The organism is Microtetraspora sp. NBRC 16547 (genome assembly GCF_030268965.1).
Classification (GTDB): domain Bacteria; phylum Actinomycetota; class Actinomycetes; order Streptosporangiales; family Streptosporangiaceae; genus Microtetraspora.
Map to the genome: position 1 here is coordinate 1 of NZ_BSSE01000027.1, position 97,776 is coordinate 97,776.

General features: G+C 71.3%; 82 protein-coding genes and 2 pseudogenes. 47 read left to right on the forward strand and 37 right to left on the reverse strand.

Annotated elements, in window-relative coordinates; all coding sequences use genetic code 11:
• On the forward strand, window positions 1–278 hold a 278-nt coding region (gene tnpA / locus QSK17_RS28470; RefSeq protein ID WP_285708495.1), incomplete at its 5' end, for an IS200/IS605 family transposase.
• 112 nt (window positions 279–390) lie between these two features.
• Here tnpA and QSK17_RS28475 read toward each other — a convergent pair.
• On the reverse strand, window positions 391–1,245 hold the full coding sequence (locus QSK17_RS28475; protein ID WP_285708496.1) for a PP2C family protein-serine/threonine phosphatase: 855 nt from the start codon (window positions 1,243–1,245) through the stop codon (window positions 391–393).
• A 167-nt stretch (window positions 1,246–1,412) separates the two neighbouring features.
• On the opposite strand from QSK17_RS28475, the gene QSK17_RS28480 reads away from it, so the two are divergent.
• Window positions 1,413–2,528 (forward strand): aminopeptidase P family protein, encoded by a 1,116-nt coding sequence (locus QSK17_RS28480; protein ID WP_285708498.1) that lies wholly within the window; start codon window positions 1,413–1,415, stop codon window positions 2,526–2,528.
• A 44-nt stretch (window positions 2,529–2,572) separates the two neighbouring features.
• Complete coding sequence (locus QSK17_RS28485; protein WP_285708499.1) at window positions 2,573–3,259, forward strand: GNAT family N-acetyltransferase; 687 nt, start codon at window positions 2,573–2,575, stop codon at window positions 3,257–3,259.
• Window positions 3,260–3,317: 58 nt separating this feature from the next.
• On the opposite strand, the gene QSK17_RS28490 is transcribed toward QSK17_RS28485, so the two are convergent.
• Window positions 3,318–4,058, reverse strand: a complete 741-nt coding sequence (locus tag QSK17_RS28490; protein ID WP_352231858.1) for a DUF4291 domain-containing protein — start codon at window positions 4,056–4,058, stop codon at window positions 3,318–3,320.
• Between QSK17_RS28490 and QSK17_RS28495 the strand changes: the two genes are divergently transcribed.
• From QSK17_RS28495 to QSK17_RS28505, 3 genes are all read left to right on the forward strand, one after another.
• Complete coding sequence (locus QSK17_RS28495; RefSeq protein ID WP_285708500.1) at window positions 4,057–7,512, forward strand: serine/threonine-protein kinase; 3,456 nt, start codon at window positions 4,057–4,059, stop codon at window positions 7,510–7,512. The two genes, QSK17_RS28490 and QSK17_RS28495, sit on opposite strands and share 2 nt — an antisense overlap.
• Before the next feature lie 2 nt (window positions 7,513–7,514).
• Window positions 7,515–8,585, forward strand: coding sequence for a hypothetical protein (locus QSK17_RS28500; RefSeq protein ID WP_285708501.1), 1,071 nt, complete (start codon window positions 7,515–7,517; stop codon window positions 8,583–8,585).
• Window positions 8,586–8,651: 66 nt separating this feature from the next.
• A complete protein-coding gene (locus QSK17_RS28505; protein ID WP_285708502.1) occupies window positions 8,652–9,125 on the forward strand; it encodes an Lrp/AsnC family transcriptional regulator in 474 nt (157 codons plus the stop codon).
• A gap of 24 nt (window positions 9,126–9,149) precedes the next feature.
• Here QSK17_RS28505 and QSK17_RS28510 read toward each other — a convergent pair whose 3' ends face one another.
• The 6 genes from QSK17_RS28510 to QSK17_RS28535 are packed head-to-tail and all read right to left on the reverse strand — an operon-like array spanning window position 9,150 to window position 15,864.
• Entirely contained in the window at window positions 9,150–10,145 is a 996-nt protein-coding gene (locus QSK17_RS28510) for an N-acetylglucosamine kinase (protein WP_285708503.1), read from the reverse strand.
• Window positions 10,142–11,404: a 6-phospho-beta-glucosidase gene (locus tag QSK17_RS28515; protein WP_285708504.1), complete on the reverse strand. Its 1,263-nt coding sequence runs from the start codon at window positions 11,402–11,404 to the stop codon at window positions 10,142–10,144. The genes QSK17_RS28510 and QSK17_RS28515 overlap by 4 nt, the downstream gene beginning before the upstream one ends.
• Window positions 11,401–12,279: a carbohydrate ABC transporter permease gene (locus QSK17_RS28520; protein WP_285708505.1), complete on the reverse strand. Its 879-nt coding sequence runs from the start codon at window positions 12,277–12,279 to the stop codon at window positions 11,401–11,403. Before QSK17_RS28520 ends, QSK17_RS28515 begins: the two co-directional genes overlap by 4 nt.
• Window positions 12,276–13,196 (reverse strand): carbohydrate ABC transporter permease, encoded by a 921-nt coding sequence (locus tag QSK17_RS28525; protein ID WP_285708507.1) that lies wholly within the window; start codon window positions 13,194–13,196, stop codon window positions 12,276–12,278. The genes QSK17_RS28520 and QSK17_RS28525 overlap by 4 nt, the downstream gene beginning before the upstream one ends.
• Before the next feature lie 4 nt (window positions 13,197–13,200).
• Window positions 13,201–14,523: an extracellular solute-binding protein gene (locus QSK17_RS28530; RefSeq protein WP_285708510.1), complete on the reverse strand. Its 1,323-nt coding sequence runs from the start codon at window positions 14,521–14,523 to the stop codon at window positions 13,201–13,203.
• A gap of 9 nt (window positions 14,524–14,532) precedes the next feature.
• Window positions 14,533–15,864 carry an ROK family transcriptional regulator gene (locus tag QSK17_RS28535; RefSeq protein WP_285708512.1) on the reverse strand — a complete coding sequence of 444 codons (1,332 nt, stop codon included), beginning with the start codon at window positions 15,862–15,864 and terminating at the stop codon, window positions 14,533–14,535.
• 218 nt (window positions 15,865–16,082) lie between these two features.
• On the opposite strand from QSK17_RS28535, the gene QSK17_RS36480 reads away from it, so the two are divergent.
• From QSK17_RS36480 to QSK17_RS28565, 4 genes are all read left to right on the forward strand, one after another.
• Complete coding sequence (locus QSK17_RS36480; protein WP_502889319.1) at window positions 16,083–18,329, forward strand: HelD family protein; 2,247 nt, start codon at window positions 16,083–16,085, stop codon at window positions 18,327–18,329.
• A 686-nt stretch (window positions 18,330–19,015) separates the two neighbouring features.
• The gene (lnt, locus tag QSK17_RS28555) at window positions 19,016–20,656 is read left to right on the forward strand and encodes an apolipoprotein N-acyltransferase (RefSeq protein WP_285708513.1); all 1,641 of its coding nucleotides are present in this window, start codon (window positions 19,016–19,018) and stop codon (window positions 20,654–20,656) included.
• Window positions 20,653–21,429, forward strand: coding sequence for a polyprenol monophosphomannose synthase (locus QSK17_RS28560; protein ID WP_502889320.1), 777 nt, complete (start codon window positions 20,653–20,655; stop codon window positions 21,427–21,429). Before lnt ends, QSK17_RS28560 begins: the two co-directional genes overlap by 4 nt.
• A gap of 121 nt (window positions 21,430–21,550) precedes the next feature.
• Window positions 21,551–22,081 (forward strand): FxsA family protein, encoded by a 531-nt coding sequence (locus QSK17_RS28565; protein WP_285708515.1) that lies wholly within the window; start codon window positions 21,551–21,553, stop codon window positions 22,079–22,081.
• On the opposite strand, the pseudogene QSK17_RS28570 reads toward QSK17_RS28565, so the two are convergent.
• Window positions 22,029–22,418 (reverse strand): annotated as a pseudogene (locus QSK17_RS28570) (recombinase family protein); the annotation flags it as partial. The gene QSK17_RS28565 and the pseudogene QSK17_RS28570 overlap by 53 nt on opposite strands.
• A gap of 142 nt (window positions 22,419–22,560) precedes the next feature.
• Here QSK17_RS28570 and QSK17_RS28575 point away from each other — a divergent pair.
• From QSK17_RS28575 to QSK17_RS28600, 6 genes are all read left to right on the forward strand, one after another.
• Window positions 22,561–24,126 carry a serine hydrolase domain-containing protein gene (locus tag QSK17_RS28575; protein WP_285708516.1) on the forward strand — a complete coding sequence of 522 codons (1,566 nt, stop codon included), beginning with the start codon at window positions 22,561–22,563 and terminating at the stop codon, window positions 24,124–24,126.
• A gap of 165 nt (window positions 24,127–24,291) precedes the next feature.
• Complete coding sequence (locus tag QSK17_RS28580; RefSeq protein ID WP_285708517.1) at window positions 24,292–24,834, forward strand: MerR family transcriptional regulator; 543 nt, start codon at window positions 24,292–24,294, stop codon at window positions 24,832–24,834.
• 39 nt (window positions 24,835–24,873) lie between these two features.
• Window positions 24,874–25,074: a hypothetical protein gene (locus tag QSK17_RS28585; protein ID WP_285708518.1), complete on the forward strand. Its 201-nt coding sequence runs from the start codon at window positions 24,874–24,876 to the stop codon at window positions 25,072–25,074.
• 214 nt (window positions 25,075–25,288) lie between these two features.
• Window positions 25,289–26,095, forward strand: coding sequence for a hypothetical protein (locus QSK17_RS28590; RefSeq protein WP_285708519.1), 807 nt, complete (start codon window positions 25,289–25,291; stop codon window positions 26,093–26,095).
• Window positions 26,096–26,477: 382 nt separating this feature from the next.
• Complete coding sequence (locus tag QSK17_RS28595) at window positions 26,478–27,770, forward strand: YncE family protein (RefSeq protein ID WP_285708520.1); 1,293 nt, start codon at window positions 26,478–26,480, stop codon at window positions 27,768–27,770.
• A complete protein-coding gene (locus QSK17_RS28600; protein ID WP_285708521.1) occupies window positions 27,767–28,669 on the forward strand; it encodes a polysaccharide deacetylase family protein in 903 nt (300 codons plus the stop codon). The genes QSK17_RS28595 and QSK17_RS28600 overlap by 4 nt, the downstream gene beginning before the upstream one ends.
• Window positions 28,670–28,739: 70 nt before the next feature.
• On the opposite strand, the gene QSK17_RS28605 is transcribed toward QSK17_RS28600, so the two are convergent.
• Together QSK17_RS28605 and QSK17_RS28610 are read right to left on the reverse strand one after the other, a co-directional pair.
• Entirely contained in the window at window positions 28,740–29,768 is a 1,029-nt protein-coding gene (locus tag QSK17_RS28605) for an ROK family protein (protein ID WP_285708522.1), read from the reverse strand.
• Window positions 29,769–29,902: 134 nt separating this feature from the next.
• Window positions 29,903–30,655, reverse strand: coding sequence for an HAD family hydrolase (locus QSK17_RS28610; protein WP_285708523.1), 753 nt, complete (start codon window positions 30,653–30,655; stop codon window positions 29,903–29,905).
• A gap of 301 nt (window positions 30,656–30,956) precedes the next feature.
• Between QSK17_RS28610 and QSK17_RS28615 the strand changes: the two genes are divergently transcribed.
• Together QSK17_RS28615 and QSK17_RS28620 are read left to right on the forward strand one after the other, a co-directional pair.
• Window positions 30,957–33,242: a heavy metal translocating P-type ATPase gene (locus tag QSK17_RS28615; protein WP_285708524.1), complete on the forward strand. Its 2,286-nt coding sequence runs from the start codon at window positions 30,957–30,959 to the stop codon at window positions 33,240–33,242.
• A 92-nt stretch (window positions 33,243–33,334) separates the two neighbouring features.
• The gene (locus tag QSK17_RS28620) at window positions 33,335–33,688 is read left to right on the forward strand and encodes an STAS domain-containing protein (RefSeq protein ID WP_285708526.1); all 354 of its coding nucleotides are present in this window, start codon (window positions 33,335–33,337) and stop codon (window positions 33,686–33,688) included.
• Window positions 33,689–33,794: 106 nt separating this feature from the next.
• On the opposite strand, the gene QSK17_RS28625 is transcribed toward QSK17_RS28620, so the two are convergent.
• Entirely contained in the window at window positions 33,795–34,157 is a 363-nt protein-coding gene (locus tag QSK17_RS28625) for a DUF5335 family protein (protein WP_285708528.1), read from the reverse strand.
• Window positions 34,158–34,358: 201 nt separating this feature from the next.
• On the opposite strand from QSK17_RS28625, the gene QSK17_RS28630 reads away from it, so the two are divergent.
• Complete coding sequence (locus tag QSK17_RS28630; protein WP_285708529.1) at window positions 34,359–35,468, forward strand: MBL fold metallo-hydrolase; 1,110 nt, start codon at window positions 34,359–34,361, stop codon at window positions 35,466–35,468.
• Window positions 35,469–35,503: 35 nt separating this feature from the next.
• Here the strand turns inward: QSK17_RS28630 and map are convergent, their stop codons facing one another.
• The gene (gene map / locus QSK17_RS28635) at window positions 35,504–36,283 is read right to left on the reverse strand and encodes a type I methionyl aminopeptidase (RefSeq protein ID WP_285708530.1); all 780 of its coding nucleotides are present in this window, start codon (window positions 36,281–36,283) and stop codon (window positions 35,504–35,506) included.
• 63 nt (window positions 36,284–36,346) lie between these two features.
• On the opposite strand from map, the gene QSK17_RS28640 reads away from it, so the two are divergent.
• Window positions 36,347–36,601, forward strand: coding sequence for a helix-turn-helix domain-containing protein (locus tag QSK17_RS28640; RefSeq protein WP_285708532.1), 255 nt, complete (start codon window positions 36,347–36,349; stop codon window positions 36,599–36,601).
• A 155-nt stretch (window positions 36,602–36,756) separates the two neighbouring features.
• A complete protein-coding gene (locus QSK17_RS28645) occupies window positions 36,757–36,945 on the forward strand; it encodes a hypothetical protein (protein ID WP_285708533.1) in 189 nt (62 codons plus the stop codon).
• 66 nt (window positions 36,946–37,011) lie between these two features.
• Here the strand turns inward: QSK17_RS28645 and QSK17_RS28650 are convergent, their stop codons facing one another.
• The 3 genes from QSK17_RS28650 to QSK17_RS36270 form a co-directional block, all read right to left on the reverse strand.
• Window positions 37,012–39,369, reverse strand: a complete 2,358-nt coding sequence (locus tag QSK17_RS28650; RefSeq protein WP_285708534.1) for a Tex family protein — start codon at window positions 39,367–39,369, stop codon at window positions 37,012–37,014.
• Window positions 39,370–39,601: 232 nt separating this feature from the next.
• Window positions 39,602–41,869, reverse strand: a complete 2,268-nt coding sequence (locus QSK17_RS28655; protein WP_285708535.1) for a glycosyl hydrolase family 18 protein — start codon at window positions 41,867–41,869, stop codon at window positions 39,602–39,604.
• A gap of 310 nt (window positions 41,870–42,179) precedes the next feature.
• A complete protein-coding gene (locus tag QSK17_RS36270; protein ID WP_352231860.1) occupies window positions 42,180–43,826 on the reverse strand; it encodes an IclR family transcriptional regulator domain-containing protein in 1,647 nt (548 codons plus the stop codon).
• A gap of 85 nt (window positions 43,827–43,911) precedes the next feature.
• On the opposite strand from QSK17_RS36270, the gene QSK17_RS28670 reads away from it, so the two are divergent.
• From QSK17_RS28670 to QSK17_RS28725, 12 genes are all read left to right on the forward strand, one after another.
• Window positions 43,912–44,721 carry a CoA transferase subunit A gene (locus QSK17_RS28670; protein WP_285708536.1) on the forward strand — a complete coding sequence of 270 codons (810 nt, stop codon included), beginning with the start codon at window positions 43,912–43,914 and terminating at the stop codon, window positions 44,719–44,721.
• A 140-nt stretch (window positions 44,722–44,861) separates the two neighbouring features.
• Window positions 44,862–45,599, forward strand: a complete 738-nt coding sequence (locus QSK17_RS28675) for a CoA-transferase subunit beta (protein WP_285708601.1) — start codon at window positions 44,862–44,864, stop codon at window positions 45,597–45,599.
• Window positions 45,592–46,764 (forward strand): thiolase family protein, encoded by a 1,173-nt coding sequence (locus tag QSK17_RS28680; protein ID WP_285708537.1) that lies wholly within the window; start codon window positions 45,592–45,594, stop codon window positions 46,762–46,764. Before QSK17_RS28675 ends, QSK17_RS28680 begins: the two co-directional genes overlap by 8 nt.
• A 99-nt stretch (window positions 46,765–46,863) precedes the next feature.
• Window positions 46,864–47,592, forward strand: coding sequence for a protocatechuate 3,4-dioxygenase subunit beta (pcaH, locus tag QSK17_RS28685; protein WP_502889322.1), 729 nt, complete (start codon window positions 46,864–46,866; stop codon window positions 47,590–47,592).
• Window positions 47,589–48,155 (forward strand): protocatechuate 3,4-dioxygenase subunit alpha, encoded by a 567-nt coding sequence (pcaG, locus tag QSK17_RS28690; RefSeq protein WP_285708539.1) that lies wholly within the window; start codon window positions 47,589–47,591, stop codon window positions 48,153–48,155. The genes pcaH and pcaG overlap by 4 nt, the downstream gene beginning before the upstream one ends.
• Window positions 48,142–49,659: a lyase family protein gene (locus QSK17_RS28695; protein WP_285708540.1), complete on the forward strand. Its 1,518-nt coding sequence runs from the start codon at window positions 48,142–48,144 to the stop codon at window positions 49,657–49,659. Before pcaG ends, QSK17_RS28695 begins: the two co-directional genes overlap by 14 nt.
• A gap of 44 nt (window positions 49,660–49,703) precedes the next feature.
• Window positions 49,704–50,858 carry a bifunctional 3-oxoadipate enol-lactonase/4-carboxymuconolactone decarboxylase PcaDC gene (gene pcaDC / locus QSK17_RS28700; protein WP_285708603.1) on the forward strand — a complete coding sequence of 385 codons (1,155 nt, stop codon included), beginning with the start codon at window positions 49,704–49,706 and terminating at the stop codon, window positions 50,856–50,858.
• Window positions 50,855–52,042 (forward strand): 4-hydroxybenzoate 3-monooxygenase, encoded by a 1,188-nt coding sequence (locus QSK17_RS28705; RefSeq protein WP_285708542.1) that lies wholly within the window; start codon window positions 50,855–50,857, stop codon window positions 52,040–52,042. The genes pcaDC and QSK17_RS28705 overlap by 4 nt, the downstream gene beginning before the upstream one ends.
• Before the next feature lie 207 nt (window positions 52,043–52,249).
• Window positions 52,250–52,501 (forward strand): hypothetical protein, encoded by a 252-nt coding sequence (locus tag QSK17_RS28710; RefSeq protein WP_285708544.1) that lies wholly within the window; start codon window positions 52,250–52,252, stop codon window positions 52,499–52,501.
• A 207-nt stretch (window positions 52,502–52,708) separates the two neighbouring features.
• Window positions 52,709–53,176 (forward strand): DUF5709 domain-containing protein, encoded by a 468-nt coding sequence (locus QSK17_RS28715; protein WP_285708545.1) that lies wholly within the window; start codon window positions 52,709–52,711, stop codon window positions 53,174–53,176.
• Between the two features lie 185 nt (window positions 53,177–53,361).
• Entirely contained in the window at window positions 53,362–53,775 is a 414-nt protein-coding gene (locus tag QSK17_RS28720; RefSeq protein ID WP_285708546.1) for a PH domain-containing protein, read from the forward strand.
• Window positions 53,776–54,018: 243 nt separating this feature from the next.
• Window positions 54,019–55,461: a WS/DGAT/MGAT family O-acyltransferase gene (locus QSK17_RS28725; RefSeq protein WP_285708547.1), complete on the forward strand. Its 1,443-nt coding sequence runs from the start codon at window positions 54,019–54,021 to the stop codon at window positions 55,459–55,461.
• A 101-nt stretch (window positions 55,462–55,562) separates the two neighbouring features.
• Here the strand turns inward: QSK17_RS28725 and QSK17_RS28730 are convergent, their stop codons facing one another.
• From QSK17_RS28730 to QSK17_RS28745, 4 genes are all read right to left on the reverse strand, one after another.
• On the reverse strand, window positions 55,563–57,263 hold the full coding sequence (locus tag QSK17_RS28730; RefSeq protein ID WP_285708548.1) for a protein kinase domain-containing protein: 1,701 nt from the start codon (window positions 57,261–57,263) through the stop codon (window positions 55,563–55,565).
• Between the two features lie 379 nt (window positions 57,264–57,642).
• On the reverse strand, window positions 57,643–59,229 hold the full coding sequence (gene mctP, locus QSK17_RS28735) for a monocarboxylate uptake permease MctP (protein ID WP_285708549.1): 1,587 nt from the start codon (window positions 59,227–59,229) through the stop codon (window positions 57,643–57,645).
• Window positions 59,226–59,429 carry a DUF3311 domain-containing protein gene (locus tag QSK17_RS28740; protein WP_285708550.1) on the reverse strand — a complete coding sequence of 68 codons (204 nt, stop codon included), beginning with the start codon at window positions 59,427–59,429 and terminating at the stop codon, window positions 59,226–59,228. Before QSK17_RS28740 ends, mctP begins: the two co-directional genes overlap by 4 nt.
• A gap of 258 nt (window positions 59,430–59,687) precedes the next feature.
• Window positions 59,688–61,331, reverse strand: a complete 1,644-nt coding sequence (locus QSK17_RS28745) for a CocE/NonD family hydrolase (protein ID WP_285708552.1) — start codon at window positions 61,329–61,331, stop codon at window positions 59,688–59,690.
• 245 nt (window positions 61,332–61,576) lie between these two features.
• On the opposite strand from QSK17_RS28745, the gene QSK17_RS28750 reads away from it, so the two are divergent.
• The 3 genes from QSK17_RS28750 to QSK17_RS28760 all read left to right on the forward strand — a co-directional run bounded on the left by QSK17_RS28750 (window position 61,577) and on the right by QSK17_RS28760 (window position 66,000).
• Window positions 61,577–63,706 carry an anthranilate synthase component I gene (locus QSK17_RS28750; protein WP_285708554.1) on the forward strand — a complete coding sequence of 710 codons (2,130 nt, stop codon included), beginning with the start codon at window positions 61,577–61,579 and terminating at the stop codon, window positions 63,704–63,706.
• Window positions 63,707–64,330: 624 nt separating this feature from the next.
• Window positions 64,331–65,221, forward strand: coding sequence for an ABC transporter ATP-binding protein (locus QSK17_RS28755; protein ID WP_285708556.1), 891 nt, complete (start codon window positions 64,331–64,333; stop codon window positions 65,219–65,221).
• Window positions 65,218–66,000, forward strand: coding sequence for an ABC transporter permease (locus QSK17_RS28760; RefSeq protein ID WP_285708558.1), 783 nt, complete (start codon window positions 65,218–65,220; stop codon window positions 65,998–66,000). Before QSK17_RS28755 ends, QSK17_RS28760 begins: the two co-directional genes overlap by 4 nt.
• A gap of 124 nt (window positions 66,001–66,124) precedes the next feature.
• On the opposite strand, the gene QSK17_RS28765 is transcribed toward QSK17_RS28760, so the two are convergent.
• Together QSK17_RS28765 and QSK17_RS28770 are read right to left on the reverse strand one after the other, a co-directional pair.
• Window positions 66,125–68,569, reverse strand: a complete 2,445-nt coding sequence (locus QSK17_RS28765; protein WP_285708559.1) for a DUF222 domain-containing protein — start codon at window positions 68,567–68,569, stop codon at window positions 66,125–66,127.
• 793 nt (window positions 68,570–69,362) lie between these two features.
• Window positions 69,363–69,662 (reverse strand): TetR/AcrR family transcriptional regulator C-terminal domain-containing protein, encoded by a 300-nt coding sequence (locus tag QSK17_RS28770; RefSeq protein WP_285708561.1) that lies wholly within the window; start codon window positions 69,660–69,662, stop codon window positions 69,363–69,365.
• Window positions 69,663–69,913: 251 nt separating this feature from the next.
• Here QSK17_RS28770 and QSK17_RS28775 point away from each other — a divergent pair, with 251 nt between their 5' ends.
• On the forward strand, window positions 69,914–70,672 hold the full coding sequence (locus tag QSK17_RS28775; RefSeq protein WP_285708562.1) for a TNT domain-containing protein: 759 nt from the start codon (window positions 69,914–69,916) through the stop codon (window positions 70,670–70,672).
• Between the two features lie 128 nt (window positions 70,673–70,800).
• Here QSK17_RS28775 and QSK17_RS28780 read toward each other — a convergent pair whose 3' ends face one another.
• From QSK17_RS28780 to QSK17_RS28790, 3 genes are all read right to left on the reverse strand, one after another.
• Window positions 70,801–71,361, reverse strand: coding sequence for a P-loop nucleotide/nucleoside kinase family protein (locus QSK17_RS28780; protein WP_285708564.1), 561 nt, complete (start codon window positions 71,359–71,361; stop codon window positions 70,801–70,803).
• Window positions 71,362–71,384: 23 nt separating this feature from the next.
• Window positions 71,385–73,247 (reverse strand): LCP family protein, encoded by a 1,863-nt coding sequence (locus QSK17_RS28785; RefSeq protein WP_285708565.1) that lies wholly within the window; start codon window positions 73,245–73,247, stop codon window positions 71,385–71,387.
• Between the two features lie 110 nt (window positions 73,248–73,357).
• Window positions 73,358–74,584 carry a neutral zinc metallopeptidase gene (locus tag QSK17_RS28790; RefSeq protein WP_285708566.1) on the reverse strand — a complete coding sequence of 409 codons (1,227 nt, stop codon included), beginning with the start codon at window positions 74,582–74,584 and terminating at the stop codon, window positions 73,358–73,360.
• Window positions 74,585–74,985: 401 nt separating this feature from the next.
• Here QSK17_RS28790 and QSK17_RS28795 point away from each other — a divergent pair, with 401 nt between their 5' ends.
• Window positions 74,986–75,855 carry a LysR family transcriptional regulator gene (locus QSK17_RS28795; RefSeq protein WP_285708567.1) on the forward strand — a complete coding sequence of 290 codons (870 nt, stop codon included), beginning with the start codon at window positions 74,986–74,988 and terminating at the stop codon, window positions 75,853–75,855.
• A gap of 84 nt (window positions 75,856–75,939) precedes the next feature.
• Complete coding sequence (gene folP, locus QSK17_RS28800; protein WP_285708570.1) at window positions 75,940–76,773, forward strand: dihydropteroate synthase; 834 nt, start codon at window positions 75,940–75,942, stop codon at window positions 76,771–76,773.
• An 83-nt stretch (window positions 76,774–76,856) separates the two neighbouring features.
• On the opposite strand, the pseudogene QSK17_RS28805 reads toward folP, so the two are convergent.
• From QSK17_RS28805 to QSK17_RS28820, 4 genes and pseudogenes are all read right to left on the reverse strand, one after another.
• Window positions 76,857–78,348: pseudogene (locus tag QSK17_RS28805) on the reverse strand (pyridoxal phosphate-dependent decarboxylase family protein).
• Between the two features lie 103 nt (window positions 78,349–78,451).
• Entirely contained in the window at window positions 78,452–78,982 is a 531-nt protein-coding gene (locus QSK17_RS28810; RefSeq protein WP_285708572.1) for a copper chaperone PCu(A)C, read from the reverse strand.
• A gap of 152 nt (window positions 78,983–79,134) precedes the next feature.
• On the reverse strand, window positions 79,135–80,643 hold the full coding sequence (locus tag QSK17_RS28815; protein ID WP_285708575.1) for a sensor histidine kinase: 1,509 nt from the start codon (window positions 80,641–80,643) through the stop codon (window positions 79,135–79,137).
• On the reverse strand, window positions 80,633–81,307 hold the full coding sequence (locus QSK17_RS28820) for a response regulator transcription factor (protein WP_285708576.1): 675 nt from the start codon (window positions 81,305–81,307) through the stop codon (window positions 80,633–80,635). The genes QSK17_RS28815 and QSK17_RS28820 overlap by 11 nt, the downstream gene beginning before the upstream one ends.
• A gap of 177 nt (window positions 81,308–81,484) precedes the next feature.
• Between QSK17_RS28820 and QSK17_RS28825 the strand changes: the two genes are divergently transcribed.
• The 4 genes from QSK17_RS28825 (at window position 81,485) to QSK17_RS28840 (ending at window position 85,230) form a co-directional block, all read left to right on the forward strand.
• Window positions 81,485–82,621 (forward strand): LolA family protein, encoded by a 1,137-nt coding sequence (locus QSK17_RS28825; protein ID WP_285708577.1) that lies wholly within the window; start codon window positions 81,485–81,487, stop codon window positions 82,619–82,621.
• 100 nt (window positions 82,622–82,721) lie between these two features.
• Window positions 82,722–83,774, forward strand: coding sequence for an ABC transporter ATP-binding protein (locus QSK17_RS28830; protein WP_285708578.1), 1,053 nt, complete (start codon window positions 82,722–82,724; stop codon window positions 83,772–83,774).
• Window positions 83,761–84,654, forward strand: a complete 894-nt coding sequence (locus tag QSK17_RS28835) for an ABC transporter permease (RefSeq protein ID WP_285708580.1) — start codon at window positions 83,761–83,763, stop codon at window positions 84,652–84,654. The genes QSK17_RS28830 and QSK17_RS28835 overlap by 14 nt, the downstream gene beginning before the upstream one ends.
• A 108-nt stretch (window positions 84,655–84,762) precedes the next feature.
• Window positions 84,763–85,230 (forward strand): hypothetical protein, encoded by a 468-nt coding sequence (locus QSK17_RS28840; RefSeq protein ID WP_285708581.1) that lies wholly within the window; start codon window positions 84,763–84,765, stop codon window positions 85,228–85,230.
• On the opposite strand, the gene QSK17_RS28845 is transcribed toward QSK17_RS28840, so the two are convergent.
• The 3 genes from QSK17_RS28845 to QSK17_RS28855 are packed head-to-tail and all read right to left on the reverse strand — an operon-like array spanning window position 85,163 to window position 87,585.
• Window positions 85,163–85,960: an ABC transporter ATP-binding protein gene (locus QSK17_RS28845; RefSeq protein WP_285708582.1), complete on the reverse strand. Its 798-nt coding sequence runs from the start codon at window positions 85,958–85,960 to the stop codon at window positions 85,163–85,165. The genes QSK17_RS28840 and QSK17_RS28845 overlap by 68 nt on opposite strands.
• 5 nt (window positions 85,961–85,965) lie before the next feature.
• Complete coding sequence (locus QSK17_RS28850; protein WP_285708583.1) at window positions 85,966–86,751, reverse strand: ABC transporter permease; 786 nt, start codon at window positions 86,749–86,751, stop codon at window positions 85,966–85,968.
• A gap of 6 nt (window positions 86,752–86,757) precedes the next feature.
• On the reverse strand, window positions 86,758–87,585 hold the full coding sequence (locus QSK17_RS28855) for an ABC transporter permease (protein ID WP_285708584.1): 828 nt from the start codon (window positions 87,583–87,585) through the stop codon (window positions 86,758–86,760).
• A gap of 305 nt (window positions 87,586–87,890) precedes the next feature.
• Here QSK17_RS28855 and QSK17_RS28860 point away from each other — a divergent pair, with 305 nt between their 5' ends.
• Window positions 87,891–88,871, forward strand: a complete 981-nt coding sequence (locus QSK17_RS28860) for an alpha/beta hydrolase (protein WP_285708585.1) — start codon at window positions 87,891–87,893, stop codon at window positions 88,869–88,871.
• 96 nt (window positions 88,872–88,967) lie between these two features.
• Here QSK17_RS28860 and QSK17_RS28865 read toward each other — a convergent pair whose 3' ends face one another.
• From QSK17_RS28865 to aceA, 3 genes are all read right to left on the reverse strand, one after another.
• Window positions 88,968–90,287 (reverse strand): hypothetical protein, encoded by a 1,320-nt coding sequence (locus QSK17_RS28865; protein ID WP_285708586.1) that lies wholly within the window; start codon window positions 90,285–90,287, stop codon window positions 88,968–88,970.
• The gene (locus QSK17_RS28870; protein WP_285708587.1) at window positions 90,284–90,760 is read right to left on the reverse strand and encodes a SigE family RNA polymerase sigma factor; all 477 of its coding nucleotides are present in this window, start codon (window positions 90,758–90,760) and stop codon (window positions 90,284–90,286) included. The genes QSK17_RS28865 and QSK17_RS28870 overlap by 4 nt, the downstream gene beginning before the upstream one ends.
• Before the next feature lie 236 nt (window positions 90,761–90,996).
• Window positions 90,997–92,289, reverse strand: coding sequence for an isocitrate lyase (gene aceA, locus QSK17_RS28875; protein ID WP_285708588.1), 1,293 nt, complete (start codon window positions 92,287–92,289; stop codon window positions 90,997–90,999).
• Window positions 92,290–92,705: 416 nt separating this feature from the next.
• Here aceA and QSK17_RS28880 point away from each other — a divergent pair, with 416 nt between their 5' ends.
• The 3 genes from QSK17_RS28880 (at window position 92,706) to QSK17_RS28890 (ending at window position 96,545) form a co-directional block, all read left to right on the forward strand.
• Window positions 92,706–94,175 carry a helix-turn-helix domain-containing protein gene (locus QSK17_RS28880; protein ID WP_502889321.1) on the forward strand — a complete coding sequence of 490 codons (1,470 nt, stop codon included), beginning with the start codon at window positions 92,706–92,708 and terminating at the stop codon, window positions 94,173–94,175.
• Between the two features lie 69 nt (window positions 94,176–94,244).
• Window positions 94,245–95,198 (forward strand): glucosyl-3-phosphoglycerate synthase, encoded by a 954-nt coding sequence (locus tag QSK17_RS28885; RefSeq protein WP_285708589.1) that lies wholly within the window; start codon window positions 94,245–94,247, stop codon window positions 95,196–95,198.
• Window positions 95,199–95,324: 126 nt separating this feature from the next.
• Window positions 95,325–96,545, forward strand: coding sequence for an acyl-CoA dehydrogenase family protein (locus QSK17_RS28890; RefSeq protein WP_285708590.1), 1,221 nt, complete (start codon window positions 95,325–95,327; stop codon window positions 96,543–96,545).
• 152 nt (window positions 96,546–96,697) lie between these two features.
• Here QSK17_RS28890 and QSK17_RS28895 read toward each other — a convergent pair whose 3' ends face one another.
• Together QSK17_RS28895 and QSK17_RS28900 are read right to left on the reverse strand one after the other, a co-directional pair.
• A complete protein-coding gene (locus QSK17_RS28895) occupies window positions 96,698–97,399 on the reverse strand; it encodes a site-specific integrase (RefSeq protein ID WP_285708592.1) in 702 nt (233 codons plus the stop codon).
• A 54-nt stretch (window positions 97,400–97,453) separates the two neighbouring features.
• Window positions 97,454–97,612, reverse strand: coding sequence for a hypothetical protein (locus QSK17_RS28900; RefSeq protein ID WP_285708593.1), 159 nt, complete (start codon window positions 97,610–97,612; stop codon window positions 97,454–97,456).
• Window positions 97,613–97,776: the final 164 nt, after the last annotated feature.

Below are 97,776 nucleotides of genomic sequence, written 5' to 3' on the forward strand. Positions count from 1 at the left end.
TGTGCGCCGACTTCGAGGTCGAGCTGCGTGAGTTCAACGGCGAACATGACCACGTCCACCTACTGATCCACTACCCGCCGAAGGTCGCCCTGTCCAAACTGGTCAACAGTCTCAAGGGCGTTTCGGCACGGCTCCTGCGCAAGGAGTATGCCGCGCATGTCGGCAAGTATCTGTGGGGTGGACACTTCTGGTCCGGGTCCTACTTCGCCGGATCAGTCGGCGGCGCACCGCTCACGGCAGTCGAGCAGTACATCGAGCAGCAGCAACGCCCACTGTGACCTGTGGGTGAAGGCACGCTCGCGCCCTAGCGGGCACTCCCGCGCGGGCCTTCACCCCTGGCCTGAAGGCCGGAGCACTGGCCCGCATTTCGGTAGATCTTCCGGAGTTTTGTCAGTCGTCGAGGACGCCGACCGCGAGGAGGCAGGTGTCGTCCTCCGGGTTGGGGCCGCCGAGCGCGTCGAGCAGCCGGTCCAGGCCGGGGTCGAGGTCGTCGTGCCCGGATATCGTCTCGGCCGCCCCGAGGGTCAGGGCGAGGCCCTCGTCGATGTCGCGCGAGCGCCGCTCCACCAGGCCGTCGGTGAACATCAGCAGCAGGTCGTCGGGGTGGAGCAGGATCTCGGCCACGCTGTACCGCGGGCCGGGGGCCGCGCCGAGAACCACCCCCTGCGGCGGCTGGAGCTGGCGGGCCACGCCGTCCCGGACGAGGATGGGCGACAGGTGGCCCGCCTGGGCCCAGGTGAAGACGCGGGTGGCCGGGTCGAACCGGCCGACGATCACGGTCGCGGTGGTCTCGTCGAGGCGGCTGAGCACGAGCTCGTTGAGCCACGCCAGGAGCCGGTCGGGGGACTCGCCCGTCATGGTCAGTCCCACCAGGGCGTGCCGGAGCTGGGCCATCTGGGCGATGGCGGGGAGCCCGTGGCCGGAGACGTCGCCGATCGCGAGGAGCATCCGGCCGTCCGGAAGCTGGGCCGCCTCGTACCAGTCGCCGCCGAGGCTGGCCGCCTTCTCCGCCGGGACGTACCGGACCGCGACCCGCGCGTGCGGCAGGTCGATCGAGCCTCCGGGCTCGGGCAGGATCGCGTCCCGCAGCGCGAGCGTGATGGTGCGGTCCTCGGCGGCCTGCTCGCGCACTTCGAGGAGCTGCGTCCGCAGCCGGTCCACGATCTCCGCGGTCGTCGTGGGGACCACTGTGCGTTCGCCGGTGAAAGGAGGGCATGGCCCGGCGCCGCCAGCTACGGCGATCATGGTGAACAGCTCCTCGAGCAGGAAGGGATGAGAACGGAAAGTGATTGTTCCGACGCGCAGCGTAGCATCGCGAGAGTGTTTCACGAACCGCGGGGGTGGGGGTCCAACCGGGTCAGGGCGGGCACCTGGTGCGTACCGATCGCGCGGCCCTCGTTAGATTGGACCGCGTGACAACGACGTCCTCTGACCTCTATCCCGTGTCCCGCCTCGCTGCCGTACGCGAGGCGACCGCCGCGGCGGGCCTCGGCGCGCTGCTGCTGACGCCCGGCCCCGACCTGCGCTACGTCACCGGGTACGACGCGCTCCCTCTGGAGCGGCTCACCTGTCTCGTCGTCCCGGCCGCGGGGGAGCCGTTCATGATGGTTCCCCGCCTCGAACTGCCGACCGCCGAGCACTCGCCCGCCTCGCGGCTCGGCGTCGAGTTCGTCGCCTGGGATGAGACGGACGACCCGTACGTCCAGGTCGCGCACCGGCTGGGTTCGGTGGCCAAGGTGGGGCTCGCCGACCGGATGTGGGCCCTGCAGTCGCTGCGGTTCCGCGACGCGATGCCCGGAGCCGAGCAGGTGCTGGCCGGGTCCGTGCTGGGCCCGCTGCGTGCGCGCAAGTCCCCGGCCGAGGCCGCGGCGCTGCGGGCCGCGGGCGCCGCCATCGACGCCGTCCACGCCCAGGTGCCGCAGTTCCTCAAGGCGGGCCGCAGCGAGCGCGGGGTGGGCAGGGATATCGCCGAGGCGATCCTCGCCGCCGGGCATGCCACGGTCGACTTCGTGATCGTCGGCTCGGGGCCGAATGGCGCCAGCCCGCACCACGAGCTCTCCGACCGGGTCATCCAGCCGGGCGACCCCGTGGTGGTGGACATCGGCGGCACGATGCCGAGCGGCTACTGCTCGGACTCCACCCGGGTCTACTGCGTCGGCGAGCCGTCCCCCGAGTTCGTGAAGTACTACGAGGTGCTGAAGGAAGCCCAGGAGGCGGCCTGCGCCCACGTGCGGCCCGGCGTGACCTGCGAGTCCGTGGACTCCGCCGCCCGCGACGTGATCAGCGAGGCCGGTTACGGCGAGTACTTCATCCACCGGACCGGGCACGGCATCGGCCTGGAGACCCACGAGGACCCGTACATCGTGTCGGGCAACACCACGCCGATGGAGCCGGGCTTCGCGTTCTCCATCGAGCCCGGGATCTACCTTCTCGGTCGCCACGGCGCGCGCATCGAGGACATCGTGATCTGCGGGGAGACCGCGGGAGAGCGGCTGAACCACAGCACCCGCGACCTCGTCATCGTGTAACACCCCAGTCGCCGTCCGCCCGGCCGGGCGGTACGGTGACCAGGATGATCTCTCCATTGGACGCGCCGCCCGGCACACCGCGGTCTTCCGGCGCGCATCCACTCTTCGAGGTGTTGGACAGGGCGGGCAGGGGAGAGTTCCCGGACGCGGACGGCGCCGTGCGTATCCTGGGCCAGCCGAACGCCCGCGACTGCGGTGTGATCGCCTTCACCGCGCACAGCGTCGTCTTCGCGGACGTGGACCCCGCGTGGGCGCGCGGACTGCTGCCCGAGGACGATCTGTCCGCGCCGCTGAACCCGCCGTTCCTCAGCGCTCTGGAGGAGCGGACCGGGCGCAGGGTGAACAATGTCGACATTCTTGTGGTCGCCGGTCCGCTGCCCGGCCCGCCCCCGGTGCCGCTCACCGAGATCACCGATCCGGACCATCCCCGGGTGCGCCGTGCCGAACGGCACCGGGACGGCGTGCGGGTGTGGCGCGCGGACGGCGGGATAGTGCTGCTGGGCCGGGGCGTGGCGGGCCGCTGGGAGATCGCGGTGGAGGTCGATCCCGGGCACCGGGGTCGCGGGCTCGGCACGCGGCTCGCCCGTGCCGGACGGCACCTGCTCGGCGAAGGGCGGGTGGTGTGGGCGCAGATCGCTCCCGGAAACGCGGCGAGCGTCCGGACCTTCCTGGCCGCCGGTTTCACCCCCGTCGGCGCCGAGGCCCTGCTCTGCTCGCCGTCGGAGGATTGAGCACGGCCCGCAGGCGTCGGCCTCTCACGCGGTGTCCGCCGTTCTGTGACGGGGCGTCTCAGACGGGGGTGTTGTCCAAGGTGGCGCCGATGGCGGCCGCGAGAGGCGTGGGCAGGGGATAGGGGCGCTCGACGGGGAGCAGGCCGGTCACGTCCCGCCCCTCCCGCACCGCCGCGTGGACGTCCCGGACGCGGCCGGTGATGTCGGAGATGCCCACGATCCACTCGTCCACGTAGCGGTCGACCGCCTCCCCGGACAGGCCGATCTGGATGGAGCGGTACGGCAGGGCGTTGTGGTGCGGGTCCCGCTCGGGGTCCCACTGGATCCGGACGGGGCTGCGCTGGAGCCGCTCCGCCCACGCGTCCCGGTCGGCGCCGTCCGGGTGGCTGAGGCAGGCGTGCCCGAGCGCCCACTCGAACCCGGATCGGGAGATGTCGATCGCCAGGACGCGGGTCTGCCCCGGCTTCACGGCCCAGCCGCAGCGGTACATCATCCAGAGGAACGAGGGCTTGATCCACGTCATGCGCTCGCGCTTGAACGGCGGGACGAATCGCCCCGCCGCGACGGCGGGGCCGGCGATCGCCGGATCGTAGGCCTGGTAGACGGTGACGGCCTTCTCGTCGTAGGCGGCGCGGATCTGCCGGTAGGGCGTGTTCATGCCGTTCAGGGTCGCGAACCCGTCCGCCGCCCGGCAACCGCATTTCCGGCCGTCGAGCCGCATGCGGCGCGGAGAGGTGGCGGTCCGCTCGGTGAAACGGCCTCTTGGCCGGTGGTGGGCGACGTAGCACCATCGGTGCATGGCGGCCCTGGCTCCCGGCGACCCGCGCCGGATCGGTGAGTACTGGCTCGCCGGTCGGCTGGGCGAGGGCGGCCAGGGGGTCGTCTACGAGGCGTACGACGCGGCGGGCCGCCGGGTGGCCGTCAAGGTGCTGCGCGCCGGTGACGGGGTGGGTACGCGCGCCAGGTTCGCCAAGGAGGCCGCCGCCGCGCGCCGGGTCGCCCCGTTCTGTACGGCGCGGGTGATCGGGGCCGACCTGGACGCATCTCTGCCGTACATCGTGAGCGAGTACGTGGGCGGGCCGAGTCTGCGGCGGGCGGTCGAGCTGGACGGGCCGTACGAGGAGGACCGGCTCTACCGGCTGGCCACCGGCGTGGCGACCGCGCTGGCGGCCATCCATCAGGCGTCGGTCATCCACCGCGACCTCAAACCGGACAACGTGCTCATCGGCCCGGACGGGCCGCGGGTGATCGACTTCGGGATCGCCCGGACCCGCGAGATGTCGCTCACGACCACGGGGCACGTGGCGGGCACGCCGGCGTTCATGGCGCCGGAGATCGTTCTCGGGCGGCGCGCGGGCCCGGAGGTGGACGTCTGGGCGTGGGGCGCGGTCACGGTGTTCGCCGCGACCGGGCGTGAGCCGTTCGGCGGGGACGGCGTCGCCGCGCTCTTCCACGGGATCCTGGCCGAGGAGCCGGATCTCTCCATGCTCAAGGAGCCGCTGCGGGGCCTGGTCGCCGCGGCGATGGCGAAGGACCCGCGCGACCGGCCGTCCTCCCGCAGGCTGCTGCTCGGCCTCGTCGGCGGCGGCGACGAACTGGCGCCGCTGCTCGCGGCGGGCACCCGTACGGCGGAGCCGGTCCGGCCCCCGGCGGGCGCCTCCCCGCCGTCGCTGGCGACGCTGGCCGAGGAGGTCTACGCCGGGCTGGTCCCCGGGGACCGGGCGCTGGTGCCCCGGGTGCTGCTCCGCATGATCACGCCGGGGGAGGGCGGCGACGACCTGCCGAGGAGGGCCCGTCCGGACGATCTCCTCGACGGCGTGGTGGGCGCGGAGACCGCCGAGCGCGTGCTGTCCGCGTTCGCCCGGATGGACCTGGTGGCGAGGGAGGGCGGCGCGGTGTCCCTCGCGAACGCGGCTCTGCCCCGGGCCTGGCCGCGGCTGCGGGAGTGGATCGACGCGGAGCGGGACGGCCTGCGCTTTCACCGGCGGCTCGGCGAGGCGGCCGCGCTGTGGGACGGCCACGGCCGCCGCCCCGGCGACCTCTACCAGGGGACGGCGCTGGAGGCGGCGGTGGCGTGGGCTGCCACCGGGCGCCGGCACGCCACGCTCAACCTGCTGGAGAGCGCCTTCCTCGACGCCTCGCTCGCGCTCGGCCGGGTGCGCGGCCGGCGCAGACGCCAGCTCACCGCGGCGCTCGCCGCGCTGCTCGTCCTCGCGCTCGCGTCGGCCGTGGTCGCGGTGGTGCAGGGGGCCGCGGCCGCCCGGCAGCGCGACGTCGCCGCCGCGCGGCAGACGGCGGCCCGCGCCGAATCGCTGCGGTCGTCCGACCCGGCCAGGGCGATGCTGCTGAGCGTCGCCGCGTGGCGCCTCGCCCCGGTGTCCGAGGCGCGGGCCGCGCTGTACGGCTCGCTCGCCCAGCGCGAGCGCCGCGTGTCCGCGCCGCCGAAGGTCACGGCCGAGGCACGCTTTTCCCTCAGTGGCGACGGCCTGACCCTCGCCGTCGTGGACCAGGACCGCGCGGTGCTGTGGGACATGGCGGCGGGCCGGGAACGCGGCGCGGTGTCCGGCGTGGGCCGCGCCGTACGGGAGGTCGCGCTGAGCCGGGACGGCAGATGGCTCGCGGTCGCGGGAGAGCGGTCGGTGCGCGTCTGGGACCTGTCGGCGCGGCGGCCGGCCGGGCCGGAGATCGCCGAGGCGGCGCGGTGGCTGGAGTTCGGCCCGAGCGGGCGGCTGCTCGCCCTGGTGACCGACGGCGGCCGGTGGCAGGTCTGGGGCGTGGCCGGCGGCGCCCGGCTGATCGACCGTCCCACCTCGGGGGCCGAGGCCGTCGCGGTGTCGTACGACGACCGGCTGGCGGCGCCGATGCTGGACGGCGACCGCTTCGAGCTGTGGGACCTGACCACGGGGCGGCAGCTGCGCGCCCCAGGTGGAGGGCGGGCGGTCTGGGTCGCCTTCGGCCCCGACGGCCGGACCCTCGCCGTGAGCGCGGGGCCCGACGTCGTCTTCTGGGACCTGACCGGCCGCGCCCGGCGCGGGACGCGGCTGGAGGGCGCGGGGGCGGTCTGGCTGGCCTTCGGCGCCGACGGCCGCCTCGTGGTCACCTACGACAAGCGGAGCGTCGGCCTGTGGACGTCCGAGGGCGTGTCGCTCCTGCGCTATCCGCTGGCCGACACCTCCGGGATGCCGTCGGCCGCGATCGGCGCGGACGGCCGCACTCTCAGCTACCTCCTCGGCGGAGGAGCGGTCGCGGTGCTGGACGTGGACGCCGGCGATCGGCCGCCGCGGGTCGCCTCCGAGATCCGGACGGTCGCCTTCAGCGGCGACGCGCGCCTGGCCGCCGTGCAGACCGCGACCTCCCTTGAGCTGTGGGACGTCGCCGCGGGCCGGAGGCTCGGCGATCCCCTGGAGTCCCCGGCGGCCACGGCGCTCGCGTTCAGCCCCGACGGGCGGCTCCTGGCCGTGGGCGCGGAGGATCCCCCAGTGCTCTCCCTGTGGGACGTGGCCCGGCGGGTACGGCTGGCCGCGCTTCCGCTCGCGGACGTGAGCTGGGTGGGCGGGCTGGCCTTCAGCCCCGACGGGCGGACGCTCGCGGTGTCCCCGTCGAACGGCAGCTTCGAGCGGGTGCAGCTCTGGGACGTGGCCGCCCACAGGAGGTCGGCCGTCCTCGCGCACGAGGGCGGGGACGTCATGGCGTTCCGGCCGGACGGCGCGGCCCTGGCGGTGGGCGGGCTCGGAAACGCGCTCGTCGCGCTCCCGGGCGGGCGGGTCTGGGACCGGCCTTTCGGGCCCAGCGACGACGGCGTGCGCTCGGTGGCGTTCAGCCCGGACAGCCGCACCGTCGCGACCGGGTTCAGCAAGCTCGGGGTGGACCTGTGGGACGCCACGACGCGCCGCAGGATCGGCCGTCTCGCGCCGACCCAGGGACGCCTCGACGATGTGGTGGCGCTGGCGTTCTCCCCGGACGGCCGCCTGCTGGCCACCGGAGGGGCGAGCGGCGACGTGCGTCTGTGGGACGTGGCGGCGCGGCTGCCGCTCGGCCGGCCGTACTCGGCGCACTCGGGGCAGGTGGCGGCCCTCGCGTTCGGCCCGGGCGGGCGCGATCTCTACAGCCTGGGTGGGGACGGAACGCTGCAGCGTTATCTTGTCGATCCCGAGCGGGCCGCGACGGCGGTCTGCGCGCGTGTCGGGACGACGTTGTCGGAGGACGAATGGCGAGGCCTCATCCCTGAGGCGTCCTATCGAAAGGTGTGTTGACCGTGCTGCGACTTCTCCTTCTGCTCTGGAGGTCCACGCTCGCCCGCCTCTCCGGGGGCGGCCGGCGACCGGGCGACGACCGGGACCGGGACCCGGCGGCCGTCGAATACGCCGAGGTCGTCCCGGACCCGGTGGTGCTGGAACGGGGTGCGCGGACGCCGATCCTGATCAACCTCGTCACCAGCGGATCGGCCGGTGAGCGGCCGCGCGGCGTCCTGGAGGGGCCGGACGGCTCCCGCGCCGAGCTGGGCTTCGACCGCTCCGACAAGGCGCCGTACGAGGAGGGCTGGCGGGCGGAGCACGTCTTCCTCCCGGGCATCGCCCTCGGGACCTGGCGGGCGGTCATCGATTATGGCGCGGCCGTCCACGAGCTGGAGTTCTCGGTCGAGGACGCGGAGGAGCGGGATCCGGCCACGATCGTGGACTTCCGGGTGGTCCCCGACCCGGTGGAGGAAGACGCCCCGATCACGCTCGCGGGCTTCTTGAAGGCCGAGCGGTCCCGGCTGCGGGATCGCCGGATCGCGCTGTCCTTCCGCCCCGAGGACGCGCTCGCCTGGAGCGAGATCGCGGAGGCGTGGACCGGAGAGGACGGCGACTTCGCCGTGACGCTCGACGCGTGGGAGCCGGGATGGTGGCGCGCGGTCTACTACGGGACGCCACGCTGGTCCGACGGCGGGCGCCCGTTGCGGAGCACGCGCAGCGAGGCCGTCTTCATGGTGATGCGCAGCGGGCCCAAGACGCGGTCGCGGTTCTCCGGCTACACCGCGCAGCCCTCGCCCACGCCTGCCGGGAAGCTGGTGAAGCACTCGGGGCGGCTCGTCCACGAGACCCCGCTCGACCCGCCGCCCGGCGTCGAATGGGTGTCCGCCGCGTCCCGGGAGGTGACGTTCTGGTTCAAGCCCGCGGGCGGTTCGTGGTCTCCGAGCCCGGTCGGCAGGGCGACGACCACGAACAACGGCTCCTTCACCAAGAAGCTCCCCGCGTCGAGGTCGGGGGAGTGGCAGGTGCGTTACGGCGGGCAGAGCGGGGACCTGAAAGCCACCCCCAAGAGCTGCCAGGTGAAGGTCAGGTGAGAGTGAGGACAAACTGACACCTTCTGGCAGCCCCTGGCGCTTCGATCCGGCGCTACCGTGTCAGGGATGGAGGAGATCGATCGCCGCATCGTGTCGTTGCTGGCCCGCGACGGCCGGATGAGCTTCACCGATCTGGCCAAGGAGACGGGGCTGTCGGTGTCGGCCGTGCACCAGCGGGTGCGCCGGTTGGAGAAACGCGGCGTGATCCGCGGATACGCGGCGCTCGTCGACTACGACGAGATCGGCCTTCCGCTGACCGCGTTCATCTCGATCAAGCCGATCGACCCGGCCGCGCCCGACGACGCCCCGATCCGGCTGAGCCACATCACCGCGATCGAGGCGTGCCACAGCGTGGCGGGCGACGAGAGCTACATCCTCAAGGTCCGGGTGGCCTCGCCGATCGCCCTGGAGGAGCTGCTGCAGCAGATCCGCGCCTCGGCCAACGTGAGCACCCGCACCACGATCGTCCTGAGCACGCCGTACGACTACCGCAGCCCGGAGATCGAGCCCGGCCAGGCCGGCGACGACGCCGAGCGCTGACCGGGCCGCCACCGGCCGGGCAGGTCAGACCTGGGCCGGGAGGAAGTGCCCGCGCACCCGTTCGTAGGCCTCGGGCGCGGCGCCGATCCGGTCGAGGCCGAGCAGGGCGGCCCCGACGATCGGAGGCACGTCCGCGACGACCAGCACGGCGTGCGGCGCGCGCTCGGCGTAGCCCCGTTCGACGAGCGACATGAGCAACTCGTCGCCCGCGGTCAGCACCCCGCCGCCGAGGACGACCTCGCACGGCTCCTCCAGCAGGCCGAGGCGGCGCATCGCCACCTCGCCGAGGACGGTCACCTCCTCCGCCAGCCGCTCGACCAGGCCGCGAGAGATCGCGTCGCTCCCGGCCGCCGCCAGCAGCGGGGGCACCAGCTCGTGCAGCCGCTCGACGGACAGCTCACCGAAGTGCAGCCCGATGACGGCCTCCTCGACCGTGGCGGTGCCGAAAGCGGCGCGCACCACATCCACCAGGGCCGTCCCCGGCCCCCTGCCGTCCTCGGCGCGCGCGGCGTGCCAGAGCACCTCCTCGCCGAGGCCGTACCCGCCGCCCCAGTCGCCGCTGAGCCGGCCGAGCGCGGGGAACCTGGCCACCTCGCCGGACGGGGCGACACCGACCGCGTTGATGCCGGCGCCGCAGACCACCGCCACGCCCCACGGCCCCCTGGCTCCGGCCCGCAGCAGGGCGAACGTGTCGTTGCCCACGACGACGTCCGGCGCGTAGCCGCGGGCGAGCAGCTCGTCCCGGAGCCGCTCTTCCTCGATCGGCAGGTCGGCTCCCGCGACGTAGGCGGCGATGTGGTCGGCGTTCCCGGTCCCACCGGGAAGGGCCGACTCAGGGAGGGTGCGCCGGGCGATCTCGCCGATGACGTCGATCGCCGCGGCCACCCCGGCGCTCTGCGGCAGGAACGCCGCGCCCCTGCCGGTGGCGAGCACGGAGCCGTCCTCCGACACGAGGGCCACGTCGGTCTTGCTGTTCCCTCCGTCGACCGCCAGCACGGTACGCGGGTGACGATCGGTCACCGGGACACCGCCCAGGCGAGGTGCGGCCGGTTGGCCTCGACGAGCAGCCGGGCCAGGTCGTCCGCCAGGGACGCCTGCCCGACCAGCGGATGCGCGAGCAGCGCGTCCCGCACCCGCCTTTCGCCGCCGCGCAGCGCCGCGTCGAGTGCCAGCGACTCGTACGCCGAGACGTGCGCGACCAGGCCCCGGTACAGCGGTTGGAGCGGATCGACCGGCAGCGGCGCGGCCCCGCCGGCGGTGATCCGCGCGGGCACCTCGATGACCGCGTCGGCGTCCAGGAACGGCAGCGTGCCGCCGTTGCGCGTGTTGACCACCTGGACGTCGCCCCTGTCGTTGACCAGAGACGCGATCAACGCCACGGCCGCTTCCGAGTAGAAGGCGCCTCCCCGCTTCTCCAGCAGCTCCGGCTTGGTGTCCACCGACGGGTCGGCGTAGATGTCGAGCAGCGCGGACTCCATGGCCGCCACCTCGGCCGCCCTGGACGGCTTGCTCCGCTGCTCGTCCACCACCTGGTCGTGCGCGTAGAAGTAGCGCAGATAGTAGGAAGGGACCGTCCCGAGGTCGCGGATCAGCTCCACCGGCAGGTCGAGGTCGCCGGCGATCTCGTCGCCGTGCTCGGCCAGGATCCGGGGGAGGACGTCCTCCCCGTCGAGGTGGACGGAGCGCACCCAGGTCAGGTGGTTGAGCCCGACGTGGCCGAGCGAGACCCGGTCGGGGGTCACGCCGAGGCCGGCCGCGAAGCGGCGCTGGAATCCGATCGCCACGTTGCACAGGCCGATCGCGCGGTGGCCCGCGTCGAGCAGCGCCCGGGTGACGATGCCCACGGGGTTGGTGAAGTCCACGATCCACGCGTCGGGCGCGAGGCGGCGCACCTTCTCGGCGATGCCGAGCACCACCGGGGCCGTGCGCAGCGCCTTGGCCAGGCCCCCGGCTCCGGTCGTCTCCTGGCCGACGCACCCGCATTGGAGCGGGAGCGTCTCGTCGAGGTTCCGGGTGGCCTGCCCGCCGACGCGCAGCTGCAGCAGCACGGCGGCCGCCCCGGCGACGCCGTCCTCGACGGTCGTGGCCGTGCCGACCGTGGCGGGATGCCCGGCACGGGCCAGCATCCGCCGCGCCATCCCGGCCACGAGCGCCAGGCGGTGCTCGTCCGGGTCGATCAGGACGATCTCGGAAAGCGGGAGTTCGTCGCGCAGGCGGGCGAACCCGTCGATCAGCTCCGGCGTGTACGTCGAGCCGCCCCCGACAACGGCCAGCTTCATTTCACTCCTGTCAGTTTGACGCCCTCGATGAAGACCTTCTGGGCGAAGAAGAACACGACGATCACGGGTGCCATGGCCAGGACCGTCGCGGCCATGGTGAGGTTCCACTGGACGCGGTGCACCGACCGGAACGCGGCCAGCCCCAGCGACAGCGTCCAGTTGTCTTGGTTCGTCTGCGCGTACAGCAGCGGGCCGTAGTAGTCGTTCCAGCAGTAGAAGAACTGGAACAGCGCGACGGCGGCGATGGCCGGTCTCGCCATCGGCAGGATCACCCGAATGAGCGTCCGGAACTCGCCGCAGCCGTCGACCCGGGCCGCGTCGGAGTACTCGCGCGGGATCGTCACGAGGAACTGGCGCAGCAGGAAGATCGAGAACGCGTCACCGAGCAGCATCGGGATGATCAGCGGCCACAGCGTGCCCGTGAGCTCGAAGCGCGCCCAGATGAGATAGACGGGCACGGCGACCACCTGCGGCGGCAGCATCATCGTGGTGATGACCAGCAGGAACGCCAGCTTGCGCCCCCGGAACTTGAACCTGGCCAGCGCGTACGCCACCGGGATCGACGACAGCAGCATGAACGCGGTGGCGAGCACCGAGTACATGAGCGTGTTGCGGATCCAGGTGAGCAGCGGCGCCTTCTCGAAGATGTCCGCGAAGTTGCCCCAGTCCCAGGTCTTCGGCCACAACTGCGACGTCAGCGCCTGCTGGTCGCTCATCACGGCGGTGAGGACGATGAAGACGAGCGGCCCGACGAACATGATCGACAAGGCGATCGCCACGGCGTGCTTGGCGATCCAATACAGCGTGGCGCGGCCACGGCGCCCACGCGCGGGCGCGGGCGCGGGGGCGATCGCGGCGGCGCGGATGGCGGTCACGCTTCCTCCTCGGCGAAGCCGCGGAACTGGCGCAGCAGGATCAGGGTGAACACCATGGAGACCGCGAACAGGATGAGCGCCAGCACGCAGGCGTAGCCCATCGCGAAGTCGCGGAAACCCTGGTGGAACAGCCATTCGGGGAAGGTCAGGGTGGACTGGTCGGGATAGCCGGGGACGAAGACCGACCCGGCGGAATCGGTCGCGCCCGAGGCGACCCGGGCGGCCACCATCGCCTGGGTGAAGTACTGCAGGGTCTGGATGACCCCGGTCACCGCGGCGAACATGAGCACCGGCCGGATCACCGGAAGCGTGATGTGCGTGAACTGCCGCCAGCCGGTCGCGCCGTCGAGCGCGGCAGCCTCGTACAGCTGCTTCGGCACGTCCAGCAGGGCGGCCATGAAGATGACCATCAGGTCGCCCACGGACCAGAGGGCCAGCAGCGTGAGCCCCCACTTGGAGTAGGCGGGGTCGCCGAACCAGTCCGGGGACTGGACGCCGACCGTGCCGAGGATCGCCTGCACCGGCCCGGTGCTCGGGTTGAGCAGGTAGACGAAGCCGAGCGTTCCGGCGACGAGCGGCACGAGCGCCGGCAGGTAGAAGATCGTACGGAAGATCCCGGCGCCCGCTTTCAGCCGCGTGATGAGCTGCGCGACGCCGAGGCCGAAGACGACGCGCAGCGGGACCATCACGACCACCAGCCACAGCGTGTTCCTGATTGAGGTCCAGGCGGCCTCGTCCTTCAGGAAGTACCGGTAGTTCAGCAGTCCGACCGGTTCGAGGGTGAACAGGTCGTATCTCTGGAACGAGAAGTACACCGTGGAGATCAGCGGGTAGACGAGGAAGAGCGCGAACCCGATCAGCCAGGGGGAGAGGTAGGCGAGCGGGCGGAGCCGGTTCCTGAGGGTGACGGCGGCCATCGGGTCAGCCGCCCGCGGTCAGCGTGAGCTTCTCGTCGATCTTCTTGTCCACCCCGGCGAGGAGCGCGTCCAGGTCGGGGGCCCGGCCGGACTCCCAGAGGATCTGGGCCTCCTGCAGGGTCTGCTGGTTGAAGACGGAGTTGATGTGCGCCGGCAGCGTGGAGCTGTTCGGGTTGGCGAAGACGTCGAGGAACGTCTGGAAGTTCTGGTCCTTGTCCAGCTTGGGCGACTGCAGCGCGGGCAGCGTGCTCGGCACGTTCTTGATCGCGTTGGAGAGCGTCACCAGCGCGTCGGTGTCGGTGGTGAGGTACTTCACCAGCTCCCAGGCGGCCTCCTGGTGCTTGGCGCCGCGCGGGATGCCGATGACGGTGCCGGCGATGAAGCCCGCGCCGTACCGCTGCCGCTGGTCGTCGGCGACCGGCAGCGGGGCGGTGCCGTACTCCAGGTCGGGCGCGTCGGCGGTGATCATGGCGTTGCGCCACTCGCCGTCGATGGCCATGGCGACCTTGCCCTTCTGGAAGGGGTTGTCGGCGGACCACTCGTCGCCGAAGCCCTTGCGGAACTTCTCGAGCTTGTCGTAGCCGAACCAGTCCGTGAGGTCCTTCTGCCACTTCATCAAGGTCCTCCACGCCGGGTCCGAGCCGATCGCGGAGGTGCCGTCCGGGTTCGTCCACTTGGCGCCGACCATGACACCGGTGTGGATCGGGGCGTTCTCGTACATCTGGCTGGTCGGCACGAACCCGGCCACCTTGATGGTGCCGTCCGGGTCCCGGACCGTGAGCTTCTTGGTGAGGTCGGCCAGCTCGGACAGCGTCTTGGGCGGCTCGTGCCCCTTCATCAGCTTCTTGTTGTAGTAGAGGCCATAGGTGTCGGCGAGCATCGGCATCACGCACCGCTTGCCCTGGTACTGGGTGTACTCGGCGATCACCTTCGGGAAGAGCGTCGCGGCGTCGATCTTGCTCGTCGAGAGGTACGGGTTGAGGTCCTGGAAGATCCCGGCCTTGCAGAACTGGGCGACACTGTCGGTGGTGAACGACAGGGCCACGTCCGGCGGGTTGCCGCCGCGGACGGCCTGCAGGATCTGGTCGTCCTGGATCGCCTTGGTCGCCTTCACGGTGATCCACGGGAACTTCTGCTTGAACCCGGCCAGGGTGTCCTCGAACGCCTTGAGCTCGTTGTCGGCGCTGAAACCGTGCCAGAACTCGATCGTGACCGGATCGTTCGCGGTCGTGGACTTGAGCGCGGGCCCGGGGGACTCGGTGCCCGCCGTGCAGGCGGTGACCAGGGCGAGACCCACCGCGGCGGAGATCGCCGGCAATCGTTTCACATGTGCCTCCTACGGGCGAAGGGGGGTGGTGACGAGCGGGGTGCCACCCCGCTCGGGCGCTTCACGGCGTCCGGCCGATCCGAAGACCTCGTCGCGCGCGGTGTCGAGGGCGAGGTCCAGGGCCCCGGTGAGGACGGGGTTGCCCTCGACGGTGGACAGGCGCAGCGGGGGCCGCGGAATGGTCAGCGTGTGGAGCTCGCGCTCGACGAGCTCGCGTAGCGTGTCGCCCCCGGCGATCAGCACCCCGCCGGACAGGACGACGATCTCGGGATCGACGACCGCGGTGATCGCGCCCAGGCCGACGGCGAGGCGGGAGGCGAGCTCGTGCAGCGCCTCGCCGGCCGCCGCGGCGAGCCGCCCGCCGGACTCGACCGCCCGCACCGCGTTCTGCACGGCCGCCGCCGGCGTGGCCCCGCGCAGCCCGTGGGCGCGCATGATCCGCAGCACGGCCGGGCCGCCCGCGAGCGCCTGGAAGCCGTGGTCGGCGCGCCTGCCGACGTCGCGGGCGGTGGGGGCGCCGATCGCCGGCATGTAGCCGACTTCGCCCGCGCCGCCGGTGGCCCCCCTGTGCAGCCGGCCGCCGAGCACGAGCGCCGATCCGATGCCCTCGTCCGCCCACAGCAGCACGTAGTCCTGGTGCCCACGGGCGGCGCCGCGGGCCTGCTCGGCCTGGGCGACCAGGTTGACGTCGTTCTCCACGTCGACCGGCACGCCGACGCCGTCCCGCAGCGTGCCGACGACGTCGGAGATGTGCCAGCCGGGGATGTGTGCGGCGTATCCCAGGCGGCCGGTCGAGGGATCGACCGCGCCGCCGATGCCGATGACCACGCGCCGCAACGCGGTGATGTCGATCCCGGTGCCGGGCTTGGCGCCGGCTTCGGCCGCGTCGGCGGTGGCGTCGCCGGTGGCGTCCGGACTGGCGTCCGTCTTGACGGCGGCGCAGGCGCCGTCGAGGGCGGCCCGTACCCTCTCCACGATGTCGCCGCCCGTCCGTCCGGGAGTGGGCAGGCGGAACTCGGAGACGACCGTCCCGGTGATGTCGGCGACGGCGACGGCGATCCGCGCCGGGGTGACGTCGAGCGCCGCGACGTACGCGGCGGACGCGTTGATCCGGTACAGCTCGGCCGTACGCCCGGGGAGGCCCTCGCGGATGCCGTCCAGGACGACCAGGCCGGCCTCCTGGAGCCGGGAGAGGAGCTGGGACGCCGTGGGTTTGGACAGGCCGGTGAGTGCCCCGAGCTCGGGCCGGGTGAGGGGGCCGCGTTCGAGCAGGACCATCAGCGCGGCGCGGTCGTTGATCGCGCGCAGCAGGCTCGGCGTGCCGGGGATCGGCTGGCTCACGGGAGTCCTTCCGGAGGTACGAGCAGTTAGGAAGGATCCCTAACTGAAAGAGAAAGTAAAGAAACCTTCCAAACTCGTCAAGGGGTCGCCGTTCCCCGCAACCGACTCGTGACGTGGCCCGGAGACGGGCGGAGCACGGGGGGAGCACGGGGGAAGCACGGGGGAAGCACGGGGCGAGATGGAGGAGCTCTCGAGGGGCACGTAGAATCGGTCGGCCTATGCCTCATTCATCGGCGGGCGAGCTGGCCCGAGAGCAGAAGTACGTTGCCGCGCTCTACGAGCGGCTCGACGTGCTGCGGGAGCGGACGCGCGGGCAGCTGGACGGCGTGCTCGCCCAGGGCGCGACGGGCACCCACCAGAACCGTTCCGAGCGCGATTCGTTCGCCGACATGTACGCGCAGCGCCTGGCCAGGCTGTGGGCCGTCGAGAACGGCCTGTGCTTCGGCCGGCTCGACAACGCCGACGGCGGCCGGCTGTACATCGGCAGGATCGGCCTGGCCGACGACGACCAGGAGCGGCTGCTGATCGACTGGCGGGCGCCGGTCGCCCAGCCGTTCTACCGCGCCACCCCGGCCGCCCCGATGGGCGTCACCCGCCGCAGGCATCTGCAAGCCCGGGGCCGGACCGTCACGAACATCGACGACGACCTCCTCGACCTCGACGGCCTGTCCGACGCCGACCGCGCCTCGCTCAACGGCGAGGCGGCGCTGCTGGCCGCGCTGGGCGAGAAGCGCACCGGCCGCATGCGCGACATCGTCGCGACCATCCAGTCCGAACAGGACACGATCATCCGGAGCGACCTGAACGGCGTGCTCGTCGTCCAGGGGGGCCCGGGAACCGGCAAGACCGTGGTGGCCCTGCACCGCGCCGCGTACCTCCTCTACACCTACCGCGAGCGGCTGGAGCGGCGCGGCGTCCTCATCATCGGCCCGAACCTGACCTTCCTGCGCTACATCGAGCAGGTCCTGCCCTCGCTGGGCGAGACCGACGTGCTGCTGTCCACCGTCGCCGAGCTGTACCCGGGGCTTACGGCCACCCGCTGGGAGCCGCAGCAGGTCGCCGCGGTCAAGGGCGACGTCCGGATGGCGGAGGTGATCGAGAAGGCCGTGCGGGACCGGCAGCGGGTGCCGTCCAAGCCGGTCGAGATCCGCCTGGACAAGTTCACGCTGAAGCTCGACCGGCAGACCTTCGAGGCGGCCAGGTCGCGGGCCGTCCGGTCGCGGAGGCCGCACAACGAGGCGCGGGCCGTGTTCGTACGGCACCTGCTCAACGCGCTGACGAGGCAGGCGGCCAGGCAGCTCGGCCGGGGCATGCTCGACGACGACGACTTCGCCGACCTGCGCGAGGACCTGCGGACCGAGACGCCGGTGCGCACGGCGCTCAACCGGCTGTGGCCCTACCTCACGCCCCAGCAGCTCCTGATCGGGCTGTTCACCTCCGAGGAGCGGATGGCCCACGCCGGGCTGGACTCCGCGGAGCGGGACCTGCTGCTGCGGGAGCCGCCGCGCCCGGGCGAGAACTGGTGGAGCGAGGCCGACGTGCCGCTCCTCGACGAGGCGGCCGAGCTGCTCGGCCACATCGACGAGGGCGTGCTGCGCGCGGCCCGGCGCGCCGAGGAGGAGCGCGAGGAACAGCTCGCGTACGCGCGCGAGGTGCTGGAGCTGACCGGCATGGCGGACATCATGGACGCCGAGCGGTTCGCCGCCAGGCAGCGGGCCGACGAGGTCTACCTGACCACCGCCGAACGGGCCGCGAAGGACCGCACGTGGGCGTTCGGCCACGTGATCGTCGACGAGGCGCAGGAGCTGTCCGCGATGGCCTGGCGGGCGCTGATGCGGCGCTGCCCGAGCCGCTCGATGACCGTCGTGGGCGACATCGCGCAGACGGGGTCGGCGGCCGGCGCGGCGAGCTGGGGCCGGGTGCTCGACCCGTACGTCAAGGGCCGCTGGCGCGAGGCGGGGCTGTCGGTCAACTACCGCACGCCGACCGAGATCATGTCGGTGGCCGCCGACGTGCTCGGCCTGGTCGGCCCCGGTCTGAAGGCGCCCGAGTCGGTACGCGAGACGGGCGACCGGCCATGGGCGGCGAAGGTCGACGACCTGGAGACCGGCCTCGCGTCCCTCGTCCGGGACGAGGTCGTCCCGGACGGCCGCCTGGCCGTCATCGTCCCCCACGCGCGAGAGGCGGAGCTGGGAGAGGCGCTGGTCGCCGGGGTGCCGGGGGCGGTCGCCGGTCCGGGCCCCGCGGCGCTCGACGCGCCGGTGTGCGTGCTGACCGTCGCCGACGCCAAGGGCCTGGAGTTCGACTCGGTGATCGTGGTGGATCCGGGCGAGATCCTCCGGGAGTCCCCGCGAGGACCAAGCGATCTTTATGTGGCGCTGACCCGGGCGACGCGACGGCTCGGCGTGGTCCACTCCGGAGCTCTTCCCGAGGCGCTGGAGAGCCTCGTTCCGCGTACCGAGTGATGCGGGAGTGCCGGGATCTGTGCGAATATGAGCGAGATCGCCCACACGTCCCGCCTCGATCCCGGACATCCAGCCTGTCCTAGCTGCGAAAACTTGGTGTTTCCGCTGTTCGGGCCACGGTTGACATCTGAGCTGAGGTCGGTAGTTTGCTGCGCAGTCCAGCACGGGACTGACCGGTTGACCGTCTTCTGACTTCGCCCGATTCTGCGTCCGTGACGGAGGGGACTCCGTCTGCACAGCCAGGCGCAGCGCTGGCGTTCCGTCGAGTCGGGGCACCTCAGCCGGCCGGGGGGTTGGACCCGGGAGGGGTCCGGATACCCAGTAGACAACGGAGCTCCGCGCCCGCCGCCGACGGGACGGATCCGGTCCGAAGGGTCTGTCCGGGCCCCCTTCCGTCATCGAACGCTCTTCCAGGAAGGCAGCCCCCGTCCCCCGCGGGAGGAAGCCCTTCCTGCCTCGCCTGCGTGACCGGATAAAGTCTGGATGTTCCGCGATAGCCAAGTGGGACGCGCAAGGACTTCCCTTTCCGCGCCAGACGCGGCACGGCGCGCCGTGCCCGCGCGGAAAGGCCTCGGGGCCGCCCGGACCGCGAACCGCGACCCGATCGGCCGCGGGGAAGGCCGGGCGCTGGAATCCCCGGCCGTCACGCCGCGGGAGGACGTCGAAGGCGAGGAGACAACCGCCCCGTGGCAACCGAAGTGAAACAGCAGGCGACGCCGGCCGCCCCCGTGCCCGGCGCCGGTCGCGTGCCCGGCACTCGCCTGGCGGCGCGGGTCGGCTGCTCCGTCGTGGGCGCGCTGCTGCTCTTCCTCGCCTTCCCGCCCATCGACTTGTGGTTCTGCGCCCCGATCGGTGTCGGCCTGCTCACGCTGGCCCTGTACGGCACCCGCCCGCGCCGCGCGGCGTGGCTGGCCTACGTCGGCGCGTTCGCCTTCCTGCTGCCGACGCTGTCGTGGGTCCGCCCGATCGGTGACGACACCTGGCTGGCCCTGGTCGCGATCGAGAGCCTGTTCTGGGCGGCGCTGGGGGTGGCGGCCACCCTCGTGATGCGCGTGCGTCTGTGGCCGCTCTGGGTGGCCTGCCTGTGGGTCGCCCAGGAGTGGGCCCGCGGCGTCGTCCCCTTCGGCGGCTTCCCCTGGGCCCGGGTGGCGTTCAGCCAGGGCGAGTCGCCGTACACCGGCTTCGCCGCGCTGGGCGGCGCGCCGCTTGTGACTTTCGCGGTCGTCCTGTCGGGGACACTGCTGTCCCTGCTGCTCGTCCGGCTCGCCGCCGGTGTCCGGCGACCCCGCGTCGCCGCGGGCGTGCTGCTCGCCGCGACAGCCGTACCCCTGCTGGGGCTCGCGGTGCCCCGGCCCGGTGACGAGGGCGGCACGGTGAAGATCGGGGTCATCCAGGGCAACGTGCCCGGCCGGGGAATGGACTTCCTGGGCGACGAGCCGGCCGTCGTGCTCCAGAACCACGCCAACGAGACCCACAGGCTGGCCGAGGCCGTACGAGCCGGAAAGCTTCCCAAACCCGACATCGTGGTCTGGCCGGAGAACTCCAGCGACATCGACCCCTACCGCAGCGAGTTCGCCCGCAATGTCATCGACTCGGCGGCCAAGGACGTCGGCGTGCCGATCCTCACCGGCGTCATCGCCCTGATCGGCGACGAGAGCCGCGCGACGCGGAGTCTGATCTGGGACCCGGTCACCGGTCCCGGCGCCTACTACGACAAGCGGAACCTCGTGCCGTTCGGTGAGTTCACGCCGTTCAAGGAGATCATCCTGGCGCTGTCGGAGCGGGCCAACCTGGTCGGGCGCCAGTCGGTCCCCGGAGACCGGCCCGGCGCGCTACGGATGGGCCCCGTCACGGTCGGCGCGGTCAGCTGTTACGAGGTCGCCTTCGACGGGACGGTGCGCGACACGGTCGCCGCGGGCGGCAACCCGCTGGTCGTGCAGACCAACAACGCCAGCTACGCGCTGACCAACCTCCCACCGCAGCAGCTCGCCATGTCCAAGCTGCGGGCCGTCGAGCACAACAGAAGTGTGATCACTACCGCCACGACGGGTATATCCGCATATGTGAAGCCGGATGGCACGGTCGCGTGGCGGACCCGCGAGCTCGAACCCGCGATGAACGTCGTGACCGTCCCCGTAAGGACACGCGACACGCTTGCCACGGAAGTGGGCGCGCTGCCCGAGTGGATCCTGATACTGATGGGAGCCGGCGCGACGGCGGTTGCGGTGATCTCGCGGAAGCGAACGCGGAACGCGGCCGTCGCGGACGTCCCGCCCGTGCGTCAGGCACGGTCGGCGGATCTCGGCGACGCGAGCGAGGAGCGGTGAGCGACCCCTTGGGCATGGAGGAAGAGCTGATGGAGCGGACTCCCGGGCGGGTGCTCGTCATCGTCCCCACGTACAACGAATGCGAGAACCTCCCGATGATCGTCGGGCGACTTCGCGCGGCGCTGCCCGACGTGGACCTGCTCATCGCCGACGACAACAGCCCCGACGGCACCGGGAAGATCGCCGACGAGCTCGCCGAGAAGGACGACCACATCCACGTCATGCACCGGCCGGGCAAGCAGGGGCTCGGCGCCGCATACGTGGCGGGCTTCCAGTGGGGCCTGGCCGAGGGATACGACGTCCTGGTCGAGATGGACGCCGACGGTTCCCACCAGCCCGAGGAGCTGCACAAGCTCCTCGACGCGGTGGCCGAGGGCGCCGACCTGGCGATCGGCTCGCGCTGGGTGCCGGGCGGCAAGGTCGTCAACTGGCCCGCCTCCCGCGAGTTCCTGTCCCGGGGGGCCAACACCTACAGCCGCCTCATGCTCGGCATGCCCGTACGGGACGCCACCGCCGGCTTCCGGGCCTACCGCGCGGCCACCCTGGAGAAGGTGGGCCTGCGCGACGTCGAGTCGCAGGGATACTGCTTCCAGGTCGACCTCACCCTCCGCACGGTACGGCAGGGACTGCGCGTGGTCGAGGTGCCGATCACGTTCGTCGAGCGCACGGCCGGCGCGAGCAAGATGAACCGCGCCATCATGACCGAGGCGTTCTGGCGGATCGCCGTCTGGGGCGTCGGCGGCCTGCCCAGCCGGCTCCGCAAGAAGAACTGATCACCGGCGATCCTCCGCGCCCGTGCCGTCCCACGGGCCCGGCGGGGCCTCCGCGCTTTCGCTCTGAGCGATACCGGAACCGTCTGAGCGGATGAAGGCGTTGCCTCTAGCGGAGGTCGTGATGTCGCGTACTTGGCTGCTCCCCGGGTTGTTGCTCTTTCCCGTCGTGGAGATCGTGCTGCTCATCCTCGTCGGTCAGGCGATCGGCGGCGGGTTGACGGTCGTGCTGCTGCTGGCCGGCGCCCTGGTGGGGGCGTCGCTGATGCGCAAGGAGGGGCGGCGGGCCTGGGCCGCCTTGCAGGGCGCGGCGCAGTCGGGCCGCATGCCGGACCGCGAGCTGGGCGACTCCGCCATGGTGATGGCCGGCGGCGCGCTGCTGGTGATCCCGGGCTTCCTCAGCGACCTCGTAGGGATCTTCCTCCTCCTGCCGGTCACGCGGCCGATCGCGCGGCGCGGGCTGGCGTGGTTCGTCGGCCGCCGGGTGGACGCCATGGCCGCTCGCTCGCCGTACGGGCCGCTGTTCGACCGGGCGGACGGCCCTGGCGCTCCGGGTGGCGCGGGCCGGGTCGTGCACGGCGAGGTGATCCAGGACGACGAGGTCATCGAGGGCCAGATCGTTGTCCAGCGTCGCGATCCTCGGCAGGACCCCTGATCAGCCCCTGGGCGTATCGGCGGCGGATGGAGCGCCGGGCGGGTTCGGGCAATTTGGGCTGCTTGCCCTTGAGCTTGCCGTTCTTCTTGGCTAGGGCCATGCCCTCGCGGGTGCGCATGTGTCCGAGGTCGGCCTCGAACTCGGCGACCATGGCGAGGGTCTGCAGGAACAGCCGCCCGAACGGGTCGTTCCAGTCGTAGACCGAGCCGCCGAGTCCGAACAGGACGCCCCGTCCGGACAAGTCGGTGAGGATCTCGTTGGCCTCGGCCATGTCGCGGGCGAACCGGTCGAACGTGGTGACAGTGAACACCGACCCATTCCAGACAGCGGCGAGGGCCTGGTCTGCTCCCGAAGCTGTCTCAAGCTCCCAAAGTAGCTGTGAGCTAGATCACAGTTGAGGTTGACCTTGGGTCAGGGTGGAAGCTCGGCGCAGCGGCACGACGCCGACCCGGACATACAGATTCGAAGGACAAACCACCATGACGATCACCCTTTCCGACCAGGACAAGAGCACCCTGCGGACTGCCGCGTACGGCGCCGTGTCGCTGATGGCCGCCGCCGGTGCCGCCGGCAAGCCTCACAAGATCGCCACCCACGGCAGCATCGCGCTGGGCTCGGCCACCGGTCTGGTTGGGCACGTGCTCGCCGACTACCCCAAGGGCAAGGACCTGGTCGGCAAGTCCGTGGCCGAACTCGCCGACCGCGTGCTGCCGGCTCTGACCGCGGCCATGAACCTCCTGAAGCAGCAGGATCCGGCCGAGGCCGACAACTTCCGCAGCACAGTTCTCATTGCTGTCGAAACCGCCCAGATACACCAGGGCCAGCCGAGCCCCACCCTGGCCGAGATGGCCCGCAAGATCACCGAAGCCCTCGACGCCGCCAGGGTGGCCGCTGCGGACAGCGGCGCCGTGCCGGAAGCTGCGGCCGGGCAGGATCGCCCGGAGCTGCAGAAGGCGATCGAGGAGATGGTCGAGTCCGGTTTCGTCGGGGTGTCGATGCGCGTGCACGATGAGCGGGGCGAGTGGGCCGGCAGCGCCGGGGCGGCCGAGCTGGGCCGGACCGCCAAGCCGCCGATCAATGGGCACGTCCGGATCGGCAGCAACACCAAGACCTTCACCGCGACCCTGGTGCTGCAACTGGTGGCCGAGGGCAAGGTCGGGCTGGACACCCCGGCGGCGGACTACCTGCCCGAGTTCGGGCTGGACCGGCGGATCACCGTGCGGATGCTGTTGCAGCACACCAGCGGGGTGTTCAACTTCAGCGGCGAGGTCTACGACGACGGGACGGTCGTGCCGGGGATCCCCATCCCCTACGGCACCACGGGCCAGGAGTGGGTGGACAACCGGTTCAAGGCCTACCGGCCGCAGGAGCTGGTGGAGCTGGCGTTGTCCAAGCCGGCGCGGTTCGAGCCGGGGACGGGTTGGAGCTATTCCAACACCAACTACGTGCTGGCGCGGCTGCTGATCGAGAAGGTCACCGGCCGCTCGCTCGCCGAGGAGATGCAGCGGCTGATCCTGGGGCCGCTCGGGCTGTCGGGCACCGTGGTGCCGGACGCCTCGCCGGAGATCCCCAAGCCACACGCCCACGCCTATTACCGCTACGAGGACGGCGGCGAGCAGAAGACGGTCGACATCACCCGCCAGAACCCCTCCTGGATCTCCACGGGCGGTGACATGATCTCGACCCCCCGCGACCTGCACACTTTCATCTCCGCGCTGCTGGGCGGCAAGCTCCTGCCGGCCCCGCTGCTGGCCGAGATGTGCACCCCGCGCCCGACGGGCATCCCGAACATGGACTACGGCCTGGGCGTGTTCGTGCTGACCACGGACGGCGGAGGCACCGTCATCTCCCACAACGGCGGCTCCGTGGGCCACGCGGCGCTGATGTACAGCACACCCGACGGTAGCAAGACCCTTACTGCCGCGCTGAACTGCGTGGACGACGCCGACCTGTCCATCGCGGCAGCGTTCCAGAAGGCCCAGCAGAGGCTCCTCAACGAGGTGTTCTGCGGTGGGCAGGCCGATCCGGCTCAGCCGACGGGCTGAGCACTGGTGACCCGTACGCCTCAAGGGGCCGCACCTTCCGGTCGTGCACCAGGGAGAACGCGAACGGGGGCCACACCGAGCTCGACGAGCTCGGCGTGGCCTGTCCACATGCTCGGCTGTGGTCTGCCTGGTCGCCGAGCTCGAGCACAAGGCAGGATTGCGCAGATGAACGGAGTCACGATCGGGCAGGCGGCGGCATTCGTCGGCGTCACGGTGAAGACGGTGCGGCACTACCACAAGCTTGGCCTGGTGAAGGAGCCGGAACGCGACAGCTCCGGCTACCGGCGGTACGGATCGGCCGAGCTGCTGCGGCTGGTGCAGGCCCGAACGCTGGCCGCCGCCGGGGTGCCCCTGGCCGAGATCGGACCCCTGCTCGACGCCGACCCCGCGCAGTTCGCCACCACGCTCACCGACGTCGAGCGGCAGCTCACCGAACGGATCGAGGAGTTGATCGCGCGGCGTGACACGCTGCGTCGGCTTGCCGATGGTGACCGGGCTCTGCTGCCCGACCGCGCTGTGGCGCTGCTGGAGCGGATGTCCGGCCTCGGATTCCCCGCAGCCGAGGTGGCGGCCGCCAGGGAGGGCTGGGTGCTGGCCAGGGCACTGGTCCCCGAGGGCTTCGACGACTACCTCACCCATGTCGAGCACGCCCTGCAAGACTCCCGGTTCGTCGCCTTGATCAAGCGCGCAACCGAAGCCGCGGCCTAGGCACCGGACGACCCGCGCATCGCCGAGCTCGCCACCGCCATGGCCGACCACTTCCTCGCCAACCCCGCACACCTGAAGATCGTGACCGGTCTGCAAGCCCGCACCGAGGCCGCGACCCGGTACAAGCTGATCGCCCTCCACGGCGAAGATCAGGGATCGGCCGCGGCCCGGGGGGTCACGCTCGTCGAGACCAAGCTCCGCGCCGCCGGCATCCATATCCCCAGACCAGACACCCACTGACCGCGCCGTGCCCCGGTCCTTCGGCCCGTACGCCCGCGTCGTCCCGTCACCAACGGCTGTTCCCGGGCTCCTCAACCCCGGTACGGCCGGATGTGGACGCGCGACCGCCTGTCGATGCGGAAAAGGCGAATACATAGAGTGTCGATACTTATACTATGCGTGACTAAATCTTGGGCGGGTACGGATTCCCGCCTGACCTCACGCGGAGGCGCGCATGACGACTGATTCGGCGATCCGGCACAGGCGATCCTCACTCGGGACCAGGCTCGCCTGCGCGACGGGTCTGGTGCTGACCGCACTGGGCACGGCGACGTCCGTGCAGGCGCAGGCCGCGACCGCCCCGCCTCGGATCGGAGTGCTCAAGTCCGACGGCAGCGCTCTCGTCAAGGAGGGGGGCCTGTCCACCACCTGGGTGACCGAGAACACCGACATCATCCAGGTCGCTCTCGCGGGCAGCCGCATCGGCGTTCTCAAGTCCGACGGCAGCGCCTGGGTCAAGGAGGGCGGTCTCTCCACCAACTGGGTGCTCGAAAACACCGATGTCAAGCAGATCGCCCTGTCCGGCGACCGCATCGGTGTTCTCAAGGCGAACGGCACGGCGCTGGTGAAGGAGGGTGGCCTGTCTGCGACGTGGGTGACGGAGAACACTGATGTCAAGCAGATCGCCCTGTCCGGCGACCGCATCGGTGTCCTGAAGGCGAACGGCACGGCGCTGGTGAAGGAGGGTGGCCTGTCTGCGACGTGGGTGACGGAGAACACTGATGTCAAGCAGATCGCCCTGTCCGGCGACCGCATCGGTGTTCTCAAGGCGAACGGCACGGCGCTGGTGAAGGAGGGTGGCCTGTCCACCAGCTGGGTGACCGAGAACACCGACACCATCCAGATCGCTCTCGCGGGCAGCCGCATCGGCGTTCTCAAGTCCGACGGCACCGCGCTGGTCAAGGAGGGCGGCCTGTCCGCCACCTGGGTGACGGAGAACACCGACGTCACCCAGATCGCCCTTGCCGGCGGCACTGACTGATTCGGAACCCGCACGTTGGACCTGGGACCTTCCCGTGATCCGGCTCCTTGCCCGATCACGGGGAGCGACCGGCCCAGGTCCCCGGGATTCCACCGTGCGGAATGCGGTACCGACGCAATGGGGACGGAGACAGGGGTAGGAGAGGACGATGCCTCGCTCAGACGGATCGGATGTCCGTAGCCGATGGGGAAGCCGCAGGTCAAGCAGGCAAAGCGGCGGACTGGACGCCCTTGGACCCCTCCCGAGGGGGAAGGCGCCGCGGCCGGCGGAGGCAGCGAATGATCCCAGTAGCGGATGGACACTCCCCGAACCGCGCGCTCACCGGCGGAACAGGGGTGTCTCCCTAGCCTGGCCGAATGGCGCAGCGACTCCACAGGCCGTCATGACGGCGGCCGGCCCCTTGTGGCGAGCAGGCGAGCGGACCGGCGCGACCCAGACCCCGGGAAGAGCAGTCACCACCGCACCGTCCGGCCCGGTTTCCGGCCCGTGGCGGTTCCGTTCGGTCGCCCTGGTTCTGCTCGCGGCGACACTCGCCGGATGCGGCACGGCTTCTCATGACGTCACGACCAGCCCGGCCGCGGAACGCAGCACGGCTCCGGCGTCGCCCACGCCGAGGTCCGGCTCCGCGTCGCCCAAGTCCACGCCCGGTCCCGCGCGGGCGGACTCCGGACGGGCTTCCGAGCACGACATCTACGCGGCGGACCGGCCGGGGATGCTCAGCCCCGCCGTGGCGAGTTTCCCGTCCCGCGTGTACGTGCCCAACAGCGAGAGCGACAGCGTCGATGTCATCGACCCGAAGACGTACAAGATCATCGACCACTTCCGGACCGACCGCCTGCCGCAGCACGTGGTGCCGTCGTGGGACATGAAGCAGCTGTGGGTCAACAACAACATCGGGAACACGCTCACCCCGATCGATCCGAAGACCGGCAAGCCCGGTAAGGCCATTCCGGTGGAGGATCCGTACAACCTGTACTTCACGCCCGACGGCCGGACCGCCCTGGTGATGGCCGAGCGGAACAACGAGCTCGACTTCCGTGACCCGAAAACCATGCGGCTCCTGCACTCGATGCCGGTGCCCTGCCGGGGGATCAACCACGCCGACTTCACCGCGGACGGATCCCTCTTCCTCGCGAGCTGCGAGTTCTCCGGTGACCTCGTCGTCATCGACTGGCAGCGGCGCGCGATGTCCAAGGTGATCGCCCTGGGCGCGACGAGCATGCCGCAGGACGTCAAGCTGTCGCCGGACGGCACGATCTTCTACGTGGCCGACATGGCGAAGGGCGGGGTCTGGCTGGTGGACGCGGCCACCTTAAAGATCATCCGTTTCATGCCGACCGGAGCCGGAGCGCACGGCCTGTACGTCAGCAGGGACTCACGCGTCCTCTACGTCTCCAACCGGGGCGCCGGATCCGTCTCGGTCGTGTCGTTCAAGGAGCAGAAGCCGATCGCGACCTGGACCATCCCCGGTGGCGGCTCGCCGGACATGGGCGGGCTGACCGCCGACGGCCGCGAGTTGTGGCTGTCCGGGCGGTACCACGGCGTGGTCTACGTCTTCTCCACGGTGTCCGGCAAGCTGACGCACAAGATCAACGTCGGGTCGGGGCCGCACGGTCTGTGCGTCTATCCCCAGCCCGGCCGTTACTCGCTCGGCCATACCGGGATCTTCCGGTGAGCTCGCAGTCGGGCGGGGAGGCGGGTTCCGGGACCGTCGGCGACGACGCACCGCGGTCCGCGCCCCTACGGCTGAAGCGCCGACTGTTCTTCCTGGCCGGGGCGCTGGCCGTCGCCTCCGCCTGCTCCGGTCCCCATGACGGCGACGCCGACCGTGGCGGTGAATCCGGCCGTGACGGCAATGCCGGCCGTGACGGTGAATCCGGCCGTGACGGCATGGACGCGGGTTCTCCGGCGGGGCGCTCAGCCCAGGAGCGGTCCGGATATCCCGACCCGACGGCGGGGGCCGCACCACGGTTGCCCGCCGAGGTCGTCCACGGTCCCCGTGAGCGTCCTATGGTCGCGTTGACCTTCCACGGTGCCGGATCGCCGAAGCTCGCGGACGAGGCGCTCCTGGCGATCGAGAAGGCCGGAGGACACGCCACGGTGCTCGCCGTCGGCACCTGGCTCGACCAGTATCCGGCGATGGCCCGGCGCGTGCTGGACGGCGGCCACGACCTCGGCAACCACACCCAGAACCACCTTGACATCTCCTCGATGGACGCCGTCTCCGCGCGGAGGGAGATCGAGGAGTGCGCGGCCCGCCTGCGGACGCTGACCGGGTCGATCGGTTCCTGGTTCCGGCCGTCGGCGGCCCGCACGGCCACGCCGCTGGTGCGCAGGCTCAGCGCCCGCGCGGGCTATCCCACCTGCCTGTCCTATGACGTCGACTCGCTCGACCACACCGATCCCGGGCCGGACGCCGTCGTCGCCAACGTCCTGCGCGCCGTACGGCCCGGCTCCGTCGTGAGCATGCACCTCGGGCACCCGGGGACGGTGACGGCGCTGCCCCGGATCCTGGACGGCCTACGGACCAGGGGCCTGCGCGCGGTCACCGTGACCGATCTCCTGCGCCGCTGAGGCAGGACCCTCTCTCATCCACCCGATTCGCCGCCACATCCGCCGCCGCGTCCGGGGTCGGCGCGGAGGATCAGTGGCCGACGGTTTCGGCGAGGGCGGCCAGCGCGGCGCCCCGGGCGCCCGCCATGTCGAGGTCGTCGACCAGTGACACGGTGGCGACCCGCCGCTGCTCCTCGCGCAGCAGGGTGTGCTCGCGCACCTTCTCCAGGAACCACTCGCGGAAGTGCGGCGCCGCCTCGACCACCCCGCCGCCCAGGAAGTACGCGCTGGGGTCGGTGAAATTGGCGGCGATCGTGAAGAGCCGGCCGATCGCCATCGCCTGCTGCTCGAACACCTTGAGGGCGAGCGGGTCGCCGTTCTCGCCGTAGCCGCGCAGCAGCTTGGCGGCCTTCCCGATCGGTTCCACGGAGGCCAGCTCGTGGTCGGGGAACCGGGTCAGCCAGAAGGGCAGCAGGTTCTTCTCGATGCCGGTCAGGGACGCCACGCTCTCGGCGTCGCCGGAGAAGCCGCAGTTGCACTCCGGCAGCGGCTGGCCGTCCTCCAGGAGGCCGTGCAGCGGGATGTGGACGTGTCCCAGCTCGCCCGCCATCCCGGCGGCACCCTTGACCACCCGTCCGTCCTCGACGATGCCGCCGCCGAGCCCCGTGCCGACGATCACGGAGATCGAGGAGTGCTCCGACGCGCGGGAGCCGAAGCGCGCGTGATGGGCGTAGAGGGCGGCGGCGTTGCCGTCGTTGTTGTAGACGACCGGGAGGCCCAGGTGGGCTTCGAGCGCGCCACGGAAGTCGTAGCCGTGCCAGGCGGGCTCGGAGAAGTTGGTCGCGCCCTTCGTGGAGATCACGCCGTCCGCGCTGGCCGGGCCCGGGGTGTCCAGGCCGACGGCGCGCACCTGGGAGCGGGCGATCCCGGTCAGCCGGAGCACGTTCTCCATGGCGTGGGCGAGGCGCTCCACCGCCACCTCGGGCCCTTCGCGGACCAGGCTGGGCGTCTCCACCAGCCGATCCACCAGGAAACGGCCCGAGGCGTCGAGCACGGTCGCGTTGTTGCTGGTGCCGCCGTTGTCGAGGCCGACGACGACCCACGAGTCTGCATGTGCCATGCCGGAGATTCCTTTGCCCTCGCTTGTCAGAGCGAAGACTATTGCGAGAACCGCCCGGCAGGCACGCGCCGCACGGATCCGTACGCGATCACCACCCAGGGCCGGCGGGCGGGGCGAGCACCGCCGGCACCGGTTCAGCGCGTGGTCGCGGGGACCCGGCCCGTCACCGACACCTCGTCGAGGTCGGAGACGACCAGATCCGCCATGGCGAGACCGCGGTCGGGACCGGACGGTGTCGCCCGCGTCCCGTCCCGGTCCACGTCGATCACCAGGCCGAAGCCGCCACGCCGCGCCGCTTCCAGGCCGGGCAGCGTGTTCTCCACCACGACGGTGCGTTCCGGGGGGACGCCGAGACGGCGGGCGGCCTCCAAGAGAAGGGCCGGGTCGGGCCGTCCGGGGAGCCCGATCCGCCCCGCGTCGCGGCCGTCCACCACCTCGTCGAACAGATGGGCGACCGCGGCGGCGGTGAGGACCTGGCGGCAGTGCCGACTGACCGAGACGGCGGCGATCCGCGCGCCACGCCTGCGCAGTTCGCGGAGCAGCGCCACGCTGCCGGGGTAGGCCGCGACGCCATGCCGCCGGAGATGCGCGGTGAACAGCGCGTCCTTCTCCGCGGCCAGGGAGCGGACGCTCGCGGTGCCGGGCGGGCCGTCCTCGGGCAGGCTGAGGCCGCGGGAGGCCAGGAACGTGCGGATGCCGTCGAACCGCGGCCGCCCGTCCACGTGGCGCAGGTAGTCGTCGCGGATGTCGAACGGCTCCGAGCGGCCGTGCAGGAACGTGTCGAACACGTGCTTCCACGCCGCCGCGTGCACGCGGGCGGTGTCGGTGACCACGCCGTCGGTGTCGAGGATCGCCGCGCTGAACGAGGTCAGGTCGATGGCCGCCATGGCGCCGCCCCTTCCGTGCTGGGCGTTGGAGTGAACACGAGCCTCTCCGTTCCGGGTCGGATGGGCACCCACCGGATCGTTCCATCATGGGGGACGGCTCCATGGCGGCCTCGAACCACCCCACCATTCCGTGCGGCTCTCGGGAAAGGCCGAAGGTCCGTGATCGGCGGGCCGAATGTCCCGCGGCGTACGAACCGGCACGGGCGCGGGTCCATCGGCCGGGTCCTTGGGCACTGTGGCGGCCCCGGGCGCAGGGTCCAGAGTGGGGGGAGGGGTCTTCGCCTCGGGGAAGGGAACGCACGTGAGACGGTTCGGCCTGATCGCACTGCTCGTCGTCACGATCGGCGCGCTGCTCGCCGGAGGCGCGCTGTACGTGCTCGGCGCGGTCGCCGCGGCCGACGTGGCGTGGATCGTGGGGACGGTGGCCGCCCTGCTCCCCGCTCTCTGGTGGGTGGTCTCGGCGTTGCTGCGCGGCAGGCTGGGCGTGGACGCCATCGCCGTGCTCGCGCTGGCCGGTTCGCTGGCCGTGGGGGAGTATCTGGCCGGCGCGCTGATCGGCGTGATGCTCTCGACCGGCCAGGTCCTGGACGACTACGCGCTGCGCCGGGCCCGCCGGGACCTGACGGCCCTGTATGAGCGCGCGCCGCGCACGGCCCGCCGCTACGACGACGGGACGCCGCACGTCATCCCCGTCGACGACGTACGGCTCGGTGACCTGCTGCTGGTCCCGAGCGGCGAGATCGTCCCGGTCGACGGCGTGGTGCGGCGGGGCGTTGCGCTGCTCGACGAGTCGGCGCTGACGGGGGAGTCCCTGCCGGTGGAGCACTCCGAGGGTGAGAGCGTGCCCAGCGGCGTGGTCAACGCGGGCGCGGCGTTCGACATATGCGCGACCGTGACCGCGTCCGAGAGCACGTACGCGGGCGTGGTGCGGCTCGCCCGCGAGACCGAGGCGGACAGCGCCCCCATCGTGCGGCTCGCCGACCGCTTCGCGGCCTGGTTCCTGCCCGCGACGCTCCTGGTCGCCGGGCTGGCCTGGCTGCTCTCCGGCGATCCGGTGCGCGCGGTCGCGGTGCTCGTCGTGGCGACCCCCTGCCCGCTGCTGCTCGCCGCCCCCGCCGCCATCGCCTCCGGACTGTCCCGTACGGCACGGCACGGCGTGGTGGTGAAGGGCGGCGGAGCCCTGGAGACCCTCGGCCGCGCCCGCACGCTGGTGCTGGACAAGACCGGGACGCTCACCGTCGGGCGGCCGCAGGTGGTGGACGTCGTGCCCGCGCCCGGCGGGGATCCCGACGACGTCCTGCGGCTGGCGGCGGCGGTGGACCAGATGTCGTCGCACGTGCTGGCCGCGGCGATCGTGCGTACGGCACGAGAGAGGGGCATCGCCCTGCCCGCGCCGAGCGACGTGCGGGAGGAGCCGGGCAGCGGCACGACGGCGCTCGTCGAGGGCGCCAAGGTCCGTGTCGGGAAGGCCCCTACGGCGCCGCGGTCCGGCTGGGAGGAAGCCCAGAGGGCGAGGGCCGCGCTCGACGGCGCCATGACCGTGTGGGTGACCGTGGATGACCGGGTGACGGGCGTGATCCTGCTCCGAGACCAGGTGCGCGGGGACGCCGGTCGCACGCTGCGGCGGCTGCGGGCGGCCGGGATCGACCGGGTGGTGATGCTCACCGGAGACCGGGCCGAGGTCGCCGAGAGCGTCGCGACGGTGCTGGGCATCGACCAGGTGCTCGCCGAGCGGACCCCGGCCGCCAAGGTGGAGGGGGTCAAGGACGAGGCGCGGCGGGCCACGACCGCGATGGTCGGCGACGGCATCAACGACGCGCCCGCGCTGGCCGCCGCCGACGTCGGCGTGGCGATGGGCGCCCGCGGGTCCGGCGCCTCCGCGCAGGCCGCCGACGTGGTGCTCACCACCGACCGGCTCGACCGGCTGGCCGACGCGATGGACGTGGCCCGTAGATCGCGGCGGATCGCCGTGCAGAGCGCGGGCGTGGGCATCGGGCTCTCACTGGCCGCCATGGTCGTGGCCGCGCTGGGGTACCTGCCCCCGGCGGGCGGCGCGTTGCTCCAGGAGGGCATCGACGTCGCGGTCATCCTGAACGCGTTGCGGGCGCTCACCCCCGGCCTCGGCGCACGGCGGCGGGTGGACGGCCGGACGGACGCCTTGCTGCGCCGGTTCGAGAGCGAGCATGCCGAGCTGCGCCCTCCGCTGGAGATGATCAGAGAGGTCGCCGACGGGCTGACCTCGCCTCCGAGGCCGGACGCCCTCGCCCGGCTGCGGCGGGTCCACGACTTCCTCACCCGGGACCTGCTGCCGCACGAGCACGAGGAGGAGCAGCGGCTCTACCCCGCGATGGGCGAGCTGCTCGGCGATCCGGAGGCGACCGTGACGATGAGCCGGGCACACGCCGAGATCGACCGGCTCATCACGCGGCTCGGCCGGCACATCGACCTCGCGGAGCCCGGCGGCCCGCACCCGGGGCAGCTCGACGACCTGCGGGCCTGCCTGTACGGCCTGTACGCCGTGCTGACCCTGCACTTCGCCCAGGAGGAGGAGGCGTACTTCTCCCTCGCGACGAGCACCCGCGAATGAACCAGGGGAACCACGATCTTGATCATCTTTTGTCCTGCCTGGTCGTACAATTACGGACGGGACCGGGTCCTTCACCATGGGAGGTGGAGAACGTGCATGATTTCCGTGTGTCGGTCTCGCCGCACCCGCCGTTCACGGTCGTGAGCGTGATCGGTGAACTCGACGTGATAACCGAGCCCGAGCTTCGCCGGAACGTGGAAATGACCCTCGAGGACGAGCCGTCGTGCCGACTGCTTTTCGACTTGACCGCGCTGCGGTTCATCGACAGTTCCGGCGTCCGGGTCATCCTGGACTGCTACACGCGCACCCGCGACTCGGGTGGGAGCGTGACGGTGTGCGGGCTGAACCCGCACATGCAGCATCTGTTCGGCATCCTGGGGCTCACCGTCAGGGTGAATGTCTATCCCTCGCTCGCCGCCGCGGTCAGCCACGCCGTCGGCGAGTAGCCCGGCTCGCGGCGCGGCCCGGCCCCACGTGACGGTCCCCGGCCCGCGGCTCGCGGCTCGCGGCACGCGCGTACGGCTTCCGGCCCGCGGCTCGCTGCCGACCTGGTCACGGGATGGCGGGCCGCATGTGGAGGGTCACCAGCGTCTGGGTCCCTTCCTGGTCCTCGATGTCCAGCGCCCACGGCATCCCCGGGATCGACGATGTCGTGAGGATCCGCCGCGGCCGGGAGATGGCGTGCCGCAGCACCACCGGAAACCTGCTGTCACGCCCGCCCAGGCCCACCGAGAAGCAGTCGTCCTTCTCGTCGTACTCCAGATAGGCGAGCGGAAGACTCGCGGCCTCCAACTGGTCCCCGAACGAGCGGTTCAGCACCTCGACGGTCACGTTCGAGCCCTCGTAGTCCTTGGTCAGCATCTCAAAGAAGTTGTGCCACTCCGCGCGGGGGAGCTCGCCCTGTTGCTCGGTCATCTTCTGGCTCCTTCGGCTCGCCTCACTTCATGCTGATCAAGCCTCGGGGGCCGTCACATCACCCGATCGGGTAGGACTCAGTCAGTAATGGTCGATGCCGACATCGCCTGATGTCTGAGCCGGCCGCCCGTCCCGAACGCCTTGGCTAGTCTGATCAAGGGGCCGCGCGGTCCCACCGTAGGGCGACGGGAGAGGCGTGGGATGGCGGGAAACCGGGCGTTGCGTGCGGGAGCGGCTCTGGCCGGGGTGGCAGTCCTTGCCGCCGCGGGATGGGCGCTCAGAGACGTTCCGGCGGCGCTCGGCGCCAGGCCCACGGGCGCGCGCGCGGCGCGGGTGCGCCGCTCACCGCAGTTCAAGGGCAGGGCCTTCGCCAACTCGATGCCCGGAATGGTCGCCTCGCCGGGGCAGAGTCCGCAACTCATCCGCGACATGCTCATGAGCGGGCGGCGGCGGAAACCGACCGGGCCGGTCCCGGTACTGGTCCCGTCCGACGTCGCCGAGTCCGACCTGGACATCGTCTGGTATGGCCACGCGACGACACTGGTGGAGATCGAGGGTCGCCGCGTGCTGCTCGACCCGGTGTGGAGCGATCGATGCTCGCCGGTGCCCCTGGTGGGCCCGAAGCGGCTGCACCCGCTCCCCGTCCCGGCCGAGGAGCTTCCGCCGGTGGACGCCATCGTGATCTCCCATGACCACTACGACCACCTCGACATGGCCACCGTCCGCACGCTGGCGAGGACGCAGGTGGCGCCGTTCCTCGTGCCGCTGGGAGTGGGCGCGCACCTCGACAGGTGGGGCGTTCCCGCGAACCGGATCGTCGAGCTCGACTGGGATGAGACCTTCACGATCGCCGGGTTGCGCGTCACGGTCACCGAGGCGCGCCACTTCTCCGGCCGCGCGCTCTCCCGCAACCCGACCCTCTGGGGGTCCTGGATGCTCGCCGGAGAGCGGCGGAGGGTCTTCTACACGGGTGACAGCGGATACTTCGACGGCTACGCCCGTCTCGGCGCCGAGTACGGGCCGTTCGACGTGACGCTCATGCAGATCGGCGCGTACAGCCCGAGCTGGCCCGACATTCACATGACCCCGGAGGAGGCCGTCGAGGCCCACGTCGCCCTCCGCGGGGATCTACTCGTGCCCGTGCACTGGGCGACCTTCGTCCTCGCCTTCCACGCCTGGGCGGAGCCGGTCGACCGGCTGTGGCGCGAGGCGAAGGCCCGTGACCTGCGGATCGCCGTCCCGCGCCCCGGGGAGCGGATCAGCGTGGACCGGCCGCCCGCCGTCGACGCCTGGTGGCAGGCGGTCCTGTGACCTGTCCGTACGCGCCGGGGGGTCGGCGGCGGCTGTCACGGCAGGGTGAGCACCCTGGGGCCGTCCTCGGCGACAGCCATGGTGTGCTCCACGTGGGCGGCCCGGCTGCGGTCCACGCTCCGCAGCGTCCACCCGTCCGGGGCGACGCGGTACTGGTCCCGGCCGCCGGAGATGAACATCGGCTCGATGGCCAGCACCATGCCCGGCCGCAGCACCATGCCACGTCCCGGCCGGGCCTCGTTGGGGACGTGCGGGTCCTCGTGCATGTGCCGGCCGACGCCGTGGCCGCCGAAGTCGGAGAGGATGCCGTATCCGGCGGCCCGCCCCACGGTGGAGACGGCGTGGCCGATGTCGCCCAGCCGTGCGCCCGGCACGGCGGCCGCGATCGCCGCGTCCAGCGCGGCCTGGGCCGTCTGGATGAGGGCCAGGTCGGCGGCGGAGGCGGTGGGATCGGACCGTCCGACGACGACGCTGATGGCCGCGTCCCCGGCCCAGCCGTCCAGGTAGGCGCCGCAGTCCACGCTCAGCAGGTCGCCCTCGCGCAGGCGGTAGCCGTCCGGGATGCCGTGCACGACGCTGTCGTTCACCGACGTGCAGATCATCGCCGGGAACGGGGTCGGCGCGAAGTGCGGCTTGTAGTTGAGGAAGGCGGATGTGGCGCCCGACTCGTGGATGACCGTGGCGGCGGCCTCGTTCAGATCCTTCAGTGCCGCTCCGGGCACCGCCAGTTCCCGTGCCGCGGCGAGCGCGCGGGCCACCACCCTGCCCGCCTCGCGCATCACGGTCAGTTCTCCCTCGGTCTTGATCTCGACCATGTGATCCTCCCGGTTGCCCTATAACAATACCGGTATTGTTATCACGCTTGCTAGGATCTGCGCATGGTGCGACCGCCGCTGACCGAGCTTGATCACGAACGAGGCAACCGCCTGGGCGCCCTGCTGCGGCAGGCGCGGGGCGAGCGGAGCATGGTGGAGGTGGCCGCCGCCGCCGGCCTGTCCCCGGAGACGCTGCGCAAGATCGAGACCGGTCGGGTACCGACGCCGGCCTTCTTCACGATCGCGGCGCTCGCCGCCGCCCTGAACGTCTCCCTGGACGTGCTCGCCGAGGTCTGCGCCCAGGATCGCGCCGCCTGAGCCGCCGGTTCTACCGGCAGCCCGCCCGTGATCCTCGACCACTCCTGCGGCGCCGAACTCGACCCCGTGGTGGTCTGCGGGGCCTGCCGGGAGCCGGTCGTGAAAGAGTCACTGACCGCGCGGTTCCAGGTCCCCGGCTGGACGGCGGCGGTGAGATGCTGTCTCGGCAGCCGCGGGCCTCCTTCGTCCTGTCCACGAAGGTCGGCCGTGTCATCCACGACGAGGTGGAGAACCCCGCCGAGAACCTCGGCGCCCTGTGTGAGGTGGTCCCCGCCGCCTTCTGGCGCGATCTGCGGGGGACCGGCCTGCTCGACCCGGCCGCCCCACTCCCGGCCGGCGCCTGACCCGCCCGGCACCCCCGCAAGACCGCAACCCCACGTACGCTTGATCAGCCGACCCGGTGGTTTCCGTCAGCGGTCGGTGAGACCGGCGCGGCGCAGCGCCTCGGCCATCGCGCCGCCGGGAGCGGCGGAGCCCCGGCCGCCGGAACCGCCCGACGAGCCGCGGCCCGACCGGCCGCGGTCCTGACGGGACCGGCCGCCCTGGTCCCGCTGGCCGCCGTCCCGCTGGCCACCCCGGTCGCCCCGGTCGCCCTGGCGCTGGTCGCCGCGCGCCGGGGTCTCGTCGTCGAGCCGGAGGGTGAGGCCGATGCGCTTGCGCGGGATGTCGACGTCGAGCACCTTCACCCGGACGATGTCGCCGGGCTTCACCACGTCGCGCGGGTCCTTCACGAAGTTGTTGGACATGGCCGAGACGTGCACCAGGCCGTCCTGGTGGACGCCGACGTCGACGAACGCGCCGAAGGCGGCGACGTTGGTGACCACGCCCTCCAGCAGCATGCCCGGCTTGAGGTCGGAGATCTTCTCGACGCCCTCCTTGAACGTGGCCGTCTTGAAGGCCGGACGCGGGTCGCGGCCCGGCTTCTCCAGCTCCTTGAGGATGTCGGTCACGGTCGGCAGGCCGAAGGTGTCGTCCACGAACCCCGCGGGATCGATGGTCCGCAACGCCGCGGTGTTGCCGATCAGGCTCCTGATGTCGCTCCCGGTGGAGTCGAGGATGCGCCGGACGACGGGGTAGGCCTCCGGGTGCACGCTGGAGGCGTCGAGCGGGTCGTCGCCTCCGGGGATGCGCAGGAAGCCCGCGCACTGCTCGAACGCCTTCGGACCGAGCCGCGACACCTCCTTCAGCGCCCGCCGGGAACGGAACGGGCCGTTGGCGTCACGGTGGGCCACGATGTTCTCGGCCAGGCCGGAGCCGATGCCGGAGACGCGGGTCAGCAGCGGGGCCGAGGCGGTGTTGACGTCGACGCCGACCCCGTTGACGCAGTCTTCGACCACCGCGTCGAGCGAGCGCGACAGCTTCACCTCGGACAGGTCGTGCTGGTACTGCCCGACGCCGATCGACTTCGGATCGATCTTGACCAGTTCGGCCAGCGGGTCCTGCAGGCGGCGGGCGATCGAGACCGCGCCGCGCAGCGATACGTCGAGCCCGGGCAGCTCCTGCGAGGCGTAGGCGGAGGCGGAGTAGACCGACGCCCCGGCCTCGGAGACCACGATCTTGGTCAGCCCCGGCATCAGCTTGACCAGCTCGCCGGCGAGCTTGTCGGTCTCCCGCGACGCGGTGCCGTTCCCGATGGCGATCAGCTCGACGCCGTGCTGCTGGGCCAGCCGACCGAGAACGGCGAGCGACTGGTCCCACTGCCGCTTCGGCTCGTGCGGATAGATCGTCTCGGTGGCGACCACCTTGCCGGTCGCGTCGACGACCGCCACCTTCACGCCGGTGCGCAGGCCGGGGTCGAGACCCATGGTCGCCCGGGTGCCGGCCGGCGCCGCGAGCAGCAGGTCGCGAAGGTTGGCCGCGAACACGCGGACCGCCTCTTCCTCGGCCGCCTGCCACAGGCGCGTGCGCAGGTCGATGCCGAGGTGGACGAGGACGCGGGTGCGCCACGCCCAGCGGACGGTGTCGGACAGCCAGCGGTCGGCCGGCCGCCCCTGGTCGCGGATGCCGAAGCGCTGCGCGATGCGCAGCTCGTACCCGTTGGGCTCCTCCGCCTCGGGGTCGAGCGTGAGGGTCAGCACCTCCTCCTTCTCGCCGCGGAACATGGCGAGGATGCGGTGGGAGGGGAGCTTGGTGAAGGGCTCGGAGAAGTCGAAGTAGTCGGCGAACTTGGCGCCGGCCTCCTCCTTGCCCTCGCGGACGGCGGCGGCCACCCGGCCCCGCGACCACATGCGCTCGCGCAGCTCGCCGATGAGGTCGGCGTCCTCGGCGAACCGCTCGACCAGGATCGCCCGGGCGCCTTCGAGCGCGGCCGCCGCGTCGGCGACGGACTCGCCGATGAATTCCTCGGCGGTCGCGTGCGGGTCGAGCGTCGGCTCGGCCAGCAGCCTGTCGGCCAGCGGCTCCAGCCCCGCCTCACGGGCGATCTGCGCCTTGGTGCGCCGCTTCGGCTTGTAGGGGAGGTAGATGTCCTCGAGCCGTGACTTGGAGTCGGCGGCCATGATCTGCGCCTCGAGGGCGTCGTCGAGCTTGCCCTGGGAGCGGATCGACTCCAGGATCGCCGCCCGGCGCTCCTCCATCTCGCGCAGGTAGCGCAACCGCTCCTCGAGGGTGCGCAACTGCGCGTCGTCGAGCATGCCGGTTGCTTCCTTGCGGTAGCGGGCGATGAACGGCACCGTCGCGCCGCCGTCGAGCAGGTCGACGGCCGCGGTCACCTGGGCCTCACGCACGCCGAGCTCGTCGGCGATCCGCTGCTGAATAGAGGTCGTCACGGTCGCCTATTCTGCCCGACGCCTCCGACAGTCCGCGTCGTCCGGCCAGGCAGGGCCGTACGCGGAGCGAGGGGAGCGGGCGTGATCCGGCACCGGGGAAGTGCCGAGGAAGACAGGAGAGCGGGCGGTCGAAGGGCGCAGGGGGGTGTGGAGGGGTGCGAGAGTTGTGGCCGCGGAGAAGCGGAGAAGTGGTGCCGGGGGCGCGGGTCGGGCCGCGCCCCCGGCGGCCGGCTCAGCCGAGGCCGTTCTTCATGGCCGTGATCAGCTCGCCGTTGGCGGTGTCACCGCTGAGCTCCCAGAAGAACGAGCCGCCGAGGCTCTCGTTCTTGGCGTAGCTCATCTTCCCCGAGATGGTGCTCGGCGTGTCGTAGCTCCACCAGTTGCTGCCGCACTTGGCGTAGGCCGTGCCGGCGACGGTGCCGGTCGCGGGGCAGCTGGTCTTGAGCACCTTGTAGTCCTCGATGCCCTGCTCGTACGTGCCGGGAGCCGGGCCGGTCGCGGTCCCGCCCGGGGCGGCCTGGGTGACCCCGGTCCAGCCCCGGCCGTAGAAGCCGATGCCGAGGAGCAGCTTGGAGGCGGGGACGCCCTTGGTCTTCAGCTTCTGGATGGCGGCGTCGGAGTGGTAGCCCGCGATCGGGATGCCGCTGTAGGAGTTCAGCGGCGAATGCGGCGCGGTGGGCCCCTGCGCGGCCCAGGCCCCGAAGAAGTCGTACGTCATGACGTTGTACCAGTCGACGTACTGGGCGGCCCCGGCGTAGTCGGCCGCGTCGATCTTTCCTCCGGAGGTGCCGTCGGCGGTGATCGCCGCGGTGACCAGGGCGTTCGACCCGAACTTGGCGCGCAGCGCCGACATCAGGTTCTTGAAGGCCGCGGGCCCGCTGGTGTCACAGGTCAGGCCGCAGGCGTTCGGGTACTCCCAGTCGATGTCGATGCCGTCGAACACGCCGGCCCAGCGCGGGTCGTTCACCAGGTTGTAGCAGGAGTTGGCGAACGCCGTGGGGTTGGCCGCAGCCTGGGCGAAGCCGCCGGACCAGGTCCAGCCGCCGAAGGACCACAGGACCTTCAGGCCCGGGTGCTTGGCCTTCAGCTTGCGCAATTGGTTGAAGTTGCCGCGCAGCGCGCCGGTGTCCCAGGTGTCGGCCACGCCGTCCACGCTGCCGCTCGCGTCGTAGGACTTGTCGTAGTCGGCGTACGCGTCGCCGATGGCGCACTGCCCGTTCGTCACGTTGCCGAACGCGTAGTTGATGTGCGTCAGCTTGGCGGCCGACCCGCTCGTCTCGATGTTCTTCACGTGGTAGTTGCGGCCGTAGACGCCCCACTCGGCGAAGTAGCCGAGCAGCTTGTTGCCGCCGCCTCCGCCGGTCGTCTTGGTGGTCGCGGTGACCGCGTTGCTGGCCGGGGAGAGGTTGCCGACGGCGTCGCGTGCCTTGACGGTGTAGGTGTAGCTGGTTGCGGCGGTGAGGCCGGTGTCGGTGTAGCTGGTGCCGGTCACGGTGGTGACGAGGGTGGTGCCCCGGTAGACGTTGTAGCCGGTGACGCCGACGTTGTCGGTGGAGGCGGTCCAGGACAGGGACGCGGTGGAGGTGGTGGTGCCGGTGACCTGGAGGTTGCCGGGCGTGGTCGGCGGTGTCGTGTCGGTCCCGCCGGTGCTCTGGGTGGTCGCGGTCACGGCGTTGCTGGCCGGGGAGAGGTTGCCGGCGGCGTCGCGTGCCTTGACGGTGTAGGTGTAGCTGGTTGCGGCGGTGAGGCCGGTGTCGGTGTAGCTGGTGCCGGTCACGGTGGTGACGAGGGTGGTGCCCCGGTAGACGTTGTAGCCGGTGACGCCGACGTTGTCGGTGGAGGCGGTCCAGGACAGGGACGCGGTGGAGGTGGTGGTGCCGGTGACCTGGAGGTTGCCCGGTGCGGTGGGGGGTGTGGTGTCGGTCCCGCCGCCGCTGCCGCCGGTCACCTCGATGCCGGAGACCGTGGCGTAGTTGCTGCCGCCGTTCATGTTGAACTGGATGTTGAGCTGGCCGTCGCTCACCGTCGTGGTGAAGGTCCGGTCGCAGGCGGTCAGCGCGCCGCAGGAGGCGAAGATGTCGAAGCCGGTGAGCACGTTGACGCCCTCGGCGCGCACGTCGAACTTGCGCTGGCCCGCGGCGTTCGCCCAGTCCTCGACCATCCGCAGGGTCACGGTGTACGTGCCGTTGGCGACGTCGAACTTGTAGCCAGCCCAGCCGTTGAACAGGTCGTACGTCTGGTAGATGGCGCGGTCGGAGGTGCCGGCGATCGCGGCGGTGGTGGACCCGGACCCGTAGAGCGTCTCGTATCCCCAGCTTCCAGCGGCATACGCCTTGTCGGCCGACCAGGCCCTGCCGGAGCCGTCGGTGAGCGCCGGGCCGTTGGCGTTGACCCGGATCGGGGTGTTCACGGCCGCCTGGGCGCCCGGCGGCGCTACCACGAGGGGAAGCAGCAGCGCCCCCGCTGCCGCCAACAATGTCGGAATGATCCTGCGTTTCATGCGTGCTCCACGTCCGGTGGGCTGATGGGGGATGGGGGTGCGATGGACGCGTGCGACGCGGCGGGCACCGGTCGTCGCTGGGTGGTGAGACGCGGATTCGGCACTGTCGGGTGGTGATCGCGGCATGGACGCGCTCCCGCCTGCGGGTCTCCTAGTTACTATTAGTAAGCTTTCTTTTTAGTTTTGCCGTGAACGTACCCGTGGCGGGACCTCGCGTCAATATCCGCCGGGAAGCGGCGGACCGGGGAACATCCGGCGTCCACCGGTGTTCGGCCCGCGCCGCCGGAGGCGGGCGCTAGGCGCGCCGCCGTCACGGAAGGCGGAGCCGTTTCCGCCTGGTCACGACGCGCAGGTCGGCCTCGATCCGGGCGGCCGTCTCGGTAAGCGGGGGCAGCAGCGCCGCGAGCGTCTCCTCGACGGGACCCCGCGCCGCGTGCGTCGCGACATTGAGCGCGGCCACGACCCGGCCCGTCCCATCCCTGACCGGGACGGCCAGCGAGCGCAGCCCCGCCTCCAGCTCCTCGTCGACGAAGGCGTGGCCCCGCTCCGCGACGCCATCGACGATCTCCGCCAGCTCGGCGGGATCCGTGACGGTCCGCTCGGTGATGGGGCGCAGCGCCGTACCGGCCAGCAGGGCCGCGCGCTCGGAGTGCGGGAGGTCGGCGAGCAGTACCCGGCCCATCGAGGTCGCGTACGCGGGGAAGCGGGTGCCCAGCGTGATGTCCACGCTCATGATGCTGTAGGTCGGCACGCGGGCGACGTAGCGGATGTCGTCGCCGTCGAGCACCGCCATGGACGCCGACTCGCGCGTGCGCCGGACCAGATCCGCCATGTGCGGCTGGACGATCTCGGCGAAGCCGAGCGACGACAGGTGGGCGTAGCCGAGCTCGAGCACGCGCGGCAGTAGCCGGAAGTCGTGCCCGGTGCGCTCGACGTAGCCGAGGTGCTCCAGGGTGAGCAGGGCGCGCCGCGCGGTGGCCCTGGCCAGGCCGGTGGCCTCGGCGACCGCCGTGAGCGGGCGCGGGCCGTCGAGCGCGCACATCACCGTGAGGCCCCTGGCCAGCGACTGCAGGAACTCCGGGCCCAGCTCGCGCTTGGCCGTACGCGCGGGGTCGGCGCCCACGGCGTTGGCGGCCGTGCCGCCCGCACCCTCGGTGGCGGCGGTGCGCGAGGTCCCGGCCCGCTCCGCGAGGGAGCGCGCGAGAGCCTCCTCCATGGCGCTGGTCTCCGCGCGCAGCCGGGGCAGCGTGGCCTCGGCGAGCGAGGCGGCCGTGTGCCTGCTGGTGTGGCTCGCCACGCTGACCGCGCAGGCCGTGCGGCCGTCCGGGCCGCGCACGGGCACGGCCACCGCGACGAGGCCGGGCTCGATGAGCTGGTCGTCCGCCGACCAGCCGTCGGCCGCGGCGCGGGCGACCCGCCGGTCGAACTCCTCCGCGCTCGCGGCGGGGCGGGCGGGCACGGCGGGAAAACGCTCGGGGGAGTCCCGCCGCTCGAGCCACGCGGCGCGGGCGGTCTCGTCCCACTCGGCGGCGAACAGCGCTCCGGGGGCGCAGCGCTCCGCGGGCAGCAGGTCGCCGATGCGGAACGCCAGCGACATGGTGCGGCGGCGGGTGATCTGGGTGACGAACCTGACGCCGTCGCCGTCCGGCACCGCGATGGAGACCGACTCGTCGAACTCGTCGGCCAGCCGCTCGGCGACCGGCCCGAGCGCGTCGGGAACGCCGCATCCCGTGAGGTAGGCGTTGCCGGGCTCCATCAGCGGCGGGGCGAGCTCGACCTCGCGGTCGGTCTCGCGGAGATGGCCGAGGTGGACGAGCGTGGCCAGCACGCGGTCGACGGTCGAGCGGGCGAGGCCGGTGGCCCGGGCGAGCTCGCTCGGGCGCATCCGGTGCCCGCCGGGCGCCGACATGGCGCGCAGCACGGTCAGCCCTCGTTCGAGCGGCCCGACGACATCCATTTGACATCCGTTCGTAGGCGGGAGGAAACTCCAGGCAAGCCAAATTATGAACGAAAGTTCACTGGACGAACAACTCTGAGGAGCGATGGCAGAGATCCGGAGTCTGCGTGACGCCGTGGCCGAGCTCATCCACGACGGCGACACCGTCGCCATGGAGGGCTTCACCCATCTGATCCCGTTCGCGGCCGCGCACGAGATCATTCGCCAGGGCATCACGGATCTGACCCTCGTCCGCATGACCCCCGACGTGATCTACGACCAGCTCATCGGCATGGGCACCGCGCGGCGGCTTGTCTTCTCCTGGGGCGGCAACCCCGGCGTGGGTTCGCTGCACCGGTTCCGCGACGCGGTGGAGAACGGCTGGCCGCGCCCGCTGGAGCTCGACGAGCACAGCCACGCGGGCATGGCGAACCGCTACGTCGCGGGCGCCTCCCGGCTGCCGTTCGCCGTGCTGCGGGGCTACCGCGGCAGCGACCTGCCGAAGCGGTCCTCGACCATCGCGACGGTCACCTGCCCGTTCACGGGTGAGGAGCTGGCCGCCGTCGCGGCGGTGAACCCCGACGTGACGGTCATCCACGCCCAGCGGGCCGATCGGGAGGGCAACGTCCAGCTCTGGGGCCTCGTCGGCGTGCAGAAGGAGGCCGCGCTCGCCGCCGACCGGGTCCTGGTCACCGTGGAGGAGATCGTCGAGGAGCTGAAGCCCCGGCCGGACGCCGTGGTCCTGCCGAGCTGGACGGTGCACGCCGTGGCGCACGTCCCGGGCGGCGCCCACCCGTCGTACGCCGCGGGCTACACCGTCCGTGACAACGAGTTCTACCAGGCATGGGATCCCATCTCCCGCGACCGCGAGACGTTCCTCGCCTGGATGCGCGAGCACGTGCTGGAGGCATCGTGAACGGCACCGCGAACGGCACTGCGAACGGCACTGCGAACGGCACCGCGAACGGCACTGCGAACGGCACCGCGAATGGCACCGTCGAGGGGGCGGGGAGCGGCGCCGCGCAGCCGGCCGCGGCGTGGGCGCCCGACGAGTTGATGACCGTCAACGCCGCGCGGGCCCTCAGCGGCTCCCGGACCTGCTTCGTCGGCATCGGCCTCCCCAGCGCCGCCGCCAACCTGGCCCGCCGTACGTCCCAGCCGGACCTCGTCCTGATCTACGAGTCGGGCACGCTCGGGTCCAAGCCGAGCCGGCTGCCGCTGTCGATCGGCGATGGCGAGCTGGCCGACACCGCCGACGCCGTGGTGTCCGTGCCCGAGATCTTCAACTACTGGCTGCAGGCCGGCCGGATTGACGTCGGCTTCCTCGGCGCCGCGCAGGTCGACCGGTACGCCAACATCAACACGACCGTCATCGACCGCGGCCCCGACCGGCCCGAGGGCCGCCTCCCGGGTGCGGGCGGCGCGCCGGAGATCGCGGCGAGCTGCCGCAAGGTGCTCATGGTGCTGCGCCACTCCCGGCGCAACTTCGTGGAGCGACTCGACTTCGTCACCACCGTGGGGCACGGCTCCGGCCCCGGCGACCGGGCCAGGCTGGGACTCCTGGGCGAGGGCCCGGTGGCCGTGATCACCGATCTCGGTGTGCTCCGCCCCGACCCTGAGACGGCCGAGCTCGTCCTCACCGAGATCCACCCGGGCGTCACCGTCGAGCAGGTGACCGAGGCGACCGGCTGGAAGCTTCGGGTCGCCGACGGCGTCGGCGTCACCGAACCCCCCACCCAGGCCGAGCTGGCCGCGCTTCGTGCGCTCAAGACCGGAGGTGATCCCCGTGCGTGACGTCTACATCGTCGACGCCGTCCGCACTCCCATCGGCAGGTACGGCGGAGCGTTGTCCGGCGTGCGGCCGGACGACCTCGCCGCGCACGTGATGCGCGCGCTCGCCGACCGCACTTCGGAGCTGGACCTCGCGCGCGTGGACGACGTGGTGTTCGGCAACGCCAACGGCGCGGGCGAGGAGAACCGCAACGTCGCCCGCATGGCTGCCCTGCTCGCCGGGTTCCCGGTGACCGTCCCGGGCAGCACGGTCAACCGGCTCTGCGGCTCCGGGATGGAGGCCGTGATCCAGGCCTACCGCGCCATCGCGGTCGGGGACGCCTCCGTGGTGGTCGCGGGCGGCGTCGAGTCGATGAGCCGCGCGCCCTGGGTCGTGCCCAAGCCCGAGCGGGCGTTCCCCGCCGGACACCAGCAGATGGTGTCCACCACGCTCGGCTGGCGGCTGGTCAACCCCCGCATGCCGGAGGAGTGGACCATCGCGCTGGGCGAGAGCGCCGAGCTCCTCGCCGACGAATACGCCGTGACCCGCGAGGCCCAGGACGCCTTCGCCCTCGCCAGCCACGAGAAGGCGGCCCGCGCCTGGAAGGACGGCGCGTACGCCGCCGAGGTCGTCCCCGTGAACGACCTCGTCCGCGACGAGGGCATCCGCGAGGACACCTCGCTGGAGGCGCTGGCCAAGCTCAAGCCCGCCTTCAGGAAGGGCGGCACGGTCACCGCCGGCAACTCCTCTCCGCTGAACGACGGCGCGGCCGCGCTGCTGCTCACCGACGAGGCCGGGCTGGCCGCCACCGGGCGCGAGCCGCTCGCGCGGATCCGGGCCTCCGCCGTGACCGCGATCGAGCCGCAGTACTTCGGCGTCGGCCCGGTCGAGGCGGTGAACCGGGCTCTCGGACGCGCCTCACGGAGCCTCGGCGACTTGCTGACCTTCGAGCTGAACGAGGCGTTCGCCGCCCAGGCGCTGTCCTGCCTCGGCCAGTGGCCCGGCCTCGACCCGGCCGTCGTCAACCCGCGCGGCGGCGCCATCGCTATCGGCCACCCGCTGGGCGCCTCCGGCGCCCGGATCACCGGGGCGGTCGCCCACCAGCTCGCGGCGGCCGGTTCCGGAACCGGCCTGGCCGCGCTCTGCATCGGCGTGGGCCAGGGCCTCGCCGTCGTCCTTGAACGCTGACCGGCGAAGGAGCGAGCCCCTCATGACCATGACAGCGAGGAGGCAGGCGTGAGCACGACCCCTCCGACTCCAGAACCCCAGGCCGTCATCGACGCCGAGATGGCGCGGATCCAGACGGATGCCGACAAGGCGCTCGCCGACGGCGGCCAGGAGGAGCTCCAGCCGCGACGCGACTACCCGCCCTACCGAAGCTCCGACCTCCGCCACCCCAAGCGGCCCCTCGTCGCCGCGCGGGAGGCGTTCACCGAACTGCGCGGGCCGGTGTTCGGCGTGACCGACGTGACGGAGCTGGACAGCGACCTCACCCGCCAGCACCATGGCGAACCGCTCGGCGAGCGGATCGTCGTGACCGGGCGGGTCCTCGACCGGGACGGCCGCCCGGTGCGCGGCCAGCTTGTGGAGATCTGGCAGGCCAACGCGGCCGGCCGGTACGCGCACAAGCGCGACCAGCACCCCGCGCCGCTCGATCCCAACTTCACCGGAACCGGCCGCTGCCTCACCGACGACGAGGGCCGTTACACCTTCACCAGCATCAAGCCGGGCGCGTACCCGTGGCGCAACCACCAGAACGCCTGGCGCCCGGCGCACATCCACTTCTCGCTGTTCGGCACGGCCTTCACCCAGCGGCTCGTCACCCAGTTGTACTTCCCGGGTGATCCGTTGCTCGCGTACGACCCGATCTTCAACTCGATCACCGACGAGCGGGCGCGGCAGCGCCTGAGCGCCGTCTACGACCATGACCTGTCCAGCCCCGAATGGTCGCTCGGTTACCGTTGGGACATCGTCCTCGACGGGCCGTCCGCGACCTGGATGGAGGAAGGCCGTTGAGACCGCCCACACCGTCCCAGACCGTCGGTCCCTTCTTCGGCTACGCGCTGCCGTTCGCGGAAGGGGGAGAGCTCGTCCCGTCCGGGCATCCGGGTGCGATCACGGTGCACGGCGTGGTCTACGACGGCGCCGGTCAGCCGATCCCCGACGCGCTGCTGGAGTTCTGGCAGGCTGACTCCGCCGGAGGGCTCGACGGCGGGCCGGGCTCGATGCGCCGTGACCCGGTCACCGGCACGTTCGCCGGCCGCTCCGGCGTCGGGTTCACCGGGTTCGGGCGGGTCGCGACCGATGCCGACGGCCACTGGACCATCCGCACCCTCACCCCGGGCCCGGCCGCTCCCGGCACCCTGCCGTACATCTCGGTGTGCGTCTTCGCGCGCGGGCTGCTGCACCACCTGTACACCCGCGTCTACCTGGAGGACGCGGCGGGCGACCCGTTGCTCGACTCCCTCGACGCGGACCGCCGCGCCACGCTGGTCGCCCGGCCCGAGCCGCACGCGACCTACCGGTTCGACATCCATCTCCAGGGCAGCGAGGAGACGGTCTTCCTTGAGTTCGGCTGAGAGTTCGGCTGAGAGTCTGGCTGGGAGTCTGGCTGGAAGCCCGGCCGGCGAGCCGGGCCTGCTCACGCCCGTCTGGACCGGTAGCGCCGTCGAGGCCGCCACGGGCGACATCGCCGTGCTGCGGGCCATGCTCGACGCCGAGGCGGCGCTCGCCCGGGCCCAGGCCGCGCTCGGGGTCGTCCCGGGCGCGGCGGCCGATGTGGTGTGCGAGGCGGCCGACGTCCGGCTCTACGACGTGCGGGACATCGCGTCCCGGGCCAGGTCCGGCGGCAACCCGGCGATCCCGCTGGTCGCCGATCTCACCGCCGCCGTGGCCCGCCGCTCGCCCGAGGCCGCGCCGTACGTGCACCTGGGGGCGACCAGCCAGGACATTGTGGACACGGCGCTGATGCTGGTGGCGTCCCGGGCGCTTCCGCTGATCATCGACGATCTGGGCCGCGCCGCCGACGCGCTGGCCCGGCTCGCCGCCGAGCACCGCGACACAGTGCTGCCCGGCCGCACCCTCACCCAGCACGCCGTCCCCACCACCTTCGGACTGAAGGCGGCGGGGTGGCGGGCGCTGGTCCTCGACGCCATGGACCGCCTCTCCCGGGTCGTCCTGCCCGCGCAGCTCGGCGGCGCCGCCGGAACGCTGGCCGCCTTCCAGGAGTACGCCTTCCAGGAGTACGCCTTCCAGGAGTACGCCGTTCAGGAGCACGCCGGGAACGGCACCGGAGACGGCTCCGCGCAGGGGCCCGCGGAGCGCGCCGTGGAGGGCGAGAAGGGGGGCGCTGCGGAGTGCGCCGCTCTGGCGCTGCTCCGCGGGTTCGCCGCGGAGACCGGGCTGGCCGAGCCGCCGCTGCCCTGGCACGTGCTGCGGACGCCGGTCGCCGACCTCGGGGCCGCTCTCGCCTTCACCGCCGCCGCCCTCGGCAAGATGGCCGCCGACGTGCTGGTCCTGTCCCGCACCGAGATCGGCGAGGTCGCCGAGGGCGCGGGCGGCGGGTCCTCCGCGATGCCGCACAAGAGCAACCCGGTCCGGGCCACGCTCGTGGCGGCCGTCGCGCGGCAGGCTCCCGCGCTCGCCGCCGTCCTCCTTGGGTGCCTCTCGGCCGAGGACGAGCGGCCCCCGGGCGCGTGGCACGCCGAATGGCCGGCCCTGCGCGAGCTGCTGCGGCTCGCGGGCGGGGCCGCGACGAGTGCCGCCGAGCTGGCCGAGGGGTTGCGGGTCCATCCCGGCCGGATGCGCGCCAACCTCGACCGCACCGGTGGTCTCCTCCTCGCGGAACGCCTCGCGGTGGCGCTCACCCCGCTGATGGGCCGCGCCGAGGCCAGGGCCACCGTGGAACGCGCCTCCCGCAGGTCGGCCGCCGAGGAGATCGGCCTGGCCGAGGCGTTGCGGGACGAACGACTCCCCTTCACGGAGGAAGAGCTGCGCCGCCTGCTCGACCCCGCCACGTACGTGGGCCCCGCGCCGGCGCTGACCGATCGGGCCCTTCGCCGCCAGCCGCAGGTCAAGGAGTGACGATGAATCCCGCCCACGCACCTGGGACTTCCGGAACCTCCGGGATGCCCGCCACCTCCGGGGCGCCGCGCCTGCACCATCGCGCTGAAGGCCCGGCGAGCGCCCCCGCGCTCCTGCTCGGCCCCTCGCTCGGCACCTCGCTCGCCGTCTGGGACCCGCAGGTACCCGCGCTCGCCCGCGACCACCGGGTCGTACGGTGGGACCTGCCCGGGCACGGGGACTCCCCGTCCGCGCTTCCGGAGGGGGCCACGATCGCGGACCTCGCCGCGCTCGTCCTCGACGTGGCCGACAGCCTGGGCATCGACCGGTTCCACTACGCCGGGATCTCCCTGGGCGGCGCGGTCGGCGCGTGGCTGGCGCTCCACCATCCCGAGCGGGTGTCCTCGCTGACCATGGTCTGCTCGTCGGCATGGTTCGGCCCCGCCGACGGGTGGCGCGAGCGGGCCGCCGTCGTCCGGGCGAAGGGCACCGGCGTCATGGCCGAGAGCGCCGTCCAGCGGTGGTTCACCCCCGCGTTCGATGGAGCCGGCCCGTTCCTCGAGCACCTGCGCGGGGTCGCCGCCGACGGATACGCCGCCTGCTGCGACGCGCTGGCCTCATACGACGTCCGTGCCGAGCTGGGCGGGATCGCCGCGCCGACCCTGGTCATCGGCGGGCGGGACGACCCGGCCACGCCGCCCGCGCACGCCCGCGAGCTGGCGGACGGCATCCCCGGCGCGACGCTCGTGGAGATCCCGGGCACCGCCCATCTGGCCGGTGTGGAACGGCCCGAGCCCGTGCTCACAGCCCTGCTCGCCCACCTCGGCGACGGGGACGGCGCGCGCCGGTACGCCGCCGGCATGGGCGTGCGCCGTGCGGTGCTCGGGGACGCGCACGTGGACCGCGCGACCGCGAACGTCGACGCGTTCACGGCCGACTTCCAGGACTTCATCACCCGCTACGCGTGGGGCGAGATCTGGACGAGGCCCGGCCTGGACCGCCGGACGCGCAGCTGCGTCACGCTGACCGCCCTCGTCGCGGGCGGACACCTGGAGGAGCTGGCGATGCACGTCAGAGCCGCCCTCCGCAACGGGCTCACCCCCGACGAGATCAAGGAAGTCCTGCTGCAGTCCGCCGTGTACTGCGGCGTCCCGGCCGCCAACGCGGCCTTCGCCGTGGCGCAGCGCACGCTCCGCGAGTCCCAGGAGCCGAACCGATGAGCATCCCCACCCGCACCACCGTCGCGATCATCGGAGCCGGCCCCGCCGGGCTGCTCCTGGCCCGGCTCCTCCGGCGCGCCGGCATCGACTCCGTCGTACTTGAGCACCGCGACCGCGCGTACATCGAGCAGCGCCAGCGCGCCGGCATCCTGGAGCAGGGAACGATCGACGTGCTGCGCGAGTGCGGCGCGGGCGAGCGGATGGACCGCCAGGGACTCCCGCACAACGGCGTCGAGCTGCGGTTCGACCGCCGAGGCCACCGGATCGACTTCCCCTCGCTCACCGGCGGCCGCGCCGTCATGGTCTACGCCCAGACCGAGATGGTGAAGGACCTGGTCGCGCTCCAGCTCGCCGACGGCGACCCGCTGCTGTTCGAGGCGCAGGCCGTCGCCGTCGAGGGGCTGGAGTCCGGGCAGCCGTCCGTCCGGTACGTCCACGAGGGCGGCGAGCGGACCCTGTCCTGCGACTTCGTCGTGGGGTGCGACGGATTCCACGGCATCGCGCGGGCCGCAGTCCCGTCCGGGGTGCTGCGGACCTTCGAGCGGGAGTACCCCTACTCCTGGCTCGGCATCCTGGCCGACGTGCCGCCGTCGTCCGACGAGCTGATCTACGCGCACTCCGACCACGGGTTCGCCCTGCTCAGCATGCGCTCGCCGAGCGTCAGCCGGCTCTACCTCCAGGTGCCGAACGGCACGAACGCCGCCGACTGGCCGGACGAGCGGATCTGGGACGAGCTCGACCTCCGGTTCGCCGTGGACGGCGACTGGAAGCTGGAGCGCGGCCCGATCACCTCCAAGTCGGTCACTCCGATGCGCAGCTTCGTCGCCGAGCCCATGCGGTACGGCCCGCTGTTCCTTGCCGGGGACGCCGCGCACATCGTGCCGCCGACCGGGGCCAAGGGGCTCAACCTCGCGGTATCGGACGTCGTCGTCCTGGCCGAGGCGCTCACTCGGTGGCACGACACCGGGAGCACCGGCCTGCTCGACGCGTACTCGGACACCTCCCTGCGCCGGGTCTGGAGGGCCGAGCACTTCTCCTACTTCATGACCACGACGCTGCACCCCGACCCGGCGCAGAGCGACTTCGACACCCGGTTGCAGCTCTCCCAGCTGCACCGGATCGCCGATTCCGAGGCCGCGGCGACGGAGCTGGCGCAGAACTACGTCGGCATCCCCTTCGAGTGATCGCGGGCCCGCGTCCACGCCCTCTGATCAGCAGGCGTCTGGTCGGAGGGCGTGTGGTCGGCGGGCGTGTGGTCGGAGGGCTCCGCCCGCCCCGATGGTGCACGCAGGTGCGCTATGACGTATGCCTATTTATAGGCAGATAAAGCGTGACCTGCTGTTGGAAGGGCACCTGCTGTCCTTTGGGGGTCGGAGTCGGGGAGGAAGCGGATGATTGAGCTGCTGGGAGCGATGATCTCCCTGGCGGCCGTGACGGTGCTCGGTCTGATCGCGTTGCTGCTGATCTCGCTCTGCGTGCTCGTCGGGCTGGCGGCCCTGGCCGCCTCCACCCGGCGGGAGACGTACGAGCGGGTGGAGGCGGGACGCGACCAGGCGGCGGGGGCGTCCGCCACGCGGGAGCGGCTCGTCCGCTACGGCGCACCCGCCCGTCCCGACCCGGTGCGCGGGCACGGTTCGCCCTGACTCCTGTGCCCGCCGATCGCGGTGCCTTGCTGACCCCTGATGGCCCGGCCGCGCGGTGGGACGCTCTGACGTCTCTGCATTTGCCCAAAATCGGGATTCGAACCCGGAAAGGCGGCTTCGCGTACCGGCGCGGGCCCTCCGCGTCACGGACCCGCAAAGCGGCCGGGCCCGCAGGCATACGGCGGCAGGGAGGGGCAGGTGACCCGTATGACTCAGCACACGAGACCGGAACCCGATCCACGTTCCCGGGCCGAGGACGAAGGCATCCCCGATCTCAGGGAGGGGACCCCGGAGCGGGAGTGGGCGCACGACCCCCAGGAGGAGCCGATTCCGGCGGAGTCGCCGGTCGGCATCGACGAGTGCGGCACCACGTCCGAGGAGATGGCCCGGGGGGAGCCGCTGGACATGCGGCTCCGCCGGGAGGTCCCCGACAAGACCCTGCTCTACGGCTCCTTCGAGGACGCCGAACCGGCCGCCGCCGATGAGAGGGTTCCGTACGGAGGCGAGGAGGACACCGGCTATCCGGAGGATGCCCGTCGTCCGACGGGACGTCTGGTGGACCCGGACGAGGGGGTCCGTGCGGACGTGGACCAGCAGATGATCGGGGAGGACGTCGGACCCGACGTCGGCGGCTACGGGCCCGAGGAGACCGCGATGCGGATCGAACCCGAATGACCCAGCCCCGCCTGGAACGGCCTGGAACGGCCTGGAACGGCCGGGGCCGGGGCAGGCCGGGGATCGGGGGGAGAACCGAAGGACCGAGGCGGGGGATCAACCGGGCGATCTACGGAGAGATCGGCTGTGAGCGAAGTGGGCGCTCACGATCCGCGACCCCCGTCCGGACCCGTTAGGCTGCGACGATGGCGGGTGTTGACGCGCGGCACGAGTGGCGGGTGCCGCGACGGATCCTGGCGGCGAAGACGGTCGCCGCCGCTGTCTGTGTCGTAGTCGCGCTGGTCGGCGACCGTTACCAGATCTTCCTGGCGGGGGTCGCCGCGGCCGGGTTCGCCGCGCTGGTCCTGCGTGACCTGCTCGCGCCGGTACGGCTGGCGGTGGACGAGGGCGGCATCACGGTCGTCTCGGGTTTCGCCGGCCACCAGCGGCTCTCCTGGAACGACGTCGACCGGATCCGGGTGGACACGCGCCACCGCTACGGGGTCACGGCGCGGCTGCTGGAGATCGACACGGGGGAGCAGGTTCACCTGTTCAGCCGCCACGACCTCGGCACGTCCGTGATCGAGGTGGCCGAGATCGTGATGCGGATGCGCCCCTGAACGGGCGAGGCGTCTCCAACCCCCTGACCGGGGGTGACGTCCGGATGCTCTTGTAGCCGTCGAAGGACCGGCTGGCGGTCTGCTCGGTGACGCGGCGCCAGGTGCGGTTAGCCGCTTGCCGTCGGTCGCACGCCTTTCGCGCTGTCTTCGGAGCACCCCGCCGACCCGGTCGCGCCGTACGAGGTGCACCATCACTGGTGGAAGGCGATAGGAAGAACCGGACAACGGGGGCAGTGACCAGGTATGGCGCGGCAGCTGAGCGCGCTCGACGCGCAGTTCCTCAACTTCGAGACGTCGGCCAACCTCGCGCACATCGCGGGCCTCGCCGTCCTCGACCCCTCGACGGCACCGGGCGGGGAGGTCACCCGTGAGGCGCTGATCGGGCTGATCAGGGAACGGGTGCACCTCGCCCCGCCGCTGCGGCGCCGCCTGCTGCAGGTGCCGTTCCGGCTCGACCATCCGTACTGGGTGGAGGACCGGGAGATCGACTTCGACTACCACGTTCGCGAGATCGCCCTGCCGCGCCCGGGTGACGATCACCAGCTCGGCGAGCAGGTCGCCCGCCTCCACGGCCGGCGCTTGGATCGGCGGCGCCCGCTGTGGGAGGTCTACCTCATCCACGGGCTGTCCGGCGGCCGCGTCGCCGTCTACACCAAGGTGCACCACTCCGCCATCGACGGCGTGACCGGAGCGGAGGTGCTCGCCGCGCTCATGGACCTCGGTCCCGAGCCGCGCCGCGAGGTCGCACCCTCGGACTCCGAGCCGGAGGCGCCGCCCGAGACGGTCGAGATGATCGCCCGCGGAATCGGCCGTGTGTTGGAGAACCCGGGGGCCGCGGTGCGCTTCCTCGCGGGCGCGATGCCGCGGCTCGACGAGATCCCGGTCATCTCGCAGATCCCCGGCACCGGACTCGTCTCGCGGCTCGTCCGCGGCATCGGCGCGGAGCCGCTGCCCAGCCTGCCGCGGATGACCGTGCCCCGAACCCCGTTCTCCGGGCTGATCTCGCCTCACCGCAGGTTCGCGTTCGGGACGCTGCCGCTCGCCGACGTCAAGCGGGTCAAGAACGCCTTCGGCGTGACGGTGAACGATGTGGTCCTGTCACTGTGCGCCGCCGCGCTGCGGCGCTGGCTGGTCCAGCGTGACGACCTGCCCCGGGAACCGCTGGTCGCCGGCATCCCGATCTCCAGCCGAGGGCTGTCGGAAGGCGGTGACATCCCCGCCAACGAGGTCGTGCTCGCGTTGGCGACGCTGCCCACGGACGTCGCCGACCCCGGAGAGCGGCTGCGCGGCGTGAGCCGTTCCATGAAGACGGTGAAGGACCGGTACGCGGCGGCACCCGCCACGTGGTTGCTGGAGTTCAGCGAGGCCATGCCCGCCGCGCTGAGCGGCCTCGCCGACCGCGCCGCGTTCCGGATCGCGTCGCGTACGGCGCCCGCCATGAACCTGATGGTGTCGAACGTCCCCGGACCGCAGTTCCCGCTGTACATGTGCGGGGCGCGGCTGCTGGCGCACTACCCGGTCTCGGTGATCACCGACGTCAGCGGGGGCATCAACATCACGGTGTTCTCCTACGACGGCTCGCTCGACGTCGGCATCGTGGTCGACCGCGACATGGTGCCCGACGTGTGGGACTTCATCGACTACCTGCGAGACGCCCTGGACGAGCTGAGCCGTACGGGCCCGTGAGCGCGCGCTGAGGGCGACCCCGCACGGCGATCGCGCGGGATCGGGTGGGATGCAGGATGCGCGGGATCGGGCGGGCGTCGCCGGGGGAGGGGCGCGATAGGTCAGGTGCGCCGGCCGAACCGGGACCCCGGGGTGTCGGGTCCGGCCAGCCGTCCGAGGCACCGGTAGCTGCGCACGCCCGCCGCGTACTTGGCCGCGCTCGGCGGCAGCACGGTGACCTCCCACCCGTCCGCGATCGCGGCGGAGGGACCGCGCCGGGACAGCAGGAGGATGTACTGCGAGCAGAGCAGCGTCACCGTGGGGTGCTTCGCCACGGTGTCCTCGTCGCTGGTGACCCCCGGCGGCAGGGGCGCGATCGCGAACGTCTCCCACACGTGCGGCTTCCCGCAGGAGGTGGGCTGCGCGGTCACGTCACCGGCGATGGAGACTGGGCCGCGCCAGCACTCGGGGGCCGAGACGCACGCCCCGGCCGCGGAGGGCACCTCGGCGGCGGGGCAGCCCTCCGTATACGTCGCCACCTCGACCTCGTTCTGCCCGCCGCCTGCAGTCGAGGAGGGCGGCCCCGAGGAGGGCCCGGTGGCGGAGCCGGACGGTACGGCGGAGCCGGGGACCGTGGAGCCGGGACGTGTGCCGGTGCCGCCCTGATCCGGGTTCTGCGGTACCAGCATGACGATCCCGATGATGAGCAGGGTCGTGAAAACCGCCGTCGCCGCGGCGAAGATCGCCCAATGGCGGGACGCCTTCGGCGGCGGTGGCACCGGCGGCAGGGTGACGATCGCAGAACGGGGATCCGCGAGCGGGTGCCCGGCCACGCCGTTCACCGGCCGGGGCTCCGGCCCCCGACCGCCGATCGGATGTGGCTCCGGCGCGCGTCCTGCCGTCAGGTCTGGCTGGGGTGTCGGACCCGTTGACGGATGTGGCTCCGGTGCCCCGCCTGCCATCGGATGCTTCGGTGCCGGGCTCACGGACGCGCCGTCGGGACGGAGTTCGGAGAGCGCGTCGCGTAGTTCCGCCGCGCTGCCGATGCGCTGCCGGGGGTCGCTCGCCATGCCGTGGCGCAGCACTTCGATCAGCCCGGGCGGCACTCCGTGGATCTCCGGGATGGGGAGCCGGTGGAGGGCGAGGATCGCCGCGATGTTGACGACGCCGCCCTCGGGGAAGCGGGGCGGCCTGCCGTTCAGCAGCGCGTACAGCGTGGCGGACAGCGCGTAGACGTCCCCGGCGGCGGTCGGCTCGGTGAGTTCGAACGCCTCGGGAGGCGCGAACGCGGGGGTGAGCGACTCCCGGGTCACCGAGGCGTGCTCACCGGCGCCGTCTCCCGGCATCGTGGCCAGCCCGAAGTCGGACAACGCCACCAGACCGTAGGAGTTGATCAGGATGTTCGCCGGCTTGACGTCCCGGTGCAGCACTCCGGCCGCGTGCGCGGCGGACAGCGCGTCGGCGATCTTGATTCCGATGTCGCGGACCTCGGGCGCGCTCAGCGGCCCGTGCGCGCTGACCCGATCCGCCAGCGATCCGCCGGGGCACAGCTCCAGCACCATGTACGGCCGGCCGTCCGGCAGCACGCCCGCGTCGTAGACGTCGGCCACATGGGGGTGACCGGACAGTGCCCCCGCCGCGGTCACCTCGCGCAGGAACCGGCGGCGGTCGCGGTCGGACAGCAGAACGCGATTGTCGAGCTTCAGCGCGACCTCGCGGCCGACGGCCAGTTGGCGGGCCCGGTAGACCACGCCGAAGCCGCCCTGCCCAAGGACGCCGAGCACCTCGTAGCCCGGTAACAGCGGCGCGCCCGCCTCGCCCACCCGACCCACCTCCAGAAACCGTGCGGAACACTACCGCAGAGATCGCGCTATAGGCGGGCATAGCGGGATCACCGTGGCCGAGGCGAAGTCAGGCGCCGTCCTTGTCGAAGTCGCCCGAAGTCGCCCGGAGTCGCCCGGAGTCGCCCGGAGTCGCCCGGAGTCGGTCGGAGTCAGCCGGGAAGACGACGGCGCCCGGTGACCTCGCGAGGAGGCACCGGGCGGACGCCGCACAGGCCGGCGCGGATCGGCGCGAGCCGGCCCGTAAAAACCGGCCCGTAAAAACCGGTCGGTACGAAGCGGTCGGTAGGGAGCGATCAGTACGAAGCGTGTACGAGCCGGCCCGTACGACCGGCCCGTACGACCGGCGTGGTCGGGGGGATCAGGAGGAGCCGGCGATCTCCAGATCATGGACGCGGGGGTCGTCCCGGTCGGCGACGTAGTCGTCGGGCCGGGTGGCGTCCTGCCCCTCCGCCATCTTGATCGCCCGAGCCAGCCATGTCCCGAGCACGGCGACGATCAGGTTGACGGCGAGCGCGAGGAACCCGGCGTAGACGGTCATCTTGGTGTCAAGGCCCAGCTTCTCCAGCGGGAACGCCGAGCCGCCGAAGTGCGCGTGCTTGGTGGCCGGGTTCGCGATGTTGTACAGCATCACCAGCCCCGAGCCCATCCCGGCGACCCACCCGGCGATGAGACCGGCCCGGTGGAACCAGCGCCCGAAGAGGCCGAGGGCCACGGACGGCAGGGTCTGCAAGATGATCACGCCGCCGATGAGCTGCAGGTCGATCGAGAACTGGGGGTCGATCAGCAGGATGAACAGCACCGCGCCGACCTTCACGACCAGCGAGACGATCTTGCTGACCGAGGCTTCCTGGGCGTCCGTGGCGTCGGGCCTGATGTACTCCCGGTAGATGTTCCGCGTGAACAGGTTAGCCGCGGCGATCGACATGATCGCGGCGGGCACCAGCGCTCCGATGCCGACCGCGGCGAACGCCACGCCCGCGAACCAGTCGGGGAACATCTTGTCGAAGAGCTGCGGCACCACGGTGTTCACGTCGGTGCCGATGGGCTTGATCCCGGCCGCGATCGCCATGTAGCCGAGTAGCGCGATCAGGCCGAGCAGCAGGCTGTAGGCGGGCAGCGCGGACATGTTGCGCTTGATGACGTCGCGGCTCTTCGCCGCCAGCACACCCGTGACGCTGTGCGGGTAGAGGAACAGCGCCATGGCCGAGCCGAGGGCCAGCGTGACGTACTGGAGCTGGTTGTTCGAGTTGAGCAGGATGCCGTCGCCCGGCGCCGGGGTGGCGTCGAACTTCGCCTGCGCCGCGTCGAAGATCGCTCCCCAGCCGCCGAGCTTGGAGGGGATGTAGATCACCGCGACCAGGATCACGAGGTAGATCAGCGCGTCCTTGACGAAGGCGATCAGCGCCGGCGCGCGCAGCCCGGACTGGTACGTGTACGCCGCGAGGATCGCGAACGCGATGATCAATGGCAGGTCGCCCCGCACACCCATCGTCTTCAGCACCGCCTCGATGCCGACGAGCTGCAGCGCGATGTACGGCATGGTCGCCACGATGCCGGTGAGGGCGACCAGCAGCGCCAGCGTCGGCGAGCCGAACCTCGCCCGGACGAAGTCGGCCGGGGTGACCAGCCCGTGCACGTGCGAGACCGACCACAGCCGGATCATCACGAGGAAGACCAGCGGATAGGTCACCACCGTGTACGGCAGGGCGAAGAACCCGGTGGCCCCCGCGCCGAAGAGCAGCGCGGGCACCGCCACGAAGGTGTAGGCCGTGTAGAGGTCCCCGCCGACCAGGAACCAGGTGATCCACGACCCGAAGCTGCGGCCGCCGAGCCCCCACTCGTGCAGGCTGGCCAGGTTGTCCGCCCGCCGCCACCGGGCCGCCACGAAGCCCATGCCGCTCACGAGCAGGAAAAGGACCGCGAAGACGACGATCTCGGTGCTCACCGGCGGCTCCTGGTCATCCGGTAGACCACAGTGGTGGCGGTGACGCCGAGCAGGATGAAGGCGAGCTGCAGCCAGTAGAACAGCGGGATGCCGAACAGGCGCGGCTCGACGGTGTTGTACAGGGCGGGGATGAGGGGGATCGCGATCGGTATCAGAAGGAGCCAGTTCCAGGGACTTCGGTCACTGCGCGGGGCGGCCAACGCGCCCTCCTTTCTGACTGGGGGTCGCTCCGCAGCGTAAAGTGACGCGCGTCACATCCGGATCGCCGATCGCCGAACGGTCGAGTCGGCGCGCCGAGCGTTCACAGCCCCGCCACAGCCCCGCCACAGCCCCGCGCCGGACCCCGAACCCGCCCGCGCCGGGCCGGAATCCGGGACCCGTCCTGATCAGACGGAAGGCCGTACAGATCAGACGGAAGGCCCGTACGGGTCAGGCGGACGATTACGCGGACGGGACGGTCAGGCGGACGGGCCGACCCGGGGGAGTACGACCGCGGAGGGGTGGGCAGGGTCGTGCAGGACCTCGTGGTCGCAGCAGACCATGGCCGAGCCTGGCCCGAGCGGGTCGCCGGTGCCGGTGTTGCGGGAGATCCGGGGGTACGCGCCGCCCGCCACCTGGACCCTGATCCGGTGGCCGCGCCGGAACCGGTGCCCGATCGGCCACAGGTCCACCCGGACCCTCCGTACGCCGTCCTCGCCGGAACGGTCGGCCGGGGTCAGTCTGCGGACGCCCTCGCACACGTTCATCGACCTCCCGTCCGGGTGGACGTCGCACACGCGGACCACGATGTCGGCGTGCTCCGTGCTCGTCCGGACGAACAGGTCCGCCGACACCTCCCCGATCAACTCCGTGTCCGCGGCCAGTACGGGGGAGGTGTAGACCAGCACGTCCCGCCGCGACTCCACCCGCCGGTTGTCCCGGGGCATCGAGTTGCCGAGGAGGATGGGACCGCCGAGCACCGGGGTGGGGTGCTGCGGGTCGTACCGGAAACGGTCCGGCTCCGATGGCGACGGATTGTCGGTGGAGAGCCCCGATCCGGGCTGCAGATGCCAACGTTCCGCCCGCGTCCCCGGCACCGGCCAGTCCGGGTGGTCCCGCCACTCGTCCGCGCCGGTCACGTAGACCCGCACCGGGGAGGCGCGCAACCCGGACGGGTCGCCGAGCAGGTGGGCGCGGAACCAGGCCAGCGCGTCCGCGCCCGCGGCCCTCTCCATGTTGAGGCCGGCATGATACCACGGCCCGATCGTTAGGTACGGCTGCCGCCCCGCCTTCCGCATCGCCGCGTAGTCCTTGAGCTGCCACGGCAGGAACACGTCGTACCAGCCGCCGGTCATGGTCACCTCGGCCAGCACGTCCCCGACCGAGGCGGAGAAGTCCCGCTTGCTCCAGTACGACGACGCCGGGTCGGCGTGGTCGGTGTGGTTGCTGTGGTCGGTGTGGTTGGCGAGCAGATCGCGGAAGAACGGCAGCGGCCGGCCCGCCGAGAGGAGGTCGAGCTCGGACAGCGGGCGGCCGGACAGGACGGCGCGGCGGGTTCGGCGCGGGGCGAGGAACGTCGCGGCCGCGCCGCCCAGCCGCCCGTCCATGCTCGCGGTGAGGGTCGTCCACGCGAGCGTGGACTCCAGCGCGAACGACCCGCCGACATAGGCGGCCTCGCGGAAGCATGACGCGGTCACCTGCGTGGCCATCGCCTTGAGATCGGGTGTCTCCGCGGCGATCGCCCACTGTGTGTACCCGAGATAGGACGGTCCGTGCATGGCGAAGCCCCCGCCGTACCATGACTGGGACCGCATCCAGGCGACCGTGGCCAGGCCGTCCTCGCGCTCGTTGGCGAGCGGGTCGAGCAGCCCGCCTGAGCCGAAGCCGCCGCGGCAGCTCTGGATCACCACGTGGAAGCCGTGCCGGGCGAACGTCCTGCCGTACATCCAGCCGACGAACCCGGCCCGGCCGTACGGAGAGCGGATCAGGATGGTCGGCGCGCGGACGGCGCCCACCGGCACGTACCGGTCGGCGAGCAGCGTGACCCCGTCCGGCATCGGCACGGGTTCGTTACGGCGGACGAGCACTCGATGAGCTCGGCGCCGGGGCAGCATGAGCGTCATTCGACCCACCTCGTCGTACGAGTTTACGTGCTAGTAACATTATTGGCCACGGCCAGGTCAGGTGTCGTTGCATGATCGTGCGCGCGCCCGGTAGCCTGTAGGGCATGCGAAATCCAAATCAGTGGTGGCGCCGCTAGCAGGCGGCGTGGGTTTCGCATTCGCGAACAGGAGCAACCGGCCGCCCCGACAGGCGGCCTTCTTCATGTCCGCCTCCGGGGCATTACGAAAATCAAGGGGCGAGACAAGTGGATACCAGCGGATACACCACGGCCGGCGGCGTCGAGGTCGAACGCTTCGTGCGAGAGGTGCCCGAGGCGGCGCTCGAAGAGATCGTGACCTCGCTCGGCGAGCGTCGCGGCGGCGCGTTCTCCTCCGGCATGGACTACCCCGGCCGGTACAGCCGCTGGGCTTTCGGCTACGTCGATCCCTGCGTGGAGATCGTCGCCAGGGGGCGGCGGATCTCGGCCCGCGCGCTCAACGAGCGCGGTCGCGTTGTCCTCCCCGCCATCGCCTCGTGCCTGCTCGCGGCGGGCAAGCCGGTGGTCGCCCCGACCTCCGAGCACGTCGAGGTGACGATCGACGAGTCCGAGGATCTGCTCCCCGAAGAGATGCGCAGCCGCCGCCCGACCGTGTTCACCGCGATCCGCGAGCTGATGGCGGCCTTCCGCGGCGACGACCCGCATCTCGGGCTGTACGGCGCCTTCGGATACGACCTGGCCTTCCAGTTCGAGCCGATCCGCTACACGCTGCCCCGGCCGGGTGATCAGCGCGACCTGGTGCTCCACCTGCCGGACCGGCTGGTCGTGATCGACCGCGTGCGCGAGACCAGCAGGGAATACCTTTACGACTTCGTCGTGGATGGCGTCTCCACCCGGGGCCTGGAACGCACGGGTGAGACGTTCCCGATGGCCGCCCCCACCGAGATCCCGCCGAACCCGGAGAGGGGGGCGTACGCCGAGATCGTCGCCAAGGCGAAGGAGAAGTTCAAGCGCGGCGACCTGTTCGAGGTCGTCCCCGGCCAGGTCTTCCACTCCTCCTGCACCGACCCCGCCGCCTTCTACCGCTGCCTGCGCACGAGCAACCCGGCGCCGTACGAGTTCCTGCTCAACCTCGGTGACGGCGAGCACCTGGTGGGCGCGTCACCCGAGATGTACGTCCGGGTCACCGGCGACCGCGTCGAGACCTGCCCGATCTCCGGCACCATCGCCCGCGGGGCCAACCCCGTCGAGGACGCCGAGGCCATCCGCACCCTCCTTTCCAGCGTGAAGGAGGAGTCCGAGCTGACCATGTGCACCGACGTGGACCGCAACGACAAGTCGCGCATCTGCGTCCCCGGCACCGTGCGGGTCATCGGCCGCCGCCAGATCGAGATGTACTCCCGGCTCATCCACACCGTCGACCACATCGAGGGCCGGCTGCGTCCCGAGTTCGACGCCCTCGACGCGTTCCTCACCCACATGTGGGCGGTCACCGTCACCGGAGCGCCCAAGACCTGGGCCATGCAGTTCATCGAGGACAACGAGGCCACCACCCGTCGCTGGTACGGCGGGGCCGTCGGCTTCATCGGCTTCGACGGCTCCATGAACACCGGCCTCACCCTGCGTACCGCGCAGATCCGCGGCGGCGTGGCCACGGTCAGGGCCGGCGCCACGCTGCTGTTCGACTCCGACCCCGAGGCCGAGGAGCGCGAGACCGAGCTCAAGGCCAGCGCCCTCCTCGGGGCACTCGCCGCCGTCGGCCAGGAGCGGCAGGAGGCCGCGCAGGTGCAGGCCGCCGACCTGCCCGGCACGGGGCACACCGTGCTTCTTGTGGACCACGAGGACTCCTTCGTCAACACGCTGGCCGACTACTTCCGCCAGCAGGGCGCGTCCGTGGTGACCCTGCGGCACGGGTTCCCGCTGGAGATGCTCGACGAGATCGCGCCGACGCTCGTGGTCCTTTCGCCCGGCCCGGGCTGGCCGTCCGACTTCGGCTGCTCCGCCCTCGTCGAGGCGCTGTACACCAGGGAACTGCCTGTCTTCGGCGTCTGCCTCGGAATGCAGGCGATGATCGAGCAGGCCGGGGGCACCCTGGAGCTGCTCCCGTACCCCGAGCACGGCAAGCGCGGGCAGGTGCGCAGGGAAGGGGAGAGCGCGCTGCTCGACGGCCTGCCCGCCGAGTTCGTGGCCGCGCGCTACCACTCGCTGCACGCCAAGCGGCCCGGTGTGCGTGGTTTCGCCGTCACCGCCACGACTCCGGACGGCGCGGCGATGGCCATCGAGGACGCCGAGAACCGGCGCTTCGCCGTGCAGTTCCACCCCGAGTCGATCCTCACCACCCAGGGCGGCGCCGGCGCCAGGATCATCGCCAACGTCCTGCGCCTCTGCGCGCGATAGCCGTTCCCGTTCAGCGGCCGTCCGGGCCGGTGCGGAAAAGCCGTACCAGCCTGGGCGGCTGAACAACCTGAACAACCTGAAACTGCCTGAAACTGCCTGAACACCGTGAACAGGCCGCGCAGGGCGAACGAGGCGGGACGGTGGTGGTCGGGTCACCTTCGGGGGCGGCGGCAAGGCGAAACCGAGAACAATGCGAGTCTGCGGGGCAATGCCGCGCTCCTGGGATGCACGCCCTGGCCGATGCGCGCCGATGATCAGCTTTTCTCCCGTGGTCGGCCGCTCCCGTGGTCGGCCGCGCTCGTGATCAGCCGCGCTCGTGAGCAGAGGTGCTCTCGTGATCAGCTGTGCCTGTGAGCACCGGCGCGCCGGGGGTGATCCCGGGGAGACGCGACTCGGAAGCACCTGATTCGGCGACAGACGCGGCGCAACAGAGGTGATTCCGGGATGAAACGGGTCTGGCGCTGTTTCTCCAGTGGGCGGTGGCAGAGGAAAGCTTGAAACTCGAATTCCGTTCTACCGGCTATCCGATTGGTTGATGGTTGGCGTCAGATACTTCCCCTTAGATCGATTTATCATCAAAAAGTAGGAGGAAATTGGATGATCTTTGGTCGATAATCGCCTGCGATGAGTGCGATCGAGATCCGAAACCTGTCGAAATCCTTCGGCGCGGTGCGAGCGGTCGACGGCGTCTCCTTCACGGTGGAGGCAGGATCCGTCACCGGGTACCTCGGGCCGAACGGCGCCGGAAAGACCACCACACTGCGTTCCCTGCTCGGCCTGGTCACGCCCGACTCGGGCGAGGCGCTGGTCAACGGGAAGCGCTACACCGCCATGGCCGCGCCCCTCAATGAGGTCGGGGCCGTGCTCGAAGCCACCAACTTCCATCCCGGCCGTACCGCGCGCAACCATCTGCGGCTGCTCTGCGTCGCCGCCGGGCTCCCCGTCGGGAGCGCGGACGAGGCTCTCGCCCAGGTCGGCCTGGCGGAGGCAGCGGGCAAGCGCGTCGGCGGCTTCTCGCTCGGCATGCGCCAGCGGCTCGCCCTCGCCTCCGCGCTACTAGGCGAGCCCAAGGTCTACATCCTGGACGAACCGGCCAACGGACTGGACCCGGCCGGCATCCAGTGGCTGCGCGGCTTCCTGCGGCACCTCGCCCATGACCGGGGCGCGGCTGTCCTGGTGTCCAGTCACGTGCTGTCCGAGGTCGAGCAGACCGTGGACAACGTCGTGATCATCGCGAGTGGCCGTCTCGTACGGCAGGGCACGCTGGCCGAGCTCACAACCAACGGCGAGAAGACCGTACGGGTCCGGACGGCGGAGGGTAGCGACCTCGAACCCGCGCTGGAGAAGGCGGGGGCGACGGTCGAGCGGCTCGACGACGGCGCGCTGCGCGTCCACGGTCTCGCGCCAGAGGAGATCGGGCGGATCGTGCTCGACCAGCGGGTCGTGCTCACCGAGCTGGCCGCCGAACGGTCGGATCTGCAGAAGGTCTTCCTGGAACTGACGGAGGAACGATGATCGGCCTGGTGCGTGCGGAGCTGTTGAAGCTGACCACCACGCGGCTCTGGTGGGTCATGCTCCTCGTCACCCTCTTCCTGATCGGCGTGAACCTCGCCGTCTTCATCGGCTTCGCCGGTAACCCGCAGGGCGGCCTGCCCGCCCTGGACACGCCGGAGTGGGGACAGCTCGCGTTGTCGGCCGGATCGAGCGGCAAGATCTTCGTGATGATCCTCGGCGTCGTGATGCTCACTTCCGAATATCGCTACCAGACGATCACCGGCACCTTCCTGACGACGCCGCAGCGCGGACGCGTGATCGCCGCCAAGCTGCTCGCCGGCCTGATCGTGGGTGCCCTGTTCGCGCTGGCCGTGCTGATCTTCACGGCTCTGATCGTGATCCCGACGGTGCTGATCGCGGGAGGCGAGCTGTCACTGACGGAGTTGCGTGTCCCGCAGATCGGCCTCGGGACCGTCGCCTCGCTCGCGCTTTACGCGATCTTGGGCATCGCTCTGGGCGCGCTGGTGCGCAACCAGATCGCCGGCATCGTCGGAGCCGTGGCCTGGGCGTACGTGATCGAGAGTGTCTTCTTGGCGATCCCCGCCTTGCAGGTCGTGGGCAAGTGGTTCCCCGGCGGTGCCGCCCAAGCACTGATGAACATCGACGTGAACACCGGCATGAACACCGGCATGGGAACCGACATGCTGCCTCCATGGGGCGGCGCCATCGTCCTTGTCGGCTACGCGGTCGTCTTCGCGGTCGTGGCCTCCGCCACCACAGTCCGCCGCGACATCACCTGAGTTCGCAGCGTTGTGTAGCGAGCGCTGCCGTCAGTGCCATACGCCGCGTCGTATGGCAGCGCTCGTATGGCAGCGCTTGTATGGCAGACCCCTCTCGGGACTCTGAGGGCCCGTGTCCGGTCCATCAACGATTGGGGCGGGGGCCGATGTAGGTGAATGCCCATCGGTTGTCGCCGACGCGGTGGAGTTGGTAGCGCTCGGGGTGTTGGTAGCGGTCGCGGTTGTGGAATTGGCAGGTGGGTCCGAGGTTGTCGAGGTCGGTGGCGCCTGCGTCGCTCCAGTTTTGGACGTGGTCGATCTGGCAGAGGTGGGCGGGTAGGTGGCAGTCGTCGACCATGCAGGTGGCGTAGCGGGCGAGGATGGCTCGCCGCTGTGTTCTGGTGGCGCGGCGGACGGTGCGTCCGACGTCCAGGACTCGTCCTTCGGCGTTCATGACCAGGCGGGTGAGGCTGGAGGTGGATGCCAGGCGGTGGATGTCGGTGACGGGGAGGAACTGCCCGGTGGACAGCAGTAGGCCGGGCAGCGTCCGGCCCGAGATCAGCCCGCCAGGGGTCACCCAGTCAGACACCCGCCTGCTCCGCGACGTGCTTCGCCTACCGCGTGGCCCACTCGCCGTATCCCGTGACGTGCTTCGCCTACCGCGCGACGCACCGCCCGTGTCTTGCGGCGTGCTTCGCCTACCGTGCGGCGCGCCGTCTGCGTCTTGTGATGTGCTTCGCCTGTCCCGCGGCGCGCCGCCTGCGTTTTGCGGTGTGCTTCGCCTATCCCGCGATGTACTCGCTGTATCCCGCGATGGGCCGCCCGTGGCTTGCGTCCGGTCTCGTCCGTCCGCTGTCGTGCACGCTTCATCCCGGGTCGTGCCACGACCTTTGCCGGACGGCCTGCGTTCCTGCCCGGGCGTGTTCCGCTCGCTTGCGGACGGCTCCCGTTCGCGCCGTGGTTTGTCCGGCTCTTGTCGTGTTGTGGGCGGCTCATCTGTGTTTGATGTCGAGGCTGTAGCGGGAGGTCCGCTCTCGGTCCTGGCGCCAGTCGCACTCGCGGCCGTGGTGGTTGCGCCGCTGAGGTGAGCAGCTGTGTGATGCGTCTGGGTGTCATCGGCGGCCGAGTCGCCAACGGCTGCCGCTGCCCCGTCGGTGGCCGCCTCTTGGCCGGTTGTCTTTCCGGCAGCCGTGTCTCGGGCCGCCGCGTCCTGCGGCGCGGCCGTGCCTTGCATGGTGGCATCCTGCCTGGCGGCGTCCTGCCTGGCGGTGCCCTGCCCGCTCTGGGCGTGGTCAGTACTCTCCCGGGCTGCCGCGCCCTGGGTGGTGGTGGTGCCGTGGCCGGCTTCCTCGCAGTCGGCGCTCTCGCGGGCAGCGGTGTTCTCGCGGGCTGTCATGTCTTGTGCGCCGCTGTCCTGGGCGGCCCTGTCGCGGGCAGCCTCCTCGGAGCCGGCGCTGTCGTGGTCGGCACGCTCCGGGGCTGCCACGTCGTGCGTGGCAGCAGCTTGCGCGTCGGCGCCACGGCCGGAGACACCACGGCCGGGGGCGCCGTGGTCGTGGGCCGCCATGTCGTGCGTGGCCGCCTCTTGCGTGTCGGCGCCCTGGGCCGGGGTGCCCTGAGCCGGGGTGCACCGGGCCGGGGTGTCGTGGCTGGGGGCTGCCGGTGGGTCGTCGGGGAGGGACTCGGCGTTGACCAGAACCAGCAGCTCGGTGCCGATCTGGTGTTCCAGCAGCGCGATCAGCGTGTCGGCATTCCGCACCCGCAGCGGCCGGTCATCACCCTCGGCCTTGGGCTTGGCATACGCATCCAGCAACGCCCGAAGCCGCGCGCCCGCCTCCCGGGGCAGCCGGAACTCCCCCTCCAGGCCGCCGGTGGAGCTTTCCCGCACAAGCAGGAAACGCTGCCGGTAGTCGGCCTCGGCGTCATCGGCCTCCCCATCAGGGTTCAGCACCGCGTGCAGGTAGCGGCCGGCCCGGGCGATCTCCGCCGGAGTCGCCTGCTCGGCGAGCGTGATGAGGATCGGCTCGGCCAGCGCGGCCTGCTCATCGGTCAACCGGCCGGTCGCCGCGCAGATCGCCGTCACATACCCCTCCGCCAGGCTGCCGTCGGCGAACCGGGCCCGCACCGTGGGTAGGCGGGCCAGCTCCACCGCGAGCGCCAGCATCCGGCCCGCGCCCGCGACACTCATCCCGGCAGCGGTACGCAGCCAGGACTTGGTGGAGGCATGCCCGCACGCCTTGGCCTCACCGGCGGCATGCACCCGCTCCACCCGCGCCGCGATCGCCGAGATGAGCCGATCCCGCGCGAACAGCAGGTCTTCCGCCTCGGCCAGACACACCCCCGGCGAGTCCGGCACCAGCGCGAGCGCCAGCTCAGAGGCCGTCTCCCGGACCGAGGCCACCAACGGCCACGACACCCGACCCGACGACATGCCACCACCGGGAGCGGCCTGCTCCTCCGCCGGAGCCTCGCCGTCATCGAAGGTCTCGCCGTTGCCGGAGCTTTCATGACCACGAGCGTCTCCACGGTGGGACGCTTCCCGGAAGCCGGAAGCACGCTGCTTCTCGGTCGGACCTTCGTCGGTGTGCAAGGCGTCGCCGTTGGGGGGAGTCTCGCCATAGGCGAAGGCACCTCCACGGTGGGAGGCTTTCCCGCATCCGGAAGCAGGCCGCTGCTCCGCGGCCGGAGCGCCGTTGTGGACGGTGCCGCTGCTCGCAGACGTGGGTGCCGCGCAGTCCTTGTCGGGGGCAAGGGCTGAACTGCCGTCCGACCTCCAGGACTTCGCCCGCGAGGTGATCTGATCCCACCACTCGGAATCGCACGGCCCAGGCGGAGAAGGACGCTCGTCTCGCGAAAAGAACTCCAACGATCCGAAGAACTCCGCCACGCCCGCCCCCTCCCCGGCTATTCGAACGCGCATCTGAATAATGCCACACTCGAACACGTATTCGCAACAGTTTTCGAGGGGTGACTGGCTGATTCTTTTGCGGCAGAATTGGAAAGATGTCCCTTTAAGTACGTATTACAGCGCAAATTGGAGGTCTTAAGTTAATGCCGTCGCCCTGTTGTTGATCGAACGACTTGTCGCGGAACATCCAGAATGATGCTAGGGGCAAGCTGTAGCTCAATGTGGAGAATATCCGCGATGTCCTGAATGCTGCTAACGCTAGGAGTGTGGTGCTTTGGAATTAAGTGTTTGAGAGGGGGTGATAAGGGGCGGCCTGTCGTGCAGTCGTAGTCGAGGAAGATCGCCAACATGCTCGGGTGTCGCGCGAGCGCCACCGCCCCTTCGATCTCACTGGCGCCCAACGGGGGCTGGTCGAGCCGCTGCTGCCCGCGCCGAATACCGGCGGCCGGCCGGAGAATCACTTGCGCCGTGCGTCTCAGTCCGTACGGCCGTACGCCCGCAGAAAGGCGCGGACGCCGGCCGCGGCGATGCGGTCGGTCTCCTCCGGCGGGAGTGGGCAGACACCCCAGTACGAGCGGATCGCGATGTCGGTCGAGGTGAGGGTCATGAGGTGACCGGCGGCCTGGGCGGGGTCGCCGCGGGCATCGATCAGGCCGTGGGTATCAGGCCGTGGGCGTCCAGTGCGGCCATCGCGGCGGCCGGTTCGCGTCCCGTCGCGCGCGGCAAAAACGTACTCGGCGCCTCGGCGGAGGCGTGAGAATTTCGATTCCGGCAATGTTGATATTTAGGCGAGTAAGCTCCATGTAATCACCCTCGCTGTCTCGGTCTTTTTGCTGCTCTGGTGATTTTCTTGTGATCTTCCTGATGAATGCGCGGGTACGCACGGTCCCGTCACTTCAAGAGAAATCACCAGGACGGCATTCACCTGAAATATGTCAACGCGATTTCCGGTGCCATCCTGGTGGATTTACGTATTGAAGCGGACGAGTCCGGTGAAACTCCACGCGAGTCCTTTCAGGAGAATCCGTGCAAGGTTTTTCTCGACGAGCGCCGCTGGTCGTGGTGCTCGCCATGGCCGCAGCGGCACTCATGGGCTTCCCGGCCCAGGCGGACGCCACCGCCTCGGTCGCGGGCACCCGGTCACCCGCGTTTTCGCGCCCGGAGAGAACTCCCACCCCCGTGCCCGTCGTCGCGCAGGCACCGAGCACCGTGGGGCAGCTCTGCGGCCCGCCGTACGTCCAGGGCAACCCGAACCTGGGTCCGCTGTACCTCCCGCGCGACGGATGGATCGCCAGGATCCTGAAGGGTTACGCCCCTCTCGGCGGGCTGGCGCCGATGACGTTCATTTACCGCTACTGGAACGACTCGGCCAACGGGTGGCGCTATCCACAGGACTTCGGGTTCGCCCATGCCGGGGGATACACCAACAGCAGGCCGCTGAACTCCAGCGAGGTCCTTCCCGTGGGGACGAAGCTCGACCGGTTCGGCGGCGAGGGCGGGGCCTTCCTCGCGCCTTACGGCACGCCGTACGTGCGGCGCTCCCTCCCGCCGAGCAATCTCAACACCTTCTCGGGTGACCCGCAGCATCTGTGCAACTACCACGCCTATGAGGTCGTCAAGGCGTTCACGGTCGATTCCGGGCCGGCCGCTTCGGCCTTCCAGCAGAAGGGAGTCGGAACGCAGTACCACTTGCTCAGCAAGCACCTCCCCGAGGCACCTCAGACGTCCGCGGAACTGCCGGTGAGCTGGCTGGTCGACAACGGATATCTCAAGCGGCTGAACTGATCACCATCGGCCGATCACACCACGCCCTCCCGGCCATCTCGTCGGCCGGGAGGGCGTACGGCGGTCATCACACGACCGCTCCGAACCGCGGGCGGCCCCCGCGGAAATCACGTCCTGAGGGCGGGGACTCATGGCCGAAGCTCGCGCAGCTGCGCCTCGATGGACGGGGCGCCGAGGCGGTTGTCGATCTCGATGTACGGCACGGCCGGAGGATCGTCCACGCGGATGGCCTGGAGATACTCCTCGAACCGGTCGAGCTTCTGGCCGTCCCTGAGCAGCCCGCGTTCCGTCAGCCGCGCGCGCAGGGTGGGACCGTCTGAGCGGACCCAGAGCAAATGGACGGGCGGTCCGCCCAGCTCGGCGACCCAGTGACGCCACCGATCCGCGTCGTGCACCTGCGAGGTGAACGGGCCGCTGAGCATCACCGGGCAGCCGTGCGAGCGGATCTCGTACGCGGCCGCGGTCAGGCCTTCGTACTCGTGCCGCTTGATGTGCCGGTCGTACCAGGGCCCCTCGCGCTCGCCGGGCGGCCTGCCGTACGCGGCGAGGGTGGCCTCGACGAAGGCTCCGTAGACCGTGTCCTTGTCCAGCAGGGCGGGCACGGGGTCCAGCCGGCGCATGAGCGCCGAGCAGACCGTCGACTTGCCCGCCCCGGGAGGCCCGGACACGATCCAGAGCGGTGCTTTCATCCCTCCATCATGTCCGGGCTCTGTCAGAACCCGCAGAGCTCCGACAGCGTCTTCGCGGCCTTGTCGTTGGGCGTGGGGGTGGCCGCTTGGGGCGTGCCGCTCGCGGAGGTGCCCACGGACGGGCCGGCCGAGGCGCCCGCCGCCGGCGAGCCGGAGGTGGAGACGGACGCACCCGTCCCGCTCGGGCTCGCGGTGACGACCGCGGCCGAGGTACGGCTGTCCGCCATGGACTCGTGGATGGCCTTCATGGTCATCTTGCGGATCTTGGCCCAGTCGGGGTTGCCGGTGTAGATGAGCGGCGGCACGAACTGGAGGCTGGTGATCTTGGAGTCCTTCACCTTCAACCCGAGAGGGACCAGGTGCTCCAGAAGATCGCGCGGGATGTCGGTGCGGAACATGTGCCGCGCGGCGGCGGCGATCTTGTTGAAGTTGGCGAGCACGGTGGCCGGGCTGGCCTGCTGCGCGAGCGCGCCGATCACGCAGCGCTGGCGGGCCATGCGGGAGAAGTCGTCGCTGTTGACCCGCGAGCGGCCGTACCAGAGGACCTCCTCGCCGTTCAGCTTCCGGTAACCGGCCTTGATGGTGCCGGCGGTGCCGTAGAGGCCGCCCCACTTGACGTCCTGCTCGACCCGGATGCGGAGCCCGCCGATGGCGTCGACCAGCCGGGCGAAACCGAACATGTCGACCATCGCGTAGTAGTCGATGTTCAGGCCGAGCGTGTAGCCGATTGCGTCCTTCAGAGCCTCGGGGCCGCGGTTCTTGCCGCCCATGAGTTGCGGGTTGTTGTCGGCGTAGTACCAGACGGCGTTCAGCAGACCCTGCCCCTCGGCGTCGAACCCGTTGGGGAACTGCTTGTGCATCGGGCTGCTCGGCGGGAACCGCACGTACTGGAGGTTGCGCGGCAGGCTGAACAGGACGGTGTTGCCGGTGGCGAGGTTGACGCTGGCCACGGTCATCGAGTCGGTGCGCACGCCCTCGCGGTTGCCGGCGGCGTCCGCGCCGATGAGGAGGAAGTTCACCCTCTTGCGCCCGTTCCAGGGGTCCTCCGCGCGGATGGGGGAGGGGCTCGGGCCGCCCGGGTTGGGCACGAAGACGTCGTCGAGGAGGTCGTCCGCGGTCTTGATGGTGGTCGCGGTCAGCGCGAACGGGGCCATCACCGAGACGCACAGCACGCCGACGACGATTCCGGACACGATCTGCCCCTTGCGAGGCAGGCGGTTCGGGCGGAGCGCCATGTACGACGTGGCGATCAGGGTGAACCAGGCGAGGGCGCCCGCGCCCGCTGCGACCATGACCGTCGTGAGCGTGCTCGGCCGGAGCACCGCGCCGGTGTTCCACAGGAACTGCAGGCCGTAGGCCACCGCCGCGACCAGGATCGCGCCGAAGACAGCGAGCATGATGAAGCCGGTACGGCGCTTGCCCGCCCGCAGGTGTGCCGCACCGGGGACGATCGCCGACAGTGCGGTCCAGCCGATGAGGGAGGCGGTGGTCACCGGCTTCCCATAGCGCGGTCCCCCGCCCTTGCCCCGGGAAACCCGGGACCCGGCCTGCGAGGGGCCCGCATTGCGCTGGGAAACCCGGGACCCGGCCTGCGAGGGGCCCGCATTGCGCTGGGGAGCCCGGGACCGGGCCTGCGGGGCGCCCGCATCGCGCTGGGACCCCTGGCCCTTACTCCGGGGAGCGTCGCCCGCGCGCTGCGGGCCCTCGCCCTCGCGCTGCGGGACCGGATTCTGTGGTTCTCCGGGCTCGCGCCCGTGGCTGTCCGCGCCGCGCTCGGGGTCTCCGGCCCCACGCTGGGCGTTCCCGGCCGGACGTTTCCGGGAGCGCGGTTGTGACGGTGCCTCCGGGCCGTCCCCGGCCTCGTCCATGGCGTCCCCACGGCGCATGGTGAACCGCTCCCGTCTCGTCGGCAAATGCCCGGTATCCGAAGTTGAACGAATTGACGAGGGATTCTAGCCCCATATCCCGACAAGGCTGACAGAAGCCAAATAAGGGACTATGAGACCTCTGAGCCGCCGACGACCCACGTGTTGCACTGGTAGGCCTTCTGCCGTACGTATCCCTGCCGGAACCATCCGTAATTGCTGGCCGTGCTGCCGTGATCGCGCGGCCCGCCGGGCGGGTCGCCCAGGTGGTTGTAGGCCCACAGCAGGGAGTTGCGTTGGCTCGCGTTGATCGGATAGGTGGTCGCCACCGAGCGCATGAACATCCCGCCGAAGCAGGTCGCCTGGAGTTCGTGCCGACGGGTCAGGGCCAGCTTGGTGCTCTTCGACGACGTGTCGAGGTAGCGGCTCCACCACTGCTCGGAGATGCCGCTGATGTTCTGGATGTGATGGCCGTACTCGTGGCCCATCATGCTGATGATGTAGCCGTGCCAGTTACCCAGTGAGCCGTACTCCTTGGTCATGGCGGAGGTGGAGGCGTAGATCGTGCTGTTGCGCGGGCAGTAGTACGGCACGTTGCTCCCGGGGGAAGGGAAGTCGCCGCACGCGCCGCGTCCCTTACCCGCGGCGATCATGTAGCCAGGGGCGCGCCAGGTGATCCCGGCACGGGCCAGCGCGGGTGCCCACGCCCTCCCCATGCACTGTCCGGTCTTCATGATCAGCGCCTTGAACTGCGCGTGGTTGTAGATGCTGGCGTTCCCAGCGGGGCACCTCGTCGTCGGCAGGGCGCCGGCGAGGTAGAGGCTGTTGGCCTTCAGGCTCCGGTTGACCGCCGGCCGGGGTGTCGGCTCCGTGGTCGGCTGCGATGTGGGCTTTGAGGTGGGCTGCGACGTGGGCTTGCCGTACGGCGGAGGCGAGTAGGTGTACGTCGGCAACGCGATCGGCGTGGTCGCCTCCTTGCTCACCGAGTTCTTGAGCAGTGCCGCGCCGACGAACAGGACCACGAGAGCGAGCGCCATCACGCCCAGCACTCCGCCGACGATCGCACCGGCGCCTGACTTCTTCTTCGGGTGCCAGCCGGGCGGCGTGTAGCGCGGCGGGCCGTACGGACCGGCCGGCCGCTGTGGTCCCGGCGGGTACGGCGGGCCCGGGGGCTGTGGTTGCGGGGCCCAGCCCTGCGGCCCCTGGGGGAAACCGCCACCCGGAGGCGGCTGCGGCATCCCAGGAGGCGCGCCCTGCGGGATGCCCTGCGGTACGCCCTGGGGCACTCCATAGGGCACGCCCTGCGGCGGCCCCTGCGGCGGGCCGTACGGTCCACCCGGCGGCATCCCGTTCGGCATTCCGGGCGCACCGTACGGCGGGCCCTGCGGCGGTGCCGGCGGAGCGGGAGGAGGCGGGTGAACACCCTGCGCCCCGCCCGCCGGAGGGGCCTGCGGCGCCCCCTGGGGTGGTGGCGGATAGGGCGCCACCCCAGGCGGCGGGTAGGGCGCGCCCTGGCCGCCGGGTGGTGGCGGAGGCGGAAACTCCGAGGGTTGCCCCGGGTACGGATTCCTGCGCTGCGGCGGCGGTGGAGGGTACTGCGTCGCCAAAGTTTTGCCCCTTTATCCGGATATTGGGCAAAACCATACTGATTTCACACCTGTCACGGATGTCACAGTGAGTGGGAGCGGAGGGTAATCACCCGAGGTGATCTCTGCGATGTTCCGGAATAGTCGAGCCTTCCTGCCCTAGCTTTTCTCGCATGAATCTGCAGCAGCTCCGTTATGTGGTCGCGACTGCGGAGCACCGCACCATGACCGACGCGGCCCGGTCTCTCTACATCGCGCAACCCGCACTCTCCCGCGCGATCCGGGACCTGGAGCGCGAGCTGGGCATGACCCTCTTCGCGCGCTCGGGCCGGGGCGTCATGGTGACCGCGCAGGGGAGGCGGGTGGTCAAGCTCGCCCGTGAGGCGCTCGACGCCGTGCACGAGATCGAGATGCTGGCGGCGAACACGCACGCGGCCGGGGTGGAGCTGCGCATCGCCTCCACCCCCAGCCTGGAGCCGGGTCTCGCCGGACGGCTGCTGCCCGCCTACGCGGCCGAGCATCCGGGCATCCGCGTGCAGATCGTGCGCTGCGACGGGCGTGACAGCGTGGTCAGCGCCGTGCGCGAGCAGCGTGCGGATCTCGGCCTCACCGACCTGCCGGTACCGACCGACCTGGTGACCCATCCGGTCGAGCGGCAGGAGATCGTGCTGATCTCGCCTCCCGGCGCGGGACTCCCCGAGCCCGTGCCGCTGGCCCGGCTGAACGGCATGCGCCTGGTGCTGCCCACCGCGGGAAGCCCGCGCCGCAGGGAGTTCGACCACATCTTCACGACGTACGGCGTCCGCCCCGTCGTGGCGGTCGAGTCCGACGACCGGGCCGGCTGGCTGGCCGCGGTGAGGGACGTCGGCGCGCATCTGCTCTGGTACCGCGCGATGGCCGAGCAGGCCGCGCGGGCCGGTCTGGAGGTCCGTCCCCTGAGCCCGGCGCTCAAGAAGGTCATCGCGGTGGTGCACGCCCGGCGGAGGCTTCCGCCCATGGCGCAGGACTTCCTCGCCGTCGCCGAGGGCGGCTCCGCCGCGTAGCTTTGGAGCGCTCCAAGACACCCGCGCCGCATTCCCCGATGGTCATTGATCGTGTCCTCAGGTGACGGAGGTAATCTGGCCGAGATGTCTACTCTGCGCCTTCGCGGCCGGGCCTTCGGCCCCGGTGACTACGCGATCATGGCGGTGGTCAACCGCACACCCGACTCGTTCTTCGACAGGGGAGCGACCTTCGGGTTCGGCGCCGCGCTCGACGCGGCCTCGCGCCTGATCGACGAGGGAGCCGACATCGTCGACATCGGCGGCGTCAAGGCCGGCCCGGGTGACGAGGTGGATCCGGCGGAGGAGATCCGCCGGGTCGCCGACCTGGTCGCCGCGGTCCGGGCCCACCACCCCGACGTGATCATCAGTGTGGACACCTGGCGGTCCGAGGTCGCGGAGGTCGTCGCCGAGGCTGGCGCGGACCTTCTCAACGACACCTGGGGCGGGGTGGACCCCGGTCTCGCGGAGGTCGCCGCCCGGCACGGCATCGGCCTCGTCTGCGCGCACGCCGGCCGGGTCGAGCCGCGGACCCGGCCGCATCGCATCGCGTACGCGGACGTGGTGGCCGACGTGATCGGCTACACCACCGCGCTGGCGGAGAAGGCCGTCTCGGCGGGCGTCCGCAAGGACGCCGTCCTGATCGATCCGGCGCACGACTTCGGCAAGAACACCTGGCACTCCCTGGAGATCAGCCGGCGCCTGGACGAGATGGTGGCCACCGGCTGGCCGGTGCTGGTGGCCGTGTCCAACAAGGACTTCGTCGGCGAGACGCTCGGCGGCCTCCCCGTCGAGGAACGCCACGCCGGGACCCTCGCCACCCTCGCCGTGTCCGCCCTCCAGGGGGCGCGGGTCTTCCGCGTCCACGACGCCGCCGGCGCCCGCACCGCCCTGGACGTCGTCGAGCGCCTGCGCGCCTGACCCGCCGTCGCCTATGTGCTGATCGGGAGCGTCCTGATCGGGAACGTCCTGGCCGGAACGTCCTGATCGGGAAGGCGGGACCGTCAGGAGTAGAGGCCGGACAGGAACCGGATCAGGACCGTCTCCCGGACCTCGGCGGGCAGCGCGTCGAGGACGGCGTTCACCACGGCCATCTCCTTCGGGCCGCCGCCGTCGAGCGAGATGCCGACCGAGGCGGCGAGTTCGGTGAAGGTGGCGTCGTCCAGCGCCTCCAGGTCCACCGAGGCGATGAGCTCGGGCAGGCCCTCCGGCACCGCGGCGACCGGAGCGCCGGGCCGCCTCCGCCGACTCGGCGATCACCTCCAGCATGGCGTCGACGCCGAGCAGCGTGACGCCGGTGACCGTGATGTGGACGTTGGCCGGGATCCCGGCGTACGACAACTGCGGCTGGAGGAACCAGCCGCGCCTGCGCGCCTCGTCCGCCAGCACGAACATGTCGATCCCGCTGTCCGGCTCGGCCGCGATGGCGACGAGGGACGACTCGGGGCGGCCCAGCACGCGCAGTCCGTGGATCGCCGCCACGCCCTTGACCAGCCTCCGGGTCGCCTCCAGGGTCCTGCGGCCCAGCTCCAGATAGCCGTCGCGGCCCAGAGACTGGAGGGTCGCCCACGCCCCGGCGAGCGGACCGGCCGAGCGCGAGCTCTGCACCGTGGCGTTGATGATCGTGTATCCGGGCCAGGCGGCGGAGGCGAAGTAGGCCCGGCGGCGCAGTTCCTCGTCCTTGAAGAGCAGGACGGAGGCTCCCTTCGGGGCGTAACCGAACTTGTGCAGGTCGCAAGAGAGCGACGTGACCCCGGGAACGCCGAGGTCGAACGCGGGGATCTCGGCCCCCGCCGCCCGCAGCCACGGGAGCAGCCACCCGCCCACGCAGGCGTCCACATGGCAGAGGACACCCCGCGACGAGGCGAGCGCGGCGACCTCCGCGACCGGGTCGATCACTCCCTGCGGATAGGACGGCGCGGACACCACGACGAGGATCGTCCGGTCACTGATCGCGGCCTCGACCACGGGCACGGAGACGCGGAACGTCACCGGGTCCACCGGCACGGGCACGACCTCCACGCCCAGATAGTGGGCGGCCTTGTGGAACGCGGGATGCGCGGTCACCGGGAGCACGAGCTGCGGAACCTCCGCCGCGCCACCCGCTCCCGCACCCGCCGAGTCACCCGCCGCGCCGCTCTTGGCGCCGTTGGTCGCGCGCCAGTGGTCGCGGGCGGCCTTCACCGCCAGCATGATCGATTCAGTCCCGCCGCCGGTGAAGATCCCGGGGGTGGATTCGTGGCCGCCGAGCAGGCCCGCGACCGCGCCGACGACCTGTTTCTCCAGCTCGACCATGCTCGGGAACGCCGTCGGGTCGAGCATGTTGACCTCGAGCATCTCGGCATACGCCCGGTGCGCGGCGTCGTGGACCTCGGGGCGGCCGGTGTCGTACACGTACGCGGTCACCTTGCCGCCGCGGACGGGCAGATCGTCTGCCTTCAGCTCGGCCAGCTCGCTGAGCAGTTCGTGGACCGGCCGACCGTACTCGGGAAGCATCGGGTCTCCTTGGGGGGACGGAGAGCGGAGGGCGACTCCGATGCTAGAGACTCCGATGTCAGAGAAGGTACTCGGCGGGCGGCACCACCCCGAGCGACCGAGGTCAACCGGACGATGAGGCGCTCGGGAGAGTGGAGGCGACGGCGGCGTTCTTCACCGGAACGTCGCGCACCGTCACTTCTCCGGCCGTCCTGAATCGCATCCGCAGGGTGACGTACTGGCCGACGGTGAGCGGCCGCACCAGATCGCGCAGGGTCACGGTGTACGGCCCCGTGCCCACCCACACGAGCTGCCGCGCGCCCATAGGGATCTCGGGTTTCGACATGTCGACGGTCTTGGCCACCCCCTCGGCGCTCACCTGGACCAGGGCGTCCTCCGTCGGCCCGTCGTTGATCAGTGTGAAGTAGACGGGGGCGGAGGCGCCGGCCGGTTCCTGCGCGGTCGGCGCGGGCCCGACGATCGACACGTTCCTGATCTTGATCTTGCCGACCTGCGTGTTGTCGCCCTCGTTGCTGGGGTGTTTCCGCGCCAGGACCTCGTCCTTCCTGATGCCGCAACCGGCGCCGGAGAGGACCAGGACCGCAGCCGCGGTGCACCGTAGCCACCCATGCAGCCATTTACGAACGCACGCCATGAGCCACGCCCCCCGCACGCTATTTGTGGTCACTCGGATACATAACGTATCCATCGTCGCGCTGTGGGCGGCGTGCGGCCCGGCCTCCGAGGCGGAGCCTTTACCCGGACCTTTCACCCGGACGCGTCACCCGGACCTTTCACCCGGACGCGTCACCTGGACTCGTGTGACGTGGCGAGGGGAAGCCGGACGACGGCGCGCAGACCCGGCGCGGCGTCCTCCAGATGGACGCTCCCGCCGTGGGCCCGCACGGTCTCGCGGACGATGGCGAGGCCGAGCCCGGCGCCGCCGTCGTCACGGCTGCGGGCGCTGTCCAGGCGGGTGAACCGGTCGAAGACCCGCTCCCTGTCCTCCTCCGGGATGCCCGGCCCGTCGTCGGTCACGGTGAGCACCGCCGTATCTCCTCCAGCGCCCCCTCCAGCGCTGCTCCCTGCGCCGCCGAACCCTGTGCTTCCGGACCCTGTGCTTCCGGACCCTGTGCTTCCGGACCCTGTGCTTCCGGACCCTGTGCCGCCGAACTCCGTGCGCAGCCCGACGACCACCGTCGAGGTGGCGTGCCGTACGGCGTTGGCGACGAGGTTCGTCAGGACCCGCCCGAGGTCGAGGGCGTCGCCGTACACGGTGACGCCCGGCGTGAGGTCACCGGTGACGCCGTGCCGTTCGACGGTCCGGCCGGCCAGCTCGGCGAGATCGACCGGCTCGCGCCCGGCGGTCCGCCCCTCGTCGAGGCGGGCCAGCGCCAGCAGGTCCTCGGCCAGCCGGGACAGCCGCATCGTGTCCTCCAGCACGCCTTCGGCGGTCTCCCGCCAGTCTTGGCCCTCTGGGTGGCTGAGCGCGACCTCTAGTTGCAGCCGGATGCTGGCCAGCGGGCTGCGCAGCTCGTGCGATGCGTCGGAGATGAGGGCGCGCTGCCGGGCGCCGGCCGCCTCCAGACGGGCCAGCATGTCGTTCAGCGTGGTAGCGAGGGAGTGCACCTCGTCCCGCGCCTCGGGCACCGGCAGCCGCCGGGCGCGGGCGGTGCCGCTGATCTCGGCCGCGCCTCTGCGCAGCAGCGCGATCGGCCGCAGCGTCCTGCCGATGATCAGCCAGGACGCCGCCGCGAGCAGGATCAGCAGCAGCGGCGTCCCGACGATCAGCACGTGCCCGGTGGTCTCCAGGCTGCCCTGGACCTCCTTGAAGGACCGCGCGGCGATGACGGTGCGGCCTTCGTCCGCGCTGAGCGCCCGGACCCGCAGCGGGCCGGGGATCCCGTACGGCCGGCCGTCCAGGAAGCGGGGGAGCCCCGAGCGGATCGCGGCCTCCCGCTGCCTCTCGCCGAGCAGGGGGACCAGGCGGTCGGTGCCCGGTGTGGCGTTGACGATCCGCCCGGAGGCGTCGAGCACCTGGACGATCGTGTTGTCCGTGGTGACGATCTGGTCGCCGAGCCGCCCGGCGTCGGCCAACGCGACCACCTCGCGGGCGTGCTGGTACACCTCGTCGTCGATCGTCTGAGCCAGCGCCTTGCTGAGGACGCCCACGAAGACGTACGCGGACAGTGCCAGGGCGAGGGCCAGGATCGCCGAGGCGGTCGCGGTCAGCCGGAACCGCAGGCTCCTGCGCCGCCACCATCCGGCGGCGGGGAACCGCCCGCCGCGGATCCGGGGCGACGGCTCAGCCACCATCGCTGACCAGCCGGTATCCGGCCCCGCGTACCGTCTGGAGCGCGTTCCTGCCGAAAGGCGTGTCGATCTTGCGCCGGAGGTAGCCGACGTACACCTCGACCACGTTCGGATCGGTGTCGTACGTGTCCCAGACATGTTCGAGGATCTCCGACTTCGAGACGACCTCGTCGTGCCGCCGCATGAGGAACTCCAGCAGCGAGAACTCGCGGGGAGTCAGCTCGACGGCGGTCTCCCCGCGCGCGACCAGGCGGCGGGCGGGATCGAGGGAGAGGTCGCCCGCGCACAGCACGGCCGGCCGCCGCCCGCCGCCGCGTCGCAGCAGCGCCCGCAGCCGGGCCACCAGCACCACGTACGAGAACGGCTTGGCCAGGTAGTCGTCGGCGCCGAGGTCCAGCCCGTCGGCCATGTCGTACTCGCCGTCCTTGGCCGACAGCATCAGGATCGGCACCCAGTTCTCCTCGGCGCGCAGCCGCTTGCACACGTTGTAGCCGGACAGCCTGGGCAGCATGATGTCGAGCACGACCACGTCGTACTCGCCCGTGCGGGCACAGTGCAGGCCATCTTCGCCGTCGTGGGCGAGGTCGACCGCGAACCCCTCCGCCTGCAGGCCCCTTTTCAAGGCAGCCGCCATTCTTCGTTCGTCTTCGACCACCAGAACCCGCATCGCCCCATCCTGGCGCGTTCTGCCTGAGACCTCGCTGAGAGCCCTCTCAGGTCGTCTCAGCGTCGGCTCAGGATCGGGCGCGCAGGCTACGGGACGTCGGGCCGGTTCAGCGGACCGATGACATTTGACCCGGTTTTGCACGAAAAACCGAGCGATTCAGCACAGTGGAGGCATGACATGCGGAATGGAGCACGCGCCGTGAAGTGGGGAGTGCCGATCGCCGCCGTGGCGGTGGTGGCCGGAGTCGCGGCGGCCGGGCCGGTGATCGCGGCCGTCCAGGGCGATCCCTCTCTGCCGGACCGTACGGCGCGGGAGCTGGTGGCCGACGCCACGCGGAAGTGGCAGTCGGGCCAGTTGCCGCCGATGTCGGGCACGATCGTGCAGACGGCCTCCCTCGGCCTGCCCACCCTGCCGGTCGCCGGCGACGTGACCTCGCCGATCGCGCTGCTGGCCGGCTCCCACCAGGCCAAGGTCTGGTACGGCGGACCCGCCAAGGTCCGGCTGATGGTGCCCGGCGAGATGAGCGAGACCGACCTCATCGTGAACGGCGACCAGGTCTGGTGGTGGAACAGCGCCGCCAACACGGCCACCCGGGTCAAGGGGGCGCCGCCCGACGGGAAGCCGGAGGCCACGCCGTACGCGAGCGCGATCACGCCGCAGCAGGCGGCCGAGGAGGCGCTCAGGGCGGCCGGCGGGGACACCGAGATCACCGTCGGCAAGGACGCGACGGTCGCGGGTCGCGCCGCGTACGAGGTGGTGCTCACGCCCAAGGACGCCGGCTCGCTGATCAAGGACGTGCGGGTGGCGCTCGACGGCGAGACCCTCCTCCCGCTGCGCGTACAGGTGTACGCCAAGGGGACGGCCGAGCCGGCGTTCGAGGTCGGCTTCGACTCCGTGACGTTCTCCCCGCCCGCGCCGGAGAACTTCGCCTTCACGCCCCCCCTGGGAGCGAAGGTCGAGGAGTCGACGGTGCCGTCATTCGCGCACGGACCGCACGGAAAGGACGCGATCGAGAACGCCGCGCCGCGCGTGGTCGGGGACGGCTGGGACCGGGTGGTCGTCGCGTCCGTCCCCGAGCGGCTGACGCAGGACATGGCCGCGACCGCCGACAAGGCCGAGTCCTGGCGGGGCTCGAACGGCGTCACCTCGCTCACGGACGGGCTGCTGAAGTCGGCCACGCCGGTGCGCGGTGAGTGGGGGAGCGGCCGGCTGATCCGGACCAAGCTCGTCTCGGTTCTGCTCACCGACGACGGGCGGCTGGTCGCGGGCGCGGTCACGCCCGAGGTCCTCTATGCCGCGGCGGCCCAGAAGTGAGCGGCGCGCGACGGCCGTTCGCGGTGCTGGCCCTGGTGCCGTTCGCGGCGCGGTGCGCGGTGCTGGTGACGGTACCGGTGGTGGCGGGACGGTTCGCCGGATGAACACGGCGACGAGGGCGGGGGAGTCCATCGCGGCGCCCCCGTCCCTCCCCGACAAGAACGCGACCGTGAACGCGTCTGAGAACACGCCAGAGAACGCGATCGTCACGGCCGGGCTGACCAAGCGGTTCCGCGGTGGCCAGGTGGCCGTGGACGACCTGAACCTGACCGTGCCGCGCGGATCGGTCTTCGGATTCCTCGGGCCGAACGGCTCGGGCAAGACGACCACGATCCGGATGCTGCTCGGGCTGGTCACCCCGACGTCCGGCGCCTGCTCGGTGCTCGGCGAGCCCATGCCCGCAGGGATCGCCAGGGCGCTCCCGAGGGTCGGCGCCCTCGTCGAGGGGCCGGCCTTCTATCCCTATCTCTCGGGCGAGGCCAACCTGCGCCGGTTCGACGCGGCCGATCCCCGCTCCGATCCGCGTACCGTGACGCGCCGCGTCGGCGAGGCGCTCGACCGGGTGGGGCTCGGGGCCGCGGCCGGCAAGCGCTACCGGGCCTACTCGCTCGGGATGCGCCACCGCCTGGCCATCGCGGCCACCCTGCTCGGGCCCAGGGAGCTGCTCATCCTCGACGAGCCGACCAACGGTCTGGACCCCCAGGGCACCAGGGAGGTACGCGCGCTGATCAAGGAGGTGGCCGCGGACGGCACCACGGTGTTCGTCTCCTCCCACCTGCTGTCGGAGGTGGAGCAGATGTGCACCCACGTCGGTGTGATGCGCACCGGGCGACTCGTCGCCCAGGGGCCGATCGCCGAGCTGAGCGCGGGTACCGCCCCTGTGGTGCGGGTCGAGACCTCCGACGCGGCGGGGGCGGCGGCCGTGCTCGCCCGGCTCGGCCTGAACGGCGCGGCCCAGGCTGGCACGACCCAGGCTGGCGCGACCCAGGCCGGCGGGGTCGCCACGGCCGAACTGGGCGACGCCCTCCCCGAGCGGATCTGCGCCGCGCTCGTCGACGAGGGCGTCGCCGTGCGGGGCTTCGCGGTGGTGCGGCCCAGCCTGGAGGACGTCTACGTCCGACTGACGGGAGAGGGTTTCGATGTCGAATCATGAGCCGCCGGGTCACCCGTCCGCCGTGGCCGTGGGGACGGGAGCCGCGCCGGGACGGGGCGCCGGGCCGGCACGCGCGGCGGCGCGGCTGCTCGCGTCCGAGACGGCGCTGACCTTCCGCAGGCCGCGGCACCTGGCCATGCTCGGGGTGCTCGCCGTCGTGCCGGTCCTGATCGGGGTGGCGGTGCGCCTGGTGGCCGGGGACGGGGACACGGGGTCGATCGTCGCCCAGGTGGCCGGCAACGGCCTCGTCCTCACCTTCACCGCGTTCTTCGTCATGCTGCCGCTGGCCCTGCCTCTGGCGGTGTCGGTGGTGGCGGGAGACGCCGTGGCGGGGGAGGCGAGCCAGGGCACCCTCAGGTATCTGCTCACCGCCCCGGCGGGACGCGGCAGGCTGCTCGCGCTGAAGTACGCGAACGTGGTGCTCTTCTGCCTGGCGTCCTGCACGCTGGTCGCGGTGTCCGCGCTGGTGGCCGGGCTGGCGCTGTTCCCGGCCGGGCCGGTCACGCTGCTGTCCGGCACAACGGTCCCCTTCGCCGAGGCGCTGCTGCGCGCCGGGGTGGCCGTGCTGTACGCCTCGGCGGGGATGGCGGCGCTCGGCGCGCTGGCGCTGGCGTTCTCGACGCTGACCGAGAACCCCGTCGGCGCGATCTCCGCGACCGTGGTGCTCGTCGTGGTGTCGGAGGTCCTCGCCGCGATCCCGCAGTTGTCGGCGCTCCGGCCGTTCCTGCTGACCTCGTGGTGGAACGCGTTCGACGGGGTTTTGCGGGCGCCGATGGACACCGGGCGCATGGGCACGGGGCTGCTGGTCTTCGCCGGGTACGGCGTGATCTCCGGGGCGTTCGCCTGGGCTCGGTTCACCTCCCGCGACGTCACCTCCTGACCGCTGTCAGGAAGACGCGCACCGTTTCGGGAGATTTGTCGCTATTGTTGCCGCCAACCGCGGAGCGCCCGCACCCCCCTCAGGGCGCCCCCACACGAGGTGGTAGTCATGCGGCACTTCTTCGGCCTGCTCGTTGGCGCGCTTCTCGCCACGGCCCTTGTCTTCGGGGGCGGCTGGGCCGCCCAGGAGGTGGTCCGCGGCGCGGTCGACAACGTCGACCCCTCCAAGGACGCCCGGATGCTCATCGCCCTCGGCGTGCTGGCCGTCGTCGGCCTGATGCTCGGCCTGGTGCTGGTGGGCCGGACGTCCCCGCTGGCGGCCTTCGTCCCGTCGATCGTGCTGCTGGCGTGGACCGTGATCTACGCCCTCGACGTCGTCCGCGCGGCCGATCTGGCCCCGACCACGGCCTCCCTCCACCAGGAGGTCGTCCAGGCGGGCCGGGGCATGATCACTCTTCTCTCCACCGGCGTCTACGGCATGCTGGGCGTCGCCCTCTTCCTGCCGGTGCTCATGCCGTCGCGATGGGCGGGTCCTCTCCGGGACGAGGAGGAGGAGTTCGAGGAGCAGGGCTTCTGAGATAGAGGTGGGCGACGACGTCCTCGATGGACGCCTCGCCCGGCACCGTCGCGCGCAGCTCCTCCACCGTGCCGTCGAACGCCAGCCGCCCGTGGTCGATCAGCATCACCCTGCGGCACAGCCGTTCGATGTCGCCGAGATCGTGCGTGGTCAGCAGGACGGTCGTCCCGCGCTCGGTGTTGAGCTCGCGCAGGAACGCGCGGACCTCGGATTTGCTGACGATGTCGAGCCCGATCGTCGGCTCGTCGAGCACCAGCACCGACGGGTCGTGCAGCAGCGCGGCGGTGATGTCGCCGCGCATGCGCTGGCCGAGGCTGAGCTGGCGGACCGGTGTCCCGAGGAAGTCGCCAAGCCCGAGCCGGTCGGTCATCTCGTCGAGCCGCTCCCGGAAACGGACCCGATCTACTTTGTAAAGGAGTCGGACCAGCTGGAAGCTGTCCCGCAGTGGGAGGTCCCACCACAGGGTCGTCCGCTGCCCGAAGACCACGCCGATCTCGCGGGCGACCGCCGTACGCCGCCGGGACGGGTCCAGGCCGGCGACGGTCACCCGGCCCGAGGTCGGGGCGAGGATGCCGGTCAGCATCTTGATGGTGGTGGACTTGCCCGCGCCGTTCGGGCCGAGGCAGCCGACGAACTCCCCGGCCCCGACGTGGAAGGACAGGTCGCGTACGGCGTGCACGGCCCTGCCGCGGACCCGGAACGACCGGCCGATGCGGTCTGCGTCGATCATCTGGTCTAACTCCCTGTCGATCGGTAGCGGCGGACCCCGGAGCGCCAGGCGTACACGGCGACGAGCGCCAGCGCGGCCGCCGCCGCCGGAGAGAGGAAACGCAGCCAGTACGGCAGACCGAGGGGGTCGTCGCGGTCCAGCACGAAGAGGCCGGGTTGCCAGTTGACGAACGCCAGCGGCAGGACGTAGGTGACGCCCCGCACGAGGTCGGCGCCGTAGACGCTGAGCGGGTACTGGGTGAGCGTCGCGCCGCCGTACGTGAACGCGTTGGCGACCTCGGGGGCGTCGGTGAGCAGGAACTGGGCCGCGCCGCCGAGGGCCCAGATCGACGTGGAGATCACGATCCCGGAGACGACCATGACCGGGATCATCCAGGCCCGCGTCGCCGGCACGTCCAGCCGGGCGAGGGCGACAGCGAGGACGACGGCGGCCTGGAGCGCCCGGCCGGCGCGGTGCGGCGTGAACCGGTCGGCGGCGACCTGGACGAAGGTGCCGACCGGCCGGATCAGCATGCCGTCGAAGGTGCCCGCCTTGATGTGCTGGCTGATCCGGTCGGCGTTGCCGAACAGCAGGTCGGCTACGGAGAACGACAGGCCCGCCGAGCCGTACAGGAACATGACCTCAGGCAGGTCGAAGCCGCCGAGCGTCGTGGTGTTGTGGAAGATGATCCAGATGACCGCGACGTCCAGGCCGGCGGCCACGCAGCCGCCTATGGTCATCAGCGTGAACGAGGCGGGGTAGCGGGCCGCGGCCCGGGTCCACGTCCAGATGAGCAGGAGGTAGACGCGCATCAGCTCTCACCCGCCATCGACGACCACCTTCCGTCGCGCCGCCCGGGTGAGGAGCGCGCCGAGGGCCAGCAGGACGGCCGCCCACAGCGCCTGGAAGCCCAGCGCGCCGGGGATGCCGGCCTTGCCCAGGAAGACGTCGGCGGGCACCTGGACCATCGCCGACCAGGGGAGGGCGCGGGCGAGGGTCCCCAGCCGGCCGGGGAAGATCGTCAGCGGCAGCATCAGCCCGCTGAAGAACGTCGTCAGCACCAGTGACATGACCGCGATGCCCCGATCGTCCCGCAGCCAGCAGATCGCCAGCGCGACGATGTAGCGCCAGCCGAAGCTGATGACGACGCCGAGCGCGAAGCTCACCGCGAACGCCGGCCACACGGCCGCGTCGCTGGGGAAGGTGATCCCGAACAGCAGCGCGCCGACGACTGTCGGGGGGAGGCTGCGCGCGAGGAAGAGGTAGCCGGCCCGGCCCAGGTCCTCCGACAGGCTCCAGAAGATGAGGGGCGCCGGGCGCACCAAGTCGAGGGCGATGTCGCCGGTGCGGATGCGCTGGGTGATCTCCAGGCCGCCGCCGAAGACCTGCATCGGCCCGATGTACGCCTGGGTGAGGAAGCAGAAGGTCACCGCGTCGGTGACGTCGTATCCGCCGAGGCCGGGACGGGCCCGCCAGAGGGCGATCAGCACGTACGCCCGGAGGACGCCGAAGACCGTGTTGGTGAACGCCCCCGCCGCGGCAGCTCCCCAGTAGGTCGCGTGCTTGCGGAAGCCGTACCCTACAAGTTGGGCATATAGGGATAAGTAGTGCGATTCGGCGAGGAACCTCCGATGAATTGTCGGCACGGACGACGGAACATAGCGTCCCGCGCGGACTCGTGCAACGGATTTACCGATCGACCAGCCGGTAGACGAAGCGAAGGGCCGACGATCACGCCGTGCGGCTCCGGCCCTTCGTCCCCTTCGATGCCGAGATCCGAGGGGGTGTTGGTCGTGAGCACCCGGTGTCCGGGCTTGATCCCCAGTTTTCTGGGCAGAGGGGTTCCCGAATATTCGGACATATAGTGAAATCCTTCCGGTCGACGCGGCGTTCGTCGGCAAGAGCGGCAGTCCGCGGCAAGTCATCCCAGGAGACGGGAGCGGAGGTCAGCGTGAAATCCGAGATCGATGTCGACGTCCATCCCGGCTACCCCGTCAGCTGGCAAGCCGCCGCCTTCAACGGGATCATGCGTGGTACTGCGCGGCCCATCTCCGCCGTCCTCCTGCGGCACACGGCCGGAATGTCCCTGGCCAGCAGGTTGATCGGACTCGGGCAGTGGGTGCCCGGACGCCTGCCGCCGGAGGCTTCCACCGTCCAGGCCCGATTCAACGGCTGCTCGGGCGAATGGGTGCGGGGCGGCTCCGGCCTGGACGAGACCAAGGTGCTGCTCTATTTCCATGGCGGCGCATATTTCATATGCTCCTCGGCCACGCACCGGCCGATCACCTGGCGGTTGTCGGTCGCCGCAGGCCGTCCCGTCCTGGCACTCGACTACCGGCAGGGGCCGGCCCACTCCCTCTCCGAGTCCCTCAGCGACGCGCTGGAGGCGTACGAGTGCCTGCTCGACCGGGGGATCGCGGCGAAGGACATGCTGCTGGCCGGCGACTCGGCCGGCGGGCATCTCACCCTCGCCACGCTGCTCGCGCTGCGGGACCGGGGGATACCCCTGCCGTCCGCAGCCATCTGCCTGTCCCCGTGGGCCGACCTGAGCGACGGATGCCGCAAGGACAACCGCTGGATGGACCCGATGCTGCCGGCCGGCCGGGTGGACTGGCTCGCCCGGCAGTGGACGGCGGGCCTCGACTGCCGTGACCCCCTGGTCTCGCCGGTGTTCGGCGACTACACGGGCATCCCACCGCTCATGATCGTGACCGGCTCGACCGAGATCCTGCGGAACGAGGCCCGCAGGGTCGCGCTCAGCGCGCGGGAGAACGGCGTCCCGGTGACCTACGAGGAGTGGCGCCGCATGCCGCACGTGTTCCCGATCCTGGCCGACGTGGTCCCCGAGGCGCGGATCTTCTTCCGGCACGTGTCGCGCTTCCTCCACGCCGTCGAGGTCCGGACCGGTGGCTCCGACACCGCCGCCGCGTGAGCCCCCCGTGAACGCCCCCACGATCGATGCCGTGAGCTCCCCGTGAACGTCCCCCCGTTGAGCCCCCGTGAGCGTCGCCGCCCCCGGGTGCTCCGGTCAGCTGATGGCGGACAGGTCCACGATCATCTGCTTGCCGTCGAGCGGGTAGGCCAGCAGGCGTGAATCCGCGCGGTTGATCGTGGGGATGCTCATGCTGCCGTCGGAGTCCCGCCGGACACCCAGATCGGCGGACTTGCCGGTTTCCAGGTCGATGAGCGCGACGCCCTTGAAGGCCGGGAGGCCGGCTATCGCGAAGCGGTCAAGCCCGATCATGTTGAAACTGAACAGGCCGGGGAGGCGACGTTCGCCGGTGCCGTCGTGGTGGCGCGCCACCACGCCATGATCAGCGGTGTTGCCCGCGCACCAGGTCAGGCCACACAGCCAGGAACCTCCGGCGGGCAGCGGCGCGGTTTCGCGCTCCTCGCCCGTCTCGGCGTTGCGCAGCCGCGCGAAAACGGCCTCCTTCGGCTGGTCCCGGGCTCCCGAGCGGGCCTCGGACGTGGGGGGCGCGGCGGTTTCCGCGGACTTGTCCCGCGCGTACTGATCAGGTGTGCCCAGCCAGGGCCACTGGACCAGGTGGTAGCCCTCGGTGCCCTCGATCCGCCGCGGCTCGCCCCCCGTGAACGGGAGCTTCCACACGCCTGCGGCCCGTGTGGAGACGATCACGCTGTCGCCGGTCACCGCCAGCCCGTCGATGTGCTCCGAGTCCGGGTCCGGCAGGGCGATCGAGCCGAGGACCTCGGGCGTGCCGCCCTCGACGGGGACCGTCCAGATGTCGGCGGTCAGGGCGCCGCCGTCCTTCTTCGCCGTCCACCAGGCGATGCGCCCCGAGCCCACGGTGAAGTCCGAGGGGAAGAGCACCGCGCCCGCGGGCGTGACGATCCGCGCCACCTCCTTGGTCGAACCGGTGGCGAGGTCGTAGGTGAGCAGTCGGTCGGCCTTCTCGAAGCTCGCCTCCGTGGTGATCAGCAGCGTGTCGTCGTCGACGAGCAGCCGCGGCTGGAACGCCTTGCCGTCCGGAAGTTTCGCCGGGATCTCGCGGACGGCCCGCGGCCACACCTCCTGAACGGGCGGCGGCAGCTTGTCCGCCCGCCGGTTCTCGGGTGGCATGGCCCCGCCGCTGGCCACGGCGGCGATGGTGCCGTCGGCGGGGCGGACACCGTCGGCGGGATTCGCGGCCAGTCCGCGCAGCGCCACCGTCGAGCCGCCGGCTACCGCGACGACGGCGAGCGCGGCGACCACGCCGGTCGCCCCTCGCCTGCGGCGGTACCCGTGGTAGCGGAGGTCGACCCGGTTCATCAGATCGGTGGGCGCCTTCGGCGCGCGGCTCGCCGCGTCGGCCAGCGCCCGGGCGAGGGCGGATTCCATGTCGTTCATCGCGTGCTCTCCAGGGATGCCAGCTCCGTCGCGCGGAGTTTGTCGAGGGCTCGGGAGGCCTGGCTGCGCACCGTGCCGCGCGAGATGCCCATGATCTCGGCGATCTCGGCGTCGCTCAGGTCCTCGTAGTAGCGCAGGACGAGGACGGCGCGTTGCTTCTTCGGCAGCGTCTCCAGGACCTTCCAGACAGAGCCGTCGTCGTGGACGTCGGTGACGGGTTCTTCGGGGAGGTCCCAGCTCAGTTGCTCGCGCCTGCGCAGCCGCCAGATGTTCACATGCAGCCGGGTCATGGTGGTGCGCACGTATCTCTCGGGGTCGTGCTTCCGCCGCACCCGGGACCAGGCGCCCCTGAGCCGGACCAGGCCCTCCTGGACCAGGTCGGCGGCGTCGTGCGGATTGCCCGTGAGCAGGTAGCCGTAGCGCAGCAGCGCGTCGGCACGCTCGCCCACGAAGCGTTCGTAGTCGTCTTCCACACAGCTCAGACGCGGGCACCCGGGCAACTGTTGCATCCTTTGCCGCATGCGAACCGACGGAGCAGCGGGCCCGGGCGGAGCCTGGGCGGGGGCCCGAGCCCGGTCGGCGGACGCGAGAAGGCCCCGCCGGCGGCCGTCAGATCCCGGAGGTGACCTGCGGCGGCCCGGCGGGGCCTGCTCATCGACCTGGCTCGGGCCCGCCCGCCCCGAAGGGGGACGTCACCCGATCCCGCTGGTTAGTGAGCCTGTGCGAACTGCTCCTCCTCGGTCGAGCCCTTCAGGGCCGTCGTCGAGGAGTCCGGCGCGATGGCCGTGCTGACCAGGTCGAAGTATCCGGTGCCGACCTCGCGCTGGTGGCGGGTGGCGGTGTAGCCGCGGGACTCGGCCGCGAACTCCTTCTCCTGCAGCTCGACGTAGGCGGTCATGCCCTCCTCGGCGTAGCCGCGGGCGAGCTCGAACATCGAGTAGTTCAGGGAGTGGAATCCGGCGAGCGTGATGAACTGGAACTTGTACCCCATGTGGCCGAGCTCCCGCTGGAACTTGGCGATCGTGGAGTCGTCGAGGTGCTGCTTCCAGTTGAACGACGGCGAGCAGTTGTAGGCGAGCATCTGGTCGGGGTACTGCGCCTTGATCGCCTCCGCGAACGTGCGGGCCACGTCGAGGTCGGGCGTGGAGGTCTCCATCCAGAGCAGGTCGGAGTACGGCGCGTAGGCCAGGCCGCGCGCGACGCAGGCGTCGACGCCGTTGCGCACGCGGTAGAAGCCCTCCGCGGTGCGGTCGCCGGTGCAGAACACCTGGTCGCGGGGGTCGACGTCGCTGGTCAGCAGCGTCGCGGCCTGGGCGTCGGTCCGCGCGATGATCAGGGACGGGACTCCGGAGACGTCGGCCGCGAGCCGGGCGGCGTTGAGGGTCTTGATGTGCTGGCCGGTGGGGATCAGCACCTTGCCGCCCAGGTGGCCGCACTTCTTCTCCGAGGCGAGCTGGTCCTCCCAGTGCACGCCCGCGGCGCCGGCCGTGATCATGCCCTTCATCAGCTCGAAGGCGTTGAGCACGCCGCCGAACCCGGCCTCGGCGTCGGCCACGATCGGCGCGAGCCAGTGTGGAGCGTTCGCGTCATCCTCGGACCAGGTGATCTGGTCGGCGCGCAGCAGCGCGTTGTTGATGCGCCGCACGACCGCGGGCACCGAGTTGGCGGGGTAGAGGCTCTGGTCGGGGTACGTCTGCGCGCCCAGGTTGGCGTCGGCGGCGACCTGCCAGCCGGACAGGTAGATGGCCTTCAGGCCGGCCTTGACCTGCTGCACGGCCTGGTTCCCGGTGAGCGCGCCCAGCGAGTGCACGTACTCCTCGGTCTGCAGCAGGTGCCACAGCCGCTCCGCGCCGAGCCGAGCCAGCGTGTGCTCCTCCTGGACGGATCCGCGCAGCCGCACCACGTCCTCAGCCGTGTACGTGCGCTCGACGCCCTTCCAGCGGGGGTTGGTGTCCCAGTCGTCCTGGAGCCGCTGCGCAGCCGCCCTGAACCGGTCCGACATTGTCGTCACTCCCTTGTTGCTGCCGCCCACTAACAGGTCATCTGCCCTGTTTGATGCGTTCTGTCGTCACCTGGGTGCTTGATTCGAGTTTCCGGCGGCACCAGGAGTTCCAGCAAGCCGAGATCGACGCGAAAGATGGTAGATTTTTCGCTCTCAGGAATACTCGTGAGTATTCAGAAGAGAAGAAACGCCGACTTTTCTCTCTGGACTAGACCAATGGCAGTCGCTTCGCGGGCCGGCGGCCGACCGGCGCTCCCGCGCCCGGCCCGGCGGGGAGTCGTGGTCGCCCTGGCGGGCCGGCCGCTGCCGGGTGGGGCGCCGTGGCCGCCGCGCCGGGCAGTCAGGGTCACTGGGGCACGCCGCCGCAGATGAGCCCTGAGTGGAAGAAAGCGCGAAATTTCGCATATGATCGTGCTATGCCGTCCTTGCTTGGTGAAGAACCGCTGTCTTTGACGCAGGAGCTCGATCTTCTGGCCTTCGGTCAGCGGCTCAAACACCTGCGCAAGCAGCGCAGCCTCACCCTTTCCGAGCTGGGCGAACGCGTTGGGCGTGCCCCGAGCCAGCTCTCCTTGCTCGAGAACGGCAAGCGCGAGCCGAAGCTGTCGCTGCTGAAGGCTCTGGCCGCCGCGCTGAACGTCCCGGTCGAGGAACTGCTGCGCCGGCAGGCGCCCAACCGCAGGGCCCAGCTGGAGATCGCGCTGGAGGAGGCCCAGCGGGACCCGATCTACGCGAGCCTCGGGCTGAGCAGGCTGAAGGTCTCCGCCCGGGTCACCAACGACGTGCTGGAGCACATCCTCGCCCTCTATGAGGAGCTCAAGGCCCGCCAGGCCAAGGGGACGGCGACGCCGGAGGAGGCGCGGGCCGCCAACGCCGAGCTGCGCCGCAAGCAGCGCGAGCTGGGCAACTACTTCGAGGAGATCGAGAACGCCGCCGCCGAGGCGCTCGCCGCCGTGGGCTACCGCGCGGGCGCGCTGTCGGAGAGCACCGTCCAGGCGCTCGTCTCGCACTTCGGGTTCACCGTGCACACCGCGCAGGACCTGCCGCGTTCGGCCCGTTCCGTGACGGACCTGCGCAACCGCCGCATCTACCTCAAGCGCGAGCAGCTCGGCATGCACACCCCGCGCACGGTGCTCCTGCAGACCCTCGGCCACTTCGCGCTCCAGCACCACAAGCCGCGCGACTTCGCCGACTTCCTCCGCCTGCGGGTCGAGGCCAACTACTTCGCCGCCGCCATGCTCGTGCCGGAGGCGGCGGCCGTGCCGTACCTGCGGGAGGCCAAGCAGGACCGGGCGCTGTCGGTCGAGGACCTGCGCGACGTCTTCGCCGTCTCGTACGAGATGGCGGCGCACAGGTTCACCAACCTGGCCACGCGGCACCTGGACCTCGTGTGCCACTTCGTGCGCAACAATGCGGGCGGCATCATCTACAAGGCGTACGAGAACGACGGCATCGTCTTCCCCGCCGACGAGCAGGGCGCCATCGAGGGCCAGCGGATGTGCGTGCAGTGGTCCGGCCGCCAGGTGTTCCTGTCGCCCGACCGGTTCTCGGTGTTCTACCAGTACTCCGACTCGCCCACCGGGACGTACTTCTGCGTGGCCCACGTGGACCCGTCCCAGGGCAAGGACTACGCGATCACGCTGGGCGTGCCGTTCCGCGAGTCACGCTGGTTCCGCGGCAGGGAGACCACCAACCGGACCAGGTCGAACTGCCCGAACGGCGAGTGCTGCCGCCGGCCGCCCGCCGAGCTGGCCCAGCGCTGGGAGGGCTACGCCTGGCCGTCGGCGCGGGCGAACTCCCACGTCCTCGCGGCCCTTCCGCCGGGCTCCTTCCCCGGTGTCGACGAGGCCGACGTGTACGCGTTCCTGGAGCGGCACGCCGCGTCCTGAGCCGACCGCCCGGTACGGAACGCCATAAGGTGATACGTGTGGACTGTGGCGTAGAGAAGAGGATCGTGCGTGCTTCCTGAGGTGGAAGCCTGGCTGCACGGCCGTACGACATCCTCGGCCGACTGGCCCGTCAGGGCTCTGATGGACGCCAAGGGCGCCACGAGGATCAGCGTCGTGCTGCCGGCCAGGAACGAGGCCGAGACCGTGGGTGAGATCGTTTCGGCGATCCGGCGCGACCTCGTCGAGGAGGTCCCGCTGGTCGACGAGCTCATCGTCATCGACTCCCGCTCGACCGACGAGACCGCGGCGCAGGCCGTACAGGCGGGGGCCAAGGTCTTCGCGCAGGACGAGATCCTGTGCGACCTCCACCCGCTCGACGGCAAGGGCGAGGCGTTGTGGAAGTCCCTCGCCGTGAGCACGGGCGACCTCGTCGTCTTCGTCGACGCGGACCTGCGGGAGTTCCGTACCTCGTTCGTGACCGGACTGCTCGGCCCGCTGCTCGCCGACCCCTCGATCGTGTACGTCAAGGGCTGCTACGACCGGCCGCTGTCCGAGATCCAGGGCGGCGGCGGGCGGGTCACCGAGCTGGTGGCCCGGCCGCTGCTCAACCTGCACTGGCCGCAGCTCGCGGGGTTCGTTCAACCGCTGGCCGGCGAGTACGCCGGGCGGCGCAGCGCCCTGGAGCGGGTGCCCTTCGTCACGGGGTACGGCGTGGAACTCGGCTTGCTGATCGACCTGCTCGACCTGGCCGGGCTGGACGCCCTCGCGCAGGTCGACCTCGGACGGCGGGTGCACTCCCACCAGTCCACCGAGGCGCTCGGCGGGATGGCCGGTCAGATCATGTACACGGCCTGGTCGAGGCTGGAGCGCCAGGACCGCATCGTGTCGCTGCACTCACCTTTTCCCCAGCTCACCCAGTTCAGGCGCGGCCTGTCCGGGCACGATCCCGTGGTGCGGGACGTCGCCGTCGCGGAGCGCCCGCCGATGATGACCATCCCGCACTACGCCGCGCGCGGGCGGTAGCCGTAATCGGGGGAGAAGCGCGGTTCCGGGCCGGTAGCCAGGAAATGCTACTCGCGGGTAGGTTTGTGCGGCGGCCGGTGTTACGGTTGGTGATCCCACGGCTCGACCCCCCTACGGAGAAGTGCGATGAGCGACGGCGCGACGGGCTTCTGTCCCGAACTGAATGACGACATCCGCGAGGTGCGGGACTGGGTACGCGAGTTCGCCCGCGACGTCGTCCGCCCGGCCGGGGCGGAGTGGGACGAGCGCGAGGAGACGCCCTGGCCGGTCATCCAGGAGGCCGCCAAGATCGGGCTGTACTCCCTGGACTTCTTCGCGCAGCAGTGGTTCGAGGAGTCCGGGCTCGGGCTGCACGTCGCGTTCGAGGAGCTCTTCTGGGGTGACGCCGGCATCGGCCTGTCCATCGTCGGCACCGGCCTCGCCGCGGCCTCGCTCGCCACCGGCGGCACGCCGGAGCAGATAGGGGAGTGGCTCCCCCAGATGTTCGGCACGCCCGACGACGTCAAGGTCGGCGCGTTCTGCTCCTCGGAGCCGGACGCCGGCAGCGATGTGGGGGCGATCCGGACCCGCGCCGTGTACGACAACGGCGACTGGGTCCTCAATGGCGTGAAGACGTGGGCGACCAACGGCGGCATCGCCAACGTGCACATCGTCGTCGCCTCCGTGGACCCCGAACTGGGGACGCGCGGGCAGGCGTCCTTCATCATCCCGCCGGGCACTCCGGGACTCTCACAGGGGCAGAAGTTCCGCAAGCATGGCATCCGCGCGTCCCACACCGCCGAGGTCGTCCTGGACAACGTACGGGTGCCCGGCTCGTGCCTGCTCGGCGGCAAGGAGAAGCTCGACGCCCGGCTCGCCCGCGTACGCTCGGGGGAGCGCGGCGGCGAGCAGAACGCCATGCGGACCTTCGAGGCCACCCGGCCGCTGGTGGCCGCCATGGCCGTCGGCACGGCTCGCGCCGCGTACGAGTACGCCAGGGACTACGCCCGTGAACGCGAGCAGTTCGGCCGCAAGATCGGCGAGAACCAGGCGGTCGCGTTCCTGCTGGCCGACATGGCGACCCGGGTGGACATCGCGCGGCTGATGACGTGGCGCGCCGCGTGGATGGCCCGGCACGGACGCCCGATGGATCAGGCCGAGGGGTCGATGAGCAAGCTGGTCGCCAGCGAGACCGCCGTGTGGGTGACCGAGCAGGCCATCCAGATCCTCGGCGGCGCCGGCTACACCCGCGAGCACCCCGTGGAGCGCTTCCACCGCGACGCCAAGATCTACACCATCTTCGAGGGCACGTCGGAGATCCAGCGCCTGATCATCGGCCGCTCCGTCACCGGTCTGCCCGTCCGCTAGCCCAAGATTGATCAACCATTGTTGGACCACCTCATTTCTGCGTGTTCGTGCAGTACGTCGGGGGTTTACCGGGCGGCAGCCGATTATCCGGCCGCTGCCGCAGACGGCTGGGCATGGCTGAGGGGAACACAAGGGGAACACCGCGTCAGCGATCATGACCTGGCGTCGGTGGCGCCTGCTGCCCGGCCCTCCACGAAGTCCCACACCTGCTCGGCGGCCGCGTCGTGAACGGCCTGCCGCACGTGCGAGTACGTGTCGAAGGTGATGCTCGTCTTCGCGTGCCCGAGCTGGGTAGAGACGATCTTCACGTTGAGGCCGGATTCGAGAGCGAGCGTCGCCGCGGTGTGCCGCGCCTCGTGCAGCTTGATCACGGGGAGGCCGGCCGCGCGGGTGAGTCGCTTGAATCCCTCAGTCACCCGCTCAGATGACAGGGGGCTGCCGTCTGACTTGCACCAGACCAGGTCGTGATCCTGGTATGCGGGCCCGACAGCGAGCCGGGCCCGCCGCTGTTCTGCCTTCCTCGCCGCAAGCATCCGTGTGGTCTCCGGGTCCACCGACACGGTGCGCCGCCCGGCCGCGGACTTCGGCGTGTCGAACACGATTTGGTTGCCGAGCTGGAGCACGGTCTGCGCGATTTGCAGGTGCCCGGCCTTGAGGTCGATGTCGCTCCAGCGGAGTCCGCACGCCTCGCCGCGGCGTAGGCCGCGCAGGAGCGCGATGCGGTAGAGCAGGCCGAGCGGGTCGTCGGCCGTCGCGTTGAGGAAGTGCAGGACCTGCTCGGGGGACCACACCCGCGCCGGGGGCTTGGCGTACGGCGGTAGCTCCACGCCGAGGACCGGGTTGAACTCGATCATGCGCCGTTTGACTGCCCAGTTGTAGGCTGTCCGGAGCGTTCGCAGGATGTGGTGCTACGTGTGTAGCCCGACGACCTTGTGACGCTCCCGCACGTCCCCGGGCAGCTCCGGGGCACGGCCTTCCTTCTTCGCCGCGACGATCTCGGCGTTCCACTCCTCGATCAGGTTGAACAGCGCGTCGACGTGGGTCGCGCGGAGCCTGTCCTGGGCCATATTTTCTATGAAGATCTCGCACTTGGAGGACTGGTACGACCCTGCTGGCTAACTCGTCTCAGGCCGCGAGAGCGAGTTCTGCCAGTTCGAGGCGGGCAAGGTGGCCGGTGCGGGTCCGGTCGAGTGGGTGCCCGTTCCACCAGGCGTCCAGGCGGATGAGGTTG

What these genes read in the sequence shown, in the direction of transcription:
- QSK17_RS28475 (WP_285708496.1), bottom strand. Translation starts at nt 1,245, where the DNA reads ATGATCGCCGTAGCTGGCGGCGCCGGGCCATGCCCTCCTTTCACCGGC.
- QSK17_RS28485 (WP_285708499.1), top strand. Translation starts at nt 2,573, where the DNA reads ATGATCTCTCCATTGGACGCGCCGCCCGGCACACCGCGGTCTTCCGGC.
- QSK17_RS28495 (WP_285708500.1), top strand. Translation starts at nt 4,057, where the DNA reads ATGGCGGCCCTGGCTCCCGGCGACCCGCGCCGGATCGGTGAGTACTGG.
- QSK17_RS28490 (WP_352231858.1), bottom strand. Translation starts at nt 4,058, where the DNA reads ATGCACCGATGGTGCTACGTCGCCCACCACCGGCCAAGAGGCCGTTTC.
- QSK17_RS28505 (WP_285708502.1), top strand. Translation starts at nt 8,652, where the DNA reads ATGGAGGAGATCGATCGCCGCATCGTGTCGTTGCTGGCCCGCGACGGC.
- QSK17_RS28515 (WP_285708504.1), bottom strand. Translation starts at nt 11,404, where the DNA reads ATGAAGCTGGCCGTTGTCGGGGGCGGCTCGACGTACACGCCGGAGCTG.
- QSK17_RS28525 (WP_285708507.1), bottom strand. Translation starts at nt 13,196, where the DNA reads ATGGCCGCCGTCACCCTCAGGAACCGGCTCCGCCCGCTCGCCTACCTC.
- QSK17_RS36480 (WP_502889319.1), top strand. Translation starts at nt 16,083, where the DNA reads ATGCCTCATTCATCGGCGGGCGAGCTGGCCCGAGAGCAGAAGTACGTT.
- QSK17_RS28565 (WP_285708515.1), top strand. Translation starts at nt 21,551, where the DNA reads ATGTCGCGTACTTGGCTGCTCCCCGGGTTGTTGCTCTTTCCCGTCGTG.
- QSK17_RS28575 (WP_285708516.1), top strand. Translation starts at nt 22,561, where the DNA reads ATGACGATCACCCTTTCCGACCAGGACAAGAGCACCCTGCGGACTGCC.
- QSK17_RS28580 (WP_285708517.1), top strand. Translation starts at nt 24,292, where the DNA reads ATGAACGGAGTCACGATCGGGCAGGCGGCGGCATTCGTCGGCGTCACG.
- QSK17_RS28585 (WP_285708518.1), top strand. Translation starts at nt 24,874, where the DNA reads ATGGCCGACCACTTCCTCGCCAACCCCGCACACCTGAAGATCGTGACC.
- QSK17_RS28590 (WP_285708519.1), top strand. Translation starts at nt 25,289, where the DNA reads ATGACGACTGATTCGGCGATCCGGCACAGGCGATCCTCACTCGGGACC.
- QSK17_RS28595 (WP_285708520.1), top strand. Translation starts at nt 26,478, where the DNA reads ATGACGGCGGCCGGCCCCTTGTGGCGAGCAGGCGAGCGGACCGGCGCG.
- QSK17_RS28605 (WP_285708522.1), bottom strand. Translation starts at nt 29,768, where the DNA reads ATGGCACATGCAGACTCGTGGGTCGTCGTCGGCCTCGACAACGGCGGC.
- QSK17_RS28610 (WP_285708523.1), bottom strand. Translation starts at nt 30,655, where the DNA reads ATGGCGGCCATCGACCTGACCTCGTTCAGCGCGGCGATCCTCGACACC.
- QSK17_RS28625 (WP_285708528.1), bottom strand. Translation starts at nt 34,157, where the DNA reads ATGACCGAGCAACAGGGCGAGCTCCCCCGCGCGGAGTGGCACAACTTC.
- QSK17_RS28630 (WP_285708529.1), top strand. Translation starts at nt 34,359, where the DNA reads ATGGCGGGAAACCGGGCGTTGCGTGCGGGAGCGGCTCTGGCCGGGGTG.
- map (WP_285708530.1), bottom strand. Translation starts at nt 36,283, where the DNA reads ATGGTCGAGATCAAGACCGAGGGAGAACTGACCGTGATGCGCGAGGCG.
- QSK17_RS28640 (WP_285708532.1), top strand. Translation starts at nt 36,347, where the DNA reads ATGGTGCGACCGCCGCTGACCGAGCTTGATCACGAACGAGGCAACCGC.
- QSK17_RS28645 (WP_285708533.1), top strand. Translation starts at nt 36,757, where the DNA reads ATGCTGTCTCGGCAGCCGCGGGCCTCCTTCGTCCTGTCCACGAAGGTC.
- QSK17_RS28655 (WP_285708535.1), bottom strand. Translation starts at nt 41,869, where the DNA reads ATGAAACGCAGGATCATTCCGACATTGTTGGCGGCAGCGGGGGCGCTG.
- QSK17_RS36270 (WP_352231860.1), bottom strand. Translation starts at nt 43,826, where the DNA reads ATGGATGTCGTCGGGCCGCTCGAACGAGGGCTGACCGTGCTGCGCGCC.
- QSK17_RS28670 (WP_285708536.1), top strand. Translation starts at nt 43,912, where the DNA reads ATGGCAGAGATCCGGAGTCTGCGTGACGCCGTGGCCGAGCTCATCCAC.
- QSK17_RS28675 (WP_285708601.1), top strand. Translation starts at nt 44,862, where the DNA reads ATGACCGTCAACGCCGCGCGGGCCCTCAGCGGCTCCCGGACCTGCTTC.
- pcaH (WP_502889322.1), top strand. Translation starts at nt 46,864, where the DNA reads ATGGCGCGGATCCAGACGGATGCCGACAAGGCGCTCGCCGACGGCGGC.
- pcaDC (WP_285708603.1), top strand. Translation starts at nt 49,704, where the DNA reads ATGCCCGCCACCTCCGGGGCGCCGCGCCTGCACCATCGCGCTGAAGGC.
- QSK17_RS28705 (WP_285708542.1), top strand. Translation starts at nt 50,855, where the DNA reads ATGAGCATCCCCACCCGCACCACCGTCGCGATCATCGGAGCCGGCCCC.
- QSK17_RS28710 (WP_285708544.1), top strand. Translation starts at nt 52,250, where the DNA reads ATGATTGAGCTGCTGGGAGCGATGATCTCCCTGGCGGCCGTGACGGTG.
- QSK17_RS28715 (WP_285708545.1), top strand. Translation starts at nt 52,709, where the DNA reads ATGACTCAGCACACGAGACCGGAACCCGATCCACGTTCCCGGGCCGAG.
- QSK17_RS28720 (WP_285708546.1), top strand. Translation starts at nt 53,362, where the DNA reads ATGGCGGGTGTTGACGCGCGGCACGAGTGGCGGGTGCCGCGACGGATC.
- QSK17_RS28725 (WP_285708547.1), top strand. Translation starts at nt 54,019, where the DNA reads ATGGCGCGGCAGCTGAGCGCGCTCGACGCGCAGTTCCTCAACTTCGAG.
- QSK17_RS28745 (WP_285708552.1), bottom strand. Translation starts at nt 61,331, where the DNA reads ATGACGCTCATGCTGCCCCGGCGCCGAGCTCATCGAGTGCTCGTCCGC.
- QSK17_RS28755 (WP_285708556.1), top strand. Translation starts at nt 64,331, where the DNA reads ATGAGTGCGATCGAGATCCGAAACCTGTCGAAATCCTTCGGCGCGGTG.
- QSK17_RS28760 (WP_285708558.1), top strand. Translation starts at nt 65,218, where the DNA reads ATGATCGGCCTGGTGCGTGCGGAGCTGTTGAAGCTGACCACCACGCGG.
- QSK17_RS28780 (WP_285708564.1), bottom strand. Translation starts at nt 71,361, where the DNA reads ATGAAAGCACCGCTCTGGATCGTGTCCGGGCCTCCCGGGGCGGGCAAG.
- QSK17_RS28785 (WP_285708565.1), bottom strand. Translation starts at nt 73,247, where the DNA reads ATGCGCCGTGGGGACGCCATGGACGAGGCCGGGGACGGCCCGGAGGCA.
- QSK17_RS28790 (WP_285708566.1), bottom strand. Translation starts at nt 74,584, where the DNA reads ATGCCGAACGGGATGCCGCCGGGTGGACCGTACGGCCCGCCGCAGGGG.
- QSK17_RS28795 (WP_285708567.1), top strand. Translation starts at nt 74,986, where the DNA reads ATGAATCTGCAGCAGCTCCGTTATGTGGTCGCGACTGCGGAGCACCGC.
- folP (WP_285708570.1), top strand. Translation starts at nt 75,940, where the DNA reads ATGTCTACTCTGCGCCTTCGCGGCCGGGCCTTCGGCCCCGGTGACTAC.
- QSK17_RS28810 (WP_285708572.1), bottom strand. Translation starts at nt 78,982, where the DNA reads ATGGCGTGCGTTCGTAAATGGCTGCATGGGTGGCTACGGTGCACCGCG.
- QSK17_RS28815 (WP_285708575.1), bottom strand. Translation starts at nt 80,643, where the DNA reads ATGGTGGCTGAGCCGTCGCCCCGGATCCGCGGCGGGCGGTTCCCCGCC.
- QSK17_RS28820 (WP_285708576.1), bottom strand. Translation starts at nt 81,307, where the DNA reads ATGCGGGTTCTGGTGGTCGAAGACGAACGAAGAATGGCGGCTGCCTTG.
- QSK17_RS28825 (WP_285708577.1), top strand. Translation starts at nt 81,485, where the DNA reads ATGCGGAATGGAGCACGCGCCGTGAAGTGGGGAGTGCCGATCGCCGCC.
- QSK17_RS28830 (WP_285708578.1), top strand. Translation starts at nt 82,722, where the DNA reads ATGAACACGGCGACGAGGGCGGGGGAGTCCATCGCGGCGCCCCCGTCC.
- QSK17_RS28835 (WP_285708580.1), top strand. Translation starts at nt 83,761, where the DNA reads ATGTCGAATCATGAGCCGCCGGGTCACCCGTCCGCCGTGGCCGTGGGG.
- QSK17_RS28840 (WP_285708581.1), top strand. Translation starts at nt 84,763, where the DNA reads ATGCGGCACTTCTTCGGCCTGCTCGTTGGCGCGCTTCTCGCCACGGCC.
- QSK17_RS28845 (WP_285708582.1), bottom strand. Translation starts at nt 85,960, where the DNA reads ATGATCGACGCAGACCGCATCGGCCGGTCGTTCCGGGTCCGCGGCAGG.
- QSK17_RS28850 (WP_285708583.1), bottom strand. Translation starts at nt 86,751, where the DNA reads ATGCGCGTCTACCTCCTGCTCATCTGGACGTGGACCCGGGCCGCGGCC.
- QSK17_RS28865 (WP_285708586.1), bottom strand. Translation starts at nt 90,287, where the DNA reads ATGAACGACATGGAATCCGCCCTCGCCCGGGCGCTGGCCGACGCGGCG.
- aceA (WP_285708588.1), bottom strand. Translation starts at nt 92,289, where the DNA reads ATGTCGGACCGGTTCAGGGCGGCTGCGCAGCGGCTCCAGGACGACTGG.
- QSK17_RS28880 (WP_502889321.1), top strand. Translation starts at nt 92,706, where the DNA reads ATGCCGTCCTTGCTTGGTGAAGAACCGCTGTCTTTGACGCAGGAGCTC.
- QSK17_RS28890 (WP_285708590.1), top strand. Translation starts at nt 95,325, where the DNA reads ATGAGCGACGGCGCGACGGGCTTCTGTCCCGAACTGAATGACGACATC.
- QSK17_RS28895 (WP_285708592.1), bottom strand. Translation starts at nt 97,399, where the DNA reads ATGATCGAGTTCAACCCGGTCCTCGGCGTGGAGCTACCGCCGTACGCC.
- QSK17_RS28900 (WP_285708593.1), bottom strand. Translation starts at nt 97,612, where the DNA reads ATGGCCCAGGACAGGCTCCGCGCGACCCACGTCGACGCGCTGTTCAAC.